This window comes from Nocardioides ureilyticus, from assembly GCF_051280745.1.
Taxonomy (GTDB): domain Bacteria; phylum Actinomycetota; class Actinomycetes; order Propionibacteriales; family Nocardioidaceae; genus Nocardioides.
In genome coordinates this window covers 113,731-203,760 of record NZ_JBNCOG010000002.1, presented here as the reverse complement: position 1 = coordinate 203,760, position 90,030 = coordinate 113,731, and the positions used below count along the sequence as shown (strand labels likewise).

The following is a 90,030-nucleotide window of genomic DNA, read 5'->3' as shown; positions in this document are numbered from 1 at the left end:
GGTCGCCGCCCCCGGCGGCCCATGGTGGGGGGGGGGGGGGGGGGGACCCCCGGGGGGGCCCGCCCCCCCCCCCCCCCCCCCCCCGGCGGTGGGGCCGGACCGTCGAGACGGGAGTGCTCCTGCGCGCCGCCGCCATCGTGGCGATCGTGGCCTCCCACGCCGACCTCGTCGCGCTGCCCGGCGGCGCGCACCTGCTCCTCGCGCTCGTGGGCTTCAACCTCGCCCGCTTCCACCTCACGGGCGCCCCGCGGGGCCATCGGGCGCGTCGGTTGCTGCGCAGTGCCGCGCGCGTCGCGGTGCCGTCGGTGGTCTTCCTCGCCGGCGTCACCGCGCTCACCGGCGCCTATCCCTGGGCGACGGCGCTGCTGGTCAACGGCCTGCTCGGCCCGCCGTCGTGGGCGGAGCCGGCGTGGCACCTGTGGTTCGTGGAGGCGCTGGTCGCCACCCTGCTCGGGGTCGCGGCGCTGGTCTCGCTGCCGTGGGTCGACCGGCTCGACCGGCGGTGGCCGTTCTGGTTCCCGATCGCGCTCTCGATCGCGGCGCTCACCACCCGCTACGACGTGCTCGAGCCTCGCGGCGGTGACGACCTCCACCGCGCGCACGTGCTGTTCTGGCTCGTCGCGCTGGGGTGGGCGACGGCGCGGGCGACCACGTGGCGGCACCGGCTGGTGGTCTCGGCCCTGGTGCTGGCGACCGTGCCCGGCTTCTTCGGGGACCCGGTGCGCGAGGCCGTGGTGGCCGTCGGCGTCCTCGCCCTGGTCTGGGTGCCGTGCCTGCGGGTGCCGGCTGCGGTGGCCCGGCTGGCCGGGCTCCTCGCCGCCTCCTCGCTGTGGGTCTACCTCACCCACTGGCAGGTCTACCCCCACCTGGAGCAGCGCGCGCCGCTCGCCGCCGTCCTCGCGTCGTTCGCCGTGGGCCTGGCAGCGTGGTGGCTCGTCGGCCGCGCGGGCCGCCTGCCCGCGGTCGTCCGGCGGCGAGGACGCGCCCGCCGTCAGGCCGTCGGACCCGGCGGGGCGGTCAGCGCCTCGTCGCCCCGCAGCAGCACCGGCCGGGCGCCCGGCACGACGCTGACGGCGACCCGCGTGCCGACCTCGTGACGCACGGAGTGTTGCTGCCAGGAGCGCAGCGTCCGGCCCGAGGGCAGGCGGACCCGGTGCAGGACGAACGCGCCGTGGTACTCCACGCCCTCCACGACGGCGGCTGACGCGCGGTCGACGGTGAGCGCGACCTCGTGCGGTCGGAGCATCACCTCCACGTCGACGTCGGTGTGGCCCCAGCCGGGCACGGTCGAGACGATGCCGATCTCCGAGGTCAGCAGCGCGTCGTGGACGTGCGCCGGCAGGTAGTCGGCCTCGCCCATGAAGCCGGCGACGAAGCGGGTGGTCGGGGCCTCGTAGACCTCCACGGGGCTGCCGACCTGCTCCACGACGCCGCCGCGCAGGACCGCCAGGCGGTCGCCCAGCGACAGGGCCTCGCCCTGGTCGTGGGTGACGAGCACGGCCGCGCTGCCGGTCTCGCGCAGGACCGCCAGGGTGTCGGCACGCACCTGCGCGCGGAGGTTCTCGTCGAGGCTGGAGAACGGCTCGTCGAGCAGGACGACCGCGGGGCGGGGTGCGAGCGCCCGCGCCAGGGCGACGCGCTGCTGCTCGCCGCCCGACAGCTCGTGCGGGTGACGCCGGGCGAGGTGGCGCAGCCCGACCAGCTCCAGCACCTCCTCGGCCCGGGCCGAGCGCTGGGCCCGGGGGAGGTCGTCCAGCCCGAAGGCGATGTTGCGGGCCACGTCGAGGTGGGGGAAGAGCGCGTGGTCCTGGAAGACCAGCCCGACCCGCCGGCGCTCCGGCGGCACCCAGGTCCGGCCGTCGGCCACCACCGTGCCGGCGATGGTCAGCCGTCCGTCGTCGGGCCGCTCCAGACCGGCCACGAGGCGCAGGAGGGTCGACTTCCCGCAGCCGGAGGGGCCGATGAGGGTGAGCACCTCGCCCGCCCCGAGCGCGAGGTCGAGGGAGCGCACGGCGTGCACCGACCCGTACCGCTTGTCGACCGCCTCGAGGACCAGGGCCGCGCCGTCCGTGCTCCTCACCGGACCACCTCGGCGGCCAGGTCGGCGGGGCGGGAGGCGCGGGTGAGCACGGCGACCGGGACGACGGCGACGGCCACGATGAGCAGGGCGGGCAGCGCCGCCTGCTCCCAGAAGTTCTCCGACGCCAGCTCGTAGACCCACACCGAGAGGGTGGTGAAGCCGAAGGGGCGCAGCAGCAGGACGAGCGGCAGCTCCTTCACCGCGTCGATGACGACCAGCGTCGCGGCGACGGCGACCCCCGGCCGGACGAGGGGCAGGTGGACCCGGGTGAGCAGGCGGCGGGGCCCCGCGCCGAGGGTCTGCGCGGACATGCTCACCGGCGGCGGCACCCGCGAGAAACTGGCGTCGATGGCCTGGTACGCCGGCCCGGTGAAGCGGACGACGTACGCGGCGAGCACGCCGAGGACCGACCCGGTCACCAGCACGCCCGTGCCGCCCTCGACGCCCACGGCCTCGAGGAGCCGGTCGGCGAGGCCGAAGACCGCGAGCACGCCGATCCCGATGACCGCGCCGGGGACGGCGTAGCCGAACGTCGTCAGCTGGGCCGCGCCCCGGACCACCCGCCCGGCGCCGAGCCGCAGGGTGTGCGCCATCAGCAGGGAGACGGCCACGCAAGCGACCGCGACCAGCGCCGCGACGCTGGCGCTGTTCGACAGGTGCTCGCCGAACCGCTCGTCGACCATCCGACCGGGCTGGTCCCGGATGCCGCTGACGGCCCAGGCGACCAACCGCGCCACGGGGAGGGCGAAGGCCGCTCCGACGACCGCCGCGCAGGCGGCGGTCGCTGCCCAGGCGCGGCCGCCGGTGAGGGCCAGCTGCTCGAGGCCCCGGCCCCGTCCGCCGCGCTGGTGGTAGCGGGCCCGGCCGCGCAGCACCCGTTCGAGGGCCAGCACCACCACCGCGGCGAGCAGCACGAGGAGCGCGATGCTGATGGCGGAGGCCACCTGGAAGCTGCCCTTCCACGCGAGATAGACGCCGACCGAGAGGGTGCGCACGCCGAAGTACTGGACGGTCGCGAAGTCGGTGAGGGTCTCCATCATGACGAGCGCGAGGCCGGCCGCCAGCGAGGGCCGGGCGAGGGGCAGGAGCACCGTGCGGAACGCGCGCCACCGGCCGGCGCCGAGCGTGCGCGCCGCGTCGTACGCCGTCGGCGCGAGCTCGAGGAACGCGGCCCGGGCCATCAGGTAGACGTAGGGGTAGAGGGTGAGCACCAGCACCACCGCGGCGCCGCCGACCGAGCGCACGGGGAGCTCGGGGGACGCCTCGCCGAGGACCGACCGGAGCCCCGACTGCACGGGGCCGGCGTAGTCGAAGGTCGACAGGAAGACGAAGCCCAGGATGTAGGCGGGCATCGCCAGCGGCAGCACGAGGAGCCAGCTGAGGACCCGGCGACCGGGGAAGTCGTGGGCGGTGACCAGCCACGCCAGCCCCGTCCCGAGCACCCCCGTGCCGGCGGCGACGAGGAGCAGCAGGACGGCGGTGGTGACGGCCATGCCGAGCGCCCCGCCGGGCGGGTCGGGCACGCCCTGCGCCGCGGCGTACCCGGTCACGGCCAGCACGGGGCTGGCCACCGCTGCCGCGACGAGCAGGACGAGCAGCGACCAGGCCGGTCGCCCGGCCGGGCTCACCGGTAGCCGGCCGCGTCCAGGACCTCGACCGCCTCGGCGTTGAGCGAGCCGTACGCCGCCGCGTCGACCGGCATCCGCTCGAACTCGCCGAAGCCGGCGATGAGCGGCTCGGGCTCGACCTGGGGGTTCACCGGGAACTCGTGGTTGGCGTCGACGAAGGCGTTCTGCCCGTCGGTCGCCAGCCACTCGACGAGCCGCTGGGCGTCGGCCTTGCTGTCGCTGGCGGCGACGACCCCGGCGCCGGAGATGTTCACGTGCACGCCGTCGCCCTCCTGGCTCGCCCAGTAGGGCTCGACGTTGAAGTCGGGGTCCTCCTCGAGCAGGCGCGCGAGGTAGTAGTGGTTGGTGATGCCGACGTCGCAGCCGCCCGCGTCGATGGCCTCGAGCAGCTCGATGTCGTTGCTCATCACCTCGACGTCGTTGGCCACCCAGCCCTCGACGATCTCCTGGGCGCGCTCGCGGCCGTGCAGGTCGATCAGGCTGGCCACGAGGGACTGGGTGTAGGAGGCGGTCTCGTCGCGCATGCAGAGCCGTCCCTCCCACTTCGGGTCGGCGAGGCCGGCGTAGGTGTCGGCGGCGTCGAGCTCGGAGGGGTCGACCGCGTCCGGGTTGTACATCACGGTGCGGGCCCGCATCGCCAGGCCGGCCCACCGGCCCTCCGGGTCCCGCAGGTCCTCGGGGACCGCCGCCTCCAGGGCGGGGGAGTCGACCGGGGCGAGCTGGCCCTGCTCGGCGGCGTTCCAGAGCATGCCGGCGTCGACGGTCATGAAGACGTCGGCGGGCGTGTCCTCGCCCTCGGCCTTGAGCCGCTCGAGCAGCTCGTCGTCGTCGCCGTGGAGGAACTGGACGGTCAGGCCGGTGTCCTCGGTGAACCCCGCGAAGGCCTCCTCGAGGTCGTAGTGCCGCGCGGAGTAGACCTGCAGGTCGGCCTCCTCCTCGGAGCCGAGGAGTCCGCAGGCCGAGATGGCCAGGACCGGCAGCAGCGCGAGGGCAGCAAGGGGAAGACGAGCGAGGGGGCGACGGCGAGACATGGGTTCTCCTAGGACGAGCGGCGCTGCACTGAGGGTAGCCTTTCCTACTCTTTACCCTCGCGACGAGGGCCGCGCCGATCCATCGGCGGATCCACGACGTGGCTCCGGACATGACGCGACCCGGGAACCCCATGCCAGCTCCCGGGCCGCGTCACGCCGCCTTTAGCCACCGCAGAGGTGGCAATACCCACCCCGAAGGAGGGTCTGTGTCGGCCCTCACTCCTCCAGGGCGAGGAAGGACGCGTCGCTGTCGCTCACCAGGACGACGCGCCCGTCGGGCAGGGGCACGATCCGGAGGGCGTCGACGTCCGCGCCGCGCTCGGCCTCGACCATCCGGTTGCCCAGCTCCCCCTCGTCGAGGGTGAGCACCGAGACGAAGCCGGTGTGTCCCCGCTGGACCACGGTCAGCACGGTCCGCCGCTCGGGCAGCCAGGTCAGCTGACGGGGGTCGGTCGCGGCCCCGGCGCGGGTGGCGCTCCCGTAGTCGACGGTGTCGAGGCGGCGGACGTCGGTGAGGTCGGTGACCTTGAACAGGCCGGCCTGGGCGCCCCAGGTGCGCCGGCCGTCCTCCCGCCGCTGGGGGCCCTCGCCGATGCCCAGCAGCCGCCGCTCGCCCAGCGGGTGGAGGTAGGCGCTGAAGCCGGGGACCTTCAGCTCACCGAGCAGCCGCGGTGCTGCGGGGTCGGTCAGGTCGATGGTGAAGAGGGGGTCGACCTGGCGGAAGGTGACCACGATCGCGAGGTCGTCGAACCACCGCACCGAGGTGATGTCCTCACGGGGCGCGATGCCGTCCAGGCGGCCGACCTCCACGAGCTCGTCGCCCCGGCGGCGCATCGTCACGACGGAGCTGGCCGCGTCGGTCTCCGTCGTGGGGGAGAGGGCCAAGCGGAGGACGCCGTCGACCTCGTCCATCGCCCACCGGTCCCGGACCGCACCGTCGACCTGTCCTGCGCCGGCGTACCGGGTGCCGGTGCCCGTGAGCTCGAGGTCGAAGAGGTGGGTGGTTCCCTGGCCGGTCGACCCGCCCCAGGCGCACCGCGCGCCGGGGCCGCACCAGCCCCACGGGTCGACGGCCGCCGAGGCGAGGTAGAGGTGGTCGGTCGACGAGTACGTCGTGGAGGCGTCGGCGGCGACCGCGGTGACGTCCCACCCCTCGGGCTCCCCGGCGGCGAACCCGGCGACGGTGGTGGTGCCGAGGGGGAGCTCGGCCCGGGGGATGGCGACGTCCGCGCAGTCCGACAGCTGCTCCTCCGCGCCGCCGTCGCGCGCGGCTCGCGGGAGCCAGTCGGCGATGGTGGTGTCGGCGACCACCTGCCGGTTGGCCCTCGCCGCCTCGGACCGGGTCAGGCCGCTGCGCCGCCCCGGCTCGAGGAAAACGAGCTCCGGCAGGCCGGTGGAGAGCACCAGCCGCACCACGTCGCCGTGCTGCCGGGCCGCGACCACCGGCGAGTCGAGGTCGACCTGCTCGACGACCTCCATCGCCGCCGGCGAGCCCACGTCCACGGTGAAGACGCGCCCGCCGGCGTCCCCACGGAGGCCCCGCTGCTGCAGGGCGACGACCGTGTCGGCGACGAGGAGGATCTCTCCGTCGCCCGCGCCGGGCAGCGCGACCTCGCCCAGCGGCGCCACCTCCTCGCCGGTGACGTCGTAGGAGCGGAGCACGCTGCCCGAGATGCGGTAGAGGACCTCGCCGTCGGTCTTCGCGACGTCCGGCTCGTCGACCCCGGACTCCTGGACGTTGGTGCCGGTGTCGCTGCCGGTGGCGCGGTCGACCTTCGCTGTGTACGCCTGCCGGACGTCGCGAGCTGTCCCCTGGAGATCGACCGGGAACTCCGCGCCCATTCCGAACAGCATGCGGGGCTGCTTCCACCCGAACGGGCCGACGAGGTCCTGGCCGCGGGTGACGTAGTGCTCGAGGAGTGCCTCGCACGAGCCCGCCGCCACCAGCTCGCCGTGGAAGGACGCCTCGCCCGTCGGCAGGTCGGCGGTCGGTCCGCCCGGGCCGCCGCCGGGCACGTCGGGTGGGCCGGCGACGTGGACGCCGGTCAGGAAGGCCGCGCCGAGGGCGCCGAGGCCGACGAGGGTCCCGACGGGACGGCGCAGGCCGCGGCGGCGCCGTACGCGCCCCTCGCGGAGGATCGCGGCGGTGGGGGCGGGTCCGACCGGCAGGTCGTCCCAGAGTCGCTCGAGGTCGGTCATGGTCAGCTCCTCCCGGAGGCGTCGGGCTGCAGGTCGGCGAGGTGGCGGTCGGCGGAGAGGGCCGACAGCGCGCGGGAGAGGCGGCTCTTGACCGTGCCGGGCGCGATGCCGAGCGCGGCGGCGGTCTGCGCCTCGGTGAGCTGGACGAAGTAGCGCAGCACGACGACGTCGCGGTTCGGCTTGCTCAGCCCGGCGAGGGCACGGTGGACGGCGTCGGCGACCTCGACGGCTCCGTGCGGGTCGCGGCCCTCGGCCCGGTGCGGCACGTCGGCGTGCGAGCGCTCGCGCCGCCACGGCCGGCGGTGGCTGTCGCGGACGGTGTTGACGAGCATCCGGTAGACGTAGGCCTCGCGGTTGTCGGCGCCGCTCACCCGGGTCCACGACCGGTAGCACTTGACCAGGGTCGTCTGCGCGGCGTCCTCGGCGTCGGGAGCGGAGCACCCGAGGAACACGGCGGCCCGCACCAGCGTCGGCCACGCCTCGTCGGCGTACGCCGCGAAGGCTGCCTCGTCGTCCATCCGGTCCCCAGTCCCTGCCGTGCTCGCGTCCCTGTCGGGCTCGTGTCGTCGGTACGACGCAGCGCCGGCCCGGTGGGGTTCCCTTGTCTCGGCACCTCCTGCGCCGCACCGGGAGACGGAGGAGTGGCCCAGGGTGCCGGGTGCCCTAGCGTGGGCCCGTCACGGGCGGCCGACTATCGGGAGTCGAGCATGGAAGTACTGCATTCTGCGATCGCGATCCTCGGCGCGATCCTGCTGATCATCAGGTTCAAGGTCGACCCGGTGATCTCGCTCCTGCTGGCCTGCATCTACCTGGGCCTCGCCACGGGCCTCGGCGCCGAGGGCACCGTCACCCAGATCACCGGCGGGTTCGGCGAGATCATGGCCGAGGTCGGCCTGCTCATCGGGTTCGGCGTCCTGATCGGCGCGCTGCTGCACGCGATGGGCACGTTCAGCGACCTCGTCGAGATCCTCGCCCACCGGGTGGGCCGCCGCCTGCCGTACGCGATGGCCGGGACGCTCGCGACCATCTTCCCGTCCATCTACGTCGACGTGCAGGTGGTGCTGGCCGCGCCGATGGCCAAGGAGTCTGCGCCGGCCGTCGACCGTCGCCACGGCCTGCCGTGGCTGGCCGGCGCCATGGCCATCGGCATCTTCGCCGGCTACGTCTTCGTGGTCCCCGGCCTCGCAGCTGTCGCCATCGCCGGTCTGATGGAGGTGCCGCTGGGCGAGTACCTGCTCTACGGGCTGCCGATCGGACTCACGACGGCCCTCGTCACGACGTTCCTGTTCCGGCTGCTGCTGGGACGGGGCTACTGGAACGAGGCCAGCGACTACGACCGGGACTTCGACCGCGAGGCCGCTGGGAACGCGGACGGTGCGCTGGTCGAGGCGGAGGACGGTCCGGTCGCCGGGCGCGCGGCGGCGCTGCCGCTGTGGGTGCGGCTGCTGCCGATCCTCGTGCCGCTCGTGCTGATCGCCAGTGGTGCGATCGCCGGTGTGGCTGGTGCCTCCAACCCCGTGCTCACCTTCCTGGGGGACGCGAACATCGCCCTCTTCCTGGGACTGCTCATCGCCTTCCTCATGGTGCGGACCTCGATCGGCGCCGACGGGGTGGGCGGCGTGCTCGGGTCTGGCTTCCAGACGACCGGCGAGATCCTGCTCGTCACCGGCGTCGGTGGATCGCTCGGTGCGGTGATCGCCGAGAGCGGCATGGACCAGACGCTCGAGAGCCTCTTCTCGGTCAACGAGAGCGCGCCGGTGGTGATCAGCATCCTGCTGGCCTGGCTGATCGCGGCGGTGCTGCACTTCGCCATCGGCTCGGTGTCGGTGGGTGCGATCACCGCGGCCGGCATCATCTCGCCGATCGTCGGCTCGCTCGGTGTGGACCCCGTCGTCATCGCGCTGGCCATCGCCTCCGGCGCCATGTTCGCGCTGCACGTCAACAGCAACTTCTTCTGGATGTTCAGCACCCTCCTCGACCTGTCGACCAAGGGCAGCCTGAAGACGCTGACCATGGCGACCTCGCTCGGCGCGGTGGTCTCGTTGCCGCTCGTGCTGGTGGCGAGCGTGGTGGCCGCGGCCGTGTAGCTGCGCTGACCGCGGCTCGGGACGTTGTCACGGCAGTCGCTCCCGTGAACCCCCCCGGGCGCCAGGAGCGACCGCCGCTCGCCACTAAGGTAGCGTCTTAAGGCATGATCCGGGGCTGATTTCTCGTAGCGTCCGTGCCCGGATCCTGGCTTCAGGCGGCGGGGATTTAGTCGATCCTGATCGGTGGCCGGTCGTGGATGGTGACCAGGGCTGGTGGTCGGGTGTGGTGTCGGTGGCCGGTGGGAGTGAGGGTCTCGATGGTGCCGGCTGGTGAGGGTCTGGCCCGCCAGCCCGGTGCCTGTTTCGCGTAGTTGCACGCTTCGCAGAGGCCTTGGCCGTTCTCGCCGGTGGTGGGGCCGCCGTCGATGACGGCGTCGGCGTGGTCGCTGTGGCGGATGGGTGCGGTGCACCAGGGGGTGCGGCAGACCTGGTCGCGCAGGCGGATGAACCGGGCGAGCCCGGCAGGGAACTGCCTGGCCCGGGAGTCCATGGCGACGAGCTCCCCGGTGGTGGGGCTGGTGTACAACCTCCGCACCCAGACTTCTTCGTTGGTGGTGAGGGCGCCGGCGAGGATCTCGCGGCCGAGCTCGGCGGGGATGGGGCCGTAGCCGTCGAGGTGGGCGGGGTCGTCGCTGGTCCCGAAGGCGGTGTGGTCGCTCATCACGAGGCCGAGCTCGACCTTCGGCCCTCGGGTGGCTTCGTGTCCGCCGAGGATCGCGGAGACCAGGGTGTCGGTCATGACCTGGCCCTTGGTGCGCTCGTCGGTGCCGTCGGCCCGGGCGGCATCAGCGGCCTGGGTCAGCGCGGCGTAGGCGGCGACGCCGTCCTTCACCGGCAGCAGCGCGGTCAGGTAGGTCATGGTGTCCGGTGCGGGGCGCAGAGTGACGCAGCGGTCTTCCTCGGCCTTGCGGCGTCGGGCGACGACGGAGGCGGGGTCGAGGCGGGCGGCGTGCTTGGCGCAGAACCCCGCGACCTCCCGCTCACCCATCGTGGCCAATGACGCGCGCGCGTCGGGGGTGCCGGCCAGGAGCCGGTCGACCTCGAGCCGGTCCTCCAGCTCCAGGCAGGCGGTCTCGCGGACGGCGAGGGTGGCGGCGTGCTCGGTGATCACCCCGGTGCGCCAGGCGGCCCAGGTGTGCGGCAGCTCGGTGGCGATGACCTTCGCCAGGCCGAGGTGTCGCTTGCCGCGGTGGTGGGACTCGCGGCGGGCGAGCGCGACCTGCAGCGCGACCCCGCGCCCGCGGTGCTCGGCAGCCAGCCCGGCCTCGGCCTGCATCGCACGTTGGGAGGTGTCCAGCTCGCGGGTCAGCGCCGCCTGCGCAGCGGTGGCGACCCGGACCAGCTCCTCCAACGCACCGATCGACTCCACCCGACCGGCGTCGTCGAGACCTGAGCCCGACTCCAGTGCCGTCACCAGCCGTTCCTTGACCGCCACGATGCTCGAGGTGCACCACGCCCCGGCATCAGCAGTGATCGCCAGGTCGAACATGTGTTCGATTCTAGTACGACGGTGATCGGGTGTCAACGATCAGATCCCGCCCAGGACACCGAACCGGCGCCGCCCCTTCCGGCCGAGTCGTCCGTATCGTGACGGAGTGCCTTGTGCGGACGACTCGCAGATCAACCGGCTGCTCGAGGAGAGCCGTCGCGGCCTCGACCGGATCGAGGCCGTGGACCTGCCCACGGTGCAGGCGGCGGGCGCTCTGGTCGTGGACATCCGCCCGAGTGAGCAGCGTGAGCGCGACGGCGGCCTTCCCGGGGCCGTCGTCGTCGATCGCAACGTCTCGGAGCGGATCGGTCTCGCCAACGCCACCGACCTGTGTGGCGGGTACCAGGCCTGGCTCGCGGAGAATGCGGCGGGACAGTGATGGCGCGAGCGCGTCAAACGATGCGGGCGCCTGGTGGCCGGCCATTCTCAATCGAGGTGACGCGACGCACACAACAGCTCCCCGAGAAACTCACGTGGGTTGCGCTTAGGCGGGTACTGGAACTGCATGCGCCCGCTACTCGGGTGCGTTTTCTAGTGCCGCACAGCCGCTTTCTCTCGAAGCGTGCTCCGGCGGCACACCAAAAGGAGCAACACATGGCTACGAACACCACTGACCACGGCACGGCCGGCTACGTCCAGGCCCGTCGCATCAGCACCGAGACCAAGGCCTCGGTCAAGACGACTGAGCTCATCGCCTACGTCGCCGCCGTCATTGGCGTCCTGATCGCCTCCGCGATGGTCGACGCGTCGGACTTCGGCGCCCAGGAGGCGTGGTTCTACATCACGCTCCTCACGATCGGCTACATGGTCAGCCGCGGTCTCGCGAAGTCGGGCAGCCGCGACTTCTACGACGACAGCAACGCCGATCACAAGAACCACTGACGCACCGCGTCACCGCTTGACGAGAACCGCTCCGGCCGCCCCTGGCCGGGGCGGTTCTCTCGTCTGGTCGGGCGAGGCGCCTTCGTATGTGCCGCGCCGGTCCGAGACGTCGTTCTCCGGCGAACGTCAGCGCCATGCCGAGAGGCTCACCGCGCGCACCGGGCGCGCTGGCCACGCCTCGCGGGCCTCCGGCCGAAACTGCTCGCCCACGGACAGGTCCGCGTCCGTGTCCATGCCCCCGCACACGCCGCCCGGTCCAACCTCTTCGCCGCCTCACCGTCCGCGACGAGCGGGCGAGCGGACGAGCGGACGAGCGGACGAGCGGCCTACCTCGTGGCCAATCGACCCGGTCTGAACGTTCACGCGGGACTTCACCTACCGTGGGCATCATGAGCAGTGGTGCATGGATGGCGATCGGTATCGGGGTCGGTGCCGCCTTCGGGGTGGCGCTGGACAACATCGCAGGTGGCGTCGCTGCCGGCGTCGTCATCGGTGTCGTCGCGGCCGCGTCGGCCCGTCGCCGGAAGGACTAGCCGCGGCGGTTGGCGGCAGCTCCGTGGCGGCCGGGGGAGTGCGCTCGAGCCGCTGAGCCTGGTTGTGCAGGTCAGCGGGCTCGGTGCGGACGGGCTGGCCTGTAGGCCGGGTTCTGTCCTCGGGACCCTCACGGGCCTCCGAGGGGCGACCATCCATCTACGAGCGCCGTTGCCGACGCCCTCCAGCGGTCTACCCGCGCACTCGGGCGGGCCGCCCTCGAACGCGCGCGCGCCGCAGGTTGCCCTGCGACTTCTTGACCTTGCTCCGGGTGGGGTTTGCCTAGCCGACCCGGTCACCCGGGTCGCTGGTGGTCTCTTGCACCACCGTTTCACCCTCACCGGCTCCGGAGAGCCGGCGGTCTGTTCTCTGTGGCACTTTCCCGCGGGTCACCCCGGGTGGGTGTTACCCACCACCCTGCCCTGTGGAGCCCGGACCTTCCTCGACGCACCCCGAGGGGTACGGCGCGGTCGCCCGGCCAGCCCGTCCGCGGGTCAAGGATCGCACACCTGCCCGTCGTCCGGGCCCGGCGTACCTTGGCGGCATGGACGAGGCCACCGACGACCTGAAGGCGCCCCCGCTCATCTTCCCGGGTCAACGGGGCCCGGAGTCGGCGTACCGGACGGCGTACGACCTGCTGTCGCGCCGCGCCCCCGTGGAGGCCCTCGAGGTGCTCGAGCCGGCTCTCGAGCAGGAGCCGCGGAACACGGGGCTGCGCTCGCTGCGTGCCTGGGCCTTCCTCCTCCGCGCCCAGCTGGGTCGCGCCGAGGAGGAGCTGGCCTCCCTGGTCGCGGAGAACCCCGACGACGACTGGGCCCGGCATGCCCTCGGGCGCGCGCTCGAGCGGCAGGCGCGGCTCGCGGAGGCGCTGCCGCACCTGCGGCTCGCGGCCGCCATGAGCGGCGACCCCGAGCACGAGGTCGCCGTCCTGCGGGTCGAGCGGCGCCTCGCAGAGCTCGGTGAGCGATCCTTCGACGACCTCACCTAGCGGCACCTCCGGCGCGTGTACGTTCGGGGCATGAGCGTGGTCGACAAGGAGTACTGGTACTGCGTCAAGCACCACCGGGTCGAGTCCGGCGACGGCCTCTGCGCCAGCCGGCACCGGTTGGGGCCGTACCCGACCGAGGCGGAGGCGGCCCGGGCTCTCGAGACCGCCGAGGAGCGCAACGAGGCGTGGGAGAGCGACCCGGACTGGAACGACGACGTCGACGCGGCCGACGACCCGCGCGCCGAGGGCTGAGGGTGGCGCTGTTCTCCCGCCGGCGCACCGTCCAGCCGCAGCGACGGCCGGACGCGCTCTCGCCGTGGCCCTTTGTCGGGCTGGTGCTGATGGCGATGGCGTTCTTCCTGTACGCCGCGAGCGGGCTGATCGCGCCGGCCTGGGCCGTCGTGGTGCTGCTCCTGGTCTGGTTCCTGCTGCTGCTCACCTGCTTCGCCTGGTGGAGCAGCCATCCTCGCCGGCTGCCGTGGGTGGGCGTCGGGGCGATGCTCTTCTGGTTCCTCGCCTTGAACGCCGGGGGCGCGTTCCTCGGCTGGACCGCCTGATCGGTCTCCGGCGTGCCGGGGCCTACGTCACCGGGAGCGTCGGGCCTGAGCGCCGCCGACGGGCGTACGCGCCGGGCGTGGTCGCGTGCGCCCGCCGGAAGGCCCGGTTGAACGCCGCCTCCGACCGGTAGCCGACGCGTTCCGCCACCCGGCTCAGGGGCGCGTCCCCCTCCTCGACCAGGCGGGCGGCGAGGTCCATCCGCCACGCGGTGACGTAGCCCATCACGGGCTCGCCGACCAGCTCGGTGAAGCGCGCGGCGAAGGACGACCGCGACATCGCCGCCTCCGCGGCGAGGGCCTCGGTCGTCCAGGGGCGCGAGGGGTCGGCGTGGAAGGCGCTCAGGGCCGGTCCCAGGCGCGGGTCGCGGAGCGCGGCCAGCCAGCCCCGCTCGGGTGTCGCACTCTCGAGCCACGAGCGCACCGCGTGCACGACGAGGATGTCGGCCAGCCGGGAGCTCACCACGTCGCCGCCCGGGCGGGAGGTGCGGGACTCGGCCGCGAGCAGCTCGAACGTCGCCTCCAGCCACGCGCGCCCGGCGTCGTCGTTCGGAGACGCGCGCACCACCGGCGGCAGGCTGTGCAGGAGGCGCGCCGCGGCCAGGCCGCTGAGCTGGACGGCGCCGCACACCAGCTCGGTCGCCGGTCCGGGGCCATCCAGGTGGATCCGCTCGTGCCGGGGGCCGACCTCCACCCGCGGCAGGTCGAAGAGCGGCGTGGCTGGGCTTCCCGGGGCGTCGAGGACGAGGTGGCCGCCGCCGTGGGGAGCCAGGAGGACCTCTCCGGGCACGAGCCGGTGGCCGCGGCCGTCGACCTCCACCACGGCCTCACCGCGAGTGACCAGGTGGAAGACCACCGTGCCCGGCAGCGGCGGCACGTCGATGCCCCACGGTGCGGCCAGGTGCGAGCTGGCGTGGAACACCCGTGTCATGCCGAGGTCGTGCAGGACCTCGGCGAGCGGGTCGGTGCTGACGTCCGGGGCGACGCTGGTGCCGGTCATGTCCGGATCTTGGCGCGTGTCGGACGATCAGGCAAGAAAGGCGGTTGCAGGGACATTGAGCGTCCAGTCGTTCTCGATGAGCCTGGAGGCACGAGCCGAGCCACCAGGGTCCGGCCGGAGCGAGGAGGACGTCATGCGGGTGCTGGTGATCGGAGCGAGCAGGGGGAGCGGACGGGAGACGGTGCGGGCGCTGAGGCAGGCCGGCCACGAGGTGACCGCCCTCGCGCGGACAGCCGCAGCGGTGGAGGAGCCGGTGCCGGCCGGTGGGCGGGGATCGGTGCGGCGCGTGGCCGCCGACGTCCGTGACGCAGCGTCGTTGGAGGAGGCGGTCGCGGGACAGGACGCCGTGGTGGTCACGCTCGGCATCTCCGACAACGCGCTGGCGGTGCGCCTGCGCCGCCGAGCCGGGACGCCGCTCGACATCAGGTCGGCGGGGACGAGGGCGGTCGTGGCGGCGATGCAGCGACAGGGCGTACGTCGGCTGCTGGTGCAGACGACGTACGGGATCGGCGACAGCCACGCCCGCCTCACGCCGTCGCTGAAGTTGTTCTTCCGGCTGGTCCTGGCTCCGCAGGTCGCCGACTCCGCGGTCCAGGAGGACGTCGTACGGCGCAGCGGGCTCGACTGGACGCTGGTGCGGCCGGTCGTGCTGACCGACGACGCCGCCACCGGGCCGGCGCACGTGTCCGACGAGGACGACGTCGCCGGCTGGAAGGTCAGCCGCGGTCAGGTCGCCGGCGCCCTGGTCGGCGCCCTGGAGGACACCGCCACCGTCGGGCGCACGCTCAGCGTCAGCGCGGGCTGACCCGGAGCACGCGGTCGCGCCCGCCGCCGTTGTCGGTGGTCAGCAGCAGGTCGCCGCCGGGGGCGCTGACCACCGAGCGGATCCGCCCGTAGGACCGCAGGGCCGCAGGGACCCGCTCGCCCTTGAGCCGGCCACGCCGGTCGAAGCGGAGGAAGAGCACCCGCTCGCCCTTCTGGACACCCACGGCGAGCATCCCGGCGTACGCGCCCCAACGGCGGCCGCGGACCCACGCTGCGCCCGACGTGGCGATGGTCGGCTCGCCGGAGCTCCAGCGCGCGGACCGCTGCTTCCCCGGCAACCGGTGGTCGGTCATCGGCACCTGCTCGTTGTAGCCGGGGACGGGGTGCCAGCCGTGGTCGCCGCCGGCGACGAGGCGGTTGACCTCGTCGTCGCGGTGGCTGCCGTGCTCGACCGACCAGAGGCTGCCGTCGGCGCGCTGCGCCAGCCCTTGGACGTTGCGGTGGCCGTAGGTGAAGACGTAGCGGGTGCGTCGCTGCGAGGCGTCGGCGAACGGGTTGCCCGGCCACGGCCGGCCGGTGCGCCGGTCGAGCCGGAACACCTTGCCGCCCAGGGAGGAGAGGTCGCGGGGGTTGGTGCCGACAGCGGCGTCGCCGGTGCCGACCAGCAGGGCGCCGTTGCGCGCGATCAGGAGCCGGCAGCCGCCGTGGCGGCCGCTGGTGGCGGGGATGCCGCCGAGCAGCTTGCGGACGGGGACCGCCGTGCGCCCCCGCAGCTTCCACGCCATCACCCGTACGTCGTGGCCGCCGCGGCCGGTGACGCCGCCCTGGCAGGTGTAGAAGCGCTGGTTGTGGCGGAACCGCGGGTCCACCTCGAGGGACATCAGCCCGGTCTCGCCGGAGACCCAGACGGTCCCGCTGGGGAAGTCGACCTCCCGCGCTCGACCGTCGCGGACCAGAAGCAACCGGGCGGAGTCACGCTCGGTGACCAGCAGCCGTCCGCGGGTGATCGGCTTGACGTCCCAGGGCTTGGTCAGGCCGGCGACCACCGTCCGGACCCGCAGCGCCGGGGCCGGGCGCCGGGCGTGGGTCGCGGGGGAGACGGCCGAGGCGGCCTGCTCGTCCTGGGTGACCGACGCCGCGGGGGCCGGACCGGGGCCGAGGACGGTGCCGAGGGACAGGAGCAGCGAGACCGAGAGGGCCGCCGGGAGCAGGCGCATGGCTCTCACGGTAGCCGCGCGGAGCGCCCTAGTCTCTGCCCATGAATCGATCCACCAGGACGGCCGGACCCACGTCGGCGGCGGGCTACGAGCGCGACGGCCGGTCCATGAGGCAGCGGATGCTCGACGGCGACCCCTACATCGCCGACGACCCGGACCTGGCGGAGGCCAGCTCCGTGGCCCAGGACCTGGCCGCCGCCTACAACGCCACGTCGCCGCGGCAGGCCTCGCTGCGCCGCAGGCTCCTCGGGGAGCTGCTCGGCGCGGTCGGCGAGGGCACCGAGCTGCGGCCGCCGTTGTACGTCGACTACGGCCGCCACGTCACCATCGGCGCCCGGTGCTTCGCCAACTACGGCCTCGTCGCCCTCGACGTCGCCGCGATCACCATCGGCGACGACGTGCAGATCGGGCCGAACGTGCAGCTGCTGACCCCCACCCACCCTGTCGAGCCCGGCCCGCGACGGGACAAGTGGGAGGGCGCCGCACCGATCAGCATCGGCGACAACGTCTGGCTCGGCGGAGGCGTGGTGGTCTGCCCCGGCGTCACGATCGGCGAGAACACCGTCGTCGGCGCCGGCTCGGTCGTGGTCAAGGACCTGCCCGCGAACGTCGTGGCCGTCGGCAACCCCGCCCGGGTGGTGCGCTCCCTCGACGGCTGACCCCCAGACCCGTCCGTGGCCCGTCAGCGACCCGTCAGAACGTGTGCTCCGGCCCGGGGAAGGTTCCGGCCTTCACGTCGGCGGCGTAGTCGCGCGCGGCCTGCAGCAGGACGCCGTGGACGTCGGCGTACTGCTTGACGAAGCGAGCCATCCGGCCCGTCCGCAGCCCGAACGCGTCCTGCCACACGAGCACCTGTCCGTCGCAGTCGGCGCCGGCGCCGATGCCGATGGTGGGGATGGCCAGCGTCTTGGTCACCTCGGCGGCGACGTCACCCGGCACCATCTCCATGACGACGGCGAAGGCGCCGGCGTCCTCCATGGCACGGGCCTCCTCGAGAACCTGGGCGGCGGCGTCGCCCCGCCCCTGCACCCGGTAGCCGCCGAGGTTGTGCTCGCTCTGCGGGGTGAAGCCGATGTGCGCCATGACCGGGATGCCGCCCTCGGTCAGCGTGCGCACCTGCGGGGCCATCGCCACGCCGCCCTCCAGCTTGACCGCGTGCGCGTTGGCCTCCTTCATGAACCGCACTGCGGTGAGGTAGGCCTGCTCCGGCGAGGCCTGGTAGGAGCCGAACGGCAGGTCGGCAACGACGAGCGCCCGCCGCGCGGACCGCGTCACGGCCCGCACCAGCGGCACGAGCTCGTCGACGGTCACCGGCAGCGACGTCTCGTTGCCGAAGACGTTGTTGGAGGCGCTGTCACCGACGAGCAGCACGTCGATGCCGGCCTCGTCGAAGGTCTGCGCGGCGTACTGCTCGTAGGCCGTCAGCATCGTGAACTTCTCGCCGCGCTGCTTCATCTCGCGCAGGTGGTGGGTCCGGACGCGCTTGGCCGGTGCGCTCCCGGCGGGCGGCTGGCTGGCCGCCGGCCCGGTGCCGTACGGCGCGGTCTCCTCGCTCATGCAGGCTCCCTGGGTGTCGTCTCGCAGCCTCCGGATGAGGTCCACGGACCACGGTCAGGCTAGACCCGTTCCGGCTCGCCGGGGCCTGTGTCGGTGCTCACGCGACGGGCGCCGCCGGGCCCGTAGGCGCGGCCGACGGTGGCCACCCGCACGCGGTAGTCGACGTACCAGGCGTCGCGGCCCCGCTGCTGGGCGATCCGGTGCTCGGAGACCTGCTTCCACGCCGCCGCGTCCGCCTCGGTCGCCCAGTAGGACACGGTGATGCCGAGCCCGTCGGGTCCGCGGGCGGCCTCGATCCCGAGGTAGCCGGGCTGGATGGCGGCGAGCGCGTCCATCCGCGCGGCCATGGCGGCGTACCCGTGGTCGCCCTCGGTGCGGAGCGCGGTGAACACGACGGCCGTGTACGGCGGCTCCGGGGTCTCGGCGATCACCCGCGCGGCCCTCCTCGATCAGGCGCCGGCGGTGACCGCCGCGTCGGCAGCGGCCTCGAGGTCGGCGACCACGATCCGGCGCATGCCCAGCATGGCCTGCGTGGCCGCCTCCGCGCGAGCAGGATCGGGCTCGGAGACGAGCTCGTGGAGGCGGGTCGGCACCACCTGCCAGGACAGCCCGAAGCGGTCCTTGAGCCACCCGCACATCGACTCCTCGCCGCCACCGGCCAGCAGCGAGGTCCAGTAGTGGTCGACCTCGGCCTGGTCGCGGCAGCTGATCGCGAAGGACACCGCCTCGCTGAAGGCGAACGCCGGACCGCCGTTGATCGCCTGGAAGCGGGTGCCGTCGAGGGTGAACTCTCCGGCCATCACCGTTCCCGGCTCGCCGGGTCCACCCTCCGCGTACCGCGTCAGGTGGCCGATCGCGGAGCGCGGGAAGATCGCGGTGTAGAAGTGGGCCGCCTCCTCGAGCTGGTCGTCGAACCACAGGCACGGGGTGATGCTGGTCTGGGTCTGTTGGATGGTCATCGCTTCTCCTCGGTGTCACCGTGGCGGTCATGGGGTCCGCCGATGCTGGGTACGACCCGGTTCGTGACCTCGACTCATCGCTACGCTCGCGACGTGGACTTCTACTCGGCGTACGCCCACGGGTTCGCGCGCGTCGCGGCCTGCACCCTGCCGATCACGCTGGCCGACCCGGCGGCGAACGCCCGTGCCGTCGTGGAGCAGGCGCGCGCCTGCCACGACGACGGGGTGGCCGTCGCGGTCTTCCCGGAGCTCTGCCTGACCGGCTACTCCGCCGAGGACCTCTTCCTGCAGGACGTGCTGCTGGACGCCGTCGACGAGGCGATCGCCGAGCTCGTCGCCGCCTCGCAGGACCTGCTCCCGGTGCTCGTCGTCGGCGCCCCGCTGCGGCACGGCAACCGGGTGCTCAACGCCGCCGTCGTGGTCCACGGCGGCCGGGTGCTCGGCGTGGCGCCGAAGTCCTACCTCCCGAACTACCGCGAGTTCTACGAGCGGCGCTGGTTCGCACCGGGGGACGACCTCGGCGGCACCACCACGGTCGCCGGCCACGAGGTGCCGCTCGGACCGGACCTGCTCTTCGCAGCGAGCGACGTGCGCGGGCTGGTGCTCCACGTCGAGGTCTGCGAGGACATGTGGGTGCCGATCCCGCCGAGCGCCGAGGCCGCGCTGGCCGGCGCCACGGTGCTGGCCAACCTCTCCGGCAGCCCGATCACCGTCGGGCGGGCGAACGACCGCAAGCTGCTCGCCCAGTCGGCCTCCTCGCGGTGCCTGGCCACCTACGTCTACGCCGCCGCGGGCCAGGGCGAGTCGACCACCGACCTCTCGTGGGACGGCCAGACGATGGTCTACGAGCACGGCGAGCTGCTCGGCGAGACCGAGCGGTTCCCGGACGGCCCGCGGCGCACGGTCGTCGACACGGACCTCGACCGCACCCGCCTGGAGCGCCTGCGCACCGGCACCTTCGACGACAACCGCCGCACCCACGGGTCCTACCAGGCCTTCCGCACCGTGGAGTTCGAGCTCGACCCGCCGACGGGTGACATCGGCCTGCGCCGCAAGGTCGACCGCTACCCGTTCGTGCCCGACGACGCCGACCGCCTCGCGCTGGACTGCTACGAGGCCTACAACATCCAGGTCTCGGGTCTCGAGCGCCGGCTGCAGGCCATCGGCCAGCCCAAGGTGGTGATCGGTGTCAGCGGCGGCCTGGACTCCACCCACGCGCTCATCGTCGCGGCCCGGGCGATGGACCGGCTGGGCCGCCCGCGCAGCGACATCCACGCCTTCACGCTGCCCGGCTTCGCGACCGGCGACACGACGAAGTCCTACGCGACCCGGCTCTCGCAGTCCCTCGGCGTGACCTTCGAGGAGATCGACATCCAGCCGGCGGCGAGCCAGATGCTGGCGGACCTCAGCCACCCCTACGCGCGGGGCGAGGAGGTCTACGACATCACCTTCGAGAACGTCCAGGCCGGGCTCCGGACCGACTACCTCTTCCGGCTCGCCAACCACCGCGGCGGCATCGTGCTCGGCACCGGCGACCTCTCGGAGCTGGCGCTGGGCTGGTGCACCTACGGCGTGGGCGACCAGATGTCGCACTACACCGTGAACTCCGGGGTGCCGAAGACGCTCATCCAGCACCTGATCCGCTGGGTGATCAGCAGTGGCCAGTTCGAGGAGGACACCAACGCCGTGCTCCAGGACATCCTCGACCAGGAGATCACCCCCGAGCTGATCCCCACGCGCGAGGACGACCTGCCGCAGAGCACCGAGGAGAGCGTCGGCCCCTACGCCCTGCAGGACTTCACCCTCTTCCAGGTCCTCCGCTACGGCATGCCGCCGTCCAAGATCGCCTTCCTGTCCTGGCACGCGTGGCGCGACAAGCAGGCGGGGGAGTGGCCGCCGGGCTTCCCCGAGCACCGGCGTGCGGAGTACGACCTCGCGGAGGTCCGCGCCTGGCTGGTCGTCTTCGTCAAGCGGTTCTTCGCCAGCCAGTTCAAGCGCTCGGCGCTGCCCAACGGGCCGAAGGTCTCGGCCGGCGGCACCATGTCGCCGCGCGGGGACTGGCGGATGCCGTCGGACGTCACGCCCGCTGCCTGGCTCGCCGAGATCGAGGCGCGGGTGCCCCGGGGTTGAGCGCCGTGCCGCGGGGCCGTTCCCGTGACGGTGGTCGCGCGGTAGCCTCCGCTCGAGGGCGCGACGGCGGGACGTCGGCAGCGACCGGCTCGGCGCAGGAGGGGGCGGGATCGATGGTCTCTCCTGACCTGGTCGCGCCTCCCGGCCGAGGACCGGCGCTGCTCTGGGCCGTCGTCGTCGTCAGCGGCGCTGTCGCTCTTGTCGTGCTCGCCGTGCCCGTGCTGGCTCCCGGGTCCGTCGACGCGTCCTTCCTGTCCGGCGTGGTCCGTGGCGCATCTGGCCCCCACCCGACTGGTGCGTGACCACGCCGTGGACCGCGGTGCCCGGGCCCGCGCTTGGTCGACGCTCGTCGTCGCCGCGGGGCTCGGAGCCCTCCTGGTCGCCTCGCCGTGGATCACCGACGAGCCGGCGTCGGCGGGGCGCAGCACGATGCTGGTGCTCTTGGGACTGGCGTGCTGCTCCGTTGCGGTTGTCGTGTGGCTCGCCCAGCTGGCGCCACGGGACCCGGGGGCGCGGGTCGCCCTGCTCGCCGACTCCGCGATCGAGGTCCGTCTCCGCCCGCACCAGCCGCTCGCCGTGCTCGTGCTCGGGCTCACCTGGTCCGCCTTGCTGGCGGCGGGTGTCGTCCTCGGGGGTTCCGGGGCGCTGCTCCTCCTGCCCGTCCTGCTGCTCTTCCTCTCGCTGGTCCCCGACAGCGCTCGGACACTTGTGCGCCGACCGCGGCTGCGGTACGACGCAACCGGGATCCAGCTGCGCGGTTGGCAGAGCGACGCAGCGATCGCCTGGGACGACGTCGTCGACGTCGGCCTGGTCGCTCCGGACCGGAGGCGGCCGCAGGTGCGGATCGAGGGGCGGGCCGGCGCTGCGTCGTACCAGCGCACCAGCCGGCGGCTGGTCCTGACGCTCGAGCCGCGGCCGGACCGGGAGCTGGTCGACGTGCCGTTGCTGGCCCTGGACGACCCGGGGCGCCTCCTCACCCACCTCGATGCCGTCCGCCGTGATGCTGAGCAGGACCGGGCGCGCTGGTTGGACGCTGAAGCGGTGCGGTACCTCACCGGGGACGACGCGGGTCTGCGGCCCGGCGGCAGGCGCCCGTAATGCCACGTCCTGAACCGGACATCCATCCTGGGGCGGCCGGCCTGCGGCCTGGCACCTGACGCTCACCCCGACCAGCTGGTGCTCCAGACACCTGGCCTCGACGCCGAGCTCGCCTGGGATGACGTCGGCACCATCGACTACGTGGCCACCGAGAGCCGCTGGGCGGCCGTGTCGGTCGTGGCGGCGCGCGACGTCACGCTGCCGCACGAGCTGGCTGCTGCTGGCCATGGACGTCGCCGGTCGCGACGGTCGGCGGTGATGCTGTCCCGCGGATTGCCCTCCGACTCCGGTCTCTGACGTCGCGCCCTAGGCTGGCGCCATGGGCAAGCAGGAAGACTTCGTTCTCCGCGCTCTCGAGGAGCGTGACGTCCGGTTCGTCCGGCTCTGGTTCACCGATGTGCTGGGCTTCTTGAAGTCCGTCGCGGTGGCACCGGCCGAGCTCGAGGGCGCCTTCGACGAGGGCATCGGGTTCGACGGCTCCGCGATCGAGGGCTTCGCCCGCGTGTACGAGGCCGACATGCTCGCGAAGCCGGACGCCTCGACCTTCCAGATCCTGCCGTGGCGGGGCGAGGGTCCGTCGGCTGCGCGGATGTTCTGCGACATCGAGATGCCCGACGGCTCGCCGTCGTACGCCGACCCGCGCCACGTGCTCAAGCGGACGCTGAGCCGGGCGGCCGATCGCGGCTTCACCTTCTACACCCATCCCGAGATCGAGTTCTACCTGTTCAAGAACACCCCCGAGGCGGGGGAGGAGCCGGTGCCGGTCGACCGCAGCGGCTACTTCGACCACACCGCCCAGTCCAAGGGCGCGGACTTCCGCCGCGAGGCGATCTCGATGCTGGAGTCGATGGGCATCTCGGTGGAGTTCAGCCACCACGAGGGCGGCCCGGGCCAGCAGGAGATCGACCTGCGCTACGCCGACGCGCTCACCACCGCCGACAACATCATGACCTTCCGCACCGTCATCCGGGAGGTCGCGCTCGGCCAGGACATCTGGGCGTCGTTCATGCCGAAGCCGTACACGACCCACCCCGGGTCCGGCATGCACACCCACGTCTCGCTCTTCGAGGGCGACCAGAACGCCTTCTACGAGGCGGGCGCGCAGTACCAGCTCTCCCGCACCGGCCGGCAGTTCATCGCCGGCGTCCTGCGCCACGCGCCGGAGATCAGCGTCGTCACCAACCAGTGGGTCAACAGCTACAAGCGGATGATGTTCGGCAGCGAGGCGCCTTCCTACATCTGCTGGGGCCACAACAACCGCTCCGCGATGATCCGGGTGCCGATGTACAAGCCCAACAAGGGCCAGTCGACCCGCATCGAGATCCGCACGATCGACGCCGCGTGCAACCCCTACCTCGCCTACGCCGTCGTGCTCGCCGCGGGCATGAAGGGGATCGAGGAGGACTACGAGCTGCCCCGCGAGGCGGAGGACGACGTGTGGTCGCTCAGCGAGCGGGAGCGCAACGCGCTCGGCATCGACCCGCTGCCGAAGAACCTCAACGACGCCATCAGCATCGCCGAGCGCTCCGAGCTGCTCGCCGAGACCCTCGGCGAGCAGGTCTTCGACTTCTTCCTGCGCAACAAGCGCTCGGAGTGGGACGAGTACCGCGGCCAGGTCTCGGCGTTCGAGCGGGACCGCATGCTGCCGGTGATCTGAGCGCCGTGGCCACCGGCGACGAGGAGATCGTCTACAGCCACGACCGGGTGCGCCGCCTCCGCCTGGCGCTGCGGGTGGCGCTGGGCGTCGGTGTGGTCGTCGCCGCGCTGGCGCTGTGGGGACTGGTCGTGGTGCTGCCCGACGGCGGCTCCGGTTGGCCGTTCCCGGTCCTCCTCCTGGCCGCCGGTGCCGCCCTGGTGGCCGCCCCCGCGATCAGCCTGCGCCGGCTCCCCGCCCGGGACGCGGCCGCCAAGCGGGCGAGCATCGTGAGCGGCGCCCTGCTGCTGCCGTGCTCCCTGCTGCTGGGCCAGCTCGGGTTCGTGCTCGTCGTCATCGGGCTCGCCGTGCTGTTCCTCGCGCTCATCGCCGACGACCCCGAGATCGGCGGCGCGCGATGAGCCGGGTCCTGGTGGTCCAGCACGCGGCCAACTGCCCGCCCGCGCTCGTCGGCGACTGGCTGGCGGACGCCGGCTGCGAGCTGCACGTGGCCACGCCGTACGACGGCAGCCCGGTGCCGCCCCTTGCCGGCCACGACGCCCTGCTGGTCCTCGGCGGCCCGATGGGGGCGAACGACGACGCCGACCATGCCTGGCTCCCGGTGGTCAAGGAGCGGGTCCGCGAAGCCGCCGCGTCGGGCGTGCCGACCCTCGGGATCTGCCTGGGGCACCAGCTGGCCGCCGTGGCGCTGGGCGGCACCGTCGAGGTCAACCCGCGGGGCCAGCAGGTCGGCCTGCTCGAGGTCGGCTGGACGGCGGGGGCTGCCGACGACCCGCTCCTCGGAGAGCTCGCCACGCCACGGCGGGGCGTGCAGTGGAACAGCGACGTGGTGACCCGCCTGCCCGAGGGCGCCGCCCTGCTCGCGAGCACCCCCGAGGGCGAGGTGCAGGCGGCGCGGCTCGCGCCGCGGGTCTGGGGCCTGCAGCTGCACCCGGAGGTCACCGCCGAGGTGCTGCGCCCGTGGGCCGACGAGGACCGCGGGTCCCACGAGGCCCGCGGCATCGACCAGGAAGCGCTGCTGAGCGAGATCTCCGCGGCCCACGACGAGCTCGAGGCGGCGTGGCGGCCCCTGGCCGACCGGTTCGCGGCGCTGGTCCGGGCCACACGCTCAGGCGTCGCCGTGGAGCCGGGGACCACGTCGTGACCCGGCCTCAGACGTCGAAGGGGAGCCTGCTGCGGATGGGCTTCCTCGACGGAGAGGCCGCCTCGGCCGCCCTCGGCGAGCTCGGCGGGGGCGCGGAGCCGCTCCTCGCCCTCCTCGCGCGGACCGCCGACCCCGACCTCGCGCTCGCGACCCTGGTGCGGCTCTGCGAGGCGCTCGGGGACCGGCGCGAGCTGCTCGCGGACCTCGTCGACGACGAAGGGACGGCGATGCGCCTGCTCGCGGTCCTGGGCGCGTCGGCCGGCCTGGGCGACCACCTCGTCCGGCACCCCGAGCAGTGGCGCGACCTGCGCGACCCGACGCTCGGCTCCACGCGGCCGGCGGCGTTCGTGCTGCGCCGGGAGCTCCTGCGAGCCGTGGGGGCGGATCCCGACGCCCCGGAGCCGGTCGCGGCGCTGCCCGACGGGGAGGCGCTCGACGCGCTGCGGGTGGAGTACCGCCGGCTGCTGCTGCGACTGGCCGCGCGGGACCTCGCCCACGGGATGGGCGTCGATGACGTGGCCGCGGAGCTCAGCGACCTCGCGTCCGGCACGCTCGAGGCCGCGCTGGCCGTCGCCCGGGCCCGGGTGGGCGAGCCCGCCCGGCTCTGCCGGCTCGCCGTCATCGCCATGGGCAAGTGCGGCGCCCACGAGCTCAACTACGTCTCCGACGTCGACGTGGTCTTCGTCCACGAGCCGGTCGACGGCGCGGACGAGAGCGCGGCGCTGCGTGCGGCGACCCAGCTGGCGAGCAACATCGTCCAGGTCTGCTCCGACCACACCGGCGAGGGCACGATCTGGCCCGTCGACGCCGCGCTGCGACCGGAGGGCAAGGCCGGTCCACTCACCCGGACCCTCGCCAGCCACCGCGGGTACTACGAGCGGTGGGCGAAGACGTGGGAGTTCCAGGCGCTGCTCAAGGCCCGGCCGGTCGCCGGGGACCGGGAGCTCGGCGCGGCGTACGCCGAGATGGTGGCGCCGCTGGTGTGGGGCGCGGCCGAGCGCGAGGGCTTCGTCGCCGACACCCGGGCGATGCGGCGCCGCGTGCTCGAGCACATCCCCGCCCGTGAGGCCGACCGGCAGCTGAAGCTGGGCTGGGGCGGGCTGCGGGACGTGGAGTTCGCGGTGCAGCTGCTGCAGCTCGTCCACGGCCGTGGTGACGAGGCGCTGCGCTGCACGGCGACGCTGAGCGCGCTCGCCGAGCTCACCCGCGGCGGCTACGTGGGCAGGCCGGACGGCGAGGCGCTGCACGAGGCCTACGCCTTCCTGCGCACCTTGGAGCACCGCATCCAGCTGTTCGGCCTGCGGCGCACGCACGTGGTGCCCGAGGACGAGGACGCGATGCGTCGCCTGGGCCGCAGCCTCGGGTACTTCCGGGACTCGGCGGCGACGCTCGACAAGCAGTGGCAGCACCACCGGCGCGAGGTGCGCCGCCTGCACGAGAAGCTGTTCTACCGACCGCTGCTGGAGGCCGTCGCGGCGATCCCGGGCCCCGGCGTCCGGCTGTCGACCGCGGCAGCGGGCGAGCGGCTCGCCGCTCTCGGGTACGCCGACCCGAAGGCGGCGCTGCGCCACCTGGAGGCGCTGACCACCGGGGTCTCGCGCAGCGCCAACATCCAACGTGCGCTGCTGCCGGTGCTCCTGCAGTGGTTCGCCGACGGCCCCGACCCCGACGGCGGCCTGTTCGGCTTCCGGCGGATCAGCGAGGCGCTCGGGGACACCCCGTGGTACCTCACCACGCTCCGGGACGAGGGCGCGGTCGCCGAGCGGCTCGCCACGATCCTGGCGACGTCGCGCTACGCCACCAGCCTGCTCGAGCGGGAGCCGCAGGGCGTCCGGATGCTCGGCGGGGACCTCACGCCGCTCGGCGCCCGGACGCTGGTCGAGGAGATGGTCAGCTCCGCCGGGCGCCAGGAGGATCCGGAGAAGGCCGTGCGGGCGATCCGGGCGATCCGCCGCCGCGAGCTCTTCCGGGTCGCTGCAGGCGACCTGCTCGGACTCATCCCGGTCGACCTCGTCGGGGCCGGCCTGAGCCGGCTGACCGACGCCACCCTGGAGGCGACCCTGGAGGTGGCGGGGCGCGCCGTCCGCGCCCAGCGGGGGCTCGACGAGGCGCCGACCCGGATGGCGATCGTCGCGATGGGCCGCTACGGCGGGTTCGAGCTGTCCTACGGCTCCGACGCCGACGTGCTCTTCGTCCACGATCCCGTGCCCGGTGCCGACGCCCGCCAGGCCACGGCGTACGCCCAGGCGGTGGCCAACGAGCTGCGGCGGCTCCTCGCGCTCCCCGGCGGTGACCCCGCCCTGCAGGTCGACGCCGACCTGCGCCCCGAGGGCAAGCAGGGCCCGCTCGTGCGCACCCTCGACTCCTACGCCGCCTACTACGCCAAGTGGTCGAAGGTCTGGGAGGCGCAGGCGCTGCTGCGCGCTGACGCCGTCGTCGGCGACGTCGACCTCCGTCGGCGGTTCGAGGAGCTGGTCGACCCGCTCCGCTTCCCCGCCGACGGGATCTCCGACGAGGACGTGCTCGAGGTGCGCCGGATCAAGGCGCGCGTGGATCGGGAGCGGGTGCCGCGCGGCGTCGACCCGGCGCTGCACCTCAAGCTGGGCCCCGGCGGGCTGGCCGACGTGGAGTGGACCGTCCAGCTGCTGCAGATGCGCCACGCCGGCCGGGTCGAGGGGCTGCGCACCACCCGGACCATGGACGCGCTCGACGCCGCCCGCGACGCCGGGCTGGTCACCCCCGGCGATGCCGAGACCCTCCAGCAGACGTGGCGCCACGTGAGCCGGGTGCGCAACGCCGTCACGCTGGTGCGCGGCACGCCCCACGACCAGCTGCCCCGTGACGCGCGCGAGCGCGCGGCGGTGGCGAGCATCCTCGGTTATCCCCCCGGAGAGACCGAGGGCATGGTGAACGACCACCTCCGGCACACCCGGCTGGCCAGGGCCGTGGTCGACCGGGTCTTCTGGGAGCAGGGAGAACCGACATGAGCGACGTCCGGGCGAGGGCCGCGGAGCTGCGCCGACTGCACGAGGCGCCCGAGCTGCTGACGCTGGTCAACGTGTGGGACGTGGTGAGCGCACGGGTGGTGGCCGCCGTGCCGGGCACCCGCGCCCTCGCGACCGCGAGCCACTCGATCGCCGCGACCTTCGGCTTCGACGACGGTGAGCAGATCCCGCTCGACCTGCACCTGGGCATGGTCGAGCGGATCGTCGCCGCCACGGACCTGCCGGTCACCGCCGATCTCGAGGGCGGGTACGGCGACGCTGCCGGCACGGTTCGGCGGGCGATCGACGTGGGTGTGGTCGGCGCCAACATCGAGGACCAGCTGAGGCCGGTCGCGGAGGCGGCGCGGCAGGTCGAGCGGGTGGTGCGGGTCGCCGACCAGGCGGGGGTGGACTTCGTCCTCAACGCCCGCACCGACGTCTTCCTCCGGGCCGGCGACCGCGACCGGCGGGAAATCCTGGCCGAGGCGGTCGAGCGGGGCCGGGCCTACCTCGACGCCGGCGCGCCGGTGGTCTTCGTCCCCGGCTTCCTCGACGAGCGGGAGGTCGCCTCGCTCTGCGAGGCCTTCGGTCCGCGCCGACTGACCCTCATCGGGCTCCCGGGGCATCCACCGCTCGCGCGCCTCGAGGAGCTCGGGGTGGCTCGCGTCAGCTTCGGCCCGGTGCCGCAGAACGTCGCCCTCACCGCGCTGCAGCTGATGGTGGAGGAGGTCCACCGCGGCGGCACCGCGCCCGAGGACACTCGCCGCCTCAATTGAGGCGCGTGGGAGGATCGGCCCCGTGGAGGCGCGCATGGACCCCGTCGTGCTCTGGGCACGCGCGCTCCTGCTGACCCTCCTGGTCGTCTTCCTCGGTGCCGCCGGCCACGTGACGGCCGACGGTCTGCTCCCCGGTGCAGGGGTGCTCCTGCTCGTCGTGGTGGTCGGGTCGGTCGTCTCGGCGGCGCTGCTGGCCCGGCCGGCGTCGACGTCGCGCGTGGTCGCTCTCCTCGTCCTCGGTCAGGCGGCCGTCCACCTGGTGCTGTCGGCGTCGGCCGGCCACGTGGGGGACGCACCCGGGGCCGCCCGGACGGCCGTGACCGGTGGCGGGGCGCTGCCCCTCGTCGAAGGCCGGCGGGTGGGGTCGCTGCAGGACGCCTACGAGGGGGCTGGCCACGCCACTCCCGTCCTGCCGACCGGGCACCTCGTCGAGCACCTCGCGAGCCACGCACCGATGATGCTGGCCCACGCGCTCGCCGCCGTCCTCGTGGGGCTCTGGCTCGCTGCGGGTGAGCGGGCCCTGTGGACGCTGGTCGCGCTCGCCTCGACCGCGGTGCTCCGCCCCGTCTCCCTGCTGGTCGCGCTGGCCGGGGCCGCCATGGTCCCGTCGGTGCGGCCGACCCCCCGGTTCGCCGAGGTGCCCCGCCCGCGGGTGCCGGTGCTCCTCGCGCGCTGCGTCGTACGACGCGGCCCGCCCCTCCTCGCGGCCTGACCGTCCGCACGACGAGCACGCCCGAGCGGGGCGCTGCTCGGCCCATCCGCGCGCCCACGGCGCGCCGTCGAGGAGACCCACGATGCCCGACCGCAGCGCGCCCACGCGCGTCCACGAACGACCCGTCCCATTCGACCGACCCGCCCGGCGGCGGCCCCCCGGGGACCGCCGCGGCTCCCGCGGCGGCGGCCTCTTCCGCGCCGTCTGGCGCTGGCACTTCTTCGCCTCCTTCCTGGTCGCCCCGCTGCTGCTCGTGCTCGCCAGCACGGGGCTGATCTACCTGTTCCGCTTCGAGCTGGAGCCGCTGCTGCACCAAGACCTGATGACGGCCGAGCCCACCGCGACCCAGCCGGCGGCGCAGCCCTACAGCGCCCAGCTGGCCGCGGTCCGCGCGGCGTACCCGGAGGCGACCGTCGTCTCGCTCGCCGAGCCGCGCGAGGAGGGCCGCAGCAGCGTCTTCTCCGTGACCTTCCCGGACGGGGAGGGCCGCGACGTCTTCGTCGACCCGTACGCCGTCGAGGTGCTCGGATCCATGGACCCCGACACGACGCTGTCCGGCACGGCGGTGCGGTTGCACGCCGACCTGATGTCGGGCCGCCTCGGCGACATGCTCCTCGAGCTCGCCGCGTGCTGGGCGATCGTCATGGCGATCACCGGCTACTACCTCTACCTCCGTGGACGCCGGGCCCGCCGGAGGCTGGCGCGGGCGGGCCGCACGGGTGCGCGCCCCGGCGCCCGGCTGCGGGTCCGGCACGGCGTCGTCGGTGCGATCACCGGGGGTGGCCTGCTCTTCCTGCTCGTCTCGGGGCTGCCCTGGACCGGCTTCTGGGGCGCGCAGGTCCAGGAGTTCGCGACCAGCCGTGGGTCCTCGATGTGGAGCACCGACCCGGGTGCGGTCTCGGACCCGGCCTCGACCCTGGACGAGTCGCTGCCCCACAGCCACGCGGTCGAGATCCCGTGGGCGCAGCAGAAGAGCGAGGTCCCGCAGTCGGAGCCACCCGGCGACCACACCGCCGGCGACGTCAACGTCGCGTCGGTGGACACCGCCGTCGCGGTCGCCGAACGCGAAGGACTGCGCCGGCCGTACACGATCGCGCTGCCCGGCTCCGAGGGCGGCGTGTTCTCCGTGATCGGCTACGCCTTCGACGCGCCGAGCGACGAGCGCACCGTGCACGTCGACCGGTACGGCGGGGGAGTGGTGTCGACCTACGGGTACGACGACTACCCGGCGCTCGCCAAGGTGGTCGCCCAGGGCATCGGGCTCCACGAGGGCCGCAGCCTCGGGCTCTGGTCGTTCTGGGGCGCGGCGCTGGTCTGCGCCGCGGTCATCTTCTCCTGCGTGACCGGTCCGGTGATGTGGTGGCGCCGCCGCCCGCGCGGCCACGGGTCGGTCGCGGCGCCGCGCGGACGGATGCCGCTGCGGTCCTCGCCGTGGCTGCTGGTGGGCGTCGTCGCGCTCGGCGTGCTGCTGCCGTTCTTCGGCCTCTCGCTGCTCGTGGTGCTCGCGCTCGACCAGCTGGTCCTGCGGCGGGTGCCCGCGCTCGCGGGGTGGTTCGACACGGCCTGAGCCCACCCTTGAGCCCGCCCTTGAGCCAACCCTGAGGATCGCGCGGCTGGCACCTTGAGGTGGTCTAGTCACAATCGTCCTGACCGGTGCGGCCGTCGGCGTCCCCGACGGCCGCACGGGACGAGCCGCCAGCAGCGCACCTCGCGCACCTGCACCCTCACGCATCGCCAGCCCCGGGAGCCCCGCTGTGACCCACGCTGTGACCCACGCCGTGAACCACGCTGTGACCCATGCTGTGACCCATGCCGTCCTCGACCTCGACGCGCTCGCCCGCCTCGGACGCGACCTCCAGGACGGTCAGTACGCGGTGGTCTTCGCCCGGCGCTACCAGTCGATGCTGCCCGCTCGAGTGGAGCGGATCGTCGCCGCGCTGGTCGCCGGAGACCTGGTGGCGGCGATGGACGCGGTGCTGAGCCTCAAGGTCTCCTCGATCACCGTCGGGACGACGGAGCTCGCGGCGGCCGCGCTCGAGGTCGAGCAGGCCGTGCGCCGGCGCGACGTCGCGTCGGCCCGGAGGCGGGCGGACGGCCTGGCGGGCGCGGCGAACCGTGCCGACTGGGCGCTGGCCGGCTACCTCGCGGACCACGCCGGCCGATGAGTCGCTAGAGCGACTCCATCCGGTAGCCGACTCCGCGCACCGTCCGGACGAACTTCGGGCCGTCCTTGGTCTCGCCCAGCTTCCGTCGCAGGTTGCCGACGTGGACCTCGACCAGGTGGGTGTCGGTGGCCCAGTCGGTGCCCCAGACCGAGCGCAGCAGCGCCTCTCGGGTCCACACGCGGGCGGGGGTGCGCATCAGCTCGGTCAGCAGGTCGAACTCCGTGCGGGTGAGGGCCAGCTCGTCCTCGCCGCGGAAGACTCGTCGGCCGTCGACGTCCACCCGCAGCGCGCCGTGCACGAGCACCTCGTGCTCGGGCTGGGCGGGGCCGGTGGTGACGGGGGAGGGAGCGACGCCCCGACGGGGCCGGCGGAAGAGCGCGTTGACCCGCGCCTTCAGCTCTCGGACGCTGAAGGGCTTGGACAGGAAGTCGTCGGCTCCCGTCTCCAGGCCGATCAGCCGGTCGATCTCCTCGTCGCGGGCCGTGATCATCACGACGTAGGCGTCGCTCGTCTCGCGGATCCGCCGGCAGGTCTCGATGCCGTCGATGCCGGGGAGCCCGAGGTCGAGGGTGATCAGGTCCGGATCGATCCGGTGCACCGCCTCGACGCCGGCCAGGCCGGTCTCGACCGCCGTGACCTCGAAGCCCTGGGTCTGGAGGGTGTACTCGATCAGCGAGCGGATGTCCTCGTCGTCCTCGACGACGAGTGCCCTGCGCTCGGTCCCGGATCCCTCCACGGGCGCGAGTCTGCCATGGCTGGTGGCGGCCTCCCTGCTCGGCTTCGCCAGCTGGTTGCACGGTGACGGCGCCACGGTTCGGTGCGCTCTGCGGCGGCCGAACGGCTCACGGGTCGGATCAGCGGGAGGCGAGGGCGTCGTCCAGGAGCTCGAGTGCCGCCTCCACGGTGCCCCAGGACTGGCTCACACCCGATCCGCCGTGGCCCACGTTGTGGACACACGTCGAGCCGGCGACCTCCTGCACGGCCAGGTGCACGCCTTCCTCCCGCTCCGGACGCAGGCCGACCTGCACCTCCAGCACGGAGGCGTCGGCGAACCGGGGGTCGACCTGAGCGCACCGGGCGACGATCTCGTGCACCTCCTGCTCCCGCGGAGCGGTGTCGCTGTCGTCCCGGGCGGCTGTGCTGCCGAGCACCACCCGGTCGCCGTGGGGCCAGAAGGAGATCCAGCTCGGCCCGAAGGGGGACTCCATGAAGAATTCCTCGATGCCGGGGTTGGCCACCACGACGTGCTGCCCCCGCACCGGGCGCACTGCCACCCCCGCCAGCTCCCTCGCGCCCAGACCCGAGCAGTTCATCACGACTGGCGCCTCGCGGGCGGCCTCCGTGAGCGAGCTGAGGCGGCGGATCTCCACCCGGCCGCCCGCGGCGTCGAGCCGGGCCAGCAGGAAGCGCAGGTACGCCCGCATGTCGACGACCGGAGTCACCGTGCGGAAGCCCCAGCCGAACCCCTCGGGCAGCGAGCCGTCGTCCACGGTGTCGATGGGCCTGCCGTCGAGCGTCATCGGGAACGGTGGCGGCTGACGGGCGACCAGCGCCCCCCGCCGCAGCGTGACGCCCGACCCCGTCTCCTCGGCGAGACGGGTGAACGCCTCGCGGCCGCGCCGCTCCCACTCGAAGGGCGGCGTCGCCTCGGGGAACAGGTTCGGTCCCACCATCGCCGAGGCGACCACCGACGTCGTCTGGAGGGGCGCCTGCGCGGCGACCACCCGGACGTCGTACCCGCGCTCGGCCATCAGGACGGCGGTGGTGAGGCCGATCACTCCCGCGCCCACGACCACGGCCGAGGAGCTACCTGCGTTCGACGACATCTGATCTCCCGAGGATCGGAGGGGTGGAAGGCTCGTCCAGCGTGATCGACAACGTAGCCGGGACCGCACCCGCCACGGGAGTCGTCACGGCCGCCGGTCACCGCAAGCCCCGGCGTGGGCAGGGCCGTGCCCATCTCCACCAGGACCAGACGCAGGGCGCCTCGACCAGTCCTCGGTGGCTCGGCTGGTGCTGATCGTCTCCGGGGCCACCAGGGGGCCCCGGGACAAGCCGGGCCCACCGTCCCGTCCCGCTGCAGTCCGCCCCCGGGTCGCGGGCTGCGGGACGTCCGAGAGGAGCGGGACGGTGGCGCGGCGCTGCACCCTCCTTCCCGCTCGCCCGGCACCTGAAACGCCCGGTCGACCGCGCGACCGCCGGGCCCGGAGGCGCGCGGGGCGCCCGGAGCCGGACCGTCGCCGGGCGTTCATCCGAGGGTCATGACGGCCCCGGCCAAGAGGCGTATCGTCGATGGACACGCCGGGCGCTCCGGCGCCTGACCAGGACCTCAGGGCCCGGATGGTGGGTTCCGTGTACTTCTCACTCGACTCCGTGGCCGATCCGCCGCGGCTGCGCGTCGTGGTCACCGGGGAGCTCGACGTCCTCTCGGCGGCCGGTCTGCGAGGAGAGGTGTCCCGCCGTGCGCGGGAGGGCTTCAGCTCGGTGGTCCTCGACCTCGAGGGCGTCACGTTCCTCGACTGCACGGGCCTGGCGGCCCTGCTGGCGTGCGAGGAGGAGGTCTCCTCCTCGGGCGGCACCTTCGCGGTCGGCCCGTCGAGCGTCGCGGTCCGTCGGGTCGTCGAGCTGACCGGGGTGGCCGGCCGGCTGGCCGGGGCGGTCCCCGGACCCGCCTAGCCCGAGGAACGCGACAGCCCGCCGCTCCAAGGAGCGCCGGGCTGTCGTCGTGGGAGGTGGGTGGGTCAGGAAGCGGTGGGCTCCAGGTCGCCGATGCCCTCGCGGAGGGTGCCGAGGATGCGGCTGAGGAGGCGGGAGACCTGCATCTGGGTCACGCCGAGCTGGTCGGCGATCTCCTGCTGCGTGCAGTCCTCGGCGAAGCGCAGGTGCAGGATCCGGCGGTCGCGCTCGCTGAGGTCGCGCATCAGCGGGGTGAGCATCGCGCGGGCCTCGGCCGCCTGCTCGCCCATCGGCTCGCCGTCGCTCAGGGTGTCGCCGAGGGACCCGCGGCCGTGGTCCGGCGAGACGGGGACGTCCAGGGAGAGAGGCTGGAAGCAGCCGTCCGCCATCAGCGCGGCCTGCACCTCCGAGGGCTTGAGGTCCAGCTGCTCGGCGATCTTCTCCGGCGACGCCGGCTCGCCGGACTCGCGGGCGCGCTGGTGCGCGGCGACGACCTCCGACTGGATCTCCTGGACGCGGCGGGGAGGCCGCACCATCCACCCGAAGTCGCGGAAGTACCGCTTGAGGTCTCCTCGGATCGAGGGCACGGCGTAGGCGAGGAAGTCGCGGTCCTTGCTGGCGTCGAACTTCGGCACGATCCGCACCAGCGTGAGCATCGCGACCTGCTCGAGGTCCTCGAGCGGGACCCCGCGGTTGCGGAACCGGGAGGCCAGCGTGCGTGCGACCTCGATGTTCAGGAGCACGATCTGCTCGTGGATCTGCTCGCGCTCCGCCTCGGTCGCCGCGGCGGCGGCCTCCTCGAAGAGACGCTTGGTCTCGCTCTTGCGACGCAGGTCCTTCGGTCGTCGTCCCAGCGGAACAGCACTCGTGGTCATGGCTCCTCCCTACCCGGGTGTCCTCGCTTGAAACCTGCACCAGCCCATCTCGCCCGGAAGGGTGAGGTGGCGCGGTGGTCGGTCGTGCGTGCGGGAGGCTTCCGTCGGAGCCCGGACGCTGCTAGCGTGCGCCGCCAGAATTGATTTCAGTCTCCCGGAGGTCCCCATGACCGTGCTGGCGGAACGAACGGTCGACGCCGGTCGGCCGGCCGGCGCAGGCACGCCGCCCTCGATGGTCGAGCGGATGACCCTGATCCTCGACGCCTTCCCGTCGCCGGGCGCCAGGCTGAGCCTCGAGCAGGTGGCCCGCGCCGCGCACCTGCCGCGCTCGACGGCGCACCGCATCCTCGAGCAGCTGTTGCGCCTGGAGTGGGTCGAGCACTCCGCGTCGGGATACGCGCTCGGGAGTCGGGCGCTCGCCCTCGGTGGCCGCGCGACGGGCCACGAGGACCTCCGGGCGGCCGCGGCCGACCAGCTGCACCGGCTCCACGTCCGGACCGGGCTGGTCGTGCACCTGGCCGTCCTGGAGGGTGCGGACGTGCGCTACCTCGACAAGATCGGCGGGCCTCGTGCCACGACGGTGCCCTCGCGCGTCGGCGGCCGCCTGCCGGCGTACCGGACCGCGCTCGGCCGGGCGTTGCTGGCGTGGTCGGAGCCGGAGGAGGTCGACGCGGTCATCGGCCCGGAGCTCGCCGCCGGGGAGCTCGACCGGCTCCACCAAGACCTCCACCGCGTGCGCGCCCGTCGGGGGCTGGCCTTCGAGCACGGCGGCATGGCCGACGACATCGCATGCGTCGCGCTCGCCGTCCGGCCCGCCGGCTCCCTCGGGCCGGCCTCGGCGCCGGTGGGTGCCATCTCGCTGGTCGGCGACGCCGACACCCCGCTGACCCGGGTGGCGCCGCTGCTGGTCGACGCGGCGCGTGCGGTGACCGAGCGGCTCTGGCCGCACGACTGAGCCGACCGGCCCGGTGGCCTAGGCTCCCGGCCGATGACGACATCTCCCGCCTCGGGTCCCGCCTCCGGGCGTGACCCCATCGCCGAAGCGCGCCGGCAGTGGACCGCCCACGGCTGGGAGCAGGCCGCACCGGGCATGGCAGCGGTCACCTCGATCATGCGGGCGCAGCAGCTGCTGCTCACCCAGATCGACGCGCTGCTGCGGCCCTTCGGCCTGACCTTCGCCCGGTTCGAGCTGCTCCGGCTGTTGTCGTTCGCCTCGGAGCAGCGGATGACGATGCGGCGCGCCGGTCAACGGCTGCAGGTGCATCCCACCTCCCTGACCAGTCTCGCGGCGCGACTCGCCGACGACGCCCTCGTGGAGCGGGTGGCCAATCCCGACGACGGTCGGTCGGCCATCCTGGTCCTCACCTCGGCCGGGGCGGCGCTGGTCGACGAGGCCACCGAGGTCCTCAACCGCGAGGTCTTCGAGGCGATCGGCCTCTCCTCGGACGACGTCGCCGTGCTGGTCGAGGTCCTGGGGCGGTTCCGGGCGGGACGCGGTGACTTCGCGCCCTGACCCGGTGGCCGGCGGTGGCGTGGCCCTGGTCGCGGTCCCGGGCCTCGGCCTGAGCCGCACCGACTGGGAGACGACCCTGCGCCAACTCCGGCCACGGCCCTCGCGCACGGTCCTGCTGCCCGGGTACGGCGAGCCGGCGCAGCGGCACCAGGCACTGGACCCGGCCTCCTCGGCCCGCCGGCTCCTGGACCACCTCGCGGAGGTCGAGGGGCCGGTCGTCCTCCTCGCGCACTCGGCCAGCTGCCAGGTCGTCGCCGAGGCGGCCGCCGCCAACCACGGCCGGGTCGTGGGCGTGGTGCTCGTCGGTCCGACCACCGACCCGCGGGCCCGGTCCTGGGTGGGCCTGGCCGAGCGGTGGCTGCGGACCGCCGTCCACGAGCGGCCCGGCGAGGTGCCGGTGCTGGTGCGCAGCTACCTGCGCACCGGCCTGGGCGTCATCGCCCGGACCATGGACGCGACCCGCTGCCAGCCCATCGGCGTGCCCCTCGCCAGGGTGCGACCGCCGGTGCTCGTCGTCCGGGGACGGCGCGACCGGATCTGCCCGCGCGACTGGGCCGAGCGGCTGGCGTCGCTCGCGCCCGAGGGCTCGCGCGTGGTCACCCTGCCGGTGGGTGCGCACATGGTGCCGCTCACCCACGGGGCCCTCGTGGCCGACGCGGTCGCGGCGTACCTGCGGAGCCTCGGCGCCGAGCTCAGCGGTGCCTGAACTCGGCCTTCCGCTTCTCCACGAACGCACCCATGCCCTCGGTCCGGTCCTCCAGGGCGAAGGTCGCGTGGAACGTGCGGCGCTCGAACTTCACGCCCTCGGCCAGCGTCGTCTCGAAGGCACGGTTGACCGCCTCCTTCGTCGCGTAGAGGACGGGCAGCGACTTCTCGGCGATGCCCGCGGCGATCTCGGCGACCTGGCCGAGCAGCTCCTCGGTGGGCACCACGCGGGAGACCAGGCCGACGGCGAGCGCCTCCTGAGCGGTGAGCGTGCGGCCGGTGAGGATGAGGTCCATCGCCACCGCCTTGCCCACGGCGCGGGTCAGCCGCTGGGTGCCGCCGATGCCGGGGAAGACACCGAGGTTGATCTCAGGCTGGCCGAACCGGGCGGACTCCGCCGCGATCACCATGTCGCACATCATCGCGAGCTCGCAGCCACCGCCGAGCGCGTGCCCGGAGACGGCGGCGATCACCGGCGTCCGCACCTGGGTGAACCGGTCCCACGCCGCGAACCAGTCACCGAGCGCCATGTCGGCGTAGGACTGGGCCGCCATCTCCTTGATGTCGGCGCCGGCCGCGAACGCGCGCTCGGAGCCGGTGACGACGATCGCGCCGACGCCCCGGTCGGCGTCGAGCTCCTCGGCGGCGGCGACCACCTCGGTCATCAGCTGGGCGTTGAGGGCGTTGAGCGCCTTCGGGCGGTCGAGGGTGATGGTCGCGACCCGACCCTCGCGGCTGACCTGGATGGTCTCGTACGACGACATGCGGCTCCTGGCTCCTTGTCGGTGTCCGGGCGGCGGGCTCACTCCGCCGCGGCGGAGCGCTCCCGGATGGTGTTGACGATGGCCGAGAAGTCGAGGCCGGCCCCGCCCTCCTCGGCGAACCGACGATAGAGCTCCTCGGCGAGGCTGCCCACCGCGGCGTCCGTGCCGGACTCCTCGACCGCCCGTCGGGCCAGCCCGAGGTCCTTGGCCATGAGGGCCCCGGCGAATCCCGGCCGCCAGTCGCGGTTGGCGGGGCTGGTCGGCACCGGGCCGGGCACGGGGCAGTTGGTGGTCAGCGCCCAGCACTGTGCCGAGGCGGTGGACGCGACGTCGAAGAACGCCTGGTGCGTGAGACCGAGCTTCTCGCCGAGCACGAAGGCCTCCGAGACGGCGATCATCGAGGCGCCCAGCACCATGTTGTTGCAGATCTTGGCGGCCTGGCCGGCGCCCGAGGCCCCGCAGTGGACGACCCGGCCCGCCATCGGGTCGAGCAGCGCCGTCGCCTCCTCCACGAGGGCCTCCTCGCAGCCGAGCATGAAGGTGAGCGTGCCGGCTTCGGCGCCGCCCACGCCTCCGGAGACGGGGGCGTCCGCCGCGCGGTGACCGGCGGCGACGGCCCGCTCCGCGGCGGTGCGCGCGTCGGACACGGCGACGGTGGAGCAGTCGACGAAGAGGGTCCCGGTCGGCGCCGCGGTCAGCACCTCGTCGTAGACCTGGAGGAGGAGGGTGCCGTTGGGCAGCATCGTGAGGACGGTGCCCGCCTCGGCGACCGCCTCCGCGGCCGAGGCCTTGACGTCGACCCCGGCCGCCGAGGCCCGCTCGCACGCGTCCGTGCCGACGTCGAAGCCGGTGACGGTGCGACCCGCCGCGACGAGGTTCGCGGCCATCGGGCCGCCCATGTTGCCGAGGCCGATGAAGGCGATGGTGGACGAGGTGCTCATGCGGTTCCTCCGGGGCTGGTGGGGAGCCGGAGCTCACCCTCGGGCAGTGGTGCGAAGAGGGCGGCGACGGCGTCGCCGTCGACCTCCTCCAGGGTGGCGGGTGTCCACCGGGGGTTGCGGTCCTTGTCGATGACCTGGGCCCGCACGCCCTCGACGAAGTCGGGTACGTCGAGGAAGCGCACGGTCAGCCGCAGCTCCATGGCCAGGGCCTCGCCGAGGTCGGCCATGCCGGCCGCCTCGCGCAGCGCGCGCAGGGTGGTCGTCACCGCGAAGGGTGACCGCTTCGCCAGCGTCTCCGCGGCCTGCTGGGCCTCGGGCGCGGGATGCTCGCGCAGGCGCCGGAGGATCGCGGCCGCGTCGTCCCCGGCGTAGCACTCGTCGATCCAGCCCTGCTGCTCGAGCAGCGGCGCGGCCGGCGCGTCCTCGGCCAGGTCGGCCAGCACCTCGGCGGCGTCCTCGTCGACGAGCCGTCGGGCGAGCTCGCCGAGGCGCTCGGTGGGCACGAAGTGGTCGGCCAGGCCCAGGGCGATGGCGTCGCCCGCGCCGACCGACCCGGCGGTGAGCCCGAGGTGGGTGCCGAGCTCGCCGGGGGCGGAGGAGAGCAGCCAGGTGCCGCCGACGTCCGGGACGAAGCCGATGCCCGTCTCCGGCATGCCGAGGGAGGACCGCTCGGTCACGACCCGGTGGCTGGCGTGCGCGGAGACGCCGATCCCGCCGCCGAGCACGATGCCGTCCATCACCGCGACGTACGGCTTGGGGTAGTGGCCGATCGTGTGGTTCAAGACGTACTCGTCGGCCCAGAACCGGGCGGACTCGTGCGTGCCCGCCTTGGCGTCCTTCCAGATCGAGACGATGTCGCCTCCGGCGCACAGCCCGCGCTCGCCACGACCGGTGAGCAGCACCGTGCGGACCGCGTCGTCGTCGCGCCACGCCTCGAGTGCCTCCTGCAGCAGGCCCACCATCGGGTGGTTGAGGGCGTTGATGGCGCGCGGCCGGTTGAGCTCGAGGCGGCCGAGACGGCCGTCGGTGGAGACGACGACCTCCGGCTCGACGGCCTCCCGGGCGGCGTCCTGCGGGTGGTCGGTCACGCCGCCCCCTGGATGAGCGCACGGCCCACGATGACTCGCATGATCTCGTTGGTCCCTTCGAGGATCTGGTGGACGCGGAGGTCGCGGACGACCTTCTCGATGCCGTACTCGGCAAGGTAGCCGTAGCCGCCGTGCAGCTGCAGCGCGGTGTTGGCGGCCCTCCAGCCCGCGTCGGTGACGAACCGCTTGGCGCCGGCGACGACGACCGCGGCCTGCGGGTCCTCGGCGTCGAGCCTGGCTGCGGCGTCGCGGAGCATGCAGCGCGCGGCCTGGAGCTCGATCTGCGCGTCGGCGAGCGCGAAGACCAGGCCCTGCTGGTCGGCCAGCGGGCCCCCGAACGCGTGGCGGGTCGTCAGGTGGGCGGCCGCCCGGTCGACCGCCCACTGGGCGCCGCCCAGCGAGCAGGCGGCGATGTTGAGCCGCCCGCCGTTGAGGCCGCGCATGGCGATGGTGAAGCCCTGGCCCTCGCTGCCCAGCAGGTGGTCCGCGGGGACGCGGACGTCGTCCATGACCACTTGCCGGGTCGGCTGGGCGTGCCAGCCCATTTTCTGCTCCTCCGCGCCGAAGGAGAGGCCGGGCGCCTCGGCGGGGACGACGAACGCGCTGATGCCGCGGGGGCCGGGCTCGCCGGTGCGCGCCATCACGACGTACACGCTCGAGGCGCCGGCCCCGGAGATGAACTGCTTGGTGCCGGAGAGCACCCAGTCGTCGCCGTCGCGCCGCGCGCTCGTGCGCAGGCTGCCGGCGTCGGAGCCGGCGTCGGGCTCGGTGAGGCAGTAGCTGGCGAGGTGCTCCATGCCGGCCAGGTGCGGGACCCATCGCCGGCGCTGCTCGTCGGTGCCGAAGGTGTCGATCATCCAGACGGCCATGTTGTGGATCGAGATGTAGGCGGCGACCGCGACGTCGCCGCGGGCGAGCTCCTCGAAGATCAGCACCGCCTCGCTGCGGCCCAGCCCCGAGCCGCCGACGTCCTCGCGGGCGTAGATCGCGCCGAGCCCGAGCGTGCCGGCCTCGGCGAGGACGTCGACGGGGAAGTGGTGGGCCTGGTCCCACTCGACGGCGTGCGGCGCTATCCGGGTCTCGGTGAAGTCGCGGACGGCCTCGACGATCGCCTGCCGCTCCTCGGGGTCGAGGGTGCTCATGGGTGGCACTCTGCCATTTGGTTGGACGCCCTAGCAAGAGGTCGGGCGTCCGATCACAAGGCGGCTAGGGTGCTCCCGTGCAGGTGCGCGGGTGAAGGTGCTGGTGACCGGGGGCGTGCGCTCGGGGAAGTCGACCCACGCGGAGCGGTTGGTGCCGGAGGCCGGGCCGGTCGCGTACGTCGCCCCCGGGCCGCCGGTGCGCTCGGAGGACGCCGACTGGGCGGCCCGAGTGGCGGCTCACCGCTCGCGCCGGCCGGCGTCCTGGACGACCCACGAGACCCGCGACGTGGCCGGCGTGCTGGCCTCCGTGCGCGGACCGGTGCTCGTGGACTGCCTGGGCACCTGGGTCACCGCCCTGGTCGACGAGGCCGGCCTCTGGGAGGCGCCCGCCGACGAGGTGCACCGAGTCGTGACCGCCGCCGTCGACGGCGTCGTGGGCGCCGTCACCGCCGCCCCCGGACCGGTGGTGCTGGTGACCAACGAGGTCGGCCTCGGCGTGGTCCCCGCCCACCGCGCCGGCCGCCTCTTCCGGGACCTGCTCGGGACGGTCAACCAGCGCGTCGGAGGGGCCTGCGACGAGGTGCACCTGGTCGTCGCCGGCCGCGTCCTGCGCCTCCCCGACCCGCTGTGAGCCACGGCCGACCGGGTCGTGCGGGGCGCGCTCTCAGGCGCTGACGACCACGAGGAGCGCGGCGAGCGCCACCTCCACGGCGGCGCCGAAGACGTCCCCGGTGACCCCGCCGAAGCGGTGCACCGCCCGGTGCAGGAGGACGGCCACTGCCGCGAGCGCGACGAGCACCGCCACCACGCCGGCGAGGCCGGCCAGGGCGGCGGCGACCGCGGCGGCCACCAGCCAGAGTGCCACCGTGGCCAGCGGCCGGACCGAGCCGACGTACGTCGCGCCGAGGCCGTCGGGCCGCGCGCCCGGGACGCCGCGGGTGCAGGCCAGCGCGAGCGCGCACCGCGACAGGCACACGAGCGCCCCGGCCAGGAGCCAGCCGTCCTCTCGCCGCAGCAGCGAGGCCAACGCCGCGCACTGCACCCCGAGGACGAGGACGACGGCGGCCACCCCGGCCGGACCCGCTGCTCCCGACTTCATCACCTCCAGCGACCGCTCGCGCTGGTAGGAGGCCGTGAGGCCGTCGGCGACGTCCGCGAGCCCGTCGAGGTGCAGCGCCCGGCTGCCGGCCGCCAGCACCGCGACGGCGAGCACGGCCGTGGTCAACGCGGTCAGCCCCACCTCCCGGCCGACCAGGGCGCCGAGCGCGACGGCCAGGCCCAACGGGAGCACGGCGAGCGGCGCGAGCAGCATGGCGATCCCCGCCGTACGCCCGTCGACCGACCGCGGGGGCGCGACCCGGACCGCCGTGAGCGTGCCCACCGAGAGTCGCCAGGCGTCCTTCACCCGGGCAGGACCTCGGAGAGCAGCGCGACGTCACGCAGGAGCGCGACGGCGCTGCGGAGCACCGGGACGGCGGCGACCGCCCCGCTGCCCTCGCCGAGCCGGAGGCCGAGGTCGAGCACCGGTGTGATCCCGAGCTTCTCGAGGGCGAGCGACTGGGCCGGCTCGGTCGAGCGGTGGCCCGCGGCGAACCAGGCGGCGGCGCCCGGCGCCAGCCGCTCGGCGCTCACCGCGCACGCCACCGACATCAGCCCGTCGAGCAGCACGGGGACCCCGGCCTCGGCCGCCGCGACCAGGTAGCCGGTGGTGGCCGCGAGGTCGGCGCTGCTGAGCGCGGCCAGGGTCTGGACCGGGTCGTCGGTCCGGGCGCCGGCCCGACGCAGCGCCTGACGCACCACCTCGGTCTTGCGGGCGAGCCCGTCGTCGTCGACCCCGGTGCCGCGGCCCACGACCTCCTCGGCGGGGAGGCCGAGCGCCGCGGCGACCAGCGCGGCGGCCGGGGTGGTGTTGCCGATCCCCATGTCGCCGCTCACCAAGAGCTGGGCGCCGGCGGCAATCTCCTCGCCGGCCACGGCACGCCCCACGGCGAGCGACCGCTCGAGCTCCTCCGCGCTCAGCGCGTCCTCGAGGTGGATCGCACCGCTGCCACGCCGCACCTTTCGGGCGCCGACCTCGGCGGGCACGTCCGGCAGGTCGTCGTCGACGCCGAGGTCCAGGACCCGCACGGCGACGCCGTGCGCGCGCGCCAGCGCCGAGACCCCGGCACGGCCGGCGACGAAGGTCCGCACCATCGCCGGGGTGACCGCGGCCGGGTACGCCGAGACGCCGTGCGCGGCGACGCCGTGGTCTCCGGCGAAGACCACGAGCCGGACGTCGTCGAGCTCGGGCGGCGGCACCGAGCCGAGGGCTGCGGAGAGCCAGACCCCGAGGTCGCCGAGGCGTCCGAGGGCCCCCGCCGGCGTGGCGAGGGCGGCCAGGCGCTCGGTGGCGGCAGCGACGAGGGCGGGGTCGGGAGGAGTGATCGACACGGCCGGACCGTACCAACGCCGGGGCCTGTCGGTGCCCGAGCCTAGGGTCGTCGCGTGGACCTGGAGCAGGCGCTGGGGATGGCGCGGGAGCTGATGGACGAGCACGGGCTCGTGGGGTGGACGGTCGTCCTCGACCGCGCCAAGCGCCGAGCCGGCGTGTGCCGCCCGGGCCTGCGGCAGATCGGCCTCAGCGCGCCGCTCACCCAGCTCCACGGCGTCGCCGAGGTGCGCGACACGGTGCTCCACGAGATCGCCCACGCACTGGTCGGTGCGCACCACGGTCACGACGCCGTGTGGCGGGCGACGGCGCTGCGGATCGGGTGCTCGGGGCGGCGCTGCACCGACCCGGGCGCTGGCACGATCGACGGTGACTGGGTGGGCACCTGCCCGGCCGGCCACCGGGTCAGCCGGCACCGCCGCCCGCCCCGACCGGCGTCGTGCAGCCGCTGCTCGCGGGGCTTCGACCGCGCCCACCTGCTGACCTGGACCCACCGTGGGCGCGAGGTCCCCATGTCGCCCGAGTACGACGCCCAGCTGCGTCTCGTCCTCGCTGGCCCGGGGTCGGCGGCGGCGACCGTCCAGGTGGGCCAGCGGGCGAGGGTGGTCGCGCCCGGCCGGTACCACGGTGCGGTGGGCGTGGTCCTCAAGCGGGCCCGCACCCGGTTCCACGTGAAGGTGCCCGGCGGCGTGGTGACCGTGCCGTTCTCGATGCTCGAGCCCCTCGAGCCCTCGACGAGCTAGCCGGCGCGGGGGCCGTCCTCGCTGTTCGCGCTGCCCTCGCCGTCGAGCCAGGCGCGGATGGCGTCGTTGTGCTGGCCGAGGCGTGGTGGGGCCGCGTGGGTCCGGCGGGTGCCGGTGCCGGGTGGGCCGTCGGTGCGCAGCGGGGGGCCGGGCAGCTGCAGGTCGCCGGCGTGGGGGTCGGTGACGTCGACGAGGAGCCCTTGGGAGCGGACCTGGTCCCAGGTGTAGACGTCGTCGAGGGTGCGGACCTTGCCGGCGGGGATCCCGAGGTCGGCGAGCTCGGCGAGGAGGTCGTCGCTGGTGCGGGTGGCGAAGGCGCCCTCGAGCAGCTCGATGAGCTGCTCGCGATGGGCGACGCGGGAGGCGTTCGTGGCGTACTCGGGTGCGTGGGCGGCCTCGCCGAGCACGGGGAGGAGGCGACGCCAGAGGCCTTCGGAGCCGACGGCGATCTGGATCGCACCGTCGCCGGTGGCGAACAGGCCGTAGGGGGCGATGGAGGGGTGGTGGTTGCCCATGGCTCGGGGGACCTGGCCACCGACGGTCCAGGCGGTGCCCTGGTAGGCGTGGACGCCGACGATGGCGGCGAGCAGGCTGGTGCGGACCACGGTGCCGCGGCCGGTGCGCTCGCGGTCGTAGAGGGCGGCGACCACGCCGTAGGCGGCGTTCATGCCGGCGAGCAGGTCGCCGATGGGGACGCCGACCTTGGTGGGCTGGTCGGGGGAGGGGCCGGTCAGCGACATCAGCCCCGCCTCGCCCTGGGCGATCTGGTCGTAGCCGGCGCGTCCGCCCTCGGGGCCGTCGTGGCCGAAGCCGGTGATCGAGCAGATCACCAGCCGCGGGTTGATCTCGTGCAGGGCCTCGACGCCGAGGCCGAGGCGGTCCATGACGCCGGTGCGGAAGTTCTCCACCAGCACGTCGGCCTTCGCGACCAGCCTGCGCAGCACCTCGAGGTCCCCTCCCTCGGAGGTGTCCTTGAGGTCGAGGGTGATCGACTCCTTGTTGCGGTTCGCGCTCAGGAAGTACGTCGACTGCCGGTCGGCGGGGTCGCCGACGAAGGGCGGTCCCCAGCCGCGGGAGTCGTCGCCGCCCTCCGGGGTCTCGACCTTGATCACCCGGGCGCCGAGGTCGCCGAGCATCATCGCCGCGTGCGGCCCGGCCAGGGCGCGGGAGAGGTCGAGGACGAGGACTCCGTCGAGGAACCCGTCGTGCTGGTCGGTCGTCGGCCCCGTCATCGACCCAGCTTGACGTTGATCTGCTTGGTCTGGGTGAAGCCCTCGATCGCGCCCTCGATGGAGAACTCCCGGCCGATGCCGGAAGCCTTGTAGCCGCCGTAGGACTGGCCGATGACCTGGCCGCCGCCCTGGTTGACCTGGACCCAGCCGGACTCGATGCGGTGCGCGAGGCCGAGGGCCTGGTCGAGGTCGCGGGACCACACGAACGCCGCGAGGCCGTAGTGGGAGTCGTTGGCCATCGCGACCACCTCGTCCTCCTCGCGCCAGGGGATGACGACCAGCACGGGGCCGAAGACCTCCTCGCGGGCGATCCGCCAGTCGTTGGCGACCCCGGCGAGGATGGTGGGGCCCTGGAAGTAGCCCGACAGCCCGTCGGGCACGTCGCGGGAGCCGTCGAGGACCACCCGGGCGCCGGGCTGGGCCTTGCCCTCCTCGACGTAGTCGAGGACCTGCTGGTACTGGGTGGCGTTGATGATCGCCCCCATGTCGGTCTCCTCGGCCAGCGGGTCGCCGACCTTGAGTGCGGAGACCTTGCGCGCGAGGACCTCGAGGAACTCGTCGTGGACGTCGGCGTGGAGGAACAGCCGCGACCCGGCGGTGCAGGACTGGCCCTGGCGGGTGAACCGCATCGCCAGCAGCACCCCCTCGGCGGTGGCCTCGATGACGTCGGGTGCCGCCGCGGAGGGACACACGATGTTGGGCGACTTCCCGCCCAGCTCGAGTGACTGGTGGGCCAGCCGGCCACCCGCGGTCGCGCCGACGATCCGGCCGACCTGCGAGGAACCGGTGAAGGAGACCTTGTCGATCCCGGGGTGCTCGGAGATCGCCTGGCCGACGGTCTCCCCGACACCGGTGACCACGTTCAGCACTCCCGCGGGCAGGTGCTCGCTCATCACCTGCGCCAGCTTCAGGATCGTCAGCGGCGCGTCCTCGGCCGGCTTGACCACCAGGGTGTTCCCCGCCGCGAGCGCCGCGGGAAGCTTCATCGCCGCGATCATCAACGGCGAGTTCCACGGCAGGATCGCGCCCACCACGCCCAGCGGCTCGAGCCGGGTGTACTGCAGCTGGTCATCACCAGCGGGCAGCACCGTGCCCTTGAACTCCCCGGCCACCCCGCCGAAGTAGCGGAACAGCGCCACCAGGGTCGCCGACTCCGGCCGCGCCTGGGTCCGCAGCGCGTTGCCGGTGTCCTGCGCCGTCAACACCGCGAACTCCTCCGCCAACCCCTCCAACGCCTCCGCGATCCGCAACAGCACCGTCCCGCGCTCGCGGAAGTGCAACGCCCGCCACGCCGGCAACGCCTCCCGCGCCGCAGCCACCGCCCGGTCCAGGTCCTCGCGCGACGCCTCCGGCACCCGCGCCAGCACCTGGTCACCCCGCGCCGGCGACACCACGTCACGCCACTCACCGCTCGACGCCGGCACCCACTCCCCACCGACCAGCATCGGCCACTCCGGCGTACCCGACCCCGGTGCATCGATCGTCGTCTGCAGCTTCATGGTGCTCTCCCGCCTGTCGAGGGTGGTGCCGGTCCGGCGCTCGGGAGCAGCGTGTCAGACCTCACCCGTCGGGCGGCAGCGGGGAGGGGCCCGCCATGATGGCCCCGTTGCCCCAGCACCGACACGAGGAGACACCGTGGCGATCGACCCGCGTGGCCGGGACCTGAAGCACTTCGTCGAGCAGGACCCGGACGGCCCGGTGGTCATGCTCAACCTCCTCCGGTTCCGCCAGGACGGCGGCGAGGCCGGGTACGAGGAGTACCTGCGGCACTTCCGGCCGCACGCCGAGGCGCTCGGCGCCGAGGTCCTCTACTACGGCCGCGGCGACACCGCGCTCGTGGCCGAGGACGGTCAGGCGTGGGACGCGGTGCTGGTGGTGCGGTACCCGACCCGGCGGAGCTTCTCCGACATGGTCCGCGATCCCGACTACCAGGCGGGCGCCCACCTGCGCAGCGACTCGCTGGTCGAGGCGGTCCTCCAGCCGACCGTCGAGCGGACCCTCTGACCGACGCCTGACCTCAGCCGGGGTCGAGAGCCGGTCGGTCGCGCTCGGGGTCGGGGCGCAGCCAGTTCGCGACCACGACGTCGGTGGTCGAGTGGGCGAGCACCGAGACCAGGACGGTCACGGTGACGATGGCGAGCACCTCGTCGGCGTCCGGGATGCCGCTGGAGGCCACGATGACGCCGTACGCCACGCTGGCGAAGCCCTTCGGGCCGAACCAGGCGACGGCGATGCGCGCCCGCCGGTCGAGACCGCTGCCCGGCAGGACGGCTAGGATCGGCAGCGGCCGTGAGATCGCGACCACCAGCAGGGCGACGACGAGGGCGGTCCACCCGGCGTCGAGGAAGAGCTCCGGCTCCAGCAGCCCGGCGAAGGCGATGAGGGCGCCGCCCTTGGCCAGCTCGCTGACCAGCTCGCCGGTCTCGCGGAAGGACTCCGAGACCCGGGGCCGGAGCGTGGCGATGGTGGCGCCCGCGACGAACGCCGCCAGGAACTGGTTGGCGTGGACCAGCTCGCAGACGCCGTAGAGCAGGACGGCCACGGCGATCACGCCGAGGGGCCGCAGCGACGGGATGCTCTCCACCCCGGGGAGGCGCAGCACCAGGTCCACGAGGAGCGGCAGGACGACGCCCAGCACGATCCCCACTCCGAGCTCGAGCAGGAGGATCCACGGGTCCGTCGACCACCCCTCGGGGTCGCCGCCGGCGACGCCGACGAGGACGAGCACGGCGAGGAGCGCCAACCCGTCGTTGAGGCCGCTCTCGATGTTGAGCAGGTGCCGCACTCCCTTGGGCACGTCCTCGCGCCCGACCAGCGCCGAGGCGAACACGGGGTCGGTCGGCGCCAGGATCGCGCCGAGCACCAGCGCCGATGCCCACGGCAGGCCGGCGACCCAGTGTCCCAGGGCCGCCACGACGAGCAGGGAGATCGGCATGCCGAGGAGGAGCGCGCGCGCCGGAGCGTTCCAGTGCCGGCGCAGCACCGACCACGGCGCGTGCTGGCCGTCGGTGAACAGGATGACGAAGAGAGCGACCTCCGCGGCCAGCTCGACGTTCGGGGTCGACACGTCGACGAGGTCGAGCACCAGCGGGCCGGTCACGATCCCGGCGGCGAGGAAGACGCCGGTGGTCGACAGCGGGCTGCGGGAGGCCAGCGACGAGGTCAGCACCGCCAGGAGCAGGGCCGCGCCGAAGGTGAGGAGCAGGACGGTCACGGGGGGCCCGGTGCCCCGAGGTCAGCGGTGCAACGCCTCCGTGGTCGGCGCAGCGACCGACGACGCTGCGTCGTACCGCAGGCCGTCGTCGGTCACCCGTGCGCCGTCCGCCGGGGGATGGGCCGCGAGCCGGCCGTCGTGGCCCAGGTGCCGCACGTCGACGTGGCGGAGGAGGACGGCGGCGTCGCTGATCATCCGGCGGTGGCAGCGCCACCACACCGTCTCGCTGCACATGATCGCCACCGGACCGTCCGCGGAGGCGGATTGCGCCAGGAGTTCGCCGAGGGCGTCGGCGAACTCGGCGGTCCGCATGTGGGTGGCGTACGCGCGGAACGAGGTGACCCGCCACCACCCGTCGACCTCAGGGTTCTGGCCGGCCGGCACCCGCCGCCTGCCCCCGAGCCTCGGCTCCCAGCGGTAGTCGACCCCGGTGGCCGGCAGCCACCGGGCCATCGCGTCGCGGTGGAGGTTGGCGTCACGCCGGCTGCCCGGGAAGCGGCGTACGTCGACCACCGCGGCCACCCCGCTCGCGGTGAGGAGGTCGGTCAGCGCCTGTCGGTCGGCGGTGCCGTGCCCGAAGGTCCACAACGACGTCACCGCAACCCGGTCCCCGGCGCAGGCCCCGGGCATGCGGGGTTCGTCACCCGCGGGTCATGGTCTGAGGTGTGGCGAAGCTCGATGGCCGGCCCGACGTCCCAGGGCGGTGACCCTGCTGGCGCCCGTCTGGCTAGCATGCGAAGACATGGGAGACGAGAGCCTGAGGACCACGCTCCTGGACCTCGAGCGCCGGGGCTGGGACGCGCTGTGCACCAGCACCGGTGGCGAGTTCTACGGCGAGCTGATGACCGAGGACGCCCTGATGGTGCTGGCGAACGGCATGGTCCTCGATCGGGTTTCGGTGGTGGCCTCGCTCGGGGAGGCGCCGCCGTGGAGCAGGTACGAGATCGGCGACGAGCGCATCGTGGTGACCGGTTCGGACAGTGCGACGCTGGTGTACGTCGCCACGGCCTGGCGAGACGCCGACCCGGAGCCCTTCGTCGCCGCGATGTCTAGCGTCTACCGGCTGGACGACGACGTCTGGCGCCTGTGCCTCTACCAGCAGACCCCCGTGCCGGCTGCCGGCGACCGCTGAGTCCGCGCCTGCCGACGGACGGAGGCACCCGCCCCGTGCATCGGCGATCGATACGTCTCTCAGCGTGCGATCGCGCCGCCGGTCCAGCTCTCGTCGTCAGTCACGTCACGAACGACGTCGAGCCAGTCCGGTAGGCAGGCCGACGGCTCGTCGCCGTCATCGATCTCGGCAACGAGCGTGCCGTCCTCGTGCTCGTCGATCGCGACCTGGCTTCGACCCCACGGGACCAGGTACCTCGTCTTGCGAAGGATCCGGGCAGGCAACGAAGACAGCAGAGCCCACTCGACCTCGTCCAGGTAGAGGTTCGTGCACGCGACCTCCCGAGGTCCGTCGGTGAGACGGACCTTGTGTCCGAGCTTGCGGACGACCGTGCCGTCCTCCTCGTGGACCTCGCGCAGACGGAGCCTGGTGCCATCCAGGTAGCGGTCGACGATCTCCTGCCTGCTCGCGACCCCGGTGGGCAGCTTCGACAGGAGGTAGCGACGCTCTCGCTCCACGACTGCGTACTTCAGGGGGACCGGCATGCGTTCGAGGCTAGTGCCGACGGCGGACGTCCGGTCGACCGAGAGCAGCGCCCTGTCGTCGCCGCGTCTCGCGCAGCCGGATCGGCTGAACTGGTCGGGGAGCAAACCGGAGGTCGGGATCCGGCGCTGACCGCCGCGGGTCCGCTACGGGCACTCTTCGGCTGCCTCCCTGTACCAGCCGCCCGTGGTCTGCCATCGGACGAATCGGTGCTCGCCGGTCAGTGAGTCGTCCGCAAAGGTTCGGGCCATCGCCTCGGAGGCTCGCTGTCGCGAGACCGTGTACGGCGGTTCCAGGACGAGCCGTACAGCTTCCCGCAGCGTTCGATCCGTCGGTGGCTCAGTCGGGTCAACAGCGCTGAGGATCCGCTCCGTGGGGTCGCACAGCCAAGCCGGGACCCGGTCGCCGACAGAAGGGGGTTCCGCACCTCCGGAGCCACATCCCGTTGCAGCGGGCAGCACCTGCGCTGCGAGGGCCCCGCGCACGATCCTCATGGCGGATCGACGGTCGTCGCGTGCGTAGGGTTCCGGCAGGTCCGGTCTTGGCGCGTTGCGGTTGGCTCCACTGGCTCGGCGATGCGCCGGATAGCGTTCGAGTCGTGTTCTCGGACAGGGTCGCTCATGAGGCTCAGGTCCCGGACCTGGGTCCGCCTCCGGCCCGCCTGACGGTCGATGCGCGGACTGTCCGCCAACTCATCTGCTCACAGTTCCCCCAGTGGGCGCGGCTCACCATCGAGCCGGTCCGAAGCCCCGGCTGGGACAACTGCACGTTCCACCTCGGTGACGACGTTGACCGGCCACCTTGACGTCGAGCTTGCCTCCGAGGTCTGGGCCGTTGCGCTCGCCACAGTGGGAAGGCCGCGACGTCTGGTTCCACGGCGACCTGGCCGAGGGCAACCTACTGCTCAGGGACGGGCGACTCGCGGCGGTGATCGACTTCGGCGCATGCGGGGTGGGAGATCCGTCGTGTGACCTCGCGATCGCCTGGACCATGATCGTCGAACCCGGCCGTCAGGTCTTCCGGGACCGGCTTCGAGTGGACGAGGCGAGCTGGACGCGTGGGCGAGGTTGGGCCTTGTGGAAGACGCTCTCCGCACTCGCGTCGGCGATCACCGACGACGACAGTGAGGAAACTGGTCGTCTGATGCGCGTGCATAGGGAGGTCATCGGGGAATACGCCGAAACGCTGTAGAGGCGTGTAGCGGGTTCCGAACCTGGCGTTGACCAACGCTTGCCTGGACGCCCGACTGACCGATCTGCGAAATCCCCGTCGTGGGCACCGACTCCCGGACGTCATGCGGATGGTGCGTTCCATGGCTCCTTCCGTATGACGTCCCGAGAACTGCTCGGGATACCCCCCTCAGGGATGACTGTCGACCACGCGGATGAGCCCCGGTACTCATGCGGCACATCTCGTTCGCGAACACACTGCGGGTATGAACGAGAGGGCTTCATCCACCACGCGCGGCGCTCTGTCGCTCATGCGGCGAGGCAGTCACCACGCCTCGTGGCGCACGCACGCCGCTCTTCTCGCCCTGGTCGGCGGCTACACGGCGTTGTCTGCCTCTCACAGCACGCCCGACGCGAACATCGGGCTCGGGTTGGGCCTCCTTGGGCTGCAGGTGCTGGGCGCTCCATGGAGCTTCGTCCTCGTCTTCCTGGTGCTCGACGGGGTGGCGGTTGACTTCAAGATCGTCCTGGCGGCTTCCACGGCCGCGGCGATGGTGAACCTCGCGCTGCACGCGTTCCTGGTGGGTTGGACCGTTCAGAAGTCGCGATGACTCAGACGACGACGACCTCGGGCTCCAGGCCGAGGAACGCGCCGTACCGCTCGGCGGCCGCCTCCAGCGCCTGGAGCTGCCGTCGGGTGAGGGTCGCGCCGTAGGGGGTCAGGGTGAAGACGGCGCGTCGACCGAGCGTCCGGGTCATCCTCGCCACCATCTGGCCGTCCACGAGGGCCATGCCGATCGCCGTCTCGCGGCCGGGTGGCACCACCCCGGCCGCGTCGAGCACCATCCGGCTGTCCTGGTAGCCGCGGTACGTCTCGTCGAGGATCTGGAGCAGGTGGCCGGCCGGCTCGGCCGGTCCGCCCGGCGGCTCGCACCCGGCTGCGTGCCAGAACGTCCTCCCGCCGTGGTCGAAGCAGTCCAGCTCGCCCCGCACCTGAGAGATGCCGCGGCGTACGTCGGTGAGCGTCAGCGTGGCCCAGTAGGCGAGGTCCTTCTCGGTCGCGGGGCCGTGGCCGGTGACGTAGCGCAGGGCGACCTCGGCGAGGGCTTCGTCGCGGTCCCGCGGCCGGGCGACAGGCAGACGGTCGGCGGCCAAGGCGTAGGTGTGGGCCCCGTCGTCCGGGCGGCCGCTGCAGACCAGGCCGTCGAGCTCCAGCAACCCGAGCAACAGCGTCAGCACGGGGCCCGGCACGTCGATGCCGGCCTGGTCCAGTGCGGCGGCGAGCCCCGCACGGGTCTGGTCGGCGGCGCCGGCCAGGGAGTCGAGCAGGACGCTGCTCAACCGGTCGACCTCCCGACCCTCGAGGCCGTGGTCGTGCTCCAGCTGCCGCACCGCGGTGGGGCGGATCCGGGGTGCGGTGAGCTCGAGCAGCCAGCGGGTGTCCTCGGCGCGGACGTAGTGCCAGGTCGGGCGGAGCACGTGGGTGCGGATGACCCGGCCCTCGTCGAGCAACCGGGCCAGGTCCGCGCCGTCCGGCTCGGACGTCCGGGCGGCCACCGCCCAGCCGGCCTGGGACGGGTTCTCGGCCTGGACGGCGAGCAGGTGGCCGACCACCTCGTCGGCCGTGGCGGCGTGCCGGGCGGTCAGCAGCTGGGTCCGCAACCGCCACCGGGCGATGTCCTGGTCGGTCACCATGCCGCGAGTCTGTCGGGACGTGACCGGGCCGGCAACGCGGTGGGACCACAGCCCGCGCGCGACGAAGGTTGACAGGCAGTCCTTTCAGAATCATGCTGGCGATGGCCCACGTCACACAGGAGGACTCCATGACACAGCAGGCGGTCGCCGGCAGGCCGACCAGGACGTCGTCGGCGCCGGAGGTGCCCCCTCGGCCGGTCCCGGAGCTGCTGCCGGGGGACAAGGGACTCCCCGTCGTCGGTCGCCTCTTCGACTACGCCAAGGACCCGGTGGCGCTGATGCGGCACCAGTGGGAGAGCTACGGGCCGGTCTCGCCGTTCAACGCGATCTTCACCGACGCCGTGATGCTCCTCGGGCCGGACGCCTGCGAGGAGGCCCTGCGCAACAAGGACAAGGCCTTCGCCAACGAGCCCGCGTGGGGACAGATCGTCGGCCCCTTCTTCCACCGCGGGTTGATGCTCATCGACTTCGAGGAGCACCACGGCCACCGGCGGATCATGCAGGAGGCCTTCACGCGGGACCGGCTGGTCGCCTACACCGGCGCCATGCACCCCGCCATCGCCGAGGGCATGGCGTCGTGGGACACGGACCCCGAGTTCCCGGCCTACCCCCGGCTCAAGCAGCTGACGCTCGACATCGCCGCCGACATCTTCATGGGCGGCGCCGACGACACCAGCCGGTCGGAGATGGACCGGGTGAACAAGGCCTTCATCGCCTGCGTGCAGGCGGCCGCGGGCATCGTCCGTGCCGACGTCCCGCTCACCCGCTGGGGCCGGGCGTACCGGGGGCGTCGAGTGCTCGAGGACTTCCTGCGCCACTACCTCCCGGCGAAGCGCGCGACCCGCACGGACGACATCTTCTCGGTCCTGTGCCACATCGAGACGCCGGAGGGCGAGCGGTTCAGCGACGACGACGTCGTGAACCACATGATCTTCTTGATGATGGCCGCCCACGACACCTCCACCATCACGACCTCCACGATCCTGCAGTACCTCGGCCAGCACCCCGAGTGGCAGGAGCGGTGCCGCGAGGAGGCGCTGGCCCTCGGGCCGGCCCCCACCCTGGAGGAGATCGAGAAGCAGCAGTCGATCGACTGGGTGATGCGCGAGGCGCTCCGCCTCCGCGCGCCGGTGCCCGTCCTGGCGCGCCGTACGGTCAAGGACACCGTCGTGCAGGGCGTCGCGATCCCGGCGGAGACCGACGTGATGGTCGGGGTGCAGTGGTCGCACCTGATGGAGGACTACTGGACCAACCCGATGGTCTTCGACCCCGAGCGCTTCTCCCCGGAGCGCCGCGAGGACAAGTCGCACCGCTACGCGTGGGAGCCGTTCGGCGGCGGCGTGCACAAGTGCATCGGGCTCTACTTCGCCGGCATGGAGGTCAAGGCGATCATGCACCGCCTCCTGCGCGGCTACCGCTGGACGGTCGACCCGGGGTACGTCGCGCCGCTGGACAACCACTCGCTGCCGTTCCCGAAGGACGGCCAGCCGGTCCACCTCGTCCGCAACGGAGGCCACCGATGACCGCCCTCGACACCGACCAGGAAGCCGTCGCCCCGAGCACGCTGCGGCCCGGCTGGGTCACCGACCGCCGGCTCGCGTCCCTGACCCGCTGGGTGGCGTGCCCCGTCTCGGGTGGCACCGAGGCGCCGGCGGCCCTCGCGCCGTACGACCTGCGCCCCACGGCCCCCGTCCCGGCCGGCACCCCGGAGGACGTCGAGGCGGCCGTGCGGGCCGGCCGTCGTGCGCAGCCGGCGTGGGCAGACCTGCCGCTCGCAGCCCGTGCCGAGGTCGTGCTCCGCTTCCACGACCTCCTCGTCGAGCGGCAGGACGAGGTGATGGACCTGATCCAGTGGGAGATGGGCAAGGCCCGGTTCCACGCGTGGCAGGAGGTGCTGCAGGTCGCCAACCTGGCCCGCCACTACGCGCGGGCGAGCGAGGGCTACCTCGCCGACCACAAGGTGCGTGGGGCGGTGCCGGGGGTGACCAAGGTGCGGGAGGTGCGGGTCCCCAAGGGGGTCGTCGGCATCATCTCGCCGTGGAACTACCCCTTCTACCTGGGCATCGGCGACGCGATCCCGGCGCTCCTCGCCGGCAACACCGTCGTCGGCAAGGCGGACCCGCAGACCCCGCTGACCCTGCTGTGGGCGCGAGCCCTGATGGCCGAGGCCGGACTGCCCGAGCACGTGTGGCAGGTCGTGACCGGCCCGGGCGCACCGATCGGGGAGGCGCTGGTCGACCACGTCGACTACCTCGCCTTCACCGGTTCGACCGCCACCGGACGGGTGGTCGCCCAGCGGGCCGCGCAGCGGCTGATCGGCACCTCCCTCGAGCTCGGCGGCAAGAACCCGCTGATCGTCCGGGCCGACGCCGACCTCCTCCAGGCCGCCCGCGGCACCGCTGCCGCGGCGTTCGCCAACACGGGCCAGATGTGCATCCACATCGAGCGGGTGATCGTCCACGCCGACGTCTACGACGACTTCAAGGAAGCCCTGCTCGCTGCCACCAGCGCCCAGAAGCTCGCGCAGACCTTTGACTTCACCGCAGACGTCGGCTCGCTCGCCACCCCGTCGCAGCTGGACAAGGTCTCCCGGCACGTCGCCGACGCGGTGGCCAAGGGGGCGACGGTGCTCGCCGGCGGACGGGCCAGACCGGACATCGGGCCGCTCGTGTACGCCCCCACGGTGCTGGAGGGCGTCACCGAGGAGATGGAGCTGTGCCTCGGGGAGACCTTCGGCCCCGTGGTCGCGCTCTACCGCGCGGCCGACGACGAGGACGCGCTCCGCATCGCCAACCAGGGCACCGCCGGCCTCTCGGCGTCGGTGTTCAGCAAGGACCTGACCGCCGCGGACGCGCTCGCGCGGCGGGTCCGGGCCGGCTCGGTGAACATCAACGACGGCGCGTCGATCGCGGCCGGGTCGGTCGAGGCGGGCATGGGTGGCGTGGGGGACAGCGGCCTCGGGCGCCGGCACGGCGGCGAGGGCATCCGGCGCTTCACCGACTCACAGACCGTCGCGGCCTCGCGGATCGGACCGCTCGGGCCGCCGCCCGGGACCCCGCTGGAGAAGTTCGTCGCCCTGGGCAACGCGCAGCTCCGCACGCTGCGGAGGCTCGGCGTCCGGTGACCGGCGCGCCGGGGCTCAGGGGTCGAGCGGGAGCCCCGCGAGCAGCTGGTCCCTGGCCGAGGGCCACAGGCGCCGGATGGACCGCTCGCTCGCGACGGCACGGAGCATCCGCAGACCCCTGATCGTCGCGATCGCCGTCGTCATGGCGTGCGGGAACTCCGGGCGGTCCACCAGCTCCGGGGCGATCCTGCGCGCCGCGTCGGAGAGCGTGGTCATCACCGCGTGGTCGAACCGGACCAGGTGACGCCGGAGCTCCTCGTCGGTGCGCGCGGCGGTGAGCAGCTCCATCTGGGCGAAGGACACCGGGCCGCTGAAGATCTCCCAGAGCCGGTTGAGCAGCACCTCGTACTGACCCGTCGGCCCGTCGACGAGCGCCAGCGGCTGGGCGACCAGGTCGGCGACCAGCGTGTCGGTGAGGTGGCTGAGCCCCTCGACCACCAGCTCGGCCTTCGTGGCGAAGTAGTGGGCCTGCGCGCCGCGCGTCACCCCGGCGCGCTCGCACACCAGCGTCGTCGTGAGGCCGGCGTACCCGTGGTCGACGAGGACGTCGATGGTGGCGTCGAGAAGAGCGCGGCGCGTCGCGGCACGGCGTTCGGCCTGCGTGCGTCGTCGTGTCCGGGGCGTGGGCCCCGCCTCAGCGGTCATCGCGGGTCAACCTATCCCGCTCCGCCTCCGCCCGCAGATACATGCTTGCGTGCCGATAAGTGCCGTGCCAGTCTGAGCGTCCTGTGCTGTGGCTCACAGCTGCGGCCGCCGTGGGCCGAGCTCCGCCCGAGATCGCCAGGAAGGCCGACATGGATTTCGACGACACCCCCGACGAGGCAGCCTGGCGCGCCGAGGTGCGCGCCTTCCTCGATGAGCACAAGGATGAGCTCGGGCAGCGTGCGGGAGCCCGCGAGCTGGATGCCACGGTGGCCAGGCGCCGCCAGGCGCTGCTGTACGACGCCGGGTACGTCGGCGTCACGTGGCCCGTCGACGCCGGCGGCCGGGGCGGGACGCCCATGCAGCAGTCGATCATCGACCAGGAGATGGCGCGTGCCGGTGTGCCGGGCCTGATCAACCTGATCGGCATCGGCATGTGCGGCCCGACGGTGATCTACCACGGGTCGGAGGACCAGAAGCGGCGCTACCTCCAGCGGCTCCTGCGGGCCGAGGACCTGTGGTGCCAGCTGTTCAGCGAGCCGGCCTCGGGCAGCGACCTGGCCGCGCTGCGGACCAAGGCCGTGCAGGACGAGCGGGGCGACTGGCACGTCACCGGGCAGAAGGTCTGGACCACCCTGGCCCACCTCTCCGACTACGGCATCCTGCTCACCCGCACCGACCCCGACGTCGCCAAGCACCGCGGACTGACCATGTTCGTGGTCGACATGAAGGCGCCGGGGGTGACGGTGCGGCCGCTGAAGCAGATGAGCGGGGGAGCAGACTTCAACGAGGTCTTCTTCGACGACGTCGTGATCCCCGACTCCGAGCGGCTGGGCGAGGTCGGCGACGGCTGGCGCGTCGCCCTCACCACCTTGATGAGCGAGCGGCTGACCCTCGGCGGCGGCGGCACCGAGATCGGCCTGAGCGTCGAGGAGGTCACCCGGCACGTCGCCGCGCAGGTCGCCGCGCTCCCGCCCGAGCGCCAGGCGCTCGTGCGCCAGCAGCTCGGGCGCAGCTACGTCTCCTCGCTCGGCATCCGCTACACCGGCTACCGGCTGCTCACCGCCCTGAGCCAGGGCAACCTGCCGGGGCCGGAGGCCTCGGCCGGCAAGCTCGCCGGGACGACCGCCGCCCGCGACCTGGCCGACCTCGCCGTGCGGGTGCTCGGTGACGACGCGGTCTACGGCGCGACCGCGGACGGGTCGAGCACCTGGCAGGACCTCCAGGCGGTGCTCCCCGGGATGGCGATCGCCGGCGGCACCAACGAGGTGCTCCGCAACATCATCGGTGAGCGGGTGCTGGGGCTCCCCCCGGAGCCGCGTGCCGACAAGGACAAGACGTTCCGCGAGCTCGCCGCAGCCGGCGCGTGAGAAGAGGAGAGCACGATGTACTTCGACCTCGATGACGAGCAGCGCGACCTGGCCGCGGCCGCCCGCGACTTCCTCGCCGGATCGACGTCCCCCGCCTCGGCCCGGGCCGTGCTGGACGATCCCAACGTGCGGGTCGGACCCGGTCGCGTGGAGCTCGTCAAGAGCGGCTTCGCCACGATCACCGTGCCTGAGGCGGTCGGCGGCGGCGGTGGGTCCCTGCTGGACCTGGCCGTGGTCGCCGAGCAGGCCGGGCGCGTGCTGGCCGGTCCCTCGCTCGTGACCTTCGCGCGCGCCGCCGTCCTGCTGGAGGGCGACGACGAGCGGCTGGGGGCGCTGGCCGACGGCAGCCTGGCCCTGGCGGTCACCGACGGTGGGCCGGTGCTCGACGCGGCCGGTGCCGAGGCGTTCCTCGCCCGGCGCGGGGAGGACGTCGTGATCGGCACCGGGACGGTGACGACGCGCGATCCGATCGACCCGACGCGCGGGCTCGCCGACGTGTCCCTCGCGGACGTCGAGGTGGTGGCCTCCGGGGCCGCCGACCGCTGGGTCCGCGCCGAGCAGGTCGGCCGGGTGGTGCTCGCGGCGGAGGGGCTCGGCGCGGCGGCGCGGGCACTGGAGCTCGGCGTCGAGTACGTCAAGGAGCGACATGCCTTCGGACGGCCGATCGGGTCCTACCAAGCGGTCAAGCACGCCTTGGTCGACGTCTACGTCGAGGTGGAGCAGCTGCGCTCGCTGGTCTGGTGGTCGGCGTGGGCGGCCGACCACGCGACCGAGGAGCTGCCCCTCGCCGCCGCGGCCGCGAAGGGTGCCGCCGCGACGACGCTCGAGCGGGCCGCCGAGACGCTCATCCAGGTGCACGGTGGCATCGGCTTCACCTGGGAGCACGACGCCCACCTGTTCTGGCGGCGGGCGAAGGTGGACCGGCTGCTGCTGGGTGACGACGTCGACGCGTTCGACGAGGTGGCCCGGCTGGCCCTCGCCGAGGTGGCGCGATGAGCGGCGTCGGCGAGCACAACCTGGCGCTGCTGGCCGAGCGGTCCTTCGAGCGGCTGGGCGACTTCGAGCAGCTCTTCTTCGAGGGACGCTGGCACACGTCGGGGGAGATCCACGACCGTGCCGGCCGGGTGGCGGGTGGTCTGCGCGAGCTGGGCATCGAGCCGGGCGACCGGGTCGTCGTGATGATGATGAACACCCCCGAGGTGTTCATCAGCTACCGGGCCATCTGGCGCGCCGGTGCCGTCGTGACGCCGGTGATCTTCCTGCAGACCGAGCCGGAGCTCCGCCACATCCTGGAGAACTCCGGGGCCAAGGCCGCGATCGTCACGCCCGAGCTGCTGCCGCTGATGGCCACGGCCGCGGAGGGCTCGGACCTCACGATCGCCGTGGTGGGGGAGGAGGGGGCCGGCACGCCGGGCACGACGCCGTACGGCGAGCTCGAGGCGGCCGACCCGGTGGACATCGAGCCGCGGGGTGATGACGACCTCGCCGCCCTGCTCTACACCGGCGGCACGACCGGCCGGGCCAAGGGCGTGATGCTCAGCCACCGCGGCCTCTGGGAGTCCGGCCGGGGGATCGACTCGGTCGCGCGGACGATGACCGCGACGAGGTCGCTGCTGCCCCTCCCGCTGTCCCACGCCTACGGCCTGATCGTCGCCATCGGCGGCATGCACGCCGAGCGCCGGCAGGTGTCGGTGCTGCAGCGGTGGTTCGACCCGCAGGGCTGGCTCGAGCTGGTGCAGGAGCACCGCATCGAGAGCAGCCCCGTCGTGCCGTCGATGCTCCAGATGATCCTCTCCCTGCCGCACGCCGACTACGACCTGAGCTCGTTGCAGTCCTTCGGCTCCGGCGGTGCCCCGCTGCTGCCGGCGGTCCGCGAGGAGGTCGAGAAGACCTTCGGGGTCACCATCCTCGAGGGCTACGGGTGCACCGAGGCGAGCGCGGTGATCTCGGCCTCGACGGTGACCGAGAACCGGCTCGGCAGCGTCGGGAAGCCGCTGCCGCACGCCGAGGTGGCGATCCTCGACCCGAGCGGGACGCCGGTGCCCGCCGGCGAGGACGGCGAGATCTGCGTCCGGGGCCCGGGCGTCATGCTCGGCTACTGGAAGGACCCGGCGCAGACCGCGAGGACCGTCGTCGACGGCTGGCTCCACACCGGCGACGTCGGCCGGCTCGACGAGGACGGCTACCTCTACGTCGTCGACCGGGTCAAGGACCTGATCATCCGAGGCGGGTTCAACGTCTTCCCCCGCGACGTCGAGGACGCCCTGCTCGAGCACGGTGCCGTCGCGTCCGCCGCCGTCGTCGGGGTGCCGGACGAGAAGAGTGGTGAGGAGGTCGTCGCCGTGGTCTCGCTGCACCCCGGGGCCGCGGCGACCGCCGAGGAGCTCGTCGAGTTCGCCCGGGCGCGCCTGGCGAAGTACAAGTACCCGCGCGAGGTCCACATCGTCGACGCGGTGCCGCTGACCAGCGTAGGGAAGACCGACCGCAAGGCCGTGCGGACCCTCGTGCGGCGACCCTCCTGACGTCGCGTGCTGCTGAGCGTGCGCCCTGGCGCACGCTCGGCAGCACGAGGCAGGAATGTCGACGAGCACGGCGCTGGCCCTTGACGTCTCGGGGGCCGACCCCAAAACTGACAGACACCACTGTCAGATCTACCCCTCGAGGTGCCCATGTCCCGTCAGATCGCCGGAATGTCCATCATCGTCACGGGCGGTGCCCGTGGCATCGGTCGCGCCACCGTCGAGCGGCTGGCCCGCCAGGGCGCCTCGGTCGCGGTCGGCGACCTCGACCCCGAGCTCGCCGAGGAGGTCGTCGGGTCGTACGGCGACCGCGTGGTCGCGGCCCGGCTGGACGTGACCGACCCGGCGTCGTGGCGGGAGTTCCTCGCAGCCGTCAGCCACCTCGGACCCTGGGACGTCCTGGTCAACAACGCCGGCATCATGCCCCTCGGGTCGGTGCTCAAGGAGCCCGACGAGGTGACCCGGGCGATCTTCAACGTCAACGTGCACGGGCCGATCAACGGGACGAAGGCGGTCGTGCCGGGCATGGTCGAGCGCGGCCACGGCCACATCGTCAACGTCGCCTCGGCGGTGGGCCGGCTCGCGGTGGCCGACGGGGCGTCGTACTCGGCGTCGAAGTTCGCGGTCGTGGGGTTCAGCGAGGCGACCCGCGCGGAGTTCGCGCCGTACGGGATCGACGTGTCGCTGGTGCTCCCGACGGTCGTGCAAACTGAGCTGTCGGCCGGCGTGCCGGCGGCGAAGGGCGTCAAGCCGGTGACCGCGGACGACGTCGCCGCCGCGATCGAGAAGGTCGTGCGCAAGCCGAAGGCGGAGGTCTGGGTGCCGAACTGGGTGCAGGGCCCGACCAAGGTCACCCAGGCGCTGCCGCGTCGGGTGCAGGACTCGCTGGCCAAGCTCAGCGACGCCGGCAACGTCATCTCGCAGGCCGACCCCGCCGCCCGCGCGGCGTACGAGGAGCGGGTCCGCCGCAACGCGCACTGACCGCACGCGCGGGGCGACCAGCCTGAGTGGGGCTGCCCCCACGGGGGGAGCCGGGGGCAGCCCCCACGAGGAGCCGGTTGACTGGACCAAGGGTCCTCGTGGCCCGAGAGAAGCTGGGCGAGAGGAACGTACGACTCAGACGCGTCTCATCCACATCGGCTGCCGGCGCCACGTCCTACCCGTCTCCTGCGGGCCGGCGGAACCCGTCGGGCGTGGGCTGCGTCGGACGGAGTGACGACTCAGGAGGCGCCATGACGAAGCGCACGTGTGCTGCCGCGATGCTCGCCCTCGCCGTGCTGGCGACGGGCTGCGGGGAGGCGGGGGAGGGCCCGCCGGCCAGCGCTGACCCGGCGGAACCTCGACTTCCCGACGGCTGGCGCTGGGAGGCCTACGCAGGGGTGCAGGTCGGGGTGCCCGGCAGCTGGGGCTGGACGAACGCGAGCACGCGGCTGGGCCAGTGGTGCGTCGACCTACCGGACCGCCGGTCGCCGCAACGACACCCGGCGGTGGGTCGGCCCGGGCGGTCGACGTTGGTGGGGTGTCCCTCGGGGGAGCCGGACGGCTCCACGCTGATCGAGAACACCGGCCTGGTCGTCGCCCTCGGACCGGCGCTCGACACCGCCTCCGGCCACGAGCCGGCCACCGCGGAGGGTGACCAGGCCGTACGGCGGGTCGGGGACGTCCTGGTCAGGGTCAACGCGCCGCCCGCCCTCCGCGAGCAGATCCTCGCCACGGTCCACGAGACCGAGGTGGACGCGAACGGCTGCGCCATGCACCTGCCCGCGGAGTCCGCCGTGGGGTCCCGGCCCGAGCCGGCCGCCGACGTCACCACCCTGACCGACGTGACCGCGGTGGCTGCCTGCCGCTACCAGGTCCCCTCGCCGGACGCCGGCGCTGAGGAGACGGTGCCGCTGCTCTCGTCGCTGCGGCTGGAAGGTGAGCCAGCAGCCGACGTCATCGCAGCGGTGCAGGCCGCACCGGTCGGCGGCGGACCCGACAACCCGAGGTCCTGCCTGCAGGAGTGGTCCTACGGCGACGAGTTCATCAGGGTGCAGGTCGAGTCGGGTGGGGGCCGATCGCCGCTGCTCCACCTGTTCTACAGCGGCTGTGACCACAACGGGTTCCACGACGGGACCGCGGTGCGAGCACTCACCGAGGAGGCCGTCCGGCCCCTCGTCGCCGGGGCCAACGCCGTCTCCGGGTTCAGCGGCCCCGCGGAGAAGGTCGACATCCTCGTGCGCTGACCCGCCACGACCCACCGCGAGCGACCTGGGTCCCGGCGACGGCGGCCAGCCCGAGGATCGCGGGCCACAGGGCCAGCCGCTCCAGGGCACCCGAGACCGGGCCACCGCCCGAGAGGACGAAGGCGGCGGCTGCCGCCCCGGTGACGCCTCCGGTCGCCACCAGGGTCCGCGCCAGCCGCGGCCGAGCATCCCGCTGCCGCAGGCCGAGGACGACCAGCGCGACGGGCTGGGCCACGAAGAGCGGAGTGGCGGCGGCTGCGTGCAGCGTGACGTTCCCGTCGAGCGGTGCCAGCCCCGTGGCGACCGAGCTCAGGCCGGAGACGACGAGCAGCCCCGTGACCCAGGGGCCGAGGCGCCGGCGGAGGAGCGCCGCACCGCCGGCCAGCAAGGCGCCGAAGCCGACGAACGAGAGGTTCATGAGATCGTGGCGAGGTGAGCAGAACGCCTCCGTGCAGCCCGCCTCGCCGAGCCGGCTGACGGAGTCGCCGACGTAGCTGTAGGCGCCGGTCGTCGCGGAGGCAACCACGACTTCCACCGCGATGTAGGCGGGCCGGACGAGCAGGGCCAGGGCCCCCCAGCGCTCGGACCGGGTGACCGGCGACGCGGTGGCCACGGGGCTCAGCCCGACCCGCGGATGCTGCGCGGTTCGATCGGGTCGTAGCACTCCCCGGCACCCAGCTCCTCCAGGCCGGCCAGGTCTCCCGCCTGGAGGTCGGTCACCTCGCGCCCGTACAGCACCGGGTTCATCAGCTGCCCGCGGTCGTCGACGTGGGCCAGCCCGACCAGGTGCGCCAGCTCGTGGAGCATGACGGCCCCGACGGCCTCGTCCCCGCCCATCGACGTCATCTGCTCGACGTCGAAGACCACCGAGCCGCTGACGTACCGCGGCGTGCCGCCGGAGACGCTGACGTACGCCGGTCCTCCGTAGCCGGCCGCGCGGCCTTTGAGCCGGGAGTCCTCCTCCGGGCCGGAGTAGGCGATCAGGACCGGGGCCCAGCGGTCGCCGTACCGGTCCGGCTGGTGCAGCGGACGCCGTTGCGCCGGAGCCTCCTCGGTCGTGCCGGCGTCCTCGAACTCGAGGCCCGTCGCCTCGGAGACCCGCTCCAGGCTCTGCTCCAGGAGGCGGCGGCCGCCCTCGGGCTCGCCGTCGGGACGGACCACGTAGGCGATCGGGTCGCAGGTGCTCCAGCGCACCGGCTCGCCGTTGTCCCGGGTGTGCACGAAGGCGTACCCGTCGCCGTTCGAGGCCTGGCCGTCGGGGGACAGGTCCTGGCCCGGTGGCGCTGGTGCCGGCGCAGGCGCCTCGCTCACGACACAGCCCGACAGCAGTACCGGCACCGCCACCGTCGTCACCAGGAACCAGGATCGCATCGGTCCTCCTTCTGTCCTGCGAGGCTAGCCACCGGGCGAAGGGCGGTGCGGGGACTCGCTCCTCCGGCTGCTCGAGTGCGCGATGCTCGGGTCGACCACGGGCTGCGACGCCGGGATAATCGCTGGTCCACCGGCAGAGGACCCGCCACGATGGACGGGCGGTGCCGGCGGCGATGACTTTCGCCGCCGGGGAATGTCGAGACCGGTGTCGCCGCTTCGACGTACGTGCAAGCCGGGCGTCACCGCCCCCGCCCTTACCTCTGAGGAACCTCCATGTCTGCGCCCATCGACACCCTGCCCGACCAGCCCACTGCCGGCCCGCAGCGAACCCCCGCTGTGGTCCGGCTGCTGGTGGTGGCGACCTTCGTGGTGATCCTCAACGAGACCATCATGATCAACGCCATCCCGAGGCTGATGGAGAGCTTCGAGGTCAGCCACCGCGCCGCGCAGTGGGTCTCCACGGCGTTCATGCTCAGCATGGCCGCGGTGATCCCGGTGACGGGCTGGTTCCTGCAGCGGGTGAGCACCCGCACGGCGTACGCCACCGCGATGGGCGTCTTCCTCACCGGTACGGCGATCAGCGCGGTGGCCCCGGTCTTCGAGGTGCTGCTCCTGGGCCGCGTCGTCCAGGCCGCCGGCACCGCGGTGATGATGCCGCTGCTGATGACCACGCTGATGACCGTCGTGCCGGAGAGCCAGCGGGGCCGGGTGATGGGCAACGTGACGATGGCGATCTCGGTCGCGCCGGCCCTGGGTCCCACCGTCTCGGGCGTAGTCCTGCAGTTCGGCTCGTGGCGGCTGCTGTTCGTCCTCGTCCTGCCCATCGCTGCGATGGTGACGTGGTCGGGGCTCCGTCAGCTGGAGAACATCGGCGAGCCCGTGGTCAGCGACATCGACTGGTTCAGCGTCGTCGTGGCGGCCCTCGGCTTCGGCAGCCTCGTCTACGGGCTCACGCGCTTCGCCGAGGGAGAGGTCGGGCTGCCGGTCGGCATCGCCGTGGCCGGCCTCGCCCTGGTCGGCACCTTCGTCGCCCGACAGCTGTGGCTGCAGCGCACGGGCGCGCCGCTGCTCGACCTGCGGGTGTTCGCCCACGGGACGTACACCAAGGCGCTCGTGCTCCTGGCCGTGGCGTTCATGGCGATGATGGGCTCGATGATCCTGCTGCCGCTGTACCTGCAGAACGTGCGGCCGCTGTCGGCGCTGGAGACCGGCCTCCTGGTCATGCCCGGTGGCCTGGCGATGGGTCTGCTCGGCCCGACGGTGGGCCGGATCTACGACCGGTTCGGCGGTCGGGTGCTGGTCATCCCCGGCTCGGTCGGCATCGTCCTGAGCCTGCTCGGCTTCACGCAGATCTCGCTGACGATGCCGTACTGGCAGGTGCTGGCGCTGCACGTCGTGCTGAGCGTCTGCCTGGCCGCGACGTTCACGCCGGCCTTCACGCTCGGCCTCGGCGCGCTCCCCATGCACCTCTACTCCCACGGCAGCTCGATCCTGGGCACGCTGCAGCAGGTCGCCGCTGCCTTCGGGACCGCGCTCGCGGTCACCGTGGTGACGCTGCGCGCCGACCAGGTCCTCGGGTCGGTCGGGCCGGTCGAGGCCGAGCTGTCCGGCATGAAACTCGCGTTCGCGGTCAGCGCGCTGATCTCGCTCGTCGTGGTCGCCATGGCCTGGGTGCTGCCGGGGCGCCCGGCCAGCGCCACGGACCAAGCGGCCGAGCCGACGCTGGAGGCTGAGCTCGACGACCTCTGCGAGCACGGGCCGGCGCCGGCCAGCTGCACCTGCTGATCCGGACGCGGACCGTTGGACGTCATGCGGACGGAGCCGTCGAGGGCACCGTCCGCATGACGTCCCGTAGTCGGCACGGTCTGCGACGTCGGCGGGCTCTACCTCGCCGCATCCTCCACGGCCACCGTGGACGTATCGGACCGAAGCGCCGAAGACAAGCGGCGCGACGCTTTCCAGTCGGTCCGTAGCCTGCTTGTCCACCGGTTCGATCAATCCACGGCATATCGGTTGGGCGGGAGGGTGTGGGCGGCTTTCGTTGCCCACGCCGTAGTGGACGAGGCGATCGCGGGGGTCGTGATCGAGGCGCAACGCGGCTTGGAGCGCGAGGTAGCCCGTCTACTTCCTCTTGTTGGGCTCGACCCGACCTTCGCCCGGAGACTCGTAGCGCTCAGCGAGGGCTTGGCGCAACGCACCTTGACCGGCGCGCTCGCGGGGGACGAGGCAATCCACGAGGTCGACGAGGCGCTCCTGGACGTTCCTCCCTATGCCAGAACGACCGGCGTTTGACCGTGGTCGATGATCGAGAAGGACGTACGCGCGGCAGATAGGCCTGCCGCCACAGACCATGCGGGGTCCTCGACGAAGTCACCGGACTCCGGCGTGCCGGATCGGTCGGTATCAGCGCCGCTGCAGGGCAGCAACGACCGCGCATGCTGCCGAGAACGCCGCCGCGATGACGCACACCGCGAGCCAGGCGAAGTGCTCACTGGTCACTTCGTTGCCGCGTCCGTTGCCGGCGAGGACGACCAGTCGGATGCAGCACGCGACCGCCAGAGCGCCCAGAAGGTACGCGCCAGCGCGTGCATCAAGCGGTTGGGCGCCGAGCCTACGGGCTGGTCGCAGTCGGTGATCGGCCGAGACGGCGACCTCCTGACAGCGGAGGACGTGCCACTGGCTGCCATCGAGGCGATCGGCGCCGAGGTGGTCGCGGCGGTCTCTGAGAAGCGGGCCGTGTGGACGCACTGGAACCTGATGGCCGAGGCAGCGAAGCAGACGATGGATCTGAGGTTTGCGACGACCGAGGACCGCGAGGCCGTCGTCGGCCTTATCGTAGACGCGGCCCAGGCACGCTCCATCGTCCTGACGCCGCCGGAACTCGCCCTCAGCCCGCCCCGGTTCCAGCGCGAGGACGGCACGAGCCGCTTCCGCCCGCGGCATGGCAAGAACTACTCCTCGGTCGCAGTGCTCGAGGCCGAGGCGCGGTTGCTGGCACGCGCCGAGAAGATGACCGCGCCAACGGTGTCAGCCGGGGGCACGGGTCGAGCGGGTGGCCGTGGCACGGTCTCGCTGTCCGATCAGCAGCGGCGTGCGGTGGAGCGCATCTGTCGCTCCGGGCGCCAAGTCGACCTCCTGGTCGGACCTGCTGGGACCGGCAAGACCACCACGATGAGAGCGCTCCGCGCGGCCTGGACCATCGAGTACGGGCGGGGGAGTGTCGTCGGCCTGGCCCCGTCCGCCGTGGCCGCCCAGGCACTGGCGGACGACCTCGGTGTCGCCTGCGAGAACACCTCGAAGTGGCTCCATGAGTACGACCACGGGCGCACCGAACTACGGCGCGGTCAGTTGGTGATCGTCGACGAGGCGACTCTGGCCGACACGGTGACGCTCGATCGGCTGACCAGGATCGCCGCCGGCGCGGGCGCCAAGATCCTGCTGGTAGGTGACCCACATCAACTCCAGTCCATCGACGCCGGCGGAGCCTTCGCGCTCCTCGTCGACCGACGTGCGGACGCACCGGCGCTGAATGAGATCCACCGGTTCGCCAACGAGTGGGAGAAGGAGGCCTCGCTCGCGCTGAGCCGGGGAGACGTCCAGGTCATCTCGGCATATGCCCGCTACAAGCGGATCCGCGAGGGTCTCACCGAGGAGATGGTCGACGCGGCGTACGTCGCCTGGCGGGCCGATTGTGCCGCCGGACGCGCCAGCATCCTCGTGACTGAGTCTGCGCGGGACGTCCGCGCGCTCAACGAACGCGCCCGGGCCGAGCGGCTGCTCCTGGACGGTGCGGTCGACCACCGCGAGGTCGACCTGGTCGACGGCTGCCGGGCCTCGGTGGGCGACGTGGTGATCACGCGCCAGAACGACCGCCGGATCCGGACGATGCGCGACGGGTGGGTGAAGAACGGCGACCGCTGGCTGGTCACCGACATCCGGCGTGACGGCTCTGTCCTGGTCAAACGCCTCGATGCGCGCGGCGGGCGAACGGTCCTGCCGCCGGAGTACGTCGCCGAGCACGTCGACCTCGGATACGCGGTCACCGCGCATCGCGCTCAAGGGGTCACCGTCGACTCCGCGCACGTCGTCGTGACTGTATCCACGACCCGGGAGAACCTCTACGTCTCGATGACCCGCGGCCGCGAGTCCAACATCGCGTACGTCGCCCTCGACCAGCCCGACGACAGCCACTCCACGCCGGAGGAGGAAGACGTCACGGCTAGGACGGTCCTGTACGGCGTCCTCCAGCACAGCGGCGCCGATCTCTCCGCCACGCAGACGATCGAGGCCGAGTACGAACTGCATGGCGGCATCGACCGCCTCGCCGCCGAACTCGAGACGATCGCCGCCGAAGCTCAGCACGACCGCTTCGTCGACCTTCTGAGCCGCTCCGGGCTGACCGTTGAGCAGCACGCCGCGGTCGTCGCGTCGACCGCCTTCGGTCCGCTCGCGGCGGCACTACGACGCGCCGAGGCGTACCACCACGACCTCGAACGTCTTCTGCCTCGGGTCGTCGGGCGGCATGGTCTCGACGACGCGGATGACATCGGAGCGGTCCTCCGCTACCGAGTCGACAAGCTCGCAGCGACTCCGCCGCGCGGCTGTCGGCTCCGTCCACGACTGATCGCTGGCCTGATCCCGGAGCCGCTCGGCCCGATGTCAGCTGAGGATCGCCAGGCAATCGACGAGCGGAAGGAACTGATCGAGGCGCGCGCTCGCGCGCTTGCCGAAGGGGCAGTTGCGGGCCGTGAGCCTTGGACACGACGACTCGGACCGCGCCCTGTCGGCGCACCAGGGACCGGCGTCTGGATTGACGCGGCGACGACGGTGGCGGCGTACCGCGACCGCTACAAACTCATCTCCGAGATGGCAGTCGGCGGAGGCACCAAGGACGACGCCCAGCGCGCCGATCGTCAGCGTGCACTGCGCGCGATACGCGCGGTCCGCGCGGCGGGTGCATCGGAACGCACGGGAGTGTCGTCGGCGGTGAATCTTCTCGCCATTTCCCGACCATAGGCGGCCGCTGCCTGGGTTATCCACAGCCCACCCAAGGCATTCTCGCGACCGGCGGTTACGCGGCATATCGAGGGAGTCCGACTCACCGGAGGCCCTCATGCTCGTTCTACTCGCCTTGCCAGTCCTCGTCGCCGTTGCGGCGGCGCACCGCTTCCTTCACCACTACGCACCATCGAACCTGCTCGTGCGTCGCGTGCGAACTCGTGAGCCACGTTGGCGGACGGTCGGCGCGCTGGCCGGAACTGTCGGACTCCTCTTGTTGACGATGCACGCTGTTGCCGTCGCTGTTGCCGCGGGCGCCCCGGGCTGGTTGAACCTAGCTGTTCTCGTCCTTGCGTGGGACTCAATCAAGCTCGCGGTCCTCGTGGCCATGACCTCGGCCAGGTGCGCGATCCACAGCATGGGTCGCGCGGGACTCGGCGCTGCCGACGGCTAGTTCGGTCCTGATCCCTGACCCCTCCGGTCCGAGCGAGTGGGTGGGCAGCGACCACGGGCGGTGGAGCCAAAGTCGACCAAAGTGTCGGCCCAGATAGTTAACCTGCTGGCATGGGTCGAGGGACAACTTGTGATGCCTGGGGTGCCCGCACTCAAGGAGTCTCGCACGGGTCGACCATATGAGTGGCGGGCCAATGATGCCTGCCTCCCATTTCGTCGGCAGATGGCTGCGCGCCACATCTCGACCGGAGTTGGGGCTGGGCTACTGCAAGGGTGTGAGTGACGGCCAGTTGGTCCTGGCCTTCGTCGACGTTCCGGAGGTTGCTGAGCACGAGATCCGCGTGGCACGCGACGACGTCATCGACAAGCCAATCCCTGTAGGCACCCGCGTGTGGGTGCGCGGAAAGCCGTACGGCTGGCATGCAGGCGTCATCGACGCGGTCGCATCGGCCGGCCGCTATCACGTCTCGCTGGTCGGCCACGCACAGAGGCTGCTCCTCTACCAAGACCAGTTCACCATTCGTTGGGCGCAGCCGTTGCACAATCCCGCGGAAGCAATCGCCCACGGCCTCGCGGAGACGCCGCAGTACTACGACGCCCGGTCGGCTTTGCTGTCCGAGTTGGTTCAGCAGCGGCGCGTTGCGCGCGGTCTCACTGCCGCGATCTCTGCTCCCATTCACCTTTTCCAGCATCAGGTCGACACGGCGGCGAGAATCCTCGCCGATCCGGTCATGCGCTACCTGCTGGCTGACGAGGTCGGACTCGGCAAGACGATCGAGGCCGGGATCGTCATTCGCCAGTTGCTCATCGATGACCCGAATGCGCGTGTCCTGGTTCTCTGCCCAGACACCCTGCAAGGCCAATGGATCTCAGAATTGAGGGATCGCCTCGGACTGGGGGAGGCGCTGCAGGGGCCGCAACTTACCGTCGTGCCGCACGACTCCCTCCAGGCTGTGGCGGTCCGCAGTCGAGGCGGCCTGACGGACTACGACCTTGTGGTCCTGGACGAGGCCCACCACATCTTCAGACACGTCGCGGTGGGCTCAACGCTCGAAAGGGAGTTGCAGCAGGTCGACGGGCTCCTGGCGTTGTCGGCCACGCCAATGCGTGGTGATGCCGAAACGTTTAGGCGATTGCTGGCTCTGGTCGACCCGGTGGCGTTCGCTGGCACCTCCACCGAGGCGTTCCGGGCAAGGCTCGACGAACGCGAGCGCAGCGCGGGTGACGTTCAGGTGCTGGCCACACGCCGAGCGAGTCTCCGCCAGAAGACGATGGTCCTTGGCAGCGTCGAGACCGACTTTCCGGACGATGAGAACGTTCAGAGGCTGACTGCTGCCTGCCGCGCCGCGGACGACCCACAGGCTCCGGTGTGGGGTGAGTTGGCGGACTACGTACGCGAGATCTACCGGATTAGCCGGCGCATGATCCGGCACCGCCGCACTAGCGAACTCGCCGATGCCTACGCTGTCGCTGGCCGGGTGCCCACCTTCGTCGAGGTCGACGACCCGGCCCGCCAGGTCGTCGACGAGTTCTTGGATACCTACCGCCTACGCCTGAGTGACTCGGGCGCTGGGGCTGTGTTCGCGATGGCGGTGCTGCATGGGTTGGCGGGGCCCAGCGCGCTGCGCGACTACTTGCGCCGCCCCCAGGCGCCTGATGACAAGGCGCTCTTTGAAATGACTGCAGCCCGCCTAGAGATGGCCGGACTGGGGGAACGTACCCGCGTCGCCGTCGATATCGCATGGGAGCGAGTCAACGCCGGCCAACGCGTCATCGTGGCCTCGAGCTTCCCGCACTTGCTCGACCAGTTCGATGAGGTGTTCACGAGCGACTACGACGCAGAGGTCCACCATCATTACCGCTCCATGTCTCCGGAGGAGCGCGACGAGGCCGTCACCGACTTTCTCGGAGAGTACGGCGGCGGCTTGCTACTAGCGGACACCACGATGGAAGAAGGGCGGAACCTTCAGGAGGCGGAAGTCCTGATTAATCTCGATCTGCCGCTCGACGTCAACCGCCTGGATCAGCGCATCGGACGACTCGACCGATACGCCGTTCGCCCCGAACCAGCCGAAGTCGTCGTATTCACCGAACCCTCAAGCGAATGGGTTTCGGCTCACATCGAACTCCTGAACAGTGGAGTGGGCGTGTTCGATAGTTCGGTCTCAACAGTCCAGCGACTCCTATCCAGCGTCCTGGACGATGTTCTCGATAACCTGCTCAAGCTGGGCAGTGAAGCGCTCCGAGTTGACGTTGCTGGCCTCCGCGACGAGCTTGAGGATGAGCGTGACAACATCGACCTGCTCGAGGAGTTGGAGTCGGTCGAGGCTGCGACCGTCTTCGCAGACGAACCATTCGCGGAACTCCTCGACTACGAGCGCGACCTCGACGGGTTGCGCTCAGGGCTCCGCCGACTTACGAGCGGGACGGGCTCGCTAGCGCTTCGTCCGACGGAATCGTCTAGCGGAGTCCTCCGCTTCGGTGGAGGGCGTTCACTCGGTCTGTCGAATTACGAGTCCGCTGAGCTTGAGAGGCTGTTGAAGCCGAAGGCTTTCGGCAGGGATGCCGCCCTCGCGAATTCGGGTGTCTCGCCGTTCCGAATCGGCGACCCCCTCGTTGACTGGCTCCAGGACTACCTAGTGTCCGACGAGCGAGGCCGCGCGTCTGCCATCGTTCGGCCGGTGCCAGGTCTCACCGCGCCGGCCCTGTGGCTGCACTGCGAGTTTCTCGTAGAGTTCAACGCGGGCGACTTCGCGCCGGTCGACGCCGCCGCGCGCCGACGACTTTCCCGCCGCGGGGAGTCTCACCTTCAGCCAATGCAGATCCGAGTGTGGACTGACGCCTCCGGTGCGGCGTCGCAATCGCTTCAGAAGTCCGTGTTGGACCTGCCATACGACGCCCGGCGCGATGAGGTGCTGCGAGGGAAGATCTGGGCACCAGTGCTTGAAGAACTGCCGACGTGGACCCAACTGTGTCGCGAGAGTGCCGAGGTCGCCTGGCAGGAGATCCGCGAGGCCGAGCGCCTCGCGACGGCCGTGCGAGATGCTCTCGAATCTGCTGAGCAGGAGACCGCACGCCGCTTGGCCATTCTTGAGGCGCGAGCGTTGCGGCTTCCGAGCGGGCATGAGCGCACGGCTGCTCATGAAGAACTCAGCATTGAGCGTGCTGCAGCCGAGGCCCTTTCTAGGGGCATCGAGAACCCGTCAATTCGCATGGTCGCCAGTGGGGCGTGCGTCCTCTGGCCTGAGGACAACTTCTGATGGGCGAAGAACAGAGGTTGATCGAATACCTGCGGACCGGCGAGGTGGTGCCCGCGGTCAGTGACGATCTTCATTCGCGGATCGTCAACTGCCTCGGGGACCCAGGTGCGACGGATCTCGATTGCGCCGTGCTCTTGCGTCAACTCCTGCGCCGGTGGTCATTGCGGGACTCACGCGAGGTGCCGATCGAATTGTGCGACGAGTTCGCCGGCAGACTGACGACAACCGCGGCACTCGTTGGGATTCGTCGTCGCCCGGATGGCATGTGGGCAGCGACTCCTTGGGCACCTGACTGGCTCGAGCCAGACGCTGGCACGCCGGACGCAGCAGCCCTGGCCGGCACCGCAGAGGGCGATCGCTTCCACACCGAGCCGCTGCAGGCCGATCCGTTCTTCAAGACGAGCACCGACTTTGACAGTTACCGCACCCCAGGGCAGCGCGCGGCGTGCCGAGCAGTAGTGTCCGCGCCGCAGGGGTCGACGGTGATCGCGATGCTGCCGACGGGGTCAGGCAAGACGGAGATCGCGCTGTGTTTGTCGGACAGGGCCAAGACAGGTCTCACCGTCATCGTTGTTCCGACGGTTGCGCTTGCCTACGACTTCGAACGTCGGTTTCGTGATCACTTTGCGCGCCGCAACAGACGTGTGAAGCCCGAGTCGCTGCACTTCGCGTGGACCGCGAGCACGGACGAGATGACTCGGCAGGCCATCAAGACCAGGATCGCGAACGGGCAGCAGCCTCTTCTGGTGACCTCCCCCGAGTCGATGACCCGCGCCCTTCGACAGACCCTCCAGGACGCCGCCGCGATCGGACGCCTGCAAGGGTTTGTTATTGACGAAGCCCACCTTGTCACCCAATGGGGACGGTTCTTCCGGCCGGAGTTCAGAACGCTCGCCGACCTTCGACGCGACCTCATGAATCTCGCCGAGCGGGGAGGCCACCAGAGAGTCGTGACCCTGCTTCTGAGCGCGACTCTCGGAAACGCCGAGATGACCGACCTCATCAATCTCTTCGGCGGCGCCGAGGCGTGTAGTCCCGTCGTGGCGAATGCGTTGCGCGGCGAGCCTGACATCTGGATTTCGCATGCGGCGAGTCCTGAGGAGCGTGTCGGCCGGGTACTCGACACCCTCGCCCATTGCGCACGCCCAGCGGTCCTCTATGTGACCAAGCCCGACGCAGCCGAGCAATGGGCGAATCGACTCCGTGACGAGGGATACGGGCGAGTGGCCGTCGTGACCGGGCGAAGTTCGGCAGCGGGGCGGGCCCAGGTTCTGCAGGGCATTCGTGCCAACCCCGGTGCGGCAGGTGGCATCGACCTTGTTGTCGCGACGTCAGCTTTCGGCCTTGGCATCGACTACCCGCACATTCGCGCAGTCGTGCATGCTTGCCTGCCGGAGACGGTCGATCGTTGGTACCAGGAGTTGGGTCGAGGCGGCCGCGATGGATTCGCGTGTGCGGCGTACCTGTTGGCAGCTCCTGGCGATGACGCCGAGGCAGACAGCCTCGGCGTCAAGGTTCTGTCTCCTGAGACCGCAAGGAAGCGTTGGGAGGACCTCTGGAATCATCGAAAGGATCTCAACGGGCGTACGTTCCTTGACCTCGAGGGTGCCCGGGGCGCCGTGGGCAGGGGCGATTTCAACCGCCGCTGGAACGCTCAGGTTGTTCAGGGGCTAATCGAGTTGGGCGAACTGAAACGTGAGCAGTTTGATGTCGAAGACATCCGCGAACTGGTCAACAAGGAAGACGTCGAGATATCGGATTGGACGGCTGTAAGTCGCACGGCCGCGCGGCTCGGTACGCCAGCGTTCTGGGACGACGTTTGGCGTCCGTGGCAACTGGACGAGATGTCTCACTCGGCCGATTCTTTAGCTCGAATCCGAGACGTGTCGCGTCTGAAGTTGGGTGCATGCCGTGGGATCTCGGAGGCCTATGCACCCGGCGAGGAACTTGCACGCCAATGGGGGAGTCGGTTGGAGTTCATGCAACCTGTTGGCGACTGCGGACGATGCCCGGCGTGCCGTCAGCTAGGTCTCCCGGTGTTCGATGACCCTGCTCCCGCGCCCGTGCAGGCCTGGGCCGTGGAAACGCCCGACCTTAGTGAACTGGAGAGGTTCGCCGCTTCCTGCCGCGGACAGAACGGATGCGCGGTACTCACCTATGAGAACGAGGACGACGACGTCGTTGCGAGATTGGCCTCAGGCCTGATGCAGCTTGGCGTTGGGCATGTTGGCGGACTGTCGTCCGTCGGGAGGCGGTCATCCGCCGGGGTGTTTACCGACGCATCGCCGCTGTCGCCGGTAGACCTGTCCCCAACCTCGAGCTTCTCATACTTCGCGCCTGGGCAACACGTATCGCGTCGATGGCTCGCTCGACGGGAAGCCGAGCGTAAGGACCAGCGCGGCAGGCCTCTAATTGACATACTGCTCATGCCCGAGGCGCAGAAGATCGGCGGCCGTTCGGTAGGGAAGGACATTCCTGCCCTACCCGCTGCGACGGCGCTCGAACTACTGCCCAGGAGTTGAGATGGACTTCTTCCGCGGACATGCGACGGCGAGCGCACTGGGCCTCTTCGTCATCGCCCGATACCTAAGTGACTTTCCTGAGGGACGCACAGAGGAGTCGCTGAGGGAATCCCTCCAGATGCTGAAGCCGCAAGGGGCTGGATCTGACGACTCGGGCCCGGTGCTGGCTGCTTCGCTGGCCGTCGGACAGGGAGTGCGGATCCTCGAGCGTGACCAAGCCTCCGGGAGGTGGCGACTGATTGCCGACCTGTGTGGCGTGGTCGCTGGCGATGGTGATCCATGGTCGACGTTCCGCGGGGAACTCCTTCGGCGCATCGCTGCGCACGGAGTGGAGGAAGTTGAGTTGGGTCGGAAGAGTCCCGACCTTGTTGTCGCCCTTACGTGGTTCCTTCAACAGGATCCGCTCAAGCCGATCCCAACGACGTGGAACGCGCCGACTGAGCCACTCGTCAGGGCGGGCACGCTTGGCGCCGTCGACCGTAGCGAGCAGTGGCGGCCGTTTCAGAGGTGGGCCGTCGCGCTCGGACTCGCGAGGCGTACTGATACTGGTAGCGCGAAGGTGCTTATTCCTGATGCCACGACTGCGATCGCAGACCAGTTGGCGTCGATGCCGGCGTCCGGCAGCGCAAAGGAGTGGCTGAGTCACCTTCGGGACCGCTTGCCGATCCTTGGTTCGCCAGCGCTCCTGGCCGCATTGCCGACAGGCGGGCCTGTTTGGTCAGAGTTGCCGCCCGGACTGATGTTGGGTCTTCGCAAGTTGGAGAGCCTGGGCGCACTCAGGCTCGAGGCTTCTGACGACGCCTCTGACGTCGTGTCGGTCGGACTGGCGTCGTCCGCGAGGCAGATTGGCCGCATCACAGTTCTGAGGGGTGCAGATGTCTGACGCGTCGTTTGAAGGATTCCGTTGCTGGTCCGCCGAAGGCGTCGCACGCACTGTCTTCTCCGATATCGGCGCGCTCGCGAGCGATGCCGACGCGGTCTTCCTCGCCGCCCACACTCCGGTTGAACTCGAGCACCCGAAGGGGGCCGAGATCGGATCTGCGCTCGCGGGCGAGGCCCAGGTCTTGGATGCGCTCATGAGCCGCGTCGGGGACCTGGAACGCAACACGCTCGTTGCCGTCACTGGCGGCTCGGGCAGCGGCAAGAGCCATGTGGTCCGTTGGGTGCACTCACATCTGCCTGACGACGATCCGCGATTCCGCGTTCTGTACGTGCCACGGGCGGTTCAGACCCTTCGTGAACTGCTGCGGCGAATCATCGAAGGACTGCCTGGTGTCCAGGGTGACGAACTGATGAGTCGGGTGGACGCCGCGATTTCAAACGTCCGCCCTGGAGAGCTTCAGGAGCGGCTCGTCGGCGAGATGAAGATCGCCCTCAATTGGAGACTCGAGGACCGCCCTCCCTTTGACGGGGAAACGCAAGCCGAGGCCGAGGCTCGTGAGGACCGCAACAGCATGCTGGGCCTGAAGGACAACGAGACGGGCGGCCGGACCGATGGACTGGCTGACCTTCTCGAGATTCCGGCCTTCAAGGAAGCACTTCTCCGTCCGGATGGACGTCTAGCCCAACTGGTCCGGTCCTACTTTGACGAGACCTCCCGGCGGGACGACAGCGACCAGATTTTCACGCGCGATGATCTTCCGCTTAAGGCGAGGGGAATCCGATCCGCTCTGACCGGCCGACGAGAACTCTCCGACTTGTGGCAGATCATCTCGCGAGAGCCGGACGACGCCCTCGAGTTGCTGGACGAGGCGTTGAGGAACGCCCTTCCTACGACGATGGGCCTTCGAACCGCTGGCGGTGAAACGCTGGACTCGCTGTTTCGCGAGTCACGCAAGGCCCTGCGGTCCGCCGGGCAGGACCTCATCCTCGTCTTCGAAGATCTTGCCCAGTTCGGCCTCGTCGACGGCGAACTCTATGACCAGTTTGTGACACAGCCCGGCGACGACTTGGCGCCCCTACGTGTGGTCTTTGCCGTGACCGACGGCGCCTACGCTCGCATGGAGCGGACAGTGCGAACTCGTGTCGAGCACGAGTTCCGGGTCGGGGGCTCGGCGCTCAGCGACCCGGCCAGCTTTGTCGGCCGCTACCTGAACCTGGTACGCGTCGGCAGAGACGAGACACAGAAACTCCGGGCCACTGCCCGGGATCGAGTCGGCTCGACCTGGATGTCCAACGCTTGCGACACCCGAGAAGAGGGACAACCTTGTCGTGTGCGGGATACCTGTCATGCTGCCTTCGGAACGGTTGAGATCGAGGATCTTGGCAGCGTCGGACTGTATCCCTACAACTCCTCAGCGCTGCGTCGAGCTGTCGCTCGGCTAGGGGAAGCGCCGACGCCGCGAGACGTCCTCGACGAGTGCATTTCAACCAATCTCATGGAGGCGGATCAGCACATCGGCGCTGGCGACTATCCCCACGAACGCACACGCCAGCAGTTCGACTTCCAGGTTCGCAAGGCGAAGCAGGCGCTTCTCGAGGGAAACCCCTCCGCCGACCCGGAGCGCACCTACCGCGCTTTGGTCATCTGGGGTGACGAGGCGCCGGTGGCCAAGGGCATCGCGGAGGCTTTCAAGCTTGGAACCTCGGGGCCGGCCGTCGACGTTCCGCCTCCGCCCCCACCTCCGCCACCTACGGAGGAGGAACTCCCGAACCCGCTGCTTCCGCTGTTCCAGTGGCAGGTCGGAGACGACCTGCCCGAGGACGACGTCAACCTCTACAGAAGCACACTGCGCGAACTCACGGTCGATCGCCTTCGGTTGGACGAGTCGCTCATCTATGTCCACCGTGGCCGGGGCAAGGAGATGCTGGATCGACTGTTCGGCGTCACGTCGTTCGCAATCGAGGGAGCACGTGGCCGTGTGGCCGCCGCATCAGACGCTGTCCGTATCGAACTCGGTCGCAACGACGCCGACATGCGTGTGATGGCGGCTGCCCGTTGGTTCCGGGATCACGGCCATTTCGATCCTCAGCAGGCCAAGTGGCTTTGGCCCGAAGGGTTCGATCCTGGACAACTGATGGTCGAACTCGAGTGCCGACTCGACCAGTGGGCGCGAGACGTGAAGACCCGCTTCATCGAAAGCACGGGAGGCGTTCGGCTCGCGCGCCAAGCTGTGGGCCTGCGTGCGGTGGCGCTGGCCGCGGCGGGTGGCACTGATGCGGCGTTGGTGACGTCGTCCTCGGTGGTCAACGCTGTCGGCGGACAGCGGCCGCGACCAAGTGAAGCGTGGCATTCTGCGGACCAGGCCGCTGCGGAGATCCTTTCGACCTTGCGCGTCGCCGAATACGTCGGGGAGTTCGCAGCCGTTCGACAGGGGGAGAGCGGTCAGCCGCAGTTGGTCGACCCGCGTGAACTTGATTCGGCGATCGCATCGTTCCTCGCGGATCCGGAGGCCGAGCTGAGCGAAATCGTGTCCTCGAAGGCTGATCCTGTTCTTGCCCAGAGCGCCCAGAAGTTGCTGTCCGCGATGCGTGCAGCTTCCGCAGGCACGGCTGCTTCGGCCCGGGCGGCGAAAGCCGTCGTCGACAGCCTCCTCGAGGGTCACACGCCCTCCGAGGTCGCGAGGGCTGCCGTAGAGGTTGGCGTCGTGGCCAGGGACGCCGGCTTCTTCCGGCCAGCAGAGGCAAGTAGTTGGGCGGACTTTCGCTCCGCCGTGGACGCCCTCGCGGCTGCGCCCGATCTGGAGTCCCTGGGTATGGTCGGAGACGACCTTGGCGAGGTGCTGAGAAACCAGCGCACGATACGTGAGCTCGAAATTGTCGGACAGGCACTCCGATTCGTAAGGCGAGCCATGGACGAGACCAAGCGCGAGTCCGAGCGCGGCGGTGGCCACGCGGGCGACGTGGCGACCTTGCGCGCTGAGGTCACGAAGCAACTGGGTGAGGTTGCGGACCTTGCCAAGTCGTTCGGTCGGGAGGGCAAGTGACTACGTCGCATGGGGCCCGGGTCGCCTGGATCGATGCTGCTGGGGAAGCCGTCGCGCTTGCAAAGGACGCGGATGAAGCCCAGCGACAGTTCGCGCTCCTGGACGACGCGAGGGCCGACCTGGCGCAGTTGACGGCGGAGTTTCGTCGGTTAGCTGAGGCTATTGCCGTTGTCCGACCTCTGGGTTGGGAGGGACGATCCCCGAACTCTGATCTTGTTCAGGACCTCGCCGAGGCCGGGGCAACCTTGGGCGAGCGTCCGCTTGCTCGTGCCATGAAGGGTCTCGAGCGGTTCGGAAGCGACGTTGATGCAGCGGTTAAGGCGCGGTGGAGTGCGTACGCCTCGGAGCAACTCGGGGATGTCTCCGACCTCCTGAGCCTGTCTGAGACGTTGTCCGAGGTCGAAGGCATTTCCGGCCTCTCGGAGAGCCTGCGTAACGCATTGGGTGACCTTGCTCGGACTCAGGGTTCGCTGCCGTCGGCGGCGTCCGTTGCGCTACTGACCGCTGCTCGCACGACGCTCCAGCAGTTGGAGGACTCTCTTCAACCGGAAAGTGTCCGGCTCTTCCTGTCCGCTGTCGCCCGTGGAGGCGCATCGATCGAGAACCTGAGCTCGGATGTCCTCGACTGGTTGAGTTCGCACGGCGCGCTCGGAAGGTTCAGGATTGTCGCTGGACCGCCGGTGGGTGCTCATGACTGATCAACTTCAGATGGCCCTCACAACCGTCGAACTCCGTGAGGGCGCACTCCTCGCATGGGGAGCGGTGGGCGCCGAGTGGCGCCGAGACGAACTCATCGAACTGCTCAACGCCCACGGCGAGGGTGAACAACTTCTTGACGAGATGATCGACCTCGCGCTCATCGTCGAGACCCCGTCAGGTCAGTATCGATCGCGGAGCGCCGAAACGATTCGTCTTCTTGCGACACTGCGGCAGGCCTTTCGGACCGAGGCGGTCCTGTCGGGACGACCGCTTGTCCTCGACTATCGCTTCATCCAGCGACCTCGGCGTCGCCCCCGACGAGATATTGCGGCCGAGCAGTTCGCGGCGGCGGTCGGAGGTTCGCTCGGCAAAGCAGGCAATGCGGCGCTCGAGACCCTGGCCCCGACTCATCTATCCGCCTTCCAAGAGCGGTCGACCCGTCATGTGCTTGCGGGGCTCGCGACAACTGACGCCGCAGGCGTCGTAGTCACCGCCGGTACGGGTAGTGGCAAGACCCTGGCCTTCTACATGCCGATGCTCGCGTGGATCTGTGACAATCACAGTCGGGCCCAGGGCGTCCTTGCGCTCGCCCTGTACCCCCGCAATGAACTACTTAAGGACCAGTTGCGAGCGCTGGTCGCATTCGCACTGCGTCTACAGGGAACGGGCGGAGTTGCGACTCCAATCACCCTCGGTACCTGGTTCGGCTCGACTCCGTCGTCGGCAAGGTTCGTGCGCGAGGGGCAGGCGGACTCATGGCGCAGAGTGTCCGACGGGTTCGTATGTCCGTTCCTCCAATGCCCAGATGAGGACTGCGAGAACGGCGTCCTCATCTGGCCCAACAACGAGATTCGCGCAGATGTCGAGTTGCTGCGTTGTGCGAACTGCGGGACGGAGGTCCCAGGCTCCCTCCTGCGACTTACCCGTGACTCAGTTCGCGCCAATCCGCCTCGAGTGATGCTCAGCACGACGGAATCGCTGAACCGTCAACTTTCTTCCCCAGGAAATCTCAGCGCTTTCGGCGTCACCCAGAACGGTCTCCGCGCCGTACTACTGGATGAGGTCCATACGTACGAAGGGACAACGGGGGCTCAGAACGCATACCTCTTCCGACGTCTGCGCAAGGCGCTCGGTTATGACCCGTTGTGGGCTGGGCTTTCGGCAACCCTCGCGGACGCCGAGGGATTCTTCGGTCGACTCGTCGATCTGGATGCAGGGCGGGTCACCGTGGTCGAACCGGAGGCCTCGGAACTGGAGGAGTCTGGCGCCGAGTACTTGGTGGCTCTCCGGCACAACCCACATGGCAGCACGGGAACCTTATCGACCACCATTCAAACCGCGATGCTCCTGTCGCGGACGTTGGACCCCATGGTGGGCAATCCGTTCAACCCGCCGGTCGACTCCAACGGGATATTCGGTAGCCGCTTGTTCGCCTTCACGGACAAGCTCGATACGACCAATCGCCTTTACTGGGACCTGCTCGACGCCGAGGGATGGGCGTGGCCGGGAAGGGCAAGTCAGAACACGAGCCCGTTGACACTCGCGCACCTCCGCTCGTCGGCGCAGAGTGCGCTACCGGTTGGCCGGCGGGAAGACTTGGCGTTGCGTGACGATGACGGCCAGTATTGGTGGCTACCGGAGCTGCTCGGTCACGAGCTCGACGGCGACGTACAGAAGCACGTTGGCCGCACGAGCTCTCAAGACAGTGGTGTTGCAGCGGACGCGGAGATCGTGGTTGCAACGGCCAGCCTCGAGGTTGGTTTCGACGACGATCGTGTGGGCGCCGTTCTGCAGCACAAGGCCCCCCACGATGTTGCGCAGTTCCTCCAACGAAAGGGACGCGCAGGCCGAAACGCCGCAACGCGGCCGTGGACGGTGGTCGTCCTCAGCGACTGGGGTCGTGATCGGGAGGCATGGGATGCGTACGACGCGCTCTTCAGCCCTGTTGTACCTCCGCGGTCCCTACCGCTCGAGAACCTCTACGTTCAGCGGATCCAAGCCGTCTATAGCCTCCTGGACTGGTTGGCTGAGCGCCTGAACTATCGGCGCGACTCGACGTGGGGTGACAGCGCTGGGCCCGCGGACATGCTGGCGAGGGACCCAAGGTGGCGCTCGAGAACAGAGGAACGTCAAGCTCGCTTGGCTAGCCTTCTCGACGCTCTGCTGCGGGATGGTCCGGAGCGAGGCGCTCTGATCCGCCACTTGCGACGAAGCTTGTCGCTCGGCAATGGTCCCGTTGCAGACGTGACTCTGGACAAGATTCTCTGGGAGTCACCTCGGCCGCTTCTTGCAGCCGCTGTGCCGACACTCCGGCGCCGCCTCCGGGATCAATGGGCGAGCGAGCGTCCTGCTTCCGACGATGCCGGGGTTCGTACGCGCACGCCGCTCCGTGACTTTGTGCCAGGGAACTTGTTCGACGACCTGCTCGTGCCCGACGTGGAGTTCCAAGTGCCTTGGGCGAGGGGAGAGATCGTCGTCGAGCACCTTCCGGCGTTGAGGGCTATTCGTGAGTTCCTGCCGGGCAACGTGTCGCGCCACTTCGGCGTCTGGGCGACGAACAAGCGGCACTGGGTAGCGCTGCCGTCGACCTTGGCCACTGATGGTTCGCACCTTGTCGATGTAGAGACCTTCGGTGGCATTCCTCTTGATGACGTCGTCGTCAACGGGCGTACCACTCGGGTCTTCGCGCCGAGTCGCGTTTCGCTGGACCCGGTCGACCCTGCGATCAGTGATGCCTCGTCGATGCGCGCAGACTGGGTCTTCCATGCGACTCCGCTGGGAGCCGGCACCCACTTGCCGCTCACGGGTGCTGTGGGAAGTTTCTTCGCTGAGGCGACGGCCCACCTGCACAGTCAGGGCGGCGGCGTTCGTGTGGTTCGTTTCGCAGAATCCGGGCGCGGGGTCCTCTGGATGAACGGGCAGGCCTCTCCGCGGCGCATTCGGTTCGGCGCGGCCGGGTCGGATCCATCGCAAGGGACAGCGGTCGGAGTCGAGATTCACGCCGATGCGCTGCGGTGCCAGGTCCGACTTCCACGCATGGACGGGCCGCCCACGTCTGTCGAGCGAACAGAATGGATGCGCGAGTTGATCGTGTCGGACGGAGGCTTTCCCGAAGGGATGACAGAGTTCGACCGCACCAGTCTCGCCGACGCAACGGAGGTTGTGGCTGCAGGTTGGGACTGGCTGTCCGGGGAGCCGGACAGTCGACTGTTTGCTGCCGAGTTGCGGGAAGCGGCGACGACAATCGGCGTTCTCGACCCTCTGAATCCAGGCACCTTGTCAACGTGGCTCGACGACCTGGCGATCACCGAAGTGCTTCGTGACCATCTGCGTGCCTCCAGGTCGCCAGAGCGTTCAGAGGAATGGATGGCCTGGAGTCAGCGCCGCTTCACCCTCGCTGCCGCTCACGTTCTGCTCGATGCGCTCGTCGGATCAAGCGCGGGAGTCGATGCCGACGACCTTCTGGTTGATCTGGACCCGGAGGAGGACGGCGGCTTCTACATTTCGGAGCAATCGCCCGGTGGGTCGGGGCAGATTGAGGCGTTAACGCTCGGATTGATCGAGGAGCCGGAACGGTTGCCGATGGCCATTGCGGACGCGCTTCGGGTGACTGACATTGAACTTCTTGACGAGCAACTTCGGTCCGTCATCGACTCCGACGCTCCGAACGTTGGTGCGGCCGTCGCTGGCCTGACAGGGGCATGGGCGGAAGGCCACGAGGCCGTTCGCCACGCCACAACCACTCTGGATGCCGCGATTACCGATGCCGGCCTCGTGCTTGAGCATCCGGCGCGAGTCGCCCTCTCCACTCGACTTGCGGGGCCGGGGGCGGACGCCGACTTCCTGTTGGAACTGCGCGAGTGGATGCGCGCGCGCGACGCTGCAGAGGATCGCAGCGGGCGCGCGGTTGAGCCTCGGACTCTGGCAGCGTTGCTGTGTCGGCGTACCGAGGTCGACTCGTTCCTGCACCTTGAGACACCGGACGAATCCCGCCGCGCGCGGGCCGTAGCCAACGTCTTGTGGCCATGGGGGAGGGCAGCGCGTTCACGTCGCGCGTTCAATCCGTATTCGGATCACCTGGAGGGCTCGATTGAGCTGCTGCGGGGGCACTGGCATTCGCCGGTCGAGACCCTTGACGTGGCGGATTGGAACTCTGAGATCAGAGTCAATGCCCATGCGCGACTGCGTGCTCACGGCGAACTACTTATCCGCGTGCCTGCAGCCCAAAAGCGAGTCCTTCGAACGGCATTGATCGACCTGCATACGGTCCCCGTGGAGGTGGGACCCCTGTGGTGCTATCCCGAGGTGCTGGGCGTTCACGATCGTGGCCCCGCAGTCGAGGCCCGACTCATGCTTCGGGAGTCGTGGTGAATCGCGTCATCCGCAAGTCGCAAGGCGCGAGCGCGACCGAAGCGGCGGATCTGTTGGCTGGCCTGTTCAGCGCCGAACTTGCTTGCCCAAGCAAGTGTCTTTGGCTGGTCTCGCCGTGGGTGTCGGATGTCGAACTTCTTGACAACTCGGCCGGGAACTTCGATGAGCTGGCTCGTTATGGCAAGCGGAAGGTTCGGTTGGCCGAGATTCTCGTGGCACTAGCTGGCGCCGGTGCACACGTCGTCATCGGGACGACGACAGACCCCCACAACACTCGCTTTCTCGAGCGGCTTCGCCTCCTGTCTGACGACATCAGGGTCAGCGACAGGGTCGCCATCGCAGTCGACACGTCCAATCAACTCCACACCAAGGCGCTCACGGGCGACGACTTTGCCCTTGCCGGCAGCATGAACATCACCTTCAACGGCATCCAGGTGCGAGAAGAGTTCATCGACCTCCGGACCGATTCCGCGTACGTCGCACAGGCCCGCATGGATGCCTTCGATCGGTTCGGGGGAGTGTTGTGAGAGTCGACGAGGCCATTGGCGAACTGGTGGGCGATCTTGGTCGCTTCGGCGCCTTCACTGATCGAGTTGAGGGTCTGGTTGATGCCCAGGTCAAGGCATTCCGGCCCGCATCGAACGACTGGATCGTGGTTCCTTGGGCGTCGGGCTTCCACCTCTTCAGTGACAGCAGCGAAGGCCAGCGACGAGGCCGAGAAGTAGTGTTCGCGTTTCTCGGTCCAGCCGTCGCCTCGCTGGAGACTGTTCCTGAAGATCGACTGCAGGCCGAGTTGCCGGCCAGTTGGCGGGCAACCGGTCTGACACGCGCCTCCTACATCCGTCGGACTGGCCAAGGACCGGCGGCAGCCGAGCGACTCCTGAGTCGGCTCGAGGACTTGGTTGCCTCCGTTGTTGGTAGGGAGTCCGTCGCGTTGCAGTTCAAGCCCTCAAGCGCCGACCTGCTCCGCGACTTTCGGCTGGCACTACTCGGGCGAGACGACGCTACGGCCCGCCTACTCATCGATCGGGTTGCGCTTGACGGACGCGTCAGCGCTGAAAACCTTCGATATCTTCGCATCGAGTACTTGGCTGCCTTCGGTCGTTGGGCCGAGATGCGGGCAATGCCGCATATTGGCGCTCTCCTTCAGGCTCGCAGGCCGCGAGTCATCTCGGAGACGCTGATTCGGATGATCTGGTGGGCGGAGCTTGCCGGACCTGAGTACCAGAGCGCGAAGGCGGCCTTCGCGACGCGCGGCGTAATGGATGCGTTCGGTCCGTTGCTTCGGTCGGTCCGCCTGCCGTCGACTCCTGAGGGCCGCGCAGTGTGTTTGCTGGCTGCGGACGCAGACCGGAACACCGAGTGGCTGCAGGAAGTACTGGATAGCGCCGTTGACGCGGAGGAACGGCACCGTCTGGAGGGCCTGGCCGCCGCACCGGAGGTCGAGGACGGCGAAACAGTCGCCGGCCCTGATGAGCCGCCGGCTTCAGAAGCCGTGGACCCGGTCGCCCTCGCATTTCGCGATGGTCGCCATGATGACGTGATAGCGCACTTCGTCGAGCAGTCATCGGCTGAGCTTGCTGAGTTGGCTCTGCAGGCGGTCCTGGACTCTGGAGCGTCCACGTCGGCGCCAACCGTGCTCGTGCTGGTCCGCGAACTCGTCGACCGCGGCCATCTCGCGCTCAGCCGACACGGGCGCAGGGACTTCGCAGAACTCCAGCAGTTGGTGGACGACGCCTGTCCAGGCTGGGTCGAGTGGGCGTCACGGCTTGCTTCCGACACGCGCTGGGCGGACGGTGGTGCCGTTGCTCGCAACAGTGCCGATTCATGGGCTCCCGTTGCGAGCCTCGAGGCGGGAAAGGTTGACGAACTCTGCGACGCACTGCTCGAAGCGTCGGGCGGAGTAAACGCTGACCAACTTCGGGCATCAATCGACGTCCTCTGTAGAGAGACCGCCGACTCCCTGGCAGCGGGGTCCACGAACGACTTCTGTCAGGCCGTGCTTGTTCTGTTGTCGGCTCAGGAGAACTTCAGTGAGATGGTGCGTCTGGCGTACCTGGACCTGTTCGCCGCTTGGCTTGACGTGGGACCAACGGCTTCGGAGTACGGCGACATCCTGAACCTGACGAGCGAAATCTGGGTGCGGATCGCTTCCCCCAACGCGATTAACTGGTGCGTCAGCGTGTTGGAGGTTCTCGCGGACTCGCCGTGTCCAGATGACGCGAAGCGTACGGCGTCGGCAGCCACGATTATCAACAGCGCTCGGCAGCACGTTGGACGTTTGAGTTTCCGCGAGCGGATTGAGGTTGAGGGGCTAGCTGCGGATCTGGGCCTGCCCGCACTCGACGTCGAGCCTCCAAGCGAGGAGCGCGATGTGTGGGCGTCCCTCGACGGGAAGCTCATTGGTGTTTATTCCCTGCTGCCCAGAGCCGCTGCTTCGCTGGAGAGCCGTCTCAGGAGGCTTTGCCAGCCGAGGGAGGTACGCGGAAACAGCGACACGGTCGCGACCCAAGCGCTACGGTCGCTCGCCGAGCGAGCGGACGAACTGGTGGTCGACACCTGGCACGCTGCCCATCAGGCGACGGGGGCAATCGACGCCGTGCGGCCCAAGGACCGTCAGGTGCTTCCCCGCCAACGGGGCGTCAGCGGCTTTCTTCGCGCCCTCGAGGAAGTTCTGGAACGTTAGCGCAGTGCGCGGAGCAGGTGGCTTGTCAGGAGCCTCACGTCGTTCGGCGTGTTCTGGATCCCGTTCCAGCGCCGTGCTTGCTCGGGGCCGAAGTTCCACGTCCCTGACGTCCAGGCGCAGTGTACCCGAAGAGATTCGATCTTCTTCTCCAGATTGAGCCCGGGAAGTTCGGCGGCAGGCACCCCATCGGTCAACTGATCCATGACGTAACCGATGGCCTGGATGCCGGCGCCATGCGTGAGCCGCGACTTCGTGGGAGGCAGATCCCAAGCCTCCGGGAACGTCACCGCTACCACGGTCCAGAAGTAGTTGAGGTGTAGGAGCATCTGGTCGACGTCACCAGTGCCGTCGATCGGGTCGCGGTACTGATACAGGGCGCCGTCGTACAGGCTGTTCTCGATCATCTTCAGGACACTGTTGTCCTTGATGTAGCCATTCGCCATCGTCGGCGTGGCGATACGAGTCGCAAACGGCTGGCCATCAGCTCGGCTACCGAAGTTCAGGGCTGCGAGGACACGCGCAGGCAGCTGCTTCTTGGCGTATGCGGTCGGGAGGTGTCCCTCGGTGTCGGGCAACAGTTCGTGGATGAGCCCCTTGGGCAGTGGCTTTGTGTTGTTGACGAGGATGAACTGTGAGCGCTGTTCAGCTTCTCCATGTGCGATGAACCCAACGGCAGCCACTGCGAACTCCGCCAGGTCCGCGTCACGGATTGCCGCGCTGCGCTGCTGCCCATCGACCAGCCACGCGGGCTTCTGGTCATCGGGGAGCGACTCGTCAACGGGGATCACGAGCTCGCCCGGGATGACGTAGTCAAGGTCGCTTCGGGTCGCCGACGGCTCGAACGTGACCCTGTCGTCGAATGCGAGTACGACGGCGTTGGGCAGCATCGCTCCGTCTGACTCGAGGTACCGCCGGATGGCGCGAATGTGGCTGAGGACCTCCGGACGCTGATAACCCTGAAGTTCGGTGTCGTCGCGGTGGACGCGGCTCACCGTCGTGAACTCGTGGATGCGCTTGCCGTCGACCCCGAAAGCGAAGATGGCCTGCTCGCCCTGACGGATCTTGAGGGCGGGGAGTCGGATGTCGTAACGGTCGGCCATGGGCGAAAGCCTAGGTCCTGACTGCTGGCCTTCGTGAAGCCGTCCCGGGGGAACGGTGGATAAGTCTCGACATGCGCTCCTGTAGCACTGAAAGGTTGTGAAATCCGCGCCGCTTGTTGCGCTCGGTCCCACGGAAGATGGCGATCTCGACCCCGTGCTCGCGGCAGATCGTGCAGGGGCACCGACGCCAGGGGGCTGCTTCCAGAGTCTCGTCGTACACCTTGAGGTACGACTTCTTGCTCTGGCACACGACTTCGTACTCGCCGAGGGCGTCAAGGCACGCCCGACGACTGGCGGCGCTCCCGTCGAAGGCACGAAGGGCGCGGAGCGCCTCGCGCTCGGCGGTGAGCGCGTCCTTCTGGCTGACGGTGCCCGACAGGATCGCTCGCTTCAGTGTCGGGTTGCCGTCGACCTGAGGTACACGAATCGCGACGTAGGCGCGGTCGCTGGTGTGGTAGTTCTTCCGGTCATCCATGAAGGCCTGCCGGAAGGCCGAGGTGCTGTCGAAACTCGTGACGCCCAACTCGGCGAACTGGTCCATGGCGTCGATCCGGGTGATCCCCAGCAGGTGCAGTTCGGTTCCTGGCACGAGGACGGTGGAGATCTGGGCCAGGCAGGCCAGGATCTGGTCAGTTTTCAGAGGCACCATGCCGCCCAGCGCGATGCGCTTGTATCCCATGCGCTGGAGAGCGCGGACGCTGTCCGCGTAGCTCGCGGGGCTCCAGCCCTGTGCGGCGCCTACCGGCTCGACGCGGCTGTGCCGATCATTCGTCAGAGAAATGAACTCTTCAGCCAACCGGAGCGTGAGCTTCCGACGCTCGACCCACTCCGGATCTGCCGTCTTTGGCGTGGCACCGGGCTCGTAACCAAAGATGACATGGTCTGTGCTCACGCCCGCATCGAACCGACACTCCTCGTAGAAGTCGAGGGTCTCGCCGACTGTCACGGGCGGGACAGGCTCATCGATGTAGTTGAACGCGCCGTTGTCGCCCAGTGTCTCGACACCCGGGGGCAGACGGAAGAACCGATGGACGCCCATCCGGTAGAGCCGCGCCCGCTGCGCGCTCGAGTACTTGCCGGCACCCTTGATCGATCCGTCGACGATCGACTTGCTGACGAGGATCCCGTGGTAGGGCGCCTGGGACAGGACCTCATGGGCGTACCGGTCGTCGCGCTGACGCACGCGGTGAGGCGGGTACTCATCCCGGACGAAGTCGTAGGAGGGGCTGACGAGGTCCTGGCTGTCGGGAAAGTAGAACTTCACTTGCGTCCCGTCCGCTCAGCAAGGTAGGTCC

General features: G+C 71.2%; 81 protein-coding genes and 1 other RNA gene (1 of these 82 only partly in view). 49 read left to right on the top strand and 33 right to left on the bottom strand.

The genetic code is table 11. The annotated features are described in order from the left end of the window. Window positions 1-113 precede the first annotated feature (113 nt). Window positions 114-1,097, top strand: coding sequence for a hypothetical protein (locus ACSMHG_RS02270; protein WP_435741742.1), 984 nt, complete (start codon window positions 114-116; stop codon window positions 1,095-1,097). Here ACSMHG_RS02270 and ACSMHG_RS02265 read toward each other — a convergent pair. The 5 genes from ACSMHG_RS02265 to ACSMHG_RS02245 form a co-directional block, all read right to left on the bottom strand. Next, a complete protein-coding gene (locus tag ACSMHG_RS02265; protein ID WP_435741741.1) occupies window positions 992-2,080 on the bottom strand; it encodes an ABC transporter ATP-binding protein in 1,089 nt (362 codons plus the stop codon). The genes ACSMHG_RS02270 and ACSMHG_RS02265 overlap by 106 nt on opposite strands. Beyond that, window positions 2,077-3,708, bottom strand: coding sequence for an ABC transporter permease (locus tag ACSMHG_RS02260; RefSeq protein WP_435741739.1), 1,632 nt, complete (start codon window positions 3,706-3,708; stop codon window positions 2,077-2,079). Before ACSMHG_RS02260 ends, ACSMHG_RS02265 begins: the two co-directional genes overlap by 4 nt. Next, a complete protein-coding gene (locus ACSMHG_RS02255; protein WP_435741738.1) occupies window positions 3,705-4,739 on the bottom strand; it encodes an extracellular solute-binding protein in 1,035 nt (344 codons plus the stop codon). The genes ACSMHG_RS02260 and ACSMHG_RS02255 overlap by 4 nt, the downstream gene beginning before the upstream one ends. Before the next feature lie 216 nt (window positions 4,740-4,955). Further along, window positions 4,956-6,938 (bottom strand): beta-propeller domain-containing protein, encoded by a 1,983-nt coding sequence (locus ACSMHG_RS02250; RefSeq protein WP_435741737.1) that lies wholly within the window; start codon window positions 6,936-6,938, stop codon window positions 4,956-4,958. A 2-nt stretch (window positions 6,939-6,940) separates the two neighbouring features. Next, window positions 6,941-7,456: a sigma-70 family RNA polymerase sigma factor gene (locus ACSMHG_RS02245; RefSeq protein WP_435741736.1), complete on the bottom strand. Its 516-nt coding sequence runs from the start codon at window positions 7,454-7,456 to the stop codon at window positions 6,941-6,943. 189 nt (window positions 7,457-7,645) lie between these two features. Between ACSMHG_RS02245 and ACSMHG_RS02240 the strand changes: the two genes are divergently transcribed. Next, the gene (locus ACSMHG_RS02240; RefSeq protein WP_435741735.1) at window positions 7,646-9,025 is read left to right on the top strand and encodes a GntP family permease; all 1,380 of its coding nucleotides are present in this window, start codon (window positions 7,646-7,648) and stop codon (window positions 9,023-9,025) included. A gap of 166 nt (window positions 9,026-9,191) precedes the next feature. Here the strand turns inward: ACSMHG_RS02240 and ACSMHG_RS02235 are convergent, their stop codons facing one another. After that, window positions 9,192-10,514: an HNH endonuclease gene (locus ACSMHG_RS02235; RefSeq protein ID WP_435741734.1), complete on the bottom strand. Its 1,323-nt coding sequence runs from the start codon at window positions 10,512-10,514 to the stop codon at window positions 9,192-9,194. 106 nt (window positions 10,515-10,620) lie between these two features. Here ACSMHG_RS02235 and ACSMHG_RS02230 point away from each other — a divergent pair, with 106 nt between their 5' ends. The 3 genes from ACSMHG_RS02230 to ACSMHG_RS02220 all read left to right on the top strand — a co-directional run bounded on the left by ACSMHG_RS02230 (window position 10,621) and on the right by ACSMHG_RS02220 (window position 11,929). After that, window positions 10,621-10,893, top strand: coding sequence for a hypothetical protein (locus ACSMHG_RS02230; RefSeq protein ID WP_435741733.1), 273 nt, complete (start codon window positions 10,621-10,623; stop codon window positions 10,891-10,893). A gap of 215 nt (window positions 10,894-11,108) precedes the next feature. Then, window positions 11,109-11,396, top strand: coding sequence for a hypothetical protein (locus ACSMHG_RS02225; RefSeq protein ID WP_435741732.1), 288 nt, complete (start codon window positions 11,109-11,111; stop codon window positions 11,394-11,396). Between the two features lie 389 nt (window positions 11,397-11,785). Beyond that, window positions 11,786-11,929 carry a glycine zipper domain-containing protein gene (locus ACSMHG_RS02220; RefSeq protein ID WP_435741731.1) on the top strand — a complete coding sequence of 48 codons (144 nt, stop codon included), beginning with the start codon at window positions 11,786-11,788 and terminating at the stop codon, window positions 11,927-11,929. A gap of 86 nt (window positions 11,930-12,015) precedes the next feature. Here the strand turns inward: ACSMHG_RS02220 and rnpB are convergent. Next, window positions 12,016-12,413: RNase P RNA component class A (rnpB, locus tag ACSMHG_RS02215), an RNA gene on the bottom strand. A 58-nt stretch (window positions 12,414-12,471) separates the two neighbouring features. Here rnpB and ACSMHG_RS02210 point away from each other — a divergent pair. Genes ACSMHG_RS02210 through ACSMHG_RS02200 form a run of 3 tightly spaced genes read left to right on the top strand, consistent with a single transcriptional unit; the run spans window position 12,472 to window position 13,472 of the window. Continuing rightward, window positions 12,472-12,915 carry a tetratricopeptide repeat protein gene (locus ACSMHG_RS02210; protein WP_435741730.1) on the top strand — a complete coding sequence of 148 codons (444 nt, stop codon included), beginning with the start codon at window positions 12,472-12,474 and terminating at the stop codon, window positions 12,913-12,915. A 30-nt stretch (window positions 12,916-12,945) separates the two neighbouring features. Beyond that, window positions 12,946-13,167, top strand: coding sequence for a hypothetical protein (locus ACSMHG_RS02205; protein WP_435741729.1), 222 nt, complete (start codon window positions 12,946-12,948; stop codon window positions 13,165-13,167). Window positions 13,168-13,169: 2 nt separating this feature from the next. Beyond that, window positions 13,170-13,472, top strand: coding sequence for a hypothetical protein (locus ACSMHG_RS02200; protein ID WP_435741728.1), 303 nt, complete (start codon window positions 13,170-13,172; stop codon window positions 13,470-13,472). Window positions 13,473-13,494: 22 nt separating this feature from the next. On the opposite strand, the gene ACSMHG_RS02195 is transcribed toward ACSMHG_RS02200, so the two are convergent. Beyond that, complete coding sequence (locus tag ACSMHG_RS02195) at window positions 13,495-14,469, bottom strand: AraC family transcriptional regulator (RefSeq protein ID WP_435741727.1); 975 nt, start codon at window positions 14,467-14,469, stop codon at window positions 13,495-13,497. 133 nt (window positions 14,470-14,602) lie between these two features. Here ACSMHG_RS02195 and ACSMHG_RS02190 point away from each other — a divergent pair, with 133 nt between their 5' ends. Then, complete coding sequence (locus tag ACSMHG_RS02190) at window positions 14,603-15,274, top strand: NAD(P)-dependent oxidoreductase (RefSeq protein ID WP_435741726.1); 672 nt, start codon at window positions 14,603-14,605, stop codon at window positions 15,272-15,274. Here the strand turns inward: ACSMHG_RS02190 and ACSMHG_RS02185 are convergent. Further along, complete coding sequence (locus tag ACSMHG_RS02185) at window positions 15,261-16,451, bottom strand: PQQ-dependent sugar dehydrogenase (RefSeq protein WP_435741725.1); 1,191 nt, start codon at window positions 16,449-16,451, stop codon at window positions 15,261-15,263. The two genes, ACSMHG_RS02190 and ACSMHG_RS02185, sit on opposite strands and share 14 nt — an antisense overlap. A 41-nt stretch (window positions 16,452-16,492) precedes the next feature. Between ACSMHG_RS02185 and ACSMHG_RS02180 the strand changes: the two genes are divergently transcribed. Then, a complete protein-coding gene (locus ACSMHG_RS02180) occupies window positions 16,493-17,110 on the top strand; it encodes a sugar O-acetyltransferase (protein WP_435741724.1) in 618 nt (205 codons plus the stop codon). Window positions 17,111-17,144: 34 nt separating this feature from the next. Here the strand turns inward: ACSMHG_RS02180 and panB are convergent, their stop codons facing one another. From panB to ACSMHG_RS02165, 3 genes are read right to left on the bottom strand one after another with little or no spacing between them, the layout of a single operon-like run. Continuing rightward, window positions 17,145-18,008: a 3-methyl-2-oxobutanoate hydroxymethyltransferase gene (gene panB, locus ACSMHG_RS02175; protein ID WP_435741722.1), complete on the bottom strand. Its 864-nt coding sequence runs from the start codon at window positions 18,006-18,008 to the stop codon at window positions 17,145-17,147. A gap of 59 nt (window positions 18,009-18,067) precedes the next feature. Further along, complete coding sequence (locus ACSMHG_RS02170; protein ID WP_435741721.1) at window positions 18,068-18,439, bottom strand: antibiotic biosynthesis monooxygenase family protein; 372 nt, start codon at window positions 18,437-18,439, stop codon at window positions 18,068-18,070. An 18-nt stretch (window positions 18,440-18,457) separates the two neighbouring features. Next, a complete protein-coding gene (locus ACSMHG_RS02165; RefSeq protein WP_435741720.1) occupies window positions 18,458-18,967 on the bottom strand; it encodes a VOC family protein in 510 nt (169 codons plus the stop codon). Window positions 18,968-19,009: 42 nt separating this feature from the next. Between ACSMHG_RS02165 and ACSMHG_RS02160 the strand changes: the two genes are divergently transcribed. From ACSMHG_RS02160 to ACSMHG_RS02110, 11 genes are all read left to right on the top strand, one after another. Continuing rightward, a complete protein-coding gene (locus tag ACSMHG_RS02160; protein WP_435741719.1) occupies window positions 19,010-21,097 on the top strand; it encodes an NAD(+) synthase in 2,088 nt (695 codons plus the stop codon). 267 nt (window positions 21,098-21,364) lie between these two features. Then, the gene (locus ACSMHG_RS02155) at window positions 21,365-22,195 is read left to right on the top strand and encodes a hypothetical protein (RefSeq protein ID WP_435741718.1); all 831 of its coding nucleotides are present in this window, start codon (window positions 21,365-21,367) and stop codon (window positions 22,193-22,195) included. 78 nt (window positions 22,196-22,273) lie between these two features. Further along, window positions 22,274-22,492 (top strand): hypothetical protein, encoded by a 219-nt coding sequence (locus ACSMHG_RS02150; RefSeq protein ID WP_435741716.1) that lies wholly within the window; start codon window positions 22,274-22,276, stop codon window positions 22,490-22,492. A gap of 22 nt (window positions 22,493-22,514) precedes the next feature. Continuing rightward, entirely contained in the window at window positions 22,515-23,852 is a 1,338-nt protein-coding gene (locus tag ACSMHG_RS02145; protein WP_435741714.1) for a glutamine synthetase family protein, read from the top strand. Between the two features lie 5 nt (window positions 23,853-23,857). Next, window positions 23,858-24,250 (top strand): hypothetical protein, encoded by a 393-nt coding sequence (locus tag ACSMHG_RS02140; protein ID WP_435741713.1) that lies wholly within the window; start codon window positions 23,858-23,860, stop codon window positions 24,248-24,250. After that, window positions 24,247-24,993, top strand: coding sequence for a type 1 glutamine amidotransferase (locus tag ACSMHG_RS02135; RefSeq protein WP_435741712.1), 747 nt, complete (start codon window positions 24,247-24,249; stop codon window positions 24,991-24,993). The genes ACSMHG_RS02140 and ACSMHG_RS02135 overlap by 4 nt, the downstream gene beginning before the upstream one ends. After that, window positions 24,990-27,980, top strand: a complete 2,991-nt coding sequence (locus ACSMHG_RS02130) for a bifunctional [glutamine synthetase] adenylyltransferase/[glutamine synthetase]-adenylyl-L-tyrosine phosphorylase (protein WP_435741711.1) — start codon at window positions 24,990-24,992, stop codon at window positions 27,978-27,980. The genes ACSMHG_RS02135 and ACSMHG_RS02130 overlap by 4 nt, the downstream gene beginning before the upstream one ends. Then, entirely contained in the window at window positions 27,977-28,753 is a 777-nt protein-coding gene (locus ACSMHG_RS02125; protein WP_435741710.1) for an isocitrate lyase/PEP mutase family protein, read from the top strand. The genes ACSMHG_RS02130 and ACSMHG_RS02125 overlap by 4 nt, the downstream gene beginning before the upstream one ends. Before the next feature lie 22 nt (window positions 28,754-28,775). Further along, window positions 28,776-29,465: a hypothetical protein gene (locus tag ACSMHG_RS02120; protein WP_435741709.1), complete on the top strand. Its 690-nt coding sequence runs from the start codon at window positions 28,776-28,778 to the stop codon at window positions 29,463-29,465. An 82-nt stretch (window positions 29,466-29,547) separates the two neighbouring features. After that, on the top strand, window positions 29,548-31,032 hold the full coding sequence (locus tag ACSMHG_RS02115) for a PepSY-associated TM helix domain-containing protein (RefSeq protein WP_435741707.1): 1,485 nt from the start codon (window positions 29,548-29,550) through the stop codon (window positions 31,030-31,032). A 223-nt stretch (window positions 31,033-31,255) separates the two neighbouring features. After that, complete coding sequence (locus ACSMHG_RS02110; RefSeq protein WP_435741706.1) at window positions 31,256-31,630, top strand: hypothetical protein; 375 nt, start codon at window positions 31,256-31,258, stop codon at window positions 31,628-31,630. 4 nt (window positions 31,631-31,634) lie between these two features. Here the strand turns inward: ACSMHG_RS02110 and ACSMHG_RS02105 are convergent, their stop codons facing one another. Together ACSMHG_RS02105 and ACSMHG_RS02100 are read right to left on the bottom strand one after the other, a co-directional pair. Beyond that, window positions 31,635-32,366: a response regulator gene (locus ACSMHG_RS02105; RefSeq protein ID WP_435741705.1), complete on the bottom strand. Its 732-nt coding sequence runs from the start codon at window positions 32,364-32,366 to the stop codon at window positions 31,635-31,637. A 118-nt stretch (window positions 32,367-32,484) separates the two neighbouring features. Then, window positions 32,485-33,456 (bottom strand): NAD(P)/FAD-dependent oxidoreductase, encoded by a 972-nt coding sequence (locus ACSMHG_RS02100; RefSeq protein WP_435741704.1) that lies wholly within the window; start codon window positions 33,454-33,456, stop codon window positions 32,485-32,487. Window positions 33,457-33,982: 526 nt separating this feature from the next. Here ACSMHG_RS02100 and ACSMHG_RS02095 point away from each other — a divergent pair. Then, entirely contained in the window at window positions 33,983-34,306 is a 324-nt protein-coding gene (locus ACSMHG_RS02095) for an STAS domain-containing protein (protein WP_435741703.1), read from the top strand. 65 nt (window positions 34,307-34,371) lie between these two features. Here ACSMHG_RS02095 and ACSMHG_RS02090 read toward each other — a convergent pair whose 3' ends face one another. After that, window positions 34,372-35,181, bottom strand: a complete 810-nt coding sequence (locus ACSMHG_RS02090) for a sigma-70 family RNA polymerase sigma factor (RefSeq protein WP_435741701.1) — start codon at window positions 35,179-35,181, stop codon at window positions 34,372-34,374. Between the two features lie 166 nt (window positions 35,182-35,347). Here ACSMHG_RS02090 and ACSMHG_RS02085 point away from each other — a divergent pair, with 166 nt between their 5' ends. The 3 genes from ACSMHG_RS02085 to ACSMHG_RS02075 are packed head-to-tail and all read left to right on the top strand — an operon-like array spanning window position 35,348 to window position 37,400. Continuing rightward, window positions 35,348-36,136: an IclR family transcriptional regulator gene (locus tag ACSMHG_RS02085; RefSeq protein ID WP_435741699.1), complete on the top strand. Its 789-nt coding sequence runs from the start codon at window positions 35,348-35,350 to the stop codon at window positions 36,134-36,136. A gap of 33 nt (window positions 36,137-36,169) precedes the next feature. After that, window positions 36,170-36,694 (top strand): MarR family winged helix-turn-helix transcriptional regulator, encoded by a 525-nt coding sequence (locus tag ACSMHG_RS02080; RefSeq protein WP_435741697.1) that lies wholly within the window; start codon window positions 36,170-36,172, stop codon window positions 36,692-36,694. After that, complete coding sequence (locus ACSMHG_RS02075; protein WP_435741696.1) at window positions 36,678-37,400, top strand: alpha/beta fold hydrolase; 723 nt, start codon at window positions 36,678-36,680, stop codon at window positions 37,398-37,400. Before ACSMHG_RS02080 ends, ACSMHG_RS02075 begins: the two co-directional genes overlap by 17 nt. On the opposite strand, the gene ACSMHG_RS02070 is transcribed toward ACSMHG_RS02075, so the two are convergent. From ACSMHG_RS02070 to ACSMHG_RS02055, 4 genes are read right to left on the bottom strand one after another with little or no spacing between them, the layout of a single operon-like run. Continuing rightward, the gene (locus ACSMHG_RS02070) at window positions 37,387-38,163 is read right to left on the bottom strand and encodes an enoyl-CoA hydratase (protein ID WP_435741695.1); all 777 of its coding nucleotides are present in this window, start codon (window positions 38,161-38,163) and stop codon (window positions 37,387-37,389) included. The two genes, ACSMHG_RS02075 and ACSMHG_RS02070, sit on opposite strands and share 14 nt — an antisense overlap. A 38-nt stretch (window positions 38,164-38,201) precedes the next feature. After that, a complete protein-coding gene (gene mmsB / locus ACSMHG_RS02065; protein WP_435741694.1) occupies window positions 38,202-39,104 on the bottom strand; it encodes a 3-hydroxyisobutyrate dehydrogenase in 903 nt (300 codons plus the stop codon). Beyond that, on the bottom strand, window positions 39,101-40,192 hold the full coding sequence (locus ACSMHG_RS02060; RefSeq protein ID WP_435741693.1) for an enoyl-CoA hydratase/isomerase family protein: 1,092 nt from the start codon (window positions 40,190-40,192) through the stop codon (window positions 39,101-39,103). The genes mmsB and ACSMHG_RS02060 overlap by 4 nt, the downstream gene beginning before the upstream one ends. Further along, entirely contained in the window at window positions 40,189-41,334 is a 1,146-nt protein-coding gene (locus ACSMHG_RS02055) for an acyl-CoA dehydrogenase family protein (RefSeq protein WP_435741692.1), read from the bottom strand. The genes ACSMHG_RS02060 and ACSMHG_RS02055 overlap by 4 nt, the downstream gene beginning before the upstream one ends. 91 nt (window positions 41,335-41,425) lie before the next feature. Here ACSMHG_RS02055 and cobU point away from each other — a divergent pair, with 91 nt between their 5' ends. Beyond that, on the top strand, window positions 41,426-41,965 hold the full coding sequence (gene cobU, locus ACSMHG_RS02050; RefSeq protein ID WP_435741691.1) for a bifunctional adenosylcobinamide kinase/adenosylcobinamide-phosphate guanylyltransferase: 540 nt from the start codon (window positions 41,426-41,428) through the stop codon (window positions 41,963-41,965). A gap of 33 nt (window positions 41,966-41,998) precedes the next feature. On the opposite strand, the gene ACSMHG_RS02045 is transcribed toward cobU, so the two are convergent. Together ACSMHG_RS02045 and cobT are read right to left on the bottom strand one after the other, a co-directional pair. Next, window positions 41,999-42,739: an adenosylcobinamide-GDP ribazoletransferase gene (locus ACSMHG_RS02045; protein ID WP_435741690.1), complete on the bottom strand. Its 741-nt coding sequence runs from the start codon at window positions 42,737-42,739 to the stop codon at window positions 41,999-42,001. Next, on the bottom strand, window positions 42,736-43,764 hold the full coding sequence (cobT, locus tag ACSMHG_RS02040) for a nicotinate-nucleotide--dimethylbenzimidazole phosphoribosyltransferase (protein WP_435741689.1): 1,029 nt from the start codon (window positions 43,762-43,764) through the stop codon (window positions 42,736-42,738). Before cobT ends, ACSMHG_RS02045 begins: the two co-directional genes overlap by 4 nt. Window positions 43,765-43,818: 54 nt before the next feature. Here cobT and ACSMHG_RS02035 point away from each other — a divergent pair, with 54 nt between their 5' ends. Continuing rightward, window positions 43,819-44,505 (top strand): SprT-like domain-containing protein, encoded by a 687-nt coding sequence (locus ACSMHG_RS02035; protein WP_435741688.1) that lies wholly within the window; start codon window positions 43,819-43,821, stop codon window positions 44,503-44,505. Here the strand turns inward: ACSMHG_RS02035 and ACSMHG_RS02030 are convergent. Together ACSMHG_RS02030 and ACSMHG_RS02025 are read right to left on the bottom strand one after the other, a co-directional pair. Beyond that, a complete protein-coding gene (locus tag ACSMHG_RS02030; RefSeq protein ID WP_435741687.1) occupies window positions 44,502-45,737 on the bottom strand; it encodes a CaiB/BaiF CoA transferase family protein in 1,236 nt (411 codons plus the stop codon). The two genes, ACSMHG_RS02035 and ACSMHG_RS02030, sit on opposite strands and share 4 nt — an antisense overlap. Then, complete coding sequence (locus ACSMHG_RS02025) at window positions 45,734-47,236, bottom strand: aldehyde dehydrogenase family protein (RefSeq protein WP_435741686.1); 1,503 nt, start codon at window positions 47,234-47,236, stop codon at window positions 45,734-45,736. Before ACSMHG_RS02025 ends, ACSMHG_RS02030 begins: the two co-directional genes overlap by 4 nt. 136 nt (window positions 47,237-47,372) lie before the next feature. Between ACSMHG_RS02025 and ACSMHG_RS02020 the strand changes: the two genes are divergently transcribed. Then, entirely contained in the window at window positions 47,373-47,741 is a 369-nt protein-coding gene (locus ACSMHG_RS02020; RefSeq protein WP_435741685.1) for a DUF1330 domain-containing protein, read from the top strand. A gap of 13 nt (window positions 47,742-47,754) precedes the next feature. Here ACSMHG_RS02020 and ACSMHG_RS02015 read toward each other — a convergent pair whose 3' ends face one another. Next, on the bottom strand, window positions 47,755-48,951 hold the full coding sequence (locus ACSMHG_RS02015; protein ID WP_435741684.1) for a cation:proton antiporter: 1,197 nt from the start codon (window positions 48,949-48,951) through the stop codon (window positions 47,755-47,757). A 21-nt stretch (window positions 48,952-48,972) separates the two neighbouring features. Next, window positions 48,973-49,581, bottom strand: coding sequence for a DUF488 domain-containing protein (locus tag ACSMHG_RS02010; protein WP_435741683.1), 609 nt, complete (start codon window positions 49,579-49,581; stop codon window positions 48,973-48,975). Between the two features lie 112 nt (window positions 49,582-49,693). Between ACSMHG_RS02010 and ACSMHG_RS02005 the strand changes: the two genes are divergently transcribed. Continuing rightward, a complete protein-coding gene (locus ACSMHG_RS02005; protein ID WP_435741681.1) occupies window positions 49,694-50,083 on the top strand; it encodes a nuclear transport factor 2 family protein in 390 nt (129 codons plus the stop codon). A gap of 59 nt (window positions 50,084-50,142) precedes the next feature. On the opposite strand, the gene ACSMHG_RS02000 is transcribed toward ACSMHG_RS02005, so the two are convergent. Continuing rightward, window positions 50,143-50,607 (bottom strand): hypothetical protein, encoded by a 465-nt coding sequence (locus tag ACSMHG_RS02000; RefSeq protein WP_435741680.1) that lies wholly within the window; start codon window positions 50,605-50,607, stop codon window positions 50,143-50,145. Between the two features lie 832 nt (window positions 50,608-51,439). Between ACSMHG_RS02000 and ACSMHG_RS01995 the strand changes: the two genes are divergently transcribed. Further along, window positions 51,440-51,796 (top strand): phosphotransferase, encoded by a 357-nt coding sequence (locus ACSMHG_RS01995; protein ID WP_435741679.1) that lies wholly within the window; start codon window positions 51,440-51,442, stop codon window positions 51,794-51,796. Between the two features lie 244 nt (window positions 51,797-52,040). Next, complete coding sequence (locus ACSMHG_RS01990) at window positions 52,041-52,385, top strand: hypothetical protein (protein ID WP_435741678.1); 345 nt, start codon at window positions 52,041-52,043, stop codon at window positions 52,383-52,385. Between the two features lies 1 nt (window position 52,386). On the opposite strand, the gene ACSMHG_RS01985 is transcribed toward ACSMHG_RS01990, so the two are convergent. After that, entirely contained in the window at window positions 52,387-53,469 is a 1,083-nt protein-coding gene (locus tag ACSMHG_RS01985; RefSeq protein ID WP_435741677.1) for a winged helix DNA-binding domain-containing protein, read from the bottom strand. Window positions 53,470-53,597: 128 nt separating this feature from the next. Here ACSMHG_RS01985 and ACSMHG_RS01980 point away from each other — a divergent pair, with 128 nt between their 5' ends. Further along, window positions 53,598-54,992 (top strand): cytochrome P450, encoded by a 1,395-nt coding sequence (locus ACSMHG_RS01980; RefSeq protein WP_435741676.1) that lies wholly within the window; start codon window positions 53,598-53,600, stop codon window positions 54,990-54,992. Next, window positions 54,989-56,593, top strand: coding sequence for a succinic semialdehyde dehydrogenase (locus ACSMHG_RS01975; RefSeq protein ID WP_435741675.1), 1,605 nt, complete (start codon window positions 54,989-54,991; stop codon window positions 56,591-56,593). Before ACSMHG_RS01980 ends, ACSMHG_RS01975 begins: the two co-directional genes overlap by 4 nt. Before the next feature lie 15 nt (window positions 56,594-56,608). Here ACSMHG_RS01975 and ACSMHG_RS01970 read toward each other — a convergent pair whose 3' ends face one another. Further along, window positions 56,609-57,238, bottom strand: a complete 630-nt coding sequence (locus ACSMHG_RS01970; protein ID WP_435741674.1) for a TetR/AcrR family transcriptional regulator — start codon at window positions 57,236-57,238, stop codon at window positions 56,609-56,611. A 149-nt stretch (window positions 57,239-57,387) separates the two neighbouring features. Between ACSMHG_RS01970 and ACSMHG_RS01965 the strand changes: the two genes are divergently transcribed. From ACSMHG_RS01965 to ACSMHG_RS01945, 5 genes are all read left to right on the top strand, one after another. Beyond that, entirely contained in the window at window positions 57,388-58,605 is a 1,218-nt protein-coding gene (locus ACSMHG_RS01965; RefSeq protein ID WP_435741673.1) for an acyl-CoA dehydrogenase family protein, read from the top strand. Between the two features lie 15 nt (window positions 58,606-58,620). Continuing rightward, a complete protein-coding gene (locus ACSMHG_RS01960; RefSeq protein ID WP_435741672.1) occupies window positions 58,621-59,601 on the top strand; it encodes an acyl-CoA dehydrogenase family protein in 981 nt (326 codons plus the stop codon). Beyond that, window positions 59,598-61,127 (top strand): class I adenylate-forming enzyme family protein, encoded by a 1,530-nt coding sequence (locus tag ACSMHG_RS01955; protein WP_435741671.1) that lies wholly within the window; start codon window positions 59,598-59,600, stop codon window positions 61,125-61,127. Before ACSMHG_RS01960 ends, ACSMHG_RS01955 begins: the two co-directional genes overlap by 4 nt. 147 nt (window positions 61,128-61,274) lie before the next feature. Beyond that, the gene (locus tag ACSMHG_RS01950; RefSeq protein ID WP_435741670.1) at window positions 61,275-62,105 is read left to right on the top strand and encodes an SDR family oxidoreductase; all 831 of its coding nucleotides are present in this window, start codon (window positions 61,275-61,277) and stop codon (window positions 62,103-62,105) included. 251 nt (window positions 62,106-62,356) lie between these two features. Then, complete coding sequence (locus tag ACSMHG_RS01945; protein WP_435741669.1) at window positions 62,357-63,349, top strand: hypothetical protein; 993 nt, start codon at window positions 62,357-62,359, stop codon at window positions 63,347-63,349. Here the strand turns inward: ACSMHG_RS01945 and ACSMHG_RS01940 are convergent. Further along, a complete protein-coding gene (locus ACSMHG_RS01940) occupies window positions 63,309-63,962 on the bottom strand; it encodes a DUF998 domain-containing protein (protein WP_435741668.1) in 654 nt (217 codons plus the stop codon). The two genes, ACSMHG_RS01945 and ACSMHG_RS01940, sit on opposite strands and share 41 nt — an antisense overlap. Before the next feature lie 5 nt (window positions 63,963-63,967). Further along, the gene (locus ACSMHG_RS01935) at window positions 63,968-64,720 is read right to left on the bottom strand and encodes a matrixin family metalloprotease (RefSeq protein ID WP_435741667.1); all 753 of its coding nucleotides are present in this window, start codon (window positions 64,718-64,720) and stop codon (window positions 63,968-63,970) included. A 273-nt stretch (window positions 64,721-64,993) separates the two neighbouring features. Here ACSMHG_RS01935 and ACSMHG_RS01930 point away from each other — a divergent pair, with 273 nt between their 5' ends. From ACSMHG_RS01930 to dpdD, 11 genes are all read left to right on the top strand, one after another. Continuing rightward, entirely contained in the window at window positions 64,994-66,505 is a 1,512-nt protein-coding gene (locus ACSMHG_RS01930; RefSeq protein WP_435741665.1) for an MDR family MFS transporter, read from the top strand. Between the two features lie 126 nt (window positions 66,506-66,631). After that, window positions 66,632-67,012, top strand: a complete 381-nt coding sequence (locus tag ACSMHG_RS01925) for a TetR family transcriptional regulator C-terminal domain-containing protein (protein WP_435741664.1) — start codon at window positions 66,632-66,634, stop codon at window positions 67,010-67,012. A 9-nt stretch (window positions 67,013-67,021) separates the two neighbouring features. Continuing rightward, complete coding sequence (locus ACSMHG_RS01920; RefSeq protein WP_435741663.1) at window positions 67,022-69,736, top strand: ATP-dependent DNA helicase; 2,715 nt, start codon at window positions 67,022-67,024, stop codon at window positions 69,734-69,736. A gap of 614 nt (window positions 69,737-70,350) precedes the next feature. Continuing rightward, the gene (gene dpdE / locus ACSMHG_RS01915; protein ID WP_435741662.1) at window positions 70,351-73,431 is read left to right on the top strand and encodes a protein DpdE; all 3,081 of its coding nucleotides are present in this window, start codon (window positions 70,351-70,353) and stop codon (window positions 73,429-73,431) included. Next, window positions 73,431-75,953 carry a protein DpdF gene (gene dpdF, locus ACSMHG_RS01910; RefSeq protein WP_435741661.1) on the top strand — a complete coding sequence of 841 codons (2,523 nt, stop codon included), beginning with the start codon at window positions 73,431-73,433 and terminating at the stop codon, window positions 75,951-75,953. Before dpdE ends, dpdF begins: the two co-directional genes overlap by 1 nt. A 1-nt stretch (window position 75,954) precedes the next feature. Next, window positions 75,955-76,836, top strand: coding sequence for a hypothetical protein (locus tag ACSMHG_RS01905; protein WP_435741660.1), 882 nt, complete (start codon window positions 75,955-75,957; stop codon window positions 76,834-76,836). Then, on the top strand, window positions 76,829-79,879 hold the full coding sequence (locus ACSMHG_RS01900) for a hypothetical protein (RefSeq protein WP_435741659.1): 3,051 nt from the start codon (window positions 76,829-76,831) through the stop codon (window positions 79,877-79,879). The genes ACSMHG_RS01905 and ACSMHG_RS01900 overlap by 8 nt, the downstream gene beginning before the upstream one ends. Beyond that, window positions 79,876-80,577: a hypothetical protein gene (locus tag ACSMHG_RS01895; protein WP_435741658.1), complete on the top strand. Its 702-nt coding sequence runs from the start codon at window positions 79,876-79,878 to the stop codon at window positions 80,575-80,577. Before ACSMHG_RS01900 ends, ACSMHG_RS01895 begins: the two co-directional genes overlap by 4 nt. Continuing rightward, on the top strand, window positions 80,543-84,949 hold the full coding sequence (gene dpdJ / locus ACSMHG_RS01890; protein ID WP_435741657.1) for a protein DpdJ: 4,407 nt from the start codon (window positions 80,543-80,545) through the stop codon (window positions 84,947-84,949). Before ACSMHG_RS01895 ends, dpdJ begins: the two co-directional genes overlap by 35 nt. After that, window positions 84,946-85,476 (top strand): phospholipase D-like domain-containing protein DpdK, encoded by a 531-nt coding sequence (gene dpdK, locus ACSMHG_RS01885; RefSeq protein ID WP_435741656.1) that lies wholly within the window; start codon window positions 84,946-84,948, stop codon window positions 85,474-85,476. Before dpdJ ends, dpdK begins: the two co-directional genes overlap by 4 nt. Beyond that, window positions 85,473-87,635, top strand: a complete 2,163-nt coding sequence (dpdD, locus tag ACSMHG_RS01880) for a protein DpdD (RefSeq protein ID WP_435741655.1) — start codon at window positions 85,473-85,475, stop codon at window positions 87,633-87,635. Before dpdK ends, dpdD begins: the two co-directional genes overlap by 4 nt. On the opposite strand, the gene dbpB (ACSMHG_RS01875) is transcribed toward dpdD, so the two are convergent. The 3 genes in view from dbpB (ACSMHG_RS01875) to dbpB (ACSMHG_RS01865) are tightly spaced (at most 10 nt apart) and all read right to left on the bottom strand, a layout consistent with a single transcriptional unit that may run on beyond the window. Beyond that, window positions 87,632-88,735: a DGQHR domain-containing protein DpdB gene (gene dbpB / locus ACSMHG_RS01875; RefSeq protein ID WP_435741654.1), complete on the bottom strand. Its 1,104-nt coding sequence runs from the start codon at window positions 88,733-88,735 to the stop codon at window positions 87,632-87,634. The two genes, dpdD and dbpB (ACSMHG_RS01875), sit on opposite strands and share 4 nt — an antisense overlap. Window positions 88,736-88,745: 10 nt before the next feature. Further along, window positions 88,746-89,999, bottom strand: a complete 1,254-nt coding sequence (dpdA, locus tag ACSMHG_RS01870) for a tRNA-guanine transglycosylase DpdA (RefSeq protein ID WP_435741653.1) — start codon at window positions 89,997-89,999, stop codon at window positions 88,746-88,748. Then, window positions 89,996-90,030 carry the final stretch of a DGQHR domain-containing protein DpdB gene (dbpB, locus tag ACSMHG_RS01865; protein WP_435741652.1) on the bottom strand. The gene runs 1,102 nt beyond the window's last position, so the window shows 35 of its 1,137 coding nt (coding positions 1,103-1,137); its start codon lies beyond the right edge, outside the window — the gene reads right to left on this strand; it ends in the stop codon at window positions 89,996-89,998. Before dbpB (ACSMHG_RS01865) ends, dpdA begins: the two co-directional genes overlap by 4 nt.

What these genes read in the sequence shown, in the direction of transcription:
- ACSMHG_RS02195 (WP_435741727.1), bottom strand. Translation starts at nt 14,469, where the DNA reads ATGACCGGCACCAGCGTCGCCCCGGACGTCAGCACCGACCCGCTCGCC.
- ACSMHG_RS02125 (WP_435741710.1), top strand. Translation starts at nt 27,977, where the DNA reads ATGAGCGACGTCCGGGCGAGGGCCGCGGAGCTGCGCCGACTGCACGAG.
- ACSMHG_RS02145 (WP_435741714.1), top strand. Translation starts at nt 22,515, where the DNA reads ATGGGCAAGCAGGAAGACTTCGTTCTCCGCGCTCTCGAGGAGCGTGAC.
- ACSMHG_RS02255 (WP_435741738.1), bottom strand. Translation starts at nt 4,739, where the DNA reads ATGTCTCGCCGTCGCCCCCTCGCTCGTCTTCCCCTTGCTGCCCTCGCG.
- ACSMHG_RS02055 (WP_435741692.1), bottom strand. Translation starts at nt 41,334, where the DNA reads ATGAGCACCCTCGACCCCGAGGAGCGGCAGGCGATCGTCGAGGCCGTC.
- ACSMHG_RS02135 (WP_435741712.1), top strand. Translation starts at nt 24,247, where the DNA reads ATGAGCCGGGTCCTGGTGGTCCAGCACGCGGCCAACTGCCCGCCCGCG.
- dpdF (WP_435741661.1), top strand. Translation starts at nt 73,431, where the DNA reads ATGGGCGAAGAACAGAGGTTGATCGAATACCTGCGGACCGGCGAGGTG.
- ACSMHG_RS01900 (WP_435741659.1), top strand. Translation starts at nt 76,829, where the DNA reads ATGTCTGACGCGTCGTTTGAAGGATTCCGTTGCTGGTCCGCCGAAGGC.
- ACSMHG_RS02165 (WP_435741720.1), bottom strand. Translation starts at nt 18,967, where the DNA reads ATGACCATCCAACAGACCCAGACCAGCATCACCCCGTGCCTGTGGTTC.
- ACSMHG_RS01905 (WP_435741660.1), top strand. Translation starts at nt 75,955, where the DNA reads ATGGACTTCTTCCGCGGACATGCGACGGCGAGCGCACTGGGCCTCTTC.
- dpdE (WP_435741662.1), top strand. Translation starts at nt 70,351, where the DNA reads ATGAGTGGCGGGCCAATGATGCCTGCCTCCCATTTCGTCGGCAGATGG.
- ACSMHG_RS02070 (WP_435741695.1), bottom strand. Translation starts at nt 38,163, where the DNA reads ATGTCGTCGTACGAGACCATCCAGGTCAGCCGCGAGGGTCGGGTCGCG.
- ACSMHG_RS02220 (WP_435741731.1), top strand. Translation starts at nt 11,786, where the DNA reads ATGAGCAGTGGTGCATGGATGGCGATCGGTATCGGGGTCGGTGCCGCC.
- ACSMHG_RS02100 (WP_435741704.1), bottom strand. Translation starts at nt 33,456, where the DNA reads ATGTCGTCGAACGCAGGTAGCTCCTCGGCCGTGGTCGTGGGCGCGGGA.
- ACSMHG_RS02185 (WP_435741725.1), bottom strand. Translation starts at nt 16,451, where the DNA reads ATGCGCCTGCTCCCGGCGGCCCTCTCGGTCTCGCTGCTCCTGTCCCTC.
- ACSMHG_RS02210 (WP_435741730.1), top strand. Translation starts at nt 12,472, where the DNA reads ATGGACGAGGCCACCGACGACCTGAAGGCGCCCCCGCTCATCTTCCCG.
- ACSMHG_RS01990 (WP_435741678.1), top strand. Translation starts at nt 52,041, where the DNA reads ATGAACGAGAGGGCTTCATCCACCACGCGCGGCGCTCTGTCGCTCATG.
- ACSMHG_RS01975 (WP_435741675.1), top strand. Translation starts at nt 54,989, where the DNA reads ATGACCGCCCTCGACACCGACCAGGAAGCCGTCGCCCCGAGCACGCTG.
- ACSMHG_RS02010 (WP_435741683.1), bottom strand. Translation starts at nt 49,581, where the DNA reads ATGCCCGGGGCCTGCGCCGGGGACCGGGTTGCGGTGACGTCGTTGTGG.
- ACSMHG_RS01955 (WP_435741671.1), top strand. Translation starts at nt 59,598, where the DNA reads ATGAGCGGCGTCGGCGAGCACAACCTGGCGCTGCTGGCCGAGCGGTCC.
- ACSMHG_RS02085 (WP_435741699.1), top strand. Translation starts at nt 35,348, where the DNA reads ATGACCGTGCTGGCGGAACGAACGGTCGACGCCGGTCGGCCGGCCGGC.
- panB (WP_435741722.1), bottom strand. Translation starts at nt 18,008, where the DNA reads ATGAGCGAGGAGACCGCGCCGTACGGCACCGGGCCGGCGGCCAGCCAG.
- ACSMHG_RS02115 (WP_435741707.1), top strand. Translation starts at nt 29,548, where the DNA reads ATGCCCGACCGCAGCGCGCCCACGCGCGTCCACGAACGACCCGTCCCA.
- ACSMHG_RS01960 (WP_435741672.1), top strand. Translation starts at nt 58,621, where the DNA reads ATGTACTTCGACCTCGATGACGAGCAGCGCGACCTGGCCGCGGCCGCC.
- ACSMHG_RS02180 (WP_435741724.1), top strand. Translation starts at nt 16,493, where the DNA reads ATGAATCGATCCACCAGGACGGCCGGACCCACGTCGGCGGCGGGCTAC.
- ACSMHG_RS01965 (WP_435741673.1), top strand. Translation starts at nt 57,388, where the DNA reads ATGGATTTCGACGACACCCCCGACGAGGCAGCCTGGCGCGCCGAGGTG.
- dbpB (WP_435741654.1), bottom strand. Translation starts at nt 88,735, where the DNA reads ATGGCCGACCGTTACGACATCCGACTCCCCGCCCTCAAGATCCGTCAG.
- ACSMHG_RS01970 (WP_435741674.1), bottom strand. Translation starts at nt 57,238, where the DNA reads ATGACCGCTGAGGCGGGGCCCACGCCCCGGACACGACGACGCACGCAG.
- mmsB (WP_435741694.1), bottom strand. Translation starts at nt 39,104, where the DNA reads ATGAGCACCTCGTCCACCATCGCCTTCATCGGCCTCGGCAACATGGGC.
- ACSMHG_RS02205 (WP_435741729.1), top strand. Translation starts at nt 12,946, where the DNA reads ATGAGCGTGGTCGACAAGGAGTACTGGTACTGCGTCAAGCACCACCGG.
- ACSMHG_RS01930 (WP_435741665.1), top strand. Translation starts at nt 64,994, where the DNA reads ATGTCTGCGCCCATCGACACCCTGCCCGACCAGCCCACTGCCGGCCCG.
- ACSMHG_RS02005 (WP_435741681.1), top strand. Translation starts at nt 49,694, where the DNA reads ATGGGAGACGAGAGCCTGAGGACCACGCTCCTGGACCTCGAGCGCCGG.
- ACSMHG_RS02235 (WP_435741734.1), bottom strand. Translation starts at nt 10,514, where the DNA reads ATGTTCGACCTGGCGATCACTGCTGATGCCGGGGCGTGGTGCACCTCG.
- ACSMHG_RS02000 (WP_435741680.1), bottom strand. Translation starts at nt 50,607, where the DNA reads ATGCCGGTCCCCCTGAAGTACGCAGTCGTGGAGCGAGAGCGTCGCTAC.
- ACSMHG_RS01945 (WP_435741669.1), top strand. Translation starts at nt 62,357, where the DNA reads ATGACGAAGCGCACGTGTGCTGCCGCGATGCTCGCCCTCGCCGTGCTG.
- ACSMHG_RS01980 (WP_435741676.1), top strand. Translation starts at nt 53,598, where the DNA reads ATGACACAGCAGGCGGTCGCCGGCAGGCCGACCAGGACGTCGTCGGCG.
- ACSMHG_RS02030 (WP_435741687.1), bottom strand. Translation starts at nt 45,737, where the DNA reads ATGACGGGGCCGACGACCGACCAGCACGACGGGTTCCTCGACGGAGTC.
- ACSMHG_RS01920 (WP_435741663.1), top strand. Translation starts at nt 67,022, where the DNA reads ATGATCGAGAAGGACGTACGCGCGGCAGATAGGCCTGCCGCCACAGAC.
- ACSMHG_RS02250 (WP_435741737.1), bottom strand. Translation starts at nt 6,938, where the DNA reads ATGACCGACCTCGAGCGACTCTGGGACGACCTGCCGGTCGGACCCGCC.
- ACSMHG_RS02080 (WP_435741697.1), top strand. Translation starts at nt 36,170, where the DNA reads ATGACGACATCTCCCGCCTCGGGTCCCGCCTCCGGGCGTGACCCCATC.
- ACSMHG_RS02190 (WP_435741726.1), top strand. Translation starts at nt 14,603, where the DNA reads ATGCGGGTGCTGGTGATCGGAGCGAGCAGGGGGAGCGGACGGGAGACG.
- ACSMHG_RS02240 (WP_435741735.1), top strand. Translation starts at nt 7,646, where the DNA reads ATGGAAGTACTGCATTCTGCGATCGCGATCCTCGGCGCGATCCTGCTG.
- ACSMHG_RS02025 (WP_435741686.1), bottom strand. Translation starts at nt 47,236, where the DNA reads ATGAAGCTGCAGACGACGATCGATGCACCGGGGTCGGGTACGCCGGAG.
- ACSMHG_RS02245 (WP_435741736.1), bottom strand. Translation starts at nt 7,456, where the DNA reads ATGGACGACGAGGCAGCCTTCGCGGCGTACGCCGACGAGGCGTGGCCG.
- ACSMHG_RS01950 (WP_435741670.1), top strand. Translation starts at nt 61,275, where the DNA reads ATGTCCCGTCAGATCGCCGGAATGTCCATCATCGTCACGGGCGGTGCC.
- ACSMHG_RS01935 (WP_435741667.1), bottom strand. Translation starts at nt 64,720, where the DNA reads ATGCGATCCTGGTTCCTGGTGACGACGGTGGCGGTGCCGGTACTGCTG.
- ACSMHG_RS02160 (WP_435741719.1), top strand. Translation starts at nt 19,010, where the DNA reads ATGCTGGGTACGACCCGGTTCGTGACCTCGACTCATCGCTACGCTCGC.
- ACSMHG_RS02225 (WP_435741732.1), top strand. Translation starts at nt 11,109, where the DNA reads ATGGCTACGAACACCACTGACCACGGCACGGCCGGCTACGTCCAGGCC.
- ACSMHG_RS02090 (WP_435741701.1), bottom strand. Translation starts at nt 35,181, where the DNA reads ATGACCACGAGTGCTGTTCCGCTGGGACGACGACCGAAGGACCTGCGT.
- ACSMHG_RS01985 (WP_435741677.1), bottom strand. Translation starts at nt 53,469, where the DNA reads ATGGTGACCGACCAGGACATCGCCCGGTGGCGGTTGCGGACCCAGCTG.